The following is a 112,332-nucleotide window of genomic DNA, read 5'->3' as shown; positions in this document are numbered from 1 at the left end:
GACGACCTCGGCGGCTATGTGCGGATCTATGACGCGGCGGAGCTGATCCGGCGCGGTGCCCCCATCTATCTGAAGTTCGGGCTCAGCAAATCCCCGGGGATCTACCCGTACGGCGCCCAGCTGCGGGACGTGGCGCTGGGCAGCGCCCGCGAGCGGGTGCGCCGCGGGCGGCTCGTGCTCGACCTGCTCACCCGGCTGGGCGCGGACGGCGGGATGTCCCCGCTCGGCTCCCGGCTGCCGGGTCCGCTGCGGCGTTTCACCGCCGACGCGGACCACCCCAGTTCCTGAAGCAACGACGCCCCAGGGAAGGACCCCAACACCATGCGCACGGTAAGAGGAGCACGAGCCGCGGCGATAGGCGCCGGCCTCCTCGCGCTCTCGCTGACCGCCACGGCCTGTGGCCAGGAGGCGGTCGGCGGCAGCCGGTACAAGAGCAAGGAAAAGGGGGGCACGATCGGCATCGCGATGCCGACGAAGTCCTCCGAGCGGTGGATCACCGACGGCCGCAACGTGGCCAAGCAGTTCCAGGCGGCGGGCTACAAGACGGACTTGCAGTTCGGCGAGGACGACGTCCGCACCCAGGTGGCCCAGCTCGAAAACATGATCACCAAGGGCCACCGGCTGCTGGTGATCGCGCCGATCAACGGCGGGGCGCTCAACGACGTCCTGAAGCAGGCCCATGACGCCAACATTCCGGTGATCTCCTACGACCGGCTGCTGCTGGGCACGCCGAACGTCGACTACTACGCGACCTTCGACAACGAGAAGGTCGGCAGGCTCCAGGGCCAGTACATCGTCGACAAGCTGGGGCTGGCCAAGGGCCGCAAGGGCCCGTTCAACATCGAGCTGTTCGCCGGCTCGTCGGACGACAACAACACCGGGTACTTCTACAAGGGCGCCATGAGCGTGCTCAAGCCGTACATGGACAAGGGCGAGCTGGTCGTCCGCTCCAAGCAGAAGAGCCTCAACCAGCTCTACACCGAGAAGTGGAGCGGAAGCGCGGCGCAGGACCGCATGGAGGACCTGCTCAACAAGTCGTACAGCACCGAGGACGTCGACGCCGTCCTCTCGCCGTACGACGGCATGTCCATCGGCATCCTCTCGGCGCTCAAGAGCGCCGGCTACGGCACGAAGGCCAAGCCGTTCCCGGTGGTGACCGGGCAGGACGCGGAGCTGGCCTCCGTGAAGTCCATCATCCGGGGCCAGCAGACCCAGACCATCTACAAGGACCTGCGCAAGCTGGCGAAGGCGACCGTGCGGATAGCCAAGGCGGAGCTGACCGGCGGCAAGGCGCCGGTCAACGACACCAAGTCGTACGACAACGGCAAGAAGGTCGTGCCGACCTATCTGCTCAACCCGGTCAGCATCGACAAGTCCAACACCCAGGTGCTGGTGGACCAGGGTTACTACACCGCGTCGCAGCTCAAGTAGGGCGGGTCCGGGCTATGAGCACCATTCTCGAACTGCGCTCCATCACCAAGACCTTCCCCGGTGTCAAGGCGCTCTCCGATGTCAACCTCCGCGTACGCCAGGGCGAGATCCATGCCCTGTGCGGGGAGAACGGCGCCGGCAAGTCCACCCTGATGAAGGTGGTCAGCGGCGTCCATCCGCACGGCAGCTACGACGGCGAGATCCTCTTCGAGGGCCGGCCGTGCGCGTTCAAGGACATCCGCGCGAGCGAACAGCGCGGCATCGTCATCATCCATCAGGAACTGGCCCTGATCCCCTACCTGTCCATCGCCGAGAACATCTTCCTCGGCAATGAGCACGCCAGGCACGGTCTCATCTCCTGGAACGAGACCCTCAAGCACGCCACCGCGCTGCTGAAGCGGGTGGGTCTGACGGATTCCCCGCAGACCCGGATCGCCGACATCGGCGTGGGCAAGCAGCAGCTCGTGGAGATCGCCAAGGCGCTCTCCAAGGAGGTGAAGCTGCTCATCCTCGACGAGCCGACCGCGGCGCTGAACGACGAGGACAGCGGCAAACTCCTGGATCTGCTGCTGGAGTTCAAGGCCCAGGGCATCTCCTCGATCATCATCTCCCACAAGCTGAACGAGATCCGCAAGGTCGCCGACTCCGTCACCATCCTGCGCGACGGCCAGACCATCGAGACCCTGTCGGTCCGGGAGACCCCGGAGTCCGAACCGGAGGTCTCCGAGGACCGCATCATCCGCGGCATGGTCGGCCGCGACCTCGACCACCGCTTCCCCGACCGCACCCCGTACGAGGGCGAGGACGCCTCCGAGGTGGCCCTGGCCGTCGAGGACTGGACCGTCCACCACCCCATCGACCAGCAGCGCAAGGTTGTGGACGGGGTGTCGCTGAATGTCCGGCGCGGGGAGATCGTGGGCATCGCCGGGCTGATGGGCGCGGGCCGCACCGAGCTGGCGATGAGCGTGTTCGGCCGGACCTACGGCCGCTACGCGGGCGGCCGGGTCTTCCGCGACGGCCAGGAGGTCCGCACCCGTACCGTGCCGGAAGCCATCGACCACGGCATCGCGTACGTCACCGAGGACCGCAAGCACTACGGGCTGAACCTCGAGGACACCATCAGCCGCAACGTCTCGCTCTCCTCGCTCGGCAAGGTGGCGCGCCGCGGTCTGGTCAACGAGCACGAGGAGTCCCGGGTCGCCGAGCGGTTCCGCAAGACGATGAACATCAAGGCACCCACGGTCTTCGAGCGGGTCGGCCGGCTCAGCGGCGGCAACCAGCAGAAGGTCGTGCTCAGTAAGTGGATCTTCGCAGGTCCGGAGGTGCTGATCCTCGACGAGCCGACCCGCGGCATCGACGTCGGGGCCAAGTACGAGATCTACACGGTCATCAACGATCTGGCGGCCCAGGGCAAGGCCGTCATCTTCATCTCCTCCGAGCTGGGCGAGCTGCTGGGGATGTGCGACCGGATCTACACGATGGCGGCCGGGCGGCTGACCGGGGAGGTCCCCCGGGACGAGGCGAACCAGGAAGTCCTGATGCGCCATATGACAAGGGACAGAGGAGACGAAGGATGAGCACGGCCACCCAGAAGACCGAGAGCCCGGCCCCACCGCCGGCCGAGGGCTCGTCCAGCGTCGGGACGTTGCTGCTCCAGGGCCTGCGGTCCAATATGCGGCAGTACGGAATGCTGGTCGCGCTCGCCCTGATCATCGTCATCTTCCAGATCTGGTCCGACGACATCCTGCTGCGGCCGGGCAACGTCACCAGCCTGGTGCAGCAGAACGGCTACATCCTCATCCTCGCGATCGGCATGATGATCGTGATCATCGCGGGGCACATCGACCTGTCGGTCGGATCGCTCGTCGCCTTCGTCGGCGCGGCCGCCGGCGCGATGATGATCAAACACGATATGCCGTGGGGCCTCGCGGTCGTCCTCTGTCTGCTGCTCGGCGCGGTGGCCGGGGCCTGGCAGGGGTTCTGGATCGCCTACATAGGCATTCCGTCCTTCATCGTCACCCTGGCCGGAATGCTGGCCTTCCGCGGCGGCACCCAGATCCTGCTGGACGGGCAGTCCCTGTCGCCGTTCCCCGACGGCTTCGAGAAGCTGAGCACCGGCTTCATCCCGGAGATGGGCCCGTACACGCAATACCACAACCCCACCATGGTGATCGGCCTGATCGTCTGCGCCGCCGCCGTCTGGCAGGAGTGGCGGGGCAGGCAGCAGCGGGCCGCCTATGAGCTGGACGTGGCGCCGCTCGGGCTGTTCTTCGTCAAGTGCGCCGCGATCGTCGCCGCCGTGATGGCCTTCACCATGACGCTGTCGAGCTGGCACGGGGCACCGTACGGGCTGCTGATCCTGGCCGGTCTCTTCGTGATCTTCAGCTTCGTGATGCGCAACACCGTCATCGGGCGCCATGTGTACGCCCTCGGCGGCAACCAGCCGGCGGCCAAGCTGTCGGGTGTGCGGGACAAGCGCGTCACGTTCATGGTGTTCGTCAACATGGGCATCCTGTCCGCCCTCGCCGGCCTCGTCTTCGCCGCCCGGCTGGGCTCCGCCACCCCCAGCGCCGGCCTCAACTTCGAGCTCGAGGCCATCGCCGCCGCGTTCATCGGCGGCGCCTCGGCCAGCGGCGGTGTGGGCACGGTGCTCGGCGCGATCATCGGTGGTCTGGTGCTCGGCGTGCTCAACAACGGCATGTCGCTGGTCGGCATCGGCACCGACTACCAGCAGGTGATCAAGGGTCTGGTGCTGCTGGCCGCGGTCGGCTTCGATGTCTGGAACAAGCGCAAGGTCGGGTCGTAACCCATCAGCTGTCCCTCATGGATCTAGCCTTATGGAGCCGCATATGACCACGAGCAGACGCACGGTGATCACGGCGGCGGCGGCCGGACTGGCGGCCTCGGCCGCCACGACCGGCACCGCCCAAGCGAACGGCGGAGGGGACTCCGCGGGCAAGGGAGGCGCGGTGAAGGAGCACTTCGGCACGCTCGCCGACGGCACGCGGGTCGACCGCTGGACGATCGAGAACGGCCGCACCCGGCTGCGCGTGCTCAGCTACGGCGGCATCGTGCAGGCCCTGGAGATCCCCGACCGCCACGGCCGCCGCGCCAATGTGTCGCTCGGCTTCGACGACCTGGACTCCTATGTGGCGGACAGCCCGTACTTCGGCGCGCTCATCGGCCGCTACGGCAACCGCATCGCACGCGGCACCTTCACGCTGGACGGCAAGAAGTACCAGCTCCCGATCAACGACGGGCCGAACAGCCTGCACGGCGGCGACAAGGGCTTCGACAAGCGCGTCTGGTCCGTGGAGCCGTTCCGCAAGGGCGCGGACGTGGGGCTCACCCTGCGCCGGGTGAGCCCCGACGGCGAGATGGGCTACCCCGGCACGCTCACCGTGCGGGTGGACTACACGCTCACGGCGGCGGGCGACTTCCGCATCGACTACGAGGCCACGACCGACAAGGCGACGGTCGTGAACCTCACCAACCACACGTACTACAACCTGGCCGGGGAGGGCAGCGGCTCCGTCTACGACCACCGGCTGGAGATCGCCGCCAGCCGCTACACCCCGGTCGACAAGACCCTCATCCCCACCGGCGAGCTCGCCCGGGTGGCCGGGACCCCGTTCGACTTCCGCCGCGCCAAGGAGATCGGCCGGGACATCCGGGAGGCGCACCAGCAGGTGCTCTACGGGCAAGGGATCGACCACAACTTCGTGCTGGACAAGGGCATCACCAGCCGTCCGGAGCACTTCCTGACGGTGACCGAGCCGGAGTCCGGCCGGGTGATGCGGATCGCCACGACCGAACCGGGTGTGCAGTTCTACACCGGCAACTTCCTGACCGGTACGTTCGCGGGCACGTCGGGGCGGGTCTACCGGCAGGGTGACGCCTTCGCGCTGGAGACCCAGCACTTCCCGGACTCGCCGAACCAGCCGTCGTTCCCCTCGACGGTGCTGCGGCCGGGGCAGACCTACCGGTCGACGACGGTGCACTCGTTCTCGACGCGCTGAGCGGCTCCGCTCCCCTCCTCCCGCCCCGCATCCGTGCGGGGCGGGAGGTTCGTCGTTTTCCCCGCCGCCCTTCCGCCGCCTTCCGCCGCCCTTCCGCCGCCCTTCCGAGAGGACCTCATATGAGACCGATACGCACCCTGGTCGCCGTGGCCGCCGTCTCCCTGGCCATCGCCACCCCCGCCGTGGCCGCGCCGGACACCACGGCCACCCCCACCGTCGAGGAGCAGCGGCTCGACAAGGCCGCGCCCCAGGAGATCCTGCGCCGCAGCGGGTTCGACGACGTGGCACCGGACTTCGCCCGCGCCCTGGCGGGGACGCACTCCGCCGCCGAGGCCGAGCGCGTGATCACCCGCGAGGGCCGGGCGCTGTGGAAGCGCGCCGTGGACCGCGTACAGGGCCGGGGGCCCGCGGGCGGGGACCTCAGCCGGGACGACGACCGGCCGCTGTACTGGGCACGGCTCGGGATGACCCGCGCGCTCGGTCAGTGGCAGCCGGGCTTCCCGCTCACCGACGCCCGCCGCGCCGCGCTCCTCGACACGCTGGAGCGCACCTCACGCGGACAGGACTCGATCGACCTCCCGGCCGGTACGAACATCAAGCGCATCGTGGTCACCGGCTTCGACCCGTTCCAGCTGGACGCCGACGTCCGCCGCTCCAACCCCTCCGGCGCGGCGGCGCTCGCGCTGGACGGGACGACGATCCGTACGGACAGCGGCCCGGCCCGCGTCGAGACGGCCGTCTTCCCGGTCCGCTGGGCGGACTTCGCGGACGGCACGGTCGAACGGACACTGCTGCCCGCCTTCCGGTCGGGCCCGCGCCGGGTGGACGCGTTCATGACCGTGAGCCAGGGCCGGGTGGGCCGGTTCGACGTCGAGCGGACCAACGGCGCCTGGCGGGGCGGCTACCCGGACAACGCGAACGTCTCCCGCACCGAGACCGTGCCCGTCCCGGCCGGTGTGCCGACCCCGCGGCCCCAGCCGCAGTGGACGACGACCACCCTCCCCTACGAGAAGATCGTCGCGGCGAACACCGGCCCGGTCCCCGTCTACGACCACACCGAGGTCACCGAGATCCCGGCGGGGGGCACCACACCCGTGGTCCGCCAGGACGGCCCGACCCCCGGCTCGACGGCCCGCGCGGGCGGTGGCGGCGACTACCTCTCCAACGAGATCGCCTACCGCGCCACCCTGCTGCGCGACGCGGTCGGGCTGAAGGCCCCGGGCGGCCATCTCCACACCCCGGTCCTGCAGTTCGGCCCGGACAACACCGACCCCGCCACGGGCCAGGTCACCGACCCGGACTTCGTCCACAACCGCGAGGCCATCACCGCCCAGGTGCGCTCGATCCTCACGGTGGTCGCGGCTACGACCCGTTGACGCCCCGGGCCGGGCGCTCGGCGAGCAGCAGAGCCAAGGGCCCGGCCGGAAGCAGAAAGCGGCCCTGCGCGACCGCGTCGATCGCGTCGTCCATCGACCACCACGAAACGAAGGCGCTATGAGTGCCCGTTTCCGATGTCGGGATATTGGTCTTGAGGGCTTGTTGGGTTCTGCTCGGCACCCCGCGCCCCGCCCTTGCCCCGGGGAAGGCGGGCGGGGCGGGGCGCGGAGCGCTCTTCGGGGGTGAGCGTGTCGGATGAGGTGAAGGACGGTGGCCCCTTGGTGAGGGGGCCGCCGTCTTGGGTTGCGGCGGGTGCGCTCAGGCGGCCTGGCGGGTCTTGCGGCGGCGTACGGCGAGGGCGGTGCCGCCACCGGCGGCGATCAGAGTGGCGGCCACGCCGGCAATCGCCGCAGTGTTGTCGTTCGTGCCGGTCTCGGCGAGGTCGGAGCCCTTGGCCACAGTCGACGGAGCGCTGTTGGTCTTCATAGTCTTGTCGATCCAGCCCGCGTAGGCGGGCGCGCTGGTGTAGAGGCCGGGGCCCTGCGAGCACGGCACTTTCGGGGCGCCGGGTCCCGAGGTGACGCCGATCAGCTCCCAGCGGCCGTTCCGGCCCTTTTGGACCTGCGGTCCGCCGGAGTCCCCGAAGCACGCCATGGCGTTGGGCACGGTGGTGATCGTGCACAGCCGGGTCCGGTCCGCGTACCCGGGCGCGCACTCGGACTCGGCGCCCCTGCGGGTGTTCAGCTCCTGCAGCCGGTCCGGGAACGTGAACTCGGTGTCGACGGTGGTGCCGAAGCCCAGGAGCCGGGTCGGCGTGCCGGGCCGCCCTGCCTGCTCGGCGATCTTGATCGGTTGCTGGGCGACCGGGCGGTCCAGGCGTACCAGCGCGATGTCGTTCTTGTTGGCGGCCTTGTTGTCGCCGTTCACATAGCCGGGATGGACGAAGGTCCGGTCGATCTTCCGGACGGTGCCGCCGGACTTGCGGTGGTCGCTGCCGACCCGCACGATGCCGTCCAGCTTGATGCCCTCGACCTTCAGGCAGTGAGCCGCCGTCAGCACCCACTGCTGATCGATCAGCGACGCTCCACAGTTCCCGTCGATCAGACCCTGTTCCGGGGCCGACTCGGGGATGGTCGCCATGAACGGGTACCGCTCGGTGGAGTCCGACCCGTTGACGATGGCTCCGGCGCTGCCGGCCATCACGGTGACGCAGGCCGCAGCAGCGAGAGCGCCGACGGCAGCGGTGCGGGCGGTACGGCGACGCAGCGGCTTGAAGCTGAACACAGAGGGTTCCCTTTTTGCTTGGTGGATCCGTATGCATTCAGCCTCGTCGTCCGATGCCTGCCGGACCATCCCGGCAGCGGGTCGGTCGATGGTGGGGCCAGCCCCCCTCTGCACTGGGGAAAACCCGGCGCCCGGTAGTCGGCACGCGACCCGGGTTGGTCCGCCGGGGCATTCCGGCGGACCAACCGGGCCGGCATTCGCGGGTCCGCCGCTACGCCCCGTTGAAGGCCCCCGCCGGGCCCGCCGCCGTCTCGCCCCGCGAGGGCGCGGGCTCGTCGTCCTCGCCCGTGAGGTCGCGTACGAGCAGGGTCGCGCCCGCGACCGCGCCCGGCATCAGGAAGACCGCGACCAGCGGGATCAGGAAGAGGACGGACAGCGGGACGCCGAAGCCGAGGGAGAGCAGGCGGCGGGAGCGGAGCAGGCGGCGGCGCTCCTTCAGCAGGATGCCGCGGCGCAGCAGGGCGATCGAGGTCAGCTCCTCGGTGAGGAAGAAGGCGGTCACGCAGAAGGCCAGGACGGGGATCACGGTCTGGCCGACCCCCGGGATGAAGCCGAGCGCGAAGAAGAGCACGCTCCAGAGGGTGACGCGGATGAGCAGCGCGATGGCCTCGCGCAGGCCGATCCACAGCTCCGCCCAGGTGGACATGGAGGACTCGGGCACCGCGCCGCCCTCGGAGCGGTCGACCGCTTCGGAGAGCGACTCGTAGAAGGGCTGGCCGACCAGCAGCGTGACCGCCGTGAACGTGATGATGGCGAGGAAGAGGCAGGTGGCGGCGAAGAGGATCGAGAGCGCGCCGCGGAAGACGCCGAGCCAGGGCGAGGACCAGTCGTCGGCGAAGGGCGTGGCCCATGCGATGACGTCATCGGTCCAGAAGAAGAGGGCGACGAGGGCCGCCGCGTATCCCACGAGGGTGATCAGGGCGGGAATCATCCCGAACCCCCACCATCTCCCGTGCCGGGCCGCCCAGCGCTGCCCCTTCATCAGGTAACCGAAGCCACTCACAAGATCACGCATGGGCCGAAGCCTACTGGCCTAGCGTGGCGCGAAGAGGACGCCGAGTTTGTCGATCTCGTCACCGGCACGGCCGGTGAAGCCCACGATCCGCCAGCCGGCGGGGGCGGTGTAGGTGGCGGCGTCCGACGTGGGCGTTCCGGCCGTCACCGTACGGCCCGTGTCGGTGGTGAACGCCGCCGAGAAGACACGGGTGCGGCCGTCCTTCTGGCCCCGGGTGAGGGTGACGGAGGTGAGGTGTTCGGCGGGGCCGAGGGTGAGGGAGACCGGGGTGCCGCCCGTGCCGCCGTGGGTGAGGGTCACCCCGCCGTCCAGGGCCAGGGACACCGCGTCCAGCCGGGAGCTGCCGCGCAGGGTGAGGGTGCGGGGCGCGGGCGGTGCGGCGGGCAGGTCGTCGGCGTCGTTGAAGGCGGTGCCGTGCGGGCCGCCGAACTGGTCGCTGGCGCGCAGCGCGTCGGGGGTGCGCCAGGAGAGGTCCACGGTGTGCGGATAGTGGTCGGACAGCGGTTTGCCCTCGGCGTCGAGGAAGGCCGTGTGCGCGTTGTGGTAGCGGGTGGCGGTGAGGGAGAGCAGCGGGCCGGAGCGGTAGAGGACCTTGTCCACGACCTCGCAGGTGTCGGTGACGTTGTCCGGGTCGCAGACGAGGGCGTCGGAACCGGCGGGCGGGGCCGAGCCACCGCGCACCAGGTCCACCCAGGCGTCGGTGAGGCCGTTGCGGGTGGCGAGGTCGCGGATGTTGTCGGCGGTGCGGGTGTAGCGGGTGTTGGTGTCGCCCATGACGAGCACGGCGTTGCCGGAGGAGTTGGCGGTGATGTAGTCGGAGAGCTGGGTGATGTTGGCGCGGCGGGCGGCGAGGTCGGCGTCCGTCGTCCCCGCGTTGGTGTGCACGTTGTACAGATCGAGGGAGACGCCCTCGGCCAGCCGCACCCGGGCGAGGGTGAAGCCCTTCGGGGTGAGGCAGTCGGTGCCGTTGCACCGGTTCCACTTCACCCGCTCGAAGTCGTCGTACGGCAGGTCGGAGAGGGTGTTCAGGCCGTCACCGAAACCGGCGCCACCGCTGGTGGGGGTGCGGTACGGATGGTCGTCACCGGCGTAGAGCGCGGCGTGGTAGTTGAAGTCCTCCTGGACGTTGACGATGTCGTACGCGCCGAGCCGGGGCGATATCAGCGGGGTGTTCTTGGCGGGGTGGCCGGAGGACAGGCCCTCGGGGAGCCCCGCCACGTTGTAGGTCAGGACGTTGAACGTGCCCGAGGTGGCTTGGTGGGTCCCTGTGTCCGCCACCGCAGGCGTGGCGGTCGCGGTCGCGGTCGCGGTCCCGGTCGCGCAGAGGGTGAGCGCCGCCGCGGCGGCGACGGCTAAGCGTGTGACGGCTGAGTGTCCGATGAGTCTCAAGGAGGCGTCCTCTCGGCTGATGAACCGGTGACGATGGGCTGTTGGGCGTGCGGTGTTCGGCTGCTGTTCAACCACGTTCCTTACCTTCGCGTCCATGGCCCCCGGACATCACCACCCTCACGATGAACTCGCGGTGCACAACCTGCCCCCGGCCCTCGACCTGTCCGTACGGGACGAGGAGCTGACCCCCGACCAGCTCTCCCGGCGCTCGATGCTGCGCCGCGCGGGGCTGCTGGGTGCGGGGCTCGGCGCCGTGAGCGTACTGGACGGCGGCACCGCGCGCGCCGTCGCGGCGAACGGCGCGGCGACGCCCGGCTCCCAGCCCGGCGGCGGCTATCTGTGGCTGGCCGGGGACCACCACATCCACACCCAGTACAGCAACGACGGCAAGTACCGGGTCATCGACCAGGTGCGGCAGGGTGCCCGGCACGGCCTGGACTGGATGGTGATCACCGACCACGGGAACGTCACCCACGCCCGGATCGGGGTCGAGAAGGTCAACCCCGACATCCGCGAGGCGCGCGCGACCCACCGGGACGCGCTGGTCTTCCAGGGGCTGGAGTGGAACATCCCCGGCGCCGAGCACGGCACGGTCTTCGTCCACCCCGGCCGTGACGAGGTGGCGGTGCTCAAGGAGTTCGAGACCTCCTTCGACGGATCGGTCAGGAACGCGGGCGACTCCACCCCGCGGAACGAGGCCCTGGCCATCGCCGGGCTGGACTTCCTCTCCGACGCGGTGCGCCGGCGGCGCGTCAAGGCCGCGCTGATGCTCGCCAACCACCCCGCCCGCAAGGGCCTGGACTCCCCGCACGAGATCCGCGGCTGGCGGGACGCCCAGCCGCACATCGCCGTCGGCATGGAGGGCGCGCCGGGCCACCAGGCCGCCGGGATCCCGGCCTCCGCACACGGCCCGGGCGGTGCGCGCGGGCTGTACGAGAACGCCCCCGGGCCGCAGTCCTTCGCCGCGTACCCGGCCGAGTCGTACCGCACCTGGGGCGGCTTCGACTGGATGACGGCCACGGTGGGCGGGCTGTGGGACAGCCTGCTCAGCGAGGGCAAGCCGTGGTGGATCACCGCCAACTCCGACTCCCACAACGTCTACGCCGACACCGCGATGCGCGGCCCCGGCAGCGACTACGAGACCAACGGGCGGCAGAACGACCCGGTGTACGGGGGCGGGCTCGACCTGGAGGAGAACGACTACTGGCCGGGCCAGTACAGCCGCACCCATGTGGGCGCCGCGGACTTCTCGTACGCCGCCGTCATGGACGGCATCCGGGCGGGCCGGGTCTGGGTGGACCACGGCGGGCTGATCAGCGGCCTGGAGGCACGGCTCAGCGGTGGCGGGAGTGGCGTGGGCGGTGGCCGGGGGCGTTCGGTCACCCTCGGCGGCACGCTGCACGTGGCGCGCGGCACCCGGGTCCGGCTGGAGGTGGACATCGCCCTGGCCAACGGTCCCAACTGGGCCGGCTTCGTCCCGAAGTTGGCGCGGGTGGACGTCATCCAGGGCGAGGTCACGGGCGTGGCGGACGACCGTGACACCTTCGCGGCGCCGCGCGCCCGGGTGGTGAAGTCGTATGAGATCGGCGGCGCGACGGGAACGGTCCGGCTCTCCTACGACCTCGGCCCCGTGGACCGTCCGCTGTACGTACGGCTGCGCGGCACCGACGGCAACCGCGTGGCGGTGGGCGCGCGGGGCGCGGCGGTGGATCCGCACGGCCCGGCGATGGATGTGCCGGGCGACGCGGATCCGTGGCGCGATCTGTGGTTCTACGCCAACCCCATCTGGGTGCTGCCCTCCTGACGGCCGCCGGGGGCCGGTGCTGACGCGGTTCAGAGCTTGCCCGTGCCCGCCTGGGCGGTGACGGTGGCCACGACGGAGGACGCCGGTTCCGCCGTGTACGCGTACGGCGGGGTGGTGAAGCTGCCCGTCCGGGAGATCTCGGTGGCCGCCCCGCCCAGGTCGTTGCCGCGCAGCACCGCATAGCCGTCGACATCGCTGTCCCGGCTGGTGGTGACGGCCACCTCGGTGTCTCGGAAGACGTTGTTCTCGACCAGCGTCTGCGCGCCCATCCGGGAGTGCACACCGGTTTCCGCGCCCTGGACGTAGTTGTCGTAGAAGTGGCCGGTGCCGAAGCGCAGGCTGGGGATGCGTGAGTAGACGTCCGAGAACCAGTTGTGGTGGTACGTCACCTTGAGGTGACCGGTGTCCTCGCTCGCGTTGTTGTCGCTGTGGCCGACCAGGCTGCCCTTGAAGTGGTCGGCGAACTTGTTCCAGGAGACGGTGATGTCGTCCGAGCCGTGGTTGATGTCCAGCAGACCGTCGTAGTAGTCCTTGTCGTGGTCGCGGTCGGCCGAGAAGGTGTTGTGGTCGATCCACACCTTGGTGGACTTCTGCACGGTGATGCCGTCGGACGGCTTCCGGGGCTTGCTGATGGTGAGGTTGCGGACGATGACGTTCGTCGCCTGCTTCAGCCGCAGTCCGCCACCGGTGAAGCCGGAGCCCGAACCCACGCCCAGCACGGTGGTGTTGGAGCCGATGTCCACCTGGCCGGTGAGGGAGATCAGCCCGGAGACCTTGACCACCTTGGCCTTGTCGCCGGTGACGGCGGCCTTGAAGGCGTCCAGGGACGTCACGGTGGTGGCGGTGGCGTTTCCGCCGCCCGTGGTGCCGGCGCCGAAGCCGATGGGGGTGGTCTCGGCGGTGGGACGCGTCTCCGTGGCGGGGCGTGCGGAGTCGGCCGAGTCCGCGCCATGGGCGGAGACCGTGGAGAGGCCGCCAAGGGCGAGCGCCGCGGTGACGCCCGCGGCGGCCGCGGTCAGCCGGCGTCGGTCGCGGGCGGTGACGCGGGTGACGTCCATGACATCGTCGTCGTCCGTGGTGCCGTGGTCGTGCGTCGAGCGCATGGGGGAGTCCTCTCATTCGGAGGATCTCCACACGGGAGGGGTAATCGCTTGCGGGATGAGCGAGGGCGAACGGCAAGCACGCTGATCACAAAGGCCGGTGGAGATCGCCAAAAGGTGCGGCTCTGACGGTGTGGGGCCCTGGCGCCGGGCGATGTGGTCAGGATCGCCCCGACGGACAGCGGCCATCCCGGAAGAAGCTAGTAAGCGCTTGTGGTGATGTCAACACCGGTACGAACCAAGGGAGTTGGCCGTATCGAGAGGTTGACGGGCGGGGACTTTGCCGAATCCACAGGCGTCCCACAGGGATCGCCCTTACCTTTCCATGCTCATGACAGACTTCTCCCCCGCCCCCATGGGGCGCCGAAGAGTACTGCTCGCCGGAAGCGCCGCCGCGGCGGCCATCGGAATCGGCGCGAGCACGGCTGCCGCCCGCCCGGAGTCGGCCGCGGCGGCCGACACGGCCGCTGGATCCGCGGCCACCGGCACCCGCGACACCGCCGCCATCTGCACGCTCACCAAGGAGCTCACCGAGGGGCCGTACTACCTCGACCACGCCCTCGTACGCTCAGGCGTCGCCGAGGACAAGAAGGGAGTCCCGCTCGAGCTCGTCCTCACCGTCGTGGACACCGCCACCTGCGCGCCCCTCAACAAGGCGCTGGTGGAGATCTGGTACTGCGACGCGCTCGGCGAGTACTCCGGCTTCGTCGGCAACAACGGCCACCAGGAGCCGGACAACGGCACGTTCCTGCGCGGCGGCGTGCTCACCGGCACCGACGGGGTGGCCAGGCTCACCGGGATCTACCCCGGCTGGTACCGAGGCCGCTGCATCCACGTCCACCTCAAGGTGCACACGGGCGTCACGCTCACCCCGGACGGCTCGTTCACCGGCGGCAACGAGATCCACACCGGTCAGCTCTTCTTCGACGAGAAGATCACCGCGGCGGTGGCCAAGCTCTCCCCGTACTCCACCAACACCGTCCCCCGCACTCCCCTGTCCGCCGACGGCATCTACGGCAACGGCGGCACCGCCGCCGGGCTGCTCGCCGTGACGGCGCTGGGCAGCACGCCGTCCACCGGCTATCGCGGCACGCTCACGGTCGGCGTCGACCCGGACGCCTGACCGGCCGCCGCACCTCGCCCCCCGTTCCGTCCGCGCCCCGCCCGGCACCCCGGGCGGGGCTCTTCACGCCCGGGTGCCTCAAGCCAGGCGGATGACGTTCCAGGACATCGGCTCCAGCGTGGTGCGCAGGGCGCCGTCCGCGAGCTCCGTGCCCTCGCCGGGATGCGGGGTGACGCGCTCGGGGTCGGTGAGGGTGTTACGGGCCTCGGGGTCGGCGTCGGCGAGGACGGTGTGCTCGACCACGCGGGTCACGGGGAGGGCGCGCAGGGCGATCTCCAGCGGGAGCGGCCGGTGCTGGTCGCGGTTGACCGCGAAGACCGTCACCGCGCCGGTGGACTCGTCGAGGACGGCGGTGGCGTGCAGCAGCGGCACCTCGCCGTAGCCGGCGGTCTCGTACGTCGGGCTGTCGACGTTGACCCGCAGCACCCGCCCGCGCCCGTGGGCCGACGCCTGCGCGAAGGGGTAGAAGGTGGTCTGCCGCCAGGCGGGGCCGCCCGGTTCGGTCATGATCGGGGCGATGACGTTGACCAACTGGGCGAGGCAGGCGACGGTGACGCGGTCGGCGTGGCGGAGCAGGGCGATCAGGAGCGAGCCGACCACGACGGCGTCGGTGACGGAGTAGTTGTCCTCCAGGAGGCGCGGGGCCTCCTCCCAGTTGAGCGGCTCGGCGTTGTGGTAGTGGGTCTGGTACCAGACGTTCCACTCGTCGAAGGAGAGGTTGATCTTCTTCTTCGACTTCAGCCGGGCGCCGATGTGATCGCAGGTGGCGACGACGTTCTCGATGAAGGACTCCATGTCCACGGCCGAGGCGAGGAAGGAGTCGCGGTCGCCGTCCCGCTCCTCGTAGTAGGCGTGCAGGGAGATGTGGTCCACCAGGTCGTAGGTCTGTGTGAGGACCGTCGCCTCCCAGGTGGCGAACGTCGGCATCGACTGGTTGGAGCTGCCGCACGCCACGAGCTCCACGTCCGGGTCGATCTGCCGCATCGCGCGGGCGGTCTCGGCGGCGAGCCGTCCGTACTCCTCGGCGGTCTTGTGGCCGGTCTGCCAGGGGCCGTCCATCTCATTGCCCAGACACCACAGCCCGATGCCGTACGGATCCTTGTCGCCGTGGCCGATCCGGAGATCGGCGAGGGCGGTGCCGGACGGGTGGTTGGCGTACTCCTGGAGTTCGAGGGCCTCGGCGACGCCGCGGGTGCCGAGGTTGAGCGCCATCATGGGCTCGCCGTCGACCTTACGGACGAAGTCGATGTACTCGGAGAGCCCGAACCGGTTGGTCTCGGTGGAACGCCAGGCCAGATCGAGCCGGCGCGGCCGCTCCTCGACCGGCCCGACACCGTCCTCCCACTTGTAGCCGGAGACGAAGTTGCCCCCCGGGTACCGGATGACGGTGACGCCCAACTCCCGGATCAGCGCGAGGACATCGGTGCGCAGCCCGGCCTCGTCGGCAGCCGGGTGGCCCGGCTCGTGGATGCCGGTGTAGACGCAGCGTCCGAGGTGCTCGACGAACGAGCCGAAGAGCCGGGGGTTGACGTCGCCGACGGCGAAGGCGGGGTCGAGGGTGAACCGGGCGGAATCGGTCTGCGGCATGACGGCCCATCTCTTCGGGTGTCGCGGCTGCGCGGGTGCGGGAGCGCGCGACTATTCGACATATCGACCAGCGCTCGTTTCTTCGAACGCGACCGTAAGATCTCGCCACGGCGTGCGTCAATGGCAGGACGGCGTCGGGTTGCCCGAGCCGGGCGGCCCGCGCTGGGGGGATACCCCCCGTCCGATCCTGGGGTGCGCCGGATCGCACCCCGCTGGGGGCGAAATTAGCGTTCAGCCATGACTTCCACTCCGCGAAGACGCCTCGCCGTGGCACTCGGTGTCGCTACGCTGCTCGCCGCCGAGGTGGCCACCGCCGTCGCCCAGCCCGCCGGTCCCTCCCCCGGGGAGCGGTTGCGCCAGGACACCGAGGCGATCCACGCCCTCGGGGTCAGCGGTGTGCAGGCCCGCGCGATCGCCCCTGGCGGCCGGCAGTCGGTCGCCACCAGCGGCACCGCCGACCTGACCACCGGCCGCCCGGTCTCCGCCGACGGCTACTTCCGCATGGCCAGCACGTCCAAGACGCTGGTCGCCACCGTGGTCCTCCAACTGGAGGCCGAGGGCGAGCTCTCGCTGGACGACACCGTCGACCACTGGCTGCCGGGAGTGGTGCGGGGCAATGGCAACGACGGCAGCCGGATCACCCTCCGCGACCTGCTCCAGCACACCAGTGGCATCCACGACGACCTGCCCGGATACACCATGCCGGAGGAGTACTACCAGCAGCGCCACGACATCCACCGCCCCGAGCGGTTGGTTGCCCGCGCCATGGCCCACGCGCCGGACTTCCCGCCCGGCGAGGGCTGGGCGTACTCCAACACCGGCTACGTCCTGCTCGACATGATCATCCAGAAGGCCACCGGGCACCCCGCCCACCAGGAGATCGAAGACCGTATCCTGCGCCCGCTCGGCCTCGACCGGACCCGGTGGATGGGCACCTCGCCCACCTTGCCCCGGCCGCACGCCCGGGCCTACCAGCTCTTCGGCCCCGGTTCCGTGGTGGACGTCACCGACCAGATACCGGTGGACCACGAGAACCTTTCGTGGGTCACGACCACACAGGACGAGAACCGCTTCCTCCGCGCGCTGCTCGCGGGCCGCCTGCTGCCGGCGCGGCAGTTGGCCGAGATGAAGCGGACCGTCCCCGTGAGCGCGGAGGTCCAACGGCTGTGGCCCGGCGGCCGGTACGGGCTCGGCCTGGTCGAACGCCCCCTGAGCTGCGGAGGAACCTACTGGGGTCACGAGGGCGGGGACGGTGGCTACATCACCCTCAACGGCGTCACCGACGACGGCGGGCGAAGCGCCGTGGTCTCCATGTCCGAGGCGCGCGGCGACACCCCGGAGCACATCCTGGACCAGGAGAACGCGGCCGGCGCCCTGATCGACCACGCCCTGTGCGCCGGAGGCCCCGGCACCCGGTGAGCGGAGGCGCCGGGCAGTCGGACCTCCGTGCTCGCTCAGCCGTGCTCGCTCCCCCGCGCTCGCTCAGCCGGTGTGAAGGACCCGGAAACGATCGGGTTCCGCCGGATCCCGGTCAACGACCTGGATCGGCGGCCAAGCCCATTGCCGGACGCTGATGCCTGATGTGCGGGAGAACCGGATCCGCCCGCGGGTGCCTTCGACCGCGACGCGCGGCCAGGAGGCGGCGATGCGCGCCCGGTCCGTGCCCCGAGCCCGCAGCACCTCGGCGAGGACGACGCCCGTGTCGTAGCCCTCGAAGGCGACGAAGGAGGGCGCGGCGGCCAGCCGCTCGCGGAGGGCCGTCTCGACCCGTGCGCCGAGTGGGCTGAGGCGCTCGGGCAGGTAGCGCAGGAACGGGATCGCCGCGCCGTCCTCGCCCAGCGACGTCGCCCATTCGGCGAACTCCGGCTGCCCGGCCGGAGCACCCATCATGACCTCGGCGAGGCGCTGGTCGCGGCGGACGGCCGTGACGATCGACACGGCCGGCTCCGGGTGGCCGGCCAGAAGCAGGAGGGCTGTCGCGCGATGGGCGACGAGTTCGTCGCACACGGCCGCGGGGGCGAGCGCGCGCAGGTCGAGTTCGATGACGGTGCCGCCGCGTGGAGCGAGGTGATCCCGCAGAATACGAGTCCCGGACGCCCAGTAGACACTCGGCTCGGCTGCCACGGCGATGCGGCTGTGGCCCGCGCCGAGGAGGAAGTCCGCGTAGATCCGCCAGCCGTGGGACTGCGCCGGGGCGAGGCGCGCGACCCATTCCGTCGGCTGTTCGGTGAGCGCGTCGAGAACCGCTGACGAGCAGAGGAACGGCAGGCCGAGGGCGTCGGCCCGGGTGGCGGCGGCGCGAGCGACGACGCTGTGATACTCCCCCGCCACGGCGGCCACGCCCAGGCGGGCCAGTTCGTCCACGGCCGCCACGGCCCGCCGCGGATCGGCCGCGGTGTCCCGGACCACCAGCTCGAGTGGCCTTCCGGCGATCCCGCCGTCGTCATTGACGTCGCGTACGGCCAGCTCAAGGCCCGCGAGCACGTGTTGGCCCGCCTCGACCCAGCCGGGCCGAGTCAGCGGAACGAGAGCCCCGATCCGTACGGATGATCCGTCCCGCCGTGGCGGGCGCGCCTGGGTGACCATGCCGGACATTGCATCCGCCACCATCGCCGACAGGCAACCGATTATGTGCTCGCCGCCCTGCCGGGCACCTCGCCCCGCCCGGCGACACCGCCCCTACGACGGGCGGATGCCGGCGGTGGACAGCCTCAGCCGGAGCTCCCGCTCCTGGTCGCCCGCCACCGCGCCCTGCTCTCGTACCTCGAAGGCGCGGGCCAGGACGTCCGCCATCCGCCGCACCGGGAGGGGGCCGCCCTGGAGGTCGGCGGTGACGGGGGCCGTCAGGGAGGCCGGGCGCGGCTCCGCGCGCGGGTCGGCCACCTCGAAGACGGACGTCCACACCGTGGGCCGCCCCTCCCCCGCGTCCTGCGGAAGATCCGCCGTCGCCTGGTCGGACTCGTAAGCCGTGCGCAGCACACCGAAGACGGCCTCGGCGTCGTCCCGCGAGATTCCGCTCACCGCCACCAGCACCTGCGAGGCGGACCGAGGCTGTTCCGGACCGGCCGTCGTGGACATGGGGCCACCTTTCCCGTCGCTCCGAGCTCTTTCGGCTCCCGGGTACCCACCCGCCCCCGACCCATCACCTTGTGAGCGATCCCTTGACCCACCCCATCGCCGCCTCTACCGTGCGGCCGACGTTACGGAAACGTTCCGGAACTTTTCGGAGCCGGGAAGGGAAGTTTTCGTGATCACTTCGGTCCGCACAGCCCTCGTCGGCGCGCTCGCCGCCGCACTGCTCCCGCTCACCACACCGTCCGCCGCCGCGGAACCACTCCACGGCGGCACCGTGGATTTCGGAAGGCACCTCCAGCCCATCGACGGTTTCGGCTTCTCCCAGGCGTTCCAGCGCGCCGATCTGATGCACGGCGCACAGGGCCTGACCCCGGAACACCAGCGGGAAGTGCTGGATCTGCTGCTGAACCGTGCCACGGGCGCCGGGTTGAGCATTCTGCGGCTCGGCATCGGCTCGTCCTCCGACGAGGTCTACGACCACATGAAGTCCATCCAGCCCACCGACCCGGGCGGCCCGGACGCGCCCCCGCGCTATGAGTGGGACGGCGACGACGGCGGCCAGGTATGGCTGGCCAAGGAGGCGAAGCGGTACGGCGTGAAGCGCTTCTACGCCGACGCCTGGAGCGCGCCGGGCTATATGAAGACGAACGGGACGGACGCCAACGGCGGCACGCTGAAGGCAGAGTGGCGACGGGCGTACGCCGACTACCTGGTGCGGTACGCGAAGTTCTACCGCCAGGAGGGCGTACGCATCACCGACCTCGGCTTCACCAATGAGCCGGACCTCGCCACGTCGTACGCCTCGATGCGGTTCACCCCGGAACAGGCGGTCGAGGTGATCAAGGCGATCGGCCCCACGGTGCGGCGAGCCGGGATCAACCTGGTGTGCTGTGACGCCGCCGGATGGGACGAGCAGGCGTCGTTCTCCACCGCGATCGAGGCCGACAGCACCGCCGCGCACCAGGTCGCGGTGCACACGGGCCATCCCTACGTCACCCCCTCGGACCAGCCCCTGCCGACGAGCCGCCGTACCTGGATGTCGGAGTGGAGCCCCAACGGGACGACGTGGAACGAGGCGTGGGACGACCACAGCAGTTATGACGGCTTGGCGGTGGCGGAGGCGATCCATACGACGCTCGCGGACGCGGGGGCGAGTGGGTACGTGTACTGGTTCGGCGCGTCGGTGGGCGCCACCCGGGGGCTGATCCAACTGGACGGCCCGGACTACCACGTCTCCAAGCGGCTGTGGGCGCTGGCCGCGTACAGCCGCTTCATCCGGCCCGGGGCGGTACGGGTGGCGGCGGACTCCGGGGCGGACGGGGTGAAGACGACGGCCTTCCGGAACCGGGACGGCCGGCGGGTCCTGGAGATCCTCAACACCGGTGAGGAGCCGGTGCGCGCGGACTACGCGCTACGTGGCGGAGGAGACGCAAACGCTCGGGGCGCGGTCTACCGGACGGATGAGACGCATGCGCTCAGCCGCGTCGGAACCGCGCGGGTGCGCGACGGACGGCTGGCGGCCGAGCTGCCGGGGCGTTCGCTGACGACGGTGGTGCTGCGCTAGCCGGGACCGCCCCTGCCACAGGGTGGCAGGGGCGGCCGGACGACCTCAGTCCGTTCGAACCGTCAGTCCTCGAAGGCGACGATCATCTTGCCGGTGTTCTCCCCCCGGAGCATCCCGAGGAAGGCGTCCACCGCGTTCTCCACACCCTTGATGACCGTCTCGCGGTAGTGCAGCTTGCCCTCGCGGATCCAGCCACCGACCTCCTGGAAGAACTCCTCCTGAAGGTGCTGGTGGTCCCCGACCAGCATGCCCTGGATCCGCAGCCGCTTGCCGATGACCATCCCGAGGTTGCGCGGGGCGGGGGTCGGCTCGGTGGCGTTGTACTGCGAGATCATGCCGCAGACGGTGACCCGGCCGTGCACCTTGAGGCGGCTGATGGCGGCCTCGAGGTGCTCACCGCCGACGTTGTCGAAGTAGACGTCGATCCCGTCCGGCGTGGCCTCCTTCAACTGGTCGGCGACCGGGCCGTTCTTGTAGTTGAACGCCGCGTCGAAGCCGTACTCGTCGAGCAGCACCCGGACCTTCTCGTCCGAACCCGCGCTGCCGATCACCCGCGAGGCGCCCTTGAGCTTGGCGATCTGGCCGACCTCGCTGCCGACCGCGCCCGCCGCGCCCGAGACGAAGACCGCGTCGCCCTCCTTGAAGGACGCGACCTCCAGCAGCCCCGCGTAGGCGGTGAGGCCCGGCATGCCGAGCACCCCGAGGTAGGCGGGGAGGGGGGCGATCTCGGGGTCGACCGTGACGGCGCGCTTGGCGTCCACCGTCGCGTACTCACGCCAGCCGCCGAAGTGCAGGACGTGGTCGCCGACGGAGATGCCCTCCGCGTTGGAGGCGACGACCTTGCCGACCGCGCCGCCTTCCATCGGCCGGTCGAGCTGGAACGGCGGCGTGTACGACTTCACGTCGTTCATGCGGCCGCGCATGTACGGGTCCACCGACATGTAGAGGTTGCGGACCAGCGCCTGCCCGGGGCCCGGCTCGGAGACCGGGGCCTCGCGCAGCGCGAAGTCCTCCGGCTTCGGCCACCCCTGGGGGCGGGCGACCAGGTGCCATTCACGGCCGGTGGTGGGGATGACGGACATGGAAGGGCCTCTCCTACGTTTCAGCAGATGAAACAATCATGCTGCTGAATATTTCATGCTGTCAAGTAAATGGGTACCCTGGTGGGCATGACGTCCCGCATCGACCCGCTGACCCTCGAGGTCGTCGAGCTCATTGGCACCATCGTGGCCCGTTATCACGAGGAATACGAGGAGGCGGCGGCGAAGCACTCCCTGACCGGGGCGCAGGCCCGGGTGCTGAGCCTGCTGGCCGGCGGCCCGACGCCGATGCGGCGGCTCGCCCAGCAGCTGAAGTGCGAGCCGTCGAACGTCACCGGGATCGTGGACCGCCTGGAATCGCGCGGTCTCGCCGAGCGCCGCCTGGACCCGGCCGACCGCCGGGTCAAGCTGGCCGCCGCCACCGAGGCGGGCCGCGAGACCTCCGAACGGCTCCGGGGCTCGCTCGACTTCGCCCGCGAACCGCTGGCGGAGCTCTCGGACGAGGAGCGTACGGTGCTGCGCGACCTGCTCAAACGGATGCTGGGCGCCACGCCGTAAGACCGCGCCCGCGCCGCAAGGCCATCACCGGGACGCCCGGCGGCTCTTCCCCCTCCCCGCCCCTTCCCACAGCACCGATACGCGGCTCCGCCGCATGGCAGGGGCTCCGCCCCTGACCCCCGAGGTCTGGGGCGGAGCCCCGGTACCGGGAGGCGAAGCGCCGGTTGCGGGGCCTGGGGCGAAGCCCCGGGGGCCTGGGGCGGAGCGCCGGTTGCGGGGCCCGGAGCCCCGGTCGGGGTCTGGGGCGGTGCCCCGGTCACGGGGCCTGGGTCGAAGCCCCAGTTACGGGGCTCGGAGCCCCGGTCGGGGCCTGCGGCGGTACCCCGGTTGCCGGGCCTGGGGCAAAGCCCCGGAAACGGGGCTCGGAGCCCCGGTCGGAGTCTGCGGCGGTACCCCGGTTGCCGGGCCTGGGGCAAAGCCCCGGAAACGGGGCTCGGAGCCCCGGTCGGGGCCTGCGGCGGTACCCCGGTTGCCGGGCCTGGGGCAAAGCCCCGGAAACGGGGCCTGGGGCGGAGCCCCAGTTGCGGGGCCCGGAGCCCCGGTCGGGGCCTGGGGCGGAGCCCCAGTTGCGGGGAGGGGCGGGGAGGGGAAAGACCCGCCGGACACCCCCTAGGTGCACCACCACAGGAAGCGCTGGCAGGTCCCCGTGGGCGTCGGGGTCGGCGTCGGCACGACGGTCGCCGGGGCGGTGGGCCCCGGTTTCGACGGAGTGGTGGGCCGATGGGTCGCACCGGAGCCGCCCGGGGCCGACGGGGAGTCGTCCGACGGGTCGGAGGACGAGGCGTCGTCCGGATCGGGCGAGGTGTCGTCGTCCCCGCCCTTGGACTTCCCGCCGTCCTTGCCCTTGCCCTTGCCCTCGTCCCCGCCCTTGGACGACTGTCCGTCCTCGCCTTCCGTCGCCGAGGGGCCCGCGCTCGGGCCCTTCGTGTCCTGGACGATCGTCTCGGCGGATTCCGTCACGCCGCCGTCGCGGTCGGCCACCGGCTCCTGTCGCCGGGGCGCCGGGGAGGACTCCCGCCAGTGCCCCTCGGTGGCCAGTTCGGCCACGAACACCGCGGCCAGCACCGGGCCGAGCACCGACGCCAGGATCGCCACCCGGCGCCCCCGGCCCCGGCGGGCCCGACGGGCGCGGGGGCCGAAGAGTCCGCGGGACTTGGGCTTCCGGCGCGAGGGACGAGTGGCGCCGGTGGCACCGGAGGCACGGGACGCCTGGGCCGCACGACGGTCCGCCCGTCGTTCCGCCCGCGTGGCGGGCGCCTCGGCCCCGCCGCCCTCGTCCGCCGCGTCCGACGCCGCAGCGGGCAGCCCGAGGTCCTCGACGGACCTCCCGCATCCAGGGCAGGAGACGGCACCGTTGAGATGGCGGCGACAGGGAGAGCAGTAATCCATTTCGCCGGGCAGGTTATGTGACCAACGGGCAGGTCAGCAGGACGCGGGGTGTGAGGATCCTGTGCAAAGAACCGTACGAAAGCCCTCGTCAGACCCCTGTCCCGGCGACGGCCGAGGTCCGCCCGGCCCCGCCCGTCCCCGCCCGGCCCCGCTCAGCCACCGAAGGCGGGCTGCGCCAGACCCTGCCCCACGCCCTGGATGACCAGCAGCGACCCGGCGAGCGGCGGCGCGGAGGCGCCGAGTCCGACCCGTGCCGAGGTCAGGTACAGATCGGTGAGGTCCGCACCGCCGAAGGCACACGCGGTCGGGCGCGGGAACGGCAGCTCCACCACCCGATCGAGTGCCCCGTCAGGGGCGTAGCGACGGATCGCGGCGCCGTCCCACAGGGCGACCCACACCGCGCCGTCGGCGTCCACGCACAGCCCGTCCGGGAAGCCCGCGCCCTCCTCGACCTCGGCGAACGGCCTCCGGCCCGAGACCACCGGGCCATCGGGGTCCTCGACGTCGAAGACGTCGATACGGCGGGTGGGAGTGTCGATGTAGTACATGAGGCGGCCGTCCGGGCTCCAGCCGATGCCGTTGCTGACCGTCACCTCCGGCAGGAACTCCGTATGGGAGCCGTCGGACCCGATCCGGGAGAGCGTGCCGCCGCCGGCCCCCTCGTCGTAGCGCATGGTGCCCGCCCAGAGCGAGCCGTCGGGCGCGACGGCGGCGTCATTGCCCCGGCGGCCGGGGACCGCCTCGCGCAGCAGCCAATCGAAGCCGCCGTCCGCCCCGTACACCCCGATCCCGTCGCGGAGGTTGACCACCAGGCCGCCGCCCGCGCGGGGCTTGGCCGCGCCGACGTGCTGCTCGGTGCCCAGGGTGGTGCGGCGGCCGGTGGCGGGGTCGTAGGTGTGGACGCGGGAGGAGAGGATGTCCACCCAGATCAGCCGCTGGGCGGCGGCGTCCCAGGTGGGTCCCTCACCGAGCACGGCGCTCGCGCGCACCGCGATCTCGAGCGATGGCCGTGTGCGTGTGCTCATATCTCCCGCCTCCGATGTCCCAGCCGCACCGACAGTTCACCCGCGCCCTTGGCCGCCAGCTCCTCCAGCTCGGCCTGGCGCTCATCGCTCCAGCGGATCGTCGGCACCGAGATCGACAGCGCCGCGACGACCTTTCCCGCGGAGTCCCGTACGGGAGCCGCCACGCAGTTCACATCCGGGTTGGACTCCCGCTGCTCGACCGCGATACCGCGCTCGCGCACGGCGGTGAGGTGGCGGCGCAGTTCGTCGGGGGAGGTGATGCTGTTGTCCGTCATCGCGGCCAGTGGCTGATCGTCGGACAGCCGCGTGGCCAGAGCGTCCTCGGGGAGGGACGCGAGCAGCATCTTGCCGACCGAGGTGCAGTGGGCGGGCAGCCGACGGCCGGCGGCGGAGACCATGCGGACGGCGTGGGTGGAGTCGACCTTGGCGATGTAGATGACGTCCATGCCCTCGAGGATCGCGACATGCACGGTCTCGTCGCAGGTCTCCGCGACGCTCCGGGCCACCTGCTGGCCCTCGGCGGCCAGGTCGAGCTGCTCGGCGTAGCGGCTGCCCAGCTGGTACGGCCGCACCCCGAGCCGATAGCGGCCGGGCTGGTCGGGGACCTGGACCAGATAGGAGCGGGCGGCCAGAGTGGTCACCAGCTCATGGACCGTCGTACGCGGCAGCCCGAGCCGACGGGTGATCTCGGGTGCGGAGAGCGTGCCGTCCCCGTCCAGGAAGAGCTCGAGTATGTCCAGAGCCCGTGTCACCGCGGGCACCAGGCGTCCCATAATGCTCGCCCTCCCCTTCTGGTTCAGATGGCAAGCGTTCGAGATTCCGGCCGGTGGCCGGTATCGCGAACACAGATTATGCGGAGGGGACTTCCCCCGGCAATGGTCCGGCAAAGGCACGATGTGCCGGGCACGCCTCGCCCGTACGCCCCCGGGCATGCCTGGCCCGTACGCCACGGGACCACGAGCCCGTACGCCACGATAGGAGCCATGGATTCCGCGCCCGCCTCGTTCGCTCAGCCCAACCCGTTCCCCTCCCCCTTCCCCTTCGTCCTCGTGCTGCTGCGCCGGATGGCCGACCATCAGCCGGGGCTGGTCGAGGACGCACTGCGCGAGCTGGGCTTCGGGCGTTCGGTGATGCGCGAGGCCAACCGCCGCTGGCAGGCCATGCAGCGCTCGCCGCGGCGGCGCTCGGCCGTGGCCCGCTACCGCGCCGTGCTGGGCCCGCCCGAGTCCACCGCCACCCGCCGGATCGGCGATCTGACCTGCGAGGCGCTGAGCTGGTCCGTGCCGCTGTGGCCGGATCTGCGGTTCGAGGTGCTCACCGCGCCGAACGGGGCGGTGTGGAACGAGTGGCTGGTGCGCGCTCCGGGCGCGCCCGGGCCGCGGTTGCGTACGGCCGCTGATCTGCTGCCCTGGTCCTGCACGGTGGACGAGGTGGCGCGCGCCTTCGCGCCCGCGCGGCCCATGGAGGGCTCGGCGCCCACCCGCTGGCGGCTCGCCTTCGACGCGCCGGAGGCGGAGAACGGTGAACTCCGCCACTATGTGGCGGAGTTCACCTGGGGACTGCTGCAGCGTATGGAGGACGTCAGGCCAGCTTCGCCGACAGCGTGATCTCCGTACCGGCGAGCGCCTGGCTCACCGGGCAGTTCTTCTTGGCGTCCTCGGCCGCCGCGACGAACGCGGCCTCGTCCAGGCCCTCCACCGTGCCCTCGACGGTGAGGTGGATACCGGTGATCCCGGTGCCGGGCTGGAAGGTGACCTCGGCCTGGGTGGTCAGCTGGGTGGGCGGGTTGCCCGCCTGGGTGAGGCCGTGCGAGAGCGCCATCGAGAAGCAGCTTGAGTGGGCCGCCGCGATCAGCTCCTCGGGGCTGGTCTTGCCGCCTGCCTGCTCGGCGCGGGACGGCCAGGAGACCGGCTGCTCGCCGATGCCGGAGGAGTCGAAGGTGACGGTCCCCTTGCCCTCGGCCAGATTGCCCTGCCAGACGGTGTGCGCGGTACGCGTCGTAGCCATGCTCGCTGTTCCCTGCTTCCTGTCGGTGACGTCCACCCCTCGGGGCGGAGCGCCGGATGTGACATATGGGTCAGAGGTGATCACCCGGCGGGGTGCCACCGCTTCCGGTCGCCCCCTGTCCGGAGATCGACTCCGAGCCTACGTTCCAGGCGACCATGGCCGGGCGACCATGCTCACTTCCCAGTCGACTGACGGTCGCGGTGTCCAGCCGGAAGAGCGCACCGGCGGACGGGGGCAGGCCAAGCCGCCGGGCGGTGAGCACCCGCAGCACGTGGGCGTGCGCCACCAGCACCACATCGGCGCCGTCCGCCGCCTCCAGCTCGGGGGCGATCCGGGCGAGCACCCGGTCCACCCGGGCCCCGATCCGCTCGGGTGACTCGCCGGGGTGGTCGGGACCGGCCGGTGGCACGCCGTCGGTCCACAGGTTCCAGTCGGGGCGGGTGCGGTGGATCTCGTCGGTGGTGATGCCCTCGTAGCCGCCGTAGTCCCATTCACGCAGGTCGGGCTCGAGCGTGAGGTCCTCGAGCCCGGCGAGTCGCGCGGTCCGCACGGCCCGGTCCATGGGGCTGACCAGGATCAGCCCGATCTTCCGCGCGGCGAGCGGCCGACGCAGGGCGCGTGCCTGCTCCTCACCGCGCGGGGTCAGGGGCAGATCGGTCCGGCTGGTGTGCTTGTGCGACCGGCTCCACTCGGTTTCGCCGTGCCGGACCAGCAGCAGCTCAGCCACGGTCGCCGGATGCCTTCTCCTCGCCCGCGACGCCCTGCTGCTTCTCCTCGTCGATGGCGTGCTTCTCGTTGGCCGCGGCGGCGATGGAGGCGCGCACCGTGTCCATGTCCAGGTCGCGGGCCTGGCCGATGAGGTCCTCCAGGGCCGGCTCGGGGAGGGCGCCGGGCTGGGCGAAGACCGCGATGTTCTCCCGCACGATCATCAGCGTGGGGATGGACTGGATGTCGAAGGCGGCGGCCAGCTCGGGCTGGGCCTCGGTGTCGACCTTGGCGAACAGCAGGTCCTGGTGGCGCTCGGCGGCCTTCTCGTAGACGGGCGCGAACATCCGGCACGGCCCGCACCAGGAGGCCCAGAAATCAATCAGTACGAATTCGCTCCCGGACACGATCTCGTCGAAGTTGTCCTTGGTGAGCTCGACGGTGCTAGTGCTCATGCCTGCGTTACCCGCTTCCGTACGTCGGCAGATGCCACATGCACCGTAACCCCGCCACCGCCCGCCGTTATTCCTGGGCGGCGGCGGGGTTGCGGCGGCCGCACGGCCGCTTCGAGCGCTACGGGGTGTCCGGCGGTACGCGTACGCCTGCGGCGGGGCCGTTCCCCTCCCCGCCCCTTCCCGACACTTAACGATATGCGGCTCCGCCGCGTGGCAGGGGCTCCGCCCCGGGCCCCGAGAGCAGCCCGCCGCAGGCGTCGGCACCCCCGGGGTCCAGGGGCGGAGCCTCTGGTATCGGGAAGGGGCGGGGAGGGGGCCGGCCCGCCGCAGGCGTACGCGTACCGCCGGACACCCGCCAGCTAGCCTGCCCGGAAGCGTATGCCCAGGTCGGCGGGGGTGAAGCGGCGTACGTCCCTGGTGGAGAGCCCGCGGTCGGTCCCCCGGAAGACCCAGAAGCCGCCCGTCCTGCCGTGGCCGTAGCCGGGCGCGGCGGCGATCACATCGTCGTGTCCGTCCCCGTCGACGTCGAGCAGCGGGGGCTGCGGGGCGAAGGCGTCGAAGCCGTACGGGGTGTGCCGACCGGGCACGCCCGGGGTGTCCAGGTCCAGGGGCTGGACCCCGCCGTGCTCCCTGTGCGGGCTCTTGGCCGGGCCGGGGGCGTACTCGCCGCCGCGCCCGTGCCGTGAGCCGGGCAGCAGGGTGAGCCGGCCGTTGCCGTTGTTCTTCTCCGGAGTGGCCACCACCAGGTCGGGGCGGCCGTCGCCGGTGATGTCGCCGACGGCCGGGGAGCCGCCGAAGCCGTCGCCGCGCCGTGCGTCACCGGGCATGTCCGGGCCGGACTGATCGACGGTGAGATCGGAACGCCCCCGGCCCAGACCGGCTTTGGCGCCGTGGACGACGGTCAGCCGTCCGGAGCCGTGGTGGCGGCCGGGGCCGAGGGTCCCCTGGCCGGGCGCGAGCAGGTCGTCGATCCCGTCGTGGTCGGCGTCCCCGGCCGCGGGCTCGCGCGGCCCGTCCTCCGTGCCGAGGGCGTGGGCCAGGCGCGCCTCCGGCCGCCTGTCCCGCACCAGGCCCTTGGGGCCGCCGCGGTAGTGGGCGACGGGGGTGTCGAGGGGGGCGGTGTCGCCGGGTTCCGGGCCATCCGCGCGTTGCGGCTCATCCGCCGGGCCGACGCCGTAGCGGTAGGTCAGCACCACATCGGTGCGGTGGTCGCCGTTGAAGTCCCCGGCGGTGGCGGTGGCGGGTGCGCTGCGGCGGGGCCGGTCGGTGGGGCCGGTGCGGAGCGGGGCGGTACGGGCGGGGTGAGCCTTGGCGCCGAACGGCCCGTACAGCACGCGTACGGCACCCCGGCCGTCGCCCCGGCCGTCACCCCGACCGTCGCCCGGGCCGTCACCCCGGCCGTCCGCCGCCGACGTCAGCAGGTCGGCCGCGCCGTCCCCGTCGAAGTCCCCCACCGCCAGCGCCAGGAATCCGGCCGCGCCGCCGCCGAGCGGGCGCGGCGCGGCCAGCCCTCGGGGGCCGCCGCGCAGCACCACCGTCTCCCCCGTCCGCTCGGCCCGCGGCGAACTCCCGTGCCGGAACCGCGCCGTCACCAGGTCGGTGAATCCGTCCCGGTCGAGATCGGTGCGCAGCAGGGGCCCCACGTAGTCGTCCTCGGCGCCGTTCACGACGAGGCGGTGCCGCGGGTCGAGGCCGTGCGCCCCGCCGTAGACCACCGCGAGCCGGGCGGGCAGCGGTCCCCGGGAGGCGCTGGTGGGGCGGATGGCGGTGGCGAAGTCGTCGTAACCGTCGCCGTTGAAGTCCCCGAGCGAGGCACCGGCCGACCCCTTGGTGGCCCCCTCCACCGGCCTCCGCCCCTCGTGGCCGCCCTCGCTGCACCCGGCGAGCAGCAGCACGGACACGGCCACGGCCGCGACCACGGCGGCGACGGGAACGGACGAACGCACGGCGACACCTCGCAAGGCGGATCGAACGGACACGGACGAAGGCTTCACCGCTCAAGGACTCAAGGGAGCGCGCTCGGGTTGCCTCGCGGACGCCCCCGCGGAATACACGCGACACCGGACGCCTGGCTTGCGATCATGACGCCTGAACCCCGGCCCTCGGCCCATGACCCCCTGGCCCCCTTGACGAGAAAGGGCGATGCGCGATGCCGGCCATACCCGCCGACCCGACCGTGCTGCACCCGATGCCCGAGCAGCCACGGGTGGTGCTGCTCAAGCCGCTGATCACCTCGCCGCTGATCGAGGTCGGGGAGTTCTCGTACTACGACGACCCGGATGAGCCCACCGCGTTCGAGACCCGCAATGTGCTGTACCACTACGGGCCGGAGCGGCTGGTCATCGGGAAGTTCTGCGCGCTGGGCGAAGGCGTGCGGTTCATCATGAACGGCGCCAACCACCGCATGGACGGCCCGTCCACGTTCCCGTTCCCCATCATGGGCGGTTCGTGGGCCGACCACTTCGACCTGATCACCGGCCTGCCGGGCCGGGGCGACACCGTGGTGGGCAACGACGTCTGGTTCGGATACCGGGCGATGGTGATGCCCGGCGTCCGCATCGGCCACGGCGCGGTCATCGCCTCCGGTTCCGTGGTCGTGGACGACGTTCCCGACTACGGCATCGTCGGCGGAAACCCGGCCAAGCTCATCCGCCGCCGTTACGACGACGAGGACATCGCCCGGCTGCTGGCCCTGGCCTGGTGGGACTGGCCCATCGAGCACCTCACCACCCACATCCGCACGATCATGTCCGGCAGCGTGGACGAGCTGGAGGCGGCGGCCCCGCGCCAGGAGGTGTCCGACGGATCGTGACGCCTGCCGCGGGCCGCTCCCCTCCCCGCCCCCTACTACGTCAGCTTTCGAGAGTCATGTACAGACGAGTCCCCCGCGGCTGAAAACCGACGCGTTCGTACACCCGGCGGGAGCCCTCACCCGAGTACTCCAGCCAGACCGACCGGGCTCCCCGGGCGAACATCGTCTCGGCCAGCGCGGCGGTGACCGCGGCGGCGATGCCCCGGCCGCGGAAGGCGGGCCGGGTGCCCACGCCCGCGAGTTCGGCGGTGCCCACGGCGGGAGCCGAGCAGGTGGCCCCACCGGCGCAGCCCCCGTCGGGCGCCCGGACGAACCGCACCGCGCCCCCGTCCTCCTGGACGCGGCGCAGCCGGGCCGCGCCCTCCGGGGAGGCGGCGAACTCACTGGCGAACGCCTCGGACAGCGCGGCGTCGATCGCCCGGTAGTCCTCGTCCGTGGCCGGGACCGCCACCGGAACGGCCGCCGTGCCCCGCGGCACGGCGAGCCGTTCCGGAGTGCACACCAGATACGCGTGCGTCGCCTCCACGCCGAACCCCGCCGCCCGCAGCGCGGGCTCCACGGCGGGCGCGGCGTCCGGCGCGAACTCGAGCCGCGGCGTGAGTGCACGCACCCGGAACGCCTCGATCAGCTCCATGACGTCCCGGGCGGTGGGCCGGGCGCCGGGAAGAGGGGTCGCGTAGTTGATGTACGGGCTGGTGGTGCCGGGATCGAACCCCGCCACAAAGCCCCCGGTTTCGACGAGCACGGGGCGGCGGCGGAGGTTGGCTACGGCAAAACTCTGGACGTCAGTGCCCATGGTGAAGTGACCTCACGGATCAACGCGGCGGAAGGCGCCGCGGGAGGAAGCGGTGTACGGATACGTGGGGCCGCCGTGAGGAGACGGGGTGTTGGCACCGATCGCTCAGTGCCGACGGCGGCCGCTGGGGGACGCCGATTCCATGGGCTTCAGTCCTTTGACAGATATGTGGCGGATAGGGGTATCGCCATGCGGAACATAGCGCACGGCGTGGCCGAGTGGCACATGGTTTTCGCGAGGTGGCGAAAGACCGCCCGGCGCCCAGGGCCCGGCGGCCAAGGCAGCCGCCGGGCCTTCTCGCCGCTAGGACTTCTTGCCGCTAGGGCTTCTTGCCGCCGAAGACCGCCGCCACCTCGGGGATGCGGTCGATGTAGCCGTCGAGCAGCTTGCGGCCGACGGTCACCGAGTCGACCAGCGGGTGGAGGGAGAACGCCTTCGCGGCATCGGTCCGGGAGCCGGTGACAGCGGCGCTGATGGTGAGCCGCTCGACCGCCTTCACCTGCTGCATCAGACCGGCTTGGTGCAGGTCGGGCTGGGTGATCGTGAGCGGGTGGACCCCGTTGGCGTCCACGGTCACGGGTACCTCGACGACGGCGTCATGGGGAAGGGCGGAGACCGTGGTTCCGTTGCGCACATTGAGGATCATCGTGGCGCGTTCGTTGCGGCTGATCGCGGCCATCACCGCCAGGGCGACCCCGGCGTACCCCTGGTGCGCGGGGTCCGGCCGGAAGTCCTCGTCCGGTTGGGCCTCTCCCTGGACGGCGCCCTTGGCCTCGGCCATGTAGTTGGCGCTGCGGTCGGCGATGGTCTTCCGCCACAGCGACACGGCCGAGCCCGCGGCGGCCTCCGTCACCCGCTGGTAGAACTCCCGCTGCTGGCGGGCGAGGAACTCGCCGCGGGTCTGCGGAGCGTCGAGGATGGACCGTACGGCATCCCGGTTGAAGTAGTAGTAGTACAGGTACTCGTTGGGGATCACGCCGAGGTCGCGCAGCCACTCGCGCCCGAAGACAACGCCTTCCTCCAGGTCGCCGAGGCGCTCGTCGGCGAGCAGACGGGGCAGGATGTCCTCGCCGTCGTGCAGGACGCGGCGCATCCAGCCGAGGTGGTTGAGGCCGACGTAGTCGAACTGGGCCCGGGACGGGTCGAGGCCGAGGGTCGTGGCGATGCGGCGGCCCAGACCTGACGGCGTGTCGCAGATGCCGAGGACCCGGTCGCCGAGGACGCTCTGCATCGCTTCGGTGATCATGCCGGCCGGGTTGGTGAAGTTGATGACGTAGGCGTGCGGGGCCAGGCGTCGTACCCGGTGCGCGATGTCGAGCATGACGGGGATGGTGCGCAGCCCATAGGCCAGGCCACCCGGGCCGGTGGTCTCCTGGCCGAGGACGTCGAGGTCGAGGGCGACCCGCTCGTCGCACATCCGTCCCGCCAGCCCGCCCACGCGGATGGCGGCGAACACGAAGTCGCTGCCCTCCAGGGCGTCGTCGAGCGACGTGGTGACCGTCACCCTGGGTGCGTCGGCGTGGCCGTCGGCGAACTGGGCGAGCACTTCGGCCATGGCCTTGAGCCGGGCCGCATCGGTGTCGTACAACCACACATCGTCGATACGGGGGGAGCCCTGATCGTGCAGCAGCGCCTGGTAGACGTAGGGCACGCGGAATCCGCCGCCGCCGAGGACGGTCAACTTCATGCGAGTATCACCTTTCCGTCCGCCTCGCGGCAGAGCTGGAGCGTGTTGGGGTCGGCACCGCCGGTGGTGATCAGGACGTCGAGGTCGGAGAGCGAGCACACGCGCAGCGATCCGGTGCCGGGGAACTTGGTCTCGGCAGCGACCAGGGCGACCTTCCCGGCCGTCTCGATCATGGCCTGTTTCAGGGGGGCCTCGACGGCCATGTTGTCCACCACATGACCGTTCGGCCGCACCCCGGTGCAGCTCAGGAAGAGCAGGTCGGCGCTGACCTGGCGGAGTGCCTGCTCGGTGAGGGAGCCGACCAGGGACTGATAGTTGCGGCGCAGTACGCCACCGAGCATCACCAGCCGTACGGCGTCGTCGTCGCGGAGTTCGTCGAGCACCGGCAGACTGCTGGTGATGACGGTGACGGGACGGCCCCGCAGACGGCGAGCGATGGCCAGGGGTGTGGTTCCGATATCGAGGACGATCACGCTGTCGTCCTCGACCAGCTTCACGGCCTCCTCGGCCATCGCGTCCTTCAGCGCCTCGTCGCGCGAGATGACCACGTCGAACGGAATCTCTTTCTCCGTCTCCGCACCAGCGGCTTCCGCGGCCCCGCGCGGTGACAGGGCCGCTCCGCCGTAGGTGCGGACCAGCTCACCATTGCGGTCGAGGAGGATCAGGTCCCGGCGAATCGTGGATTCGCTGACCTGGAGGTTTTCGGCGAGCTCGCGTACCGAGGCCACTCCGGTCGACCGGAGTGACTCGACGATCTTCGCATGTCGTTTGCGTGAAGTCACGCATTGACGATAGCACCGCATGACTGAAGTCAGTCATAGAGACACGAGACATTCTCGTTGCTGATCGACTCTTGTCATTCAGTGGGGGCGGTGCTCATAGTTGAGCACTTCACCGTGGTCGCACCGGAAAGAGGCGGTCTCCGTGCTCGACGTGCTCTTCGCCGGCGAGGTCTTCTGCGACCTCGTCTTCGGCGGCATCCCCCACCTGCCCACCCCGGGGACCGAGGTGTACGCCGACCGGTTCGCCGTCTCCCCCGGGGGAACCGCGAACCGCGGCGTCGCCGCCGCCCGCCTCGGACTGCGGACCGGGATCCTGGGGGTGATCGGCACCGACCTCTTCGGCGAGCACCTCGCCGCCCGGCTCGGAGCCGAGAAGAACCTGGAGCTGACCTGGCTGCGCCGCGACCCCGCCGTCCACACCCCGGTCACGGTCGCGGTGACCCAGGAACACGACCGCGCCTTCCTCACCTACGAGGAGGAAGGGGCCCTGCGCCCCGAGGTGTGGGAGGGCGAGCTGCCCGCCGTCCGCTTCCTGCACCTCGGGATCGGACGGCCGCTGCCCGCCTGGGCGGCCGAACTCCGCGCCCGCGGCACCCATGTGGTGGGCGGCGTCGGCTGGGACCCCACCGGCCAGTGGTCACGGGAGCTGCTCACCCGGCTCGCCGAGGTCGACGTATTCGTCTGCAACGCCGTCGAGGCGACGAGCTACACCCGCACCGACACGGTCGAGGAGGCCGTGAAGGTCCTCGCCGACCACGTGCCCGACGTGGTCGTGACCGACGGCGGGAACGGCGCGGTCGCGGTGGACGGCGACACCGGCGAGCTGGTCCGGGTCGCCGTTCCCCGGGTGCCGGCCGTCGATCCCACAGGCGCCGGTGATGTGTTCACCGCGGGACTGATCACCGGCCTGAACCACGGCTGGCCCCTCGCCACCCGGCTCCGCTTCGCCGGACTGTGCGCCGCCCTGTCGGTGCGGAGCCTGGGCGGCGCGAACAGCGCACCGCGCTGGGAGGCGATCACCGCCTTCCTCGAACGCACGCCCCTGATTCCGGACGCGGACCTCATCCGCATCCGTGCGATCAAGCCCTAGGGGGTGTCCGACGGATCTTGACGACGGATCGTGACGCCCGCGGCGGGCTGTTCCCCTCCCCGCCCCTTTCCACAACTGGGGCTCCGCCCCTTAACCCCGGGGGTCCAGGGGCGAAGCCCCCTGGTAACGGGAAGGGGCGGGGAGGGGAAAGCACCGCTATGCGGCTCCGCCGCGTGGCCCGCCGGATGCCCCCTGGCCCCCGCGATCCGGTCCGGGGCGGACGACCGCGCCCCGCCACATCCGACAGACGCCGCCCCAGCCCCGGGCGACCGCACCCCAGCATCAACCGCACCCCAACCCCGGGCGGCCGTACCCCCAGCACCCCCAGCACCCTCAGCACCCTCAGCACCAGGAGGACCACCCCATGGCCGAGAGAACTCCACGACACCCCCGTCGGCGCCTCATAGCCGCGGCGGCGCTCGCCACCGGTGTCCTGACCGGTGTCGCGGCCTGCTCCCCCGGCCCGAGCGGCGGATCGGCCACCAGCGCGAAGACCGCCGGCCCGGTCGCCACCGACCCCGCCAAAGCCGGGAAGGTCACCCTCACCGTGTGGGACCAGAACACCGACCCGGGCGCCAACGCCTCCACCGAGGCCCTCAACAAGGCGTTCATGGAGAAGTACCCGAACGTCACCATCAAGCGCGTCTCCCGGTCCTTCGCCGACCTCAAGACCACCCTGAAACTCGCGCTGTCCTCCGCCAACCCGCCCGACGTCGTCCAGGCGAACCAGGGCTACCCCGACATGGGCGCCTTCGTGAAGGCCGGGCTGCTCCAGCCGGTGGACCGCTACGCCAAAACCTACGGCTGGGACTCCGCCTTCCCGTCCCAGCTGCTCGACCTCAACCGCTTCACCCCCGATGGCAAGACCTGGGAGACCGGCAATCTGTACGGCGTCTCGCAGACCGGTGAGATCATCGGCGTCTACTACAACAAGGCCAAGCTGAAGTCGCTCGGCCTGCCCCTGCCCACCACGCTCACCGACTTCGAGACCGCCCTGGCCAAGGCCAAGGCGTCGGGCCTGCAGCCCCTTTCCTACGGCGACTCCGACAAGAGCCCCGGCATCCACATCTTCGGCGTCATCCAGGCCCTCGCCGCGGGCAAGCCCGAGGTCCGCAAGCTCGTCTTCGACGAGGGCGACGCCAAGTGGACGGACTCCGGCACCCTCAAGGCCGCGACCACGCTGCGCCGCTGGGCCGACAAGGGGTATCTGGGCTCCGGCTTCAACGGCAAGAGCAAGGACCAGGCCGTCGCCTCCTTCGGCCGGGGCACGTCCCTGTTCCTCCTGGAGGGCACCTGGCAGTCGGCCGCCCTCGCGCCGAAGATGAAGAAGAACGTCGGCTTCACCGCGCTCAGCCCCGCCGCCGGGCAGCCCCCGCTCACCCAGGGCGGCGAGGGCCTCGCGTGGTCCGTGACCTCCAAGTCCAAGCACCCGGACGTCGCCGGCGCGTACATCGACTTCCTCGTCAACAAGAACGGCATGAAGGCCGCCGCCACCCACGGCAACCTGCCGGCCCTTCCCCCGGCCGACTACAAGCCGACCCCCGGCACCGTCGACGCGGACATCCTCACCCGGTGGAAGGCCGTGAGCGAGAAGGACGGACTGCTTCCCTACCTCGACTACACCACCCCGACCTTCTACGACACCCTCACCGCCGCCGTCCAGGAGCTGACCGCCGGACACCTCACCCCCAAGGCGTTCACCACCCGGCTCCAGTCCGACTACTCCTCCTTCCAGAACAGCAGGTAGACCCCCATCTCATGGCCGCCACCGCACACCGCCCGACGGCACGCAAGGGCCCGCCCGGCGCCCCCACCCGGGAGCCGGTCCGGCGCCGCGGCCGCGTCGTCCAGTGGAAGGGCTACCTCTACGCCCTTCCCGCCCTGATCGTCCTCACCGTCTTCCTGCTGGTCCCGCTCGGCCAGCTGGTGCAGATCTCCCTCTTCCACTGGGACGGAATCTCCGTCTCCACCTGGGCGGGGTTCGACAACTACACCGAGATCGCCCGCGACCCGCAGTTGCGCGCGGGATTCCTCCACTCCTTCGTCCTGATCCTGTTCTTCTCCGTCATCCCGATCGCGCTCGCCCTGGTGCTCGCCGCGGTCACCACGCGGGCCGGCCGGCTGCGCGGCGTCTCCGTCTTCCGCGCGATGATCTTCCTGCCGCAGGTGGTCGCCATGGTCGTGACCGCCACCGCCTGGACGGCGATCTACGCTCCCGACGGCGTGCTCAACACCGCGCTGCGCGCCATCGGCCTGGAGGCGGTCGCCCGCCCCTGGCTCGGCGACTTCTCCACCGCCCTGCCCGCCGTCGGACTCATCGGCACCTGGCTGGAGATCGGCCTGTGTCTGGTGTTGTTCATCGCCGGTATCGGGCAGATCCCGGCGGAGCTGTACGAGGCGGCGAAGCTGGACGGGGCAGGCCCGGTGCGGGAGTTCTTCGCCGTCACCCTGCCCGGACTGCGCGGGCAGATCACCGTCGCGCTCACCCTCACCGTGATCGCCGCCCTGCGCACCTTCGACCTGGTGTACGTCGCCACTCACGGCGGTCCGGGCAACGCCACCAGCCTGCCCGCCTACGAGGTCTACAACCGGGCCTTCGGCACCGGCCAGGTCGGCTCGGCCTGCGCCATCGCCGTCACCCTGACCGCGGTGATCCTCCTGCTCACCTTCCTGATCACCAAGGTGCAGCCACAGGAGGACGAGACGTGATCTCCGGCCGCGAACGGGCGCTCAACTACGCCATCCTCACCCTCTTCGCCGCGCTGGCCCTGATGCCGCTGATCGGCGTGGTGTCGTCCGCGCTGACCCCCGCCGCGGAGTCCGGGCCCTCCTTCACCTGGCCCCGCCACCTGGACTTCGGCAACTTCGGCACCGCCTGGCGCCAGGGCCACTTCGCCACCTATCTGACCTCCAGCCTGCTGGTGGCGGTGTCGGTGGTGCTCCTGACGGCCGTCCTGGCGATCCTGGCGGGCTTCTCCTTCGCACACTTCGACTACCCCGGCCGATCAGTCCTCTTCTACGTCACCCTCATCGGGCTGATGGTGCCGCCCGAGGCATTCGTCATCCCGCTGTACTTCAACCTGCGCGACACCGGACTCACCGACTCCTACTGGTCGCTGATCCTCCCGCAAACCGCCCAGTCCCTCGCCTTCGGCGTCTTCTGGATGCGCAACTTCTTCCGCTCGGTGCCGGTCAGCGTCATCGAAGCGGCGCGCCTGGACGGGGCGTCCGACTGGCGGCTGCTGTGGCGGATTCTGGTGCCCACCAGCCGTCCGGCGCTGCTGACGATGGCGATGCTGGTGTTCATGTGGACCTGGAACGAGTTCCTGCTCCCGCTGGTAATGATCACCGACGAGAGCAAGCGCACCGCGCCGCTCGGCCTGGCCTTCTTCCAGAGCGAGCACACCACCCAGTACTCCGTGCTGGCGGCCGCGTCCATCATCGTCGCCGTGCCGGTGGTCGCCTCGTACGTCTTCCTGCAGCGGCACTTCATCTCCGGCATGCTCTCCGGCGCGGTGAAGGGCTGACCGCACGCACCATTGAACCGAAGGGATGAGCGGGGGCCGCCGCGGCGGCCCCCGCTCTCGTGTCCTCGCAGGTACCGACTGGCTAGCCGTCGGCCTGGGACCACACGGTCGCCTCGGCCGTGACGCCGGTGTTGAAGCTGTTGCTGATCGAGGTGATGGTGAGCACGGCCGTACGGCCCTCCATCGTGTTCACACACACCACCGCTCCGACCTTGGCCTCGACCCGCCGCACACCCTGGGCGGCCACGAGCTCGGAGCACTCCTGCCTGGTGGGCATTCCCCGCTCCGACCACACGGCGAGGTCAGGCTGCCACGTGGTGAGCCGTGGCGGGTTGACCAGACCCAGATCGACGTCGCCGGAGCCCGCGTCGATCTTCGGCGGAACCTTGTCGAGCCTCGGTCCGTGTTCGGCGATCCGCACCGTCCCCCGCCACTGGATGGTGCCGGCTGGTGATGACAGCGACACCGAGGGCGCCGGGGCCTCCGCACCCTCAGCCGCCTGGGACGACGGTGACAGACTCGGCGACAGACTCGGCGACTCGCGGGGAGAAGGGCCTGAGGATTCCTCGGAGCCGTTGTCCCCAGAACTGGCCACAACCCAAGCGACCGCGCCGACCAGGCCCAGCACGCACAGCGCGACCACGGCGATCAGCACCCGCTGTCGGCCGCCGCGCGGTGGTCCGCCTCGCGGTGGTCCTCCGAAGAAGTTGATCTGGGTGTTGTGGGAACCGCCCTGCGCGCCGCCGTGCCCACGGAAGTCGTTGCCGGACACCCCGCCCGTGCGTCCGCCCCCGGTCATGCCCCTGACCCGAAGTAGTTCGTCTGCTGGTTGCCGGTGCCGGTCTGAACGGCGGTGGGCCCGCTGAAGGTGTTGTTCTGGACCAGGCCGCCGTCGCGCTGTGCGGGTTCGCCGTACGGCTCCACCAGCGCACGGAGTTCGGCGACCACTCGCGCGCGCTCACTTTCGTCGAGACCTTCCAGGAACCTCCGGAGGCGGACCTGCCAGGTCTGGCGGAGCAGTGTCCGCTCTTCCTCGCTCAGCTCGGGGTCTTCCAGGTCCGACGTCGTCCGGTCGAGGCGCTCCAGCTCCGCCCGCTCCCGCCCGGCGTCTCCGCGACCCAGCAGCCGGGCGATCCGGTCACGCATCGCCGCCCACGCGTCGGTCCCGGCCGCCTGCAGGATCCCCGCCACCACCTGGCCTGCCACGTCGTCCACCATGCGCCTCCCCCCTCCAGACATGCATGCGGTTCCTCACCGTAGCGCGACTCGAACCCCAAGTTACCGAAACGCCACGGGCATTGAGAGGAACCTGTGACGCTTCGTCATTCCGGCCGGATCACGAGCCTCGCGGATTCATCGACAGATGCGGAATCGCCATACATGTAGTCTCGGCATTGATCAGTCGTCTCGTGGCTCGGAGGAAACACCATGACGAAGGCCCCGTTCGTCGCCATGTCCGCCGCTACCGCGGCGCTTGGGACCGCGCTTGGTTCCCTCGCGCTCCAGTTGCGCGCGGACGGCTACGAGCAGTACGTCGAATCCGTAGCCACCTTCAGCGTCCTGATGTACGTCACCGCGGCTCTGGTCGTGGTGACATGGGTCCGAGACGGTCGCCCGCACGCGAACTGACTTCTCCGCGCCCCGCACGCGAACTGACTTCTCCGCGCACGGCGCCAGGCCGATGCCGGTCCGGCATCCCGGGAGACAGCCGGTCCGCGCTGCGACGTCCGGGGCTTCTGCCTCTACGTCAGCGACTCTGTTGCTGAATTGGCGGCCGGGGTGCGGGGCAGTTCGGCGTGATCGTCGGTGTGGTCGTCCTGTCTGCCCTGACCGCAGGGGGTTGGTGTGGTGTCCATGCGGCCGATGGGGTTGCCGCCCGTTCCTGAACAGACTGCGAGGACGGCCCGCGCCGCTTTCCCTGGCGGCAGCCTGCCTATGCGCCTGCGTGATCACCTTGGCGAGGTGTTCAACGACGCGTTGTTCGCCGATGCGTTTCCCGGCCGTGGGGCTCCCGCCCAGTCCTCTGCCGTGCTCGCTCTAGTGACGGTGCTGCAGTTCACCGAGAACCTCACCGACCGGCAGGCTGCGGACGCGTCGCGGGACCGTCTGTCATGGAAGTACGCGCTGGGCACGGAGCTGTCCGATGCCGGCTTCGACTTCTCCGCGCTGTCGAAGTTCCGTGCCCGGCTGGTCGGGCACGGCCTGGAACGGACGCTTTTCGACAGGCTTGTCGGGCACTGCCGTGAAGCCGGGCTGATCAAGGCCGGTGGCAAACAGCGCACCGACTCCACCCACGTGATCAGCGCGGTCTGCGACCTGAACCGCACCGAACTGGCAGGGGAGAGCGTGCGGGCCGCTCTGGAGGCTCTGGCCGTCGCGGCGCCGTCCTGGCTGGCCGGGGTGATCGACGTCGCCGAGTTCGCCGAACGCTACGGGCCGCGCATCGAGGGCTGGACGATGCCGCGCTCGAAGACCAAGCGGGACCGGCTCGCGCAGGTCTTCGGCCAGGACGCGCTGGCCTTGTGCCGGGCCGCCTGGTCCGACACCGCCCCGGTGTGGGTCCGCGAGATCGAGGCGGTGGCCCTGTTGCGGCAGGTACTGGTGCAGAACTTCACCATCCGTGCCGATGCCCGGGGACGGGAGGTGATCAAGAAGCGGGACGCAGACGACGAGGGCGTCCCGCCCGGCCATATCCGCCTGGCCTCCCCCTACGACCCCGATGCCCGCTGGTCGGCCAAGGGCGACGAGGTGTTCTGGATGGGCTACAAGGTCCACCTCACCGAGACCTGCGACATTCAAGCCGAAGCCGAAGTCGGCGTGCCGCGACTGATCACCGATGTGCACACCACCACGGCGACGGTTCCCGACGTCAAGGCCACCGTGCCCATCCAGCAGAACCTGGCCGAGCGGCAGGTCGCCCCGGGCGAGCACTACCTCGACTCCGGATACCCCTCCGTCGACCTGGTCGTGGAAGCGGCAGGCCGGGGCATCAGCATGGTCACTCCGCTATTGGTCGACCACTCGCCCCAGGCCAAGGCCGCCGAGGGCTTCGACAAGAGCGCGTTCCGCATCGACTGGAAGGCCCGTCAGGTCCGCTGCCCCCAGGGCGCCACCAGTGCCGGCTGGTACCCGGTCACCCAGCACGGCCGCGACGCCATCGTGATCGACTTCGCCCGCGCCGACTGCCGTCCCTGCCCCTCCCGGACCGCATGCACCACCTCCGTCCGCGGCACCCGCATGCTCACCCTGCGGCCGCGTGAACTCCACGAACGCACCACCGCGGCCTGCGCCGAGCAGCACACCAAGTCCTGGAGAACCAAGTACGCCCTCCGCGCGGGCATCGAGGGAACCGTCAACCAGGCCCTCGACGTCACCGGCATCCGCCGGGCCCGCTACCGCGGCCTGCCGAAAGTCACCCTCCAGCACGCCTTCTCCGCAACGGCCCTCAACATCGTCAGACTCGACGCCTGGTGGACCACCGACCCACTACGCAAGCCCAGCACCAGCCGACTCGAGCGCCTCAGCTACCAGCTCGCCGGCTGAGGCGTTCCAGCCGGGTGGAGCGGGGTTTGCTTAGCGGGTCGGTGGTCCATGGGAACGCATCGCCAAGGACGCCATGGCCGCTGTCCAGCGCGGTCGGGACGCCGCGGCCGGCGACTCGTGCTCCTGGTCACGGCTGCACCAGGATGAGCACGGCCACGAACGCCTCGATCACTCCCACGAGCAGCCAGAACCGCACGGACGCCATCATGTGCCGCCGTGTGTCCACACAGGCCGACTTCGGTTTGTCCGGCAGGTACACCACGGGCACATGCTGCCCGGTCGGCAGTCCCAGCCCGCCGCCGGTCACGCGGGGTTTGAACTCCACCTGTCGCCCGCGCATGTCGGTGAAGGCGATGACGGGGACCCAGTGGCCGTCCCCGTGGCTGCTGGCGTCACTCTTCACGTGCACCTGTCCGACGACGACGCCGCTGGTGCGGATCCCGTGCTGTCGTAACTCCCGCATTCGTACGTTGCTCCGCAGCGCGCCCACGAAACACAGCACCGCCAACACCGCAAACACGTAACCCACAACAGCTCCTGTCCCACCGCCAGTTCACCGTCGAGGGGAAGGACGCCCTGCGGCGCAGCCTAGTTGCCACCTGTAGGGACCGGCCCCGCCGAGGTACGCACCGGCCCCCCTGTGCTCGCGCGGCTGACCATGCCGTGGCGCCACGAGAGCACAGCCAGGTACTGCGGCTCTGTGAGTTGGAACGACCGTCACCCCACACCCCTGCAGCCAATTCAGCAGCAGAGTCGTCAGCCGGCCGGAAACCGAGCCACCCAACGCCGCTGCCAAGGCGTCTCGACGGCCCGGGGGTGATGGTGGGCGCGCGCCCAGGTGACAGCGTCGGCAGGGGCCACCCCCGCCAGGACGGCCAGGCAGGCGATGACGGTCCCGGTCCGGCCGACGCCACCCCCGCAGGCGACCTCGACGGGCGGGCCCGTCCGGGCCCGCTGGTGCAGCGCGCGAATCCGCCGCACGGCCAGGTCGCGGTCACGGGGCAGCCGAAAATCGGGCCACTCGACCCACGCGCGCTCCCACTCCAGCTCCCCGTCGTGCCGCTGGCGCAACCGGGTGGACCCCAGATACAGCCCGAACCCGGGCAGCGGCCCCTCCGGCCGCGGATGCCGCAGACCGCGCCCCCGAACCCAGCAGCCGTCCGGAAGCCGCAGGGCGCCCCGCAGTGGTGCGTCACTCATCGGGCCCCGCGCCCCATCCGAAGCGTCCGGCCACTGCCGACACAGCCTCAACCTCCCTATACATACGTCTATTCTGGACGCGCTTCGCCCTTTCCCTCAAGGCTCCCGCCAAGGGGGCCGCCACCTCATCTGTGAGGATGTGGCGATGGCGTGGCTGAGGAAACGCGGGAGGCGGACGGCCGGACGCATGGCTGCGGCGAGTGCGGCGCTGGCGCTGGCCGCCTGCGGCCCGGGTGGCTCCGGTGACGGGGGCTCCGGGGACCGCGAGGCGAGGTACAGGCGCGTCATCGAAGACCCTCGGCCGCGCCCCGCCGATGTCATCGAGGCGGCCGGCGCACCCACCGACGTGGCCTGTGCGAACGACGGCTCACTGCTCCTGACGTACGACGCGGGCAACGTCGAGGACGACGAGGGGCCGGCCGCCACCGCCTGGCGCATCGTCGGCCCCGACGGCCATACGGTCGCCGAGCACGCGGAACACGCGGACGCGACGACGGCGACGTACGACCTGGTGAAGGGCGAAGGGCTATGGATCTCTCGCGATGGTGGTCGCGAGTGGCGGCGTCACGAGCAGCGCGGATAGCGGCGGAGCTGGGTCCCTGGATCTTGGTCTGAACGGATGATCGGCCGACGGATTCTCATCGAATGCGCCGGGCGATCGCGGTGGCCCTGCCCATCAGCCATTCGAGCGGCCCCCGCTGGAAGAAGCGGGACCAGACGGTGGCGAGGACAGTTACGGACGCGATGAAGCCGAGCATGATGTACAGGGACGGAACGGTCGCTTCCTCGGTGCCCAGGAGCCAGATGGCGACGATGTGATAGACGTACGCCGTCAGTGACATCGAGCCGACCGCGATGACGGGCTTGGCCAGGCGGCGCAGCCGGGGGAAGGCGTCCATGGCGGCCAGGCACACGGTGATCACCAGGATCGCCACACCGGTGTTGCCCACGAGGGACAGGGTCGCCTCGCTGTGCGGGGAGGCGACCAGCATCCCGGCGGGGGTGTCGCCGAAGATGCCATCGCTGCCGGGCGATGCGGACGACATGCCCACTCCCCCTTCGGCCTCCCGGACATCCGCGGCGGCACCGGGCACGAGGCGCAGCGCCAGCCAGGAGCCGCCATAGCCGGTGACGGCAAGGGCGACGCCGGTGAGGGCGAGGCGTATCCGGACAGCCGTGGCGGCCAGGTCGAGGCGGGCGACAGCCATACCGGCGATGACGAACGGGACCCAGGTCAGGGCCGGATAGCCGCCCGTGAAGAACAGCGAGACGATACCGTCGGCCTGGCCGACGGTGGGGAACGAGCGGCCGCCGACCACCGGCCTCAGCAGGTACAGCAGCTGCGGGCCCACCAGGGCCCAGGCCGCTGCGATCATCGCCAGCGGCCTGGCGCCCAACCGGTACAGCGGCAGCACGAGCAGGAAGAACAGTCCGTAGAAGGCGAGGATCGGGACGACCGGGGTGCCGGTCATGGTCAGGGCGGTGCCGAGGGCCAGCAGGGCTACGGCCCGGATGACGACCTTGGCGACGGCCTGGCGGCCGACCGGGCCGGTCTTCGGCGTGCGGCGCCCGGTGATGAGGGCGACCGCGAAGCCGGCCAGGACGGCGAACAGGGCGGAGGAGCGGCCTTGCGCCAGCTCCATCAGGTAGCCGATGACACCGCCTTGGCTCGGGGCCGGGCCCACATGGACCGCGTACATACCGAAGACGGCGAGGCCGCGGGCCAGGTCCACACCGATCAGCCGGCCCACGCCGGGCGCACCGGTCGAGGGCTCACCGCGCTCGCGTGCGGGGGACGCTGCGTCGGCCGGGAGCAGCGGGGAGTCTGGGTGATGTGTCATGCCACTCAGGCTGGAGACCGGGCCGCTCATGGAGTATCCGGCAGAAGGCTGCGGTGTCCCTGCCGACTGGAGGGTGATACCCCGCCGTGTGGCTGGAGCTGCCGCTCGCCGGGCCGCCGGGGCTCTCGGGGGCTTTAGGGTCGAGGCGGTATGGGCCGGGCGGCATGGGTGAAGGTGAGGCGGAGCGCGCGTGATACGGGTAGTGGTGGTGGACGACGAGGCACTGATCCGCTCGGGCTTCGAACTCATTCTGGGCGCGGCCGAGGACATCGAGGTCGTCGCGACCGCGAGCGGCGGTGACGCGGTGGACACCGTCCGTCGGGAGCGACCCGACGTGGTGCTGCTGGACATCCGGATGCCGGACGTCGACGGGCTCACCGTCCTGCGCGAGCTGCGCGCGATGCCGGATCCGCCGGTGGTGGCGATGCTGACGACGTTCGACGCCGACGAGTACATCCTGACCACGTTGCACTGCGGCGCGGCCGGTTTCCTGCTCAAGGACACCGAACCGGAGCAGCTCGCCCACCTGGTGCGCACCCTGGCCGCGGGCGGTGTGGTGCTGTCCCCCAAGGCGTCGCGGACCCTGCTGCACAGCCACCCCGGCATCGAGGCGGCCGTCGACGAGGAGGCGGCCCGCGTCCGGCTGCTCACCGCCCGCGAGCGCGATGTGCTCGTCCTGGTGGCGGAGGGGCTGTCGAACGCCGACATCGGGGCGCGCGTCCACCTGGGTGCCGGCACGGTCAAGGACCACGTCAGCGCGATCCTCACGAAGCTCCGGGTGGCCAGCCGGGTACAGGCCGCGCTGCTCGCGCAGCGGGCCGGACTGCTCGACGAGCGCCCGCGGTCGGAGGCCGGACGATGAGCCGTGCACGCGCCGTGTGGCAGCGTGTTCCCGCGCCGGTCATCGACCTCGTCCTCGTGGCGGTGGCGGCCGTGGACGTATGGCTGAACATGTGGGAGCACACGCGCCTCGGTGTCGCGCTGGCCGCGGTCGGCTGCGCCGCGTTGGCCTTCCGGCGCAGGTTCCCGCTCGCCGTCGTCCTGCTCACCCTGCCCATCGCGCTGATGCAGGACATCGCCCTCGCTGTGCTCATGGCTCTGTTCACGCTGGCCGAACGCTCCCGCAACCGCCGTCTCCTCGCGGTGTGCGTCGCCCTGTCCGCCATCGCGAGCAGCACTCCGTGGCCCCTGGCCGAGGTCGACCGGACCATGACGCTGGTCATCTTCGTCTACGGCCTGGCGACCGCCGCCGCCCCGGTCCTCTTCGGCCAGCTTCTCCAGGCGCAACGGGACCTGACGCGGCGGCTGGCCGAGATCGAGGACGCCAGGGAGCACGAGCGGGCACTGCACGCCCAGGCCGTGCTCGCCCGCGAACGCGCCCAACTGGCCCGCGAGATGCACGATGTCGTCTCCCACCAGGTCAGTCTGATCGCCGTACGGGCCGGAGCCCTGCAGGTCGCCACCAAGGACACGGACGCGAAAGAGGCCGCCCGGACCATCCGTTCGCTGAGCGTCACCACACTCGACGAGCTGCGCACCATGGTCACGCTGCTGCGCGCCTCCGGCGGCCGCGCCACCGAGCCGACTCCGCAGCCCACCCTGGCCGACCTGCACAAACTCGTGGAATCCAGCGGCACTCACACACGGCTGACAGGTGAGCTTCCGCCCTCCGTGGGCACGCCGGCGCAACGGGCCGTCTACCGCACTGTCCAGGAGGCGCTGACCAACGTACGCAAGCACGCCCCCGGCGCCGCGGCCCGCGTCGAACTGTGGCAGGACGGCGACGACGTCGGAGTGACCGTCACCAACACCGCGCCCACGCGCCCCTCCCTGTCCCTGCCCGGTTCGCAGCAGGGCCTGGTCGGTCTGCGGGAGCGGGCCGACATTCTGCACGGCTCCCTGGAGTCGGGCCCGACCGCGGAGGGCGGCTACCGGGTGCGGCTGCGGATTCCGCTCGGTGCGGACTGACCGACCGGGGTCTCCTGCCGTTCTGTCGTGTCGTGTCGGGTCGTGTCGGCTCGCGAGACCCGCTCGGGCTCCGGCCGGGAATGGGGCAGTGGACGACCGGACAACCCTGCGTGTGGTCGGTCATCGGGCGGGGGTCAGGAGCTGAGTGGCCGCCGGCCGCGCGTACAGCCGGTCCTGGCCCACCAGTTCCTCATGGGTGCCCACCGACCGAACCCGGCCGGCGTCCATCACGACGACCCGGTGGGCGCCCGTCACCGTCGACAGGCGGTGGGCCACCACCAGCACGGTGGTCTCGCGGGCCAGCTCCGCGTGGACGAGTCCTGCTGTGCTCGTGGCGAGGGTGTGCACCAACGCTTCGAAGACCTCAGGACGGACGACGAACAGGACAGAAAGGCGCCGGCCGTCGGCGTCAGGCCGAGTGCCGCGCACGGTGTGTCATGCCTCCAGCCTCGAAGCCCGGTGCCCCGCGCCCATCCGGCAACCGTCGGGTCCACCCCCGCCAAGTGGCTGGAGAAGACAGCCGTCCGGTCGCGCCGGACCGGTCGGGACGAGACTCCGCCGGTCGGCAGGGTGGTACCCGCCGATCGGCGGGGCCGACACCGAAGACTGCCGGATGGTCCGCCCCCTGACGTCCACGCGAGATTCTCCGTATGCCAAAGATGCGTCCGCTGCGGGAGACGTCCACTCCGCGGGAGAACTCGCCTCCGCAGCCCCGAACCCCGCCCGAGTCCGCCGTGTCCGCCTCGCCCGGTCCCTCGATGGGACGCCTCGTCGGGGTGGACCTGGCCCGCGCGCTGGCGGTGTTCGGCATGTACGTCGTGCACATCGGTCCCCCGCTGTCGGCCACGGACGGCGTCGCCGGCTGGGTCCGGTACCTGGCGGAGGGTCACTCGTCGGTCGTGTTCGCCACCCTCGCCGGGTTCTCACTGATGCTGCTCGCCGGCCGCCGGGAGCCGAAGACCGGCCCGGCCGGCCGACAGGCGAAAGCCCGGATCGCGATCCGCGCCGTGATCCTGCTGGCGCTGGGCACCGCGATGGCGATGGTCTACGGGGGAGTGATCATCCTCGCCTTCTACGGCGTCTACTTCCTCCTCGCCCTGCCCCTGGTGCGACTGCCCGCCAGGACACTCGCGATCACCGCGGCCGCCCTCGCCCTCGTCACGCCCCAACTGGCCTTCGCCCTGAGCTCGCTGCTGACCGAATCGGTCCAGCAGAGCGTCAACGCCTACGACCCGCTCCACCGGCTCAGCGACGTGGGAGTGCTCGATCTGCTGTTCACGGGCTTCTACCCGACGATCACCTGGATACCGTTCGTGATCGCGGGCATGGCGCTGGCCCGCCTCGACCTGTCCGCGGCGACCGTCCAGCGGCGCCTGGCCGCGCTCGGCGCCGCCCTCACCGTGACCGCGTACGGCCTGTCCTTGCTGCTCGCCGGCAAGGGCGCGTTGCGGAGCCTCGCGGAAGACGGGCCGTCGTCCGGCGGCTCCGGTTCGGTGCCCCCCGACAGCGGGTCGTTCCCCGATACGCCGGCGTCGTTGCTCCTGACGGCCGGGCCGCACAGCGGCACCACGTTCGACATCATCGGCAGCGTCGGCGTCGCGATCCTCGTGATCGTGGGCGCGACGGTGGCGATGGACCGACTGCCGCGACTGCGCCGCCTGGCGAAACCGGTCATCGCCGTGGGCAGCATGTCCCTGACGGCCTACGTCGGCCACTTCGCAGCACAGTCCTTGCTGTCCACGCCCGCCGGGACCGGCACCCAGCAGTCCTGGGTGCCCCTGCTCATGTTCGTCCTCGGGGCGATCGTGTTCGCCGCGATCTGGTCCCGCTTCTTCCGCCGCGGCCCCCTGGAGTATCTGCTCAACGCCGCCACCAAGCCGGCGAAGTACATCCGATGAGACCCGCCCGGGGTGGCTCGCCGCCACGTCCCACCCCGGCCTGGACCGCGGGCGCCGGCACGCCGGGCGGCCCCAGTCGGAGCCCGCCGAGGCTCCTCGAGCAGCCGATGGATCGACCACATCACCGTGGCCAACAGGGCACCGGTTCGCCTCGGCCGAGGAAGAGCGGCTGACCGCAGCGAAGCGGCATGATGGGACTTCCCATCGCCGCGCGGGAGGGGTCCCGGCCCGGTGGCTCCATCATGATCCCCGCCCAGGGACGCATAGCAGTGGATCCAGGCTCGGAGGCACTCAAGGGGGTTCGTGAAGTGATGTATCGCTGGTGGCTTTTCCGGCGCCTGAAGCGAAGGCTTCGTGCGGCACTTTTGGCTGAAGCGAAATTTCTGGTCGCCAATGGACGACTCGCTCCCGGATGCGAAGCTGACGTGGTCAAGTGGGTCCTGCGGCGGCGCGTCCACGGTCGCTCTCCAGCGCAAGTCCTGAAGTTTGCATCTTCCGATTCCTGCACGTCTTGGCTCATGGCGGCAGCGTCTTTCGATCCATCGCACCTCACAGAAGCAGAAAAAGCAGAACAAGCGAAGTTCGAGCAGAAGTGGACAGCGGAACGGGCAGCGCGTCGTCAGGAAGAGAGAGAGCAACAGGCCGCCCAGCGGCAGCAGCAGTTGGAGGCGGAGGCACAACTACACCCCAAAGATGCGGCAAGGCTCGCCATTCGTAAATCCCTTGAAGACTCTGCCAAAAGGATGGGAGAATACGGGTACTACCCACGTAACCGCGACTACTGATTTTCTATGCGGCAGCGGGCGCCGCTTCTCGACGGTCTCGGTCAGGACGAGGAGTTCGGGCAGGCGGGCGTGGTCAGCGATGTGGGAGTGGAAGCGGTAGCGGGCAGCGGAGATCGCGGACCGATCGGGGGTGACCGAGGATGACGAACCGTCCGCGTATCGAGATCGTCGGTGTGATGCTCGGGTTGTCGGCGATGACGCTGACTGATCCGTTTGTTCATTCCTGGTGGCCGGGCATGTTGATCGCTGTGAGCGTTGCCGCCCTCGGCGCCTTTGCCGTTGGACTGGCTGTCAATAGCCTGCCTCTTGTTTCGGCTGCTCGGCTCGCCACCGTTACAACGGTCATCATCTGCGGCGCCGGGATTGTCGCCGCTGTCATCGCAGGGCCCCGAGCGAATACCGGCCAAGAAATCGCCATAGTCCTGGCCGGCTATGTGATGTTGCGTCTCATCGGTGCGACCGTGGATCGGCTGACGCCGTGGGTAAACATCTCCTTGATCGCATCGTTCGTCGGGACCGCGGTCGGTCTGAGCACGATTCTCTTGGTGCTGGTGGCCCATCCTGACCTGTCCGTATGGGCCGTCCTGGGCATCGGGGCCGGAACCGGCTACATGGAAGGCGTCATCACCGGGTTCGCACTGCGGCCGGTGAGCATGTCGGCGCGATGAACGACAAAGCGGCGGGGCTGAGGGCCTCGTGCTGTCAGTTCAACGCTGCGGGATGTGCGCTCTCCGTAACGTGGATGTGGCAGCTCGGTGCCCTGGCAGGCCGGACGAAGCGTGATGGAGGGGCCTGCACGTGATCGACACCGGCGGCATCGACGTCTTCCTCGGCCTCGACGTCGACAAGCGCCTGCCCACCACCGAGCCCAAGCTCCGCGAGCTGTTCGCGAGACCGACGCCGGGCCGACGTCCTCTTCGCCGTGCTCCGCGACGGCACCAGTGCCTCGTCACTCGTGAGCTTGATCGTGACCTGGCTATCCCCCATTCACACCCCTACGGCTTGGCCCCACCGAAGGGACGTCGGAAGGCAGCTCGGCCCACTGAACCGGCTCCGTGTCCGCTACGTGTCCCCTGGATCTTGGTCTGAACGGATGAACGGGAGTCCCCGCGTCAGCGCGGCGACTCCCGTTCCTATGTCTGCGCAGGTCAGGATGGGTCTGCCCGCGTAGTGCCCTGGTGGGGCGGGTGGGACTCGAACCCACGGCCGACGGATTATGAGTCCGCTGCTCTAACCGGCTGAGCTACCGCCCCGTAACGGCGCGTCGTACACATCTGTGCGCGCCGTCTGCCGCAGCATAGCCGCTCATACGATCTGCTGCTTCGGAGGGCCGATGCTGGGAGGCCCCCTGGCTGCGATCATGACGTAGATCACGTCCGGAGGGGGCCGGAAATGAAAAAGGACCCCGCAAGGGGTCCTCCTCCCTGCTCCCCCGACTGGACTCGAACCAGTAACCCTCCGGTTAACAGCCGAATGCTCTGCCAATTGAGCTACAGGGGACCGAGCTCCCCCGACTGGACTCGAACCAGTAACCTGCCGGTTAACAGCCGGCTGCTCTGCCAATTGAGCTACAGGGGATTGCTCCGTGTGCCGCGACCGTGACCCCGCCCGGATCTCCCGGACGGCGTGCGCTCGCTGCGACACATACATTAGCGCAAGCAGGGGGGTGCTCCGCCAATCGGTTCGCCGCGTCCGCCCTCGGGCGCTCCCCGGCCGATCCAGGGATGATCTTCTAGGTGATCGTGGGTGATCTGCGGCGCGGGCGGGTAGACGTGCGGCACGACCCGGGGTCCAGATGTGAAGGACAGCGAGAAGGGCAGGTCGATGCGCTACCGGCTGACGTTCATCACCGGGATGGCTGTGGGTTACGTACTGGGCACGCGGGCCGGCCGCGAGCGGTACGAGCAGCTGCGCGCGTGCGCGCAGAAGTTCGCACGGAACCCGGCCGTCCGCAATACCGCCGAATCGGCCGCGCAAGGAGGTCGGCATGCCGCCGTGCGGGCGCTGGACAAGGTCCGGCCGCTGCGCGAGAAGATCGGGCAGCGCGAGCCCCGCGCGGTGGGCGAGGACGACTGGGGCACCAGCAACACCTAGACCCGGCGGTGGCATGATCTGATCCATGGGGATAGTCGCCGGGTTGGACAGTTCGTCCGAGAGCACACGAATCGTCGTCTGTGACACCGATACGGGTGCCGTGATCAAACAGGGGTACGCCCCGCATCCGGTCGGCGGCAGCGGCGATGTGGACCCGCAGGCGTGGCTGATGTCCCTCGGCGAGGCCGCCGAGGGCGGGCTGCTCGAAGGGGTCCAGGCCATCGGCGTCTCGGCGCAGCAGCACGGGCTGCTGGCGCTGGACGCGGGCGGGGTGCTGGTGCGCCCCGCGCTGGTGGGCAACGACAAGCGCGCCCAGTCCGCGGCCGCCGATCTCACCGAGGCGCTCGGCGGCCGCACCGCGTGGGCCCAGGCGGTCGGCGCCGTGCCGACCGCCTCGCAGCCGGTGGCCAAGCTGCGCTGGCTGGCGCGGAACGAGCCGGACGCGGCGCACCGCGTGGCCGAGCTGATGCAGCCGCACGACTGGCTGGTGTGGCAGTTGCTGGGGCGGCCGGTGCGGCGTACGACCGACCGCGGTACGGCCTCCAGCAGCGGCTACTGGTCGGCGGCGAACGGATCCTGGCGCCCCGACCTGGTCCAGCTGGCCCTCGGTCACCAGGTGCGGCTGCCGGAGGTCATCGGCCCGGCCGACGCCGCCGGGCACACCCCCGAGGGGCTGCTGATCTCCGCCGGTACGGGCGAGACCATGGCCGCCGCCTTCGGGCTCGGGGTCGGGGTCGGCGACGCGGTGATCTCCCTGGGCGCCTCCGGCTCGGTCTTCTCCGTCCACCATGAGGCGCTGGCCGATCCGACCGGCACGATCCTGTCGTACGCAGACGCGACCGGCATGCATCTGCCGGTGGTGCATACGCTCAACGCGGTACGGGCGCTACGCGGTACGGCGGAATTGCTCGGCACGGATCTCGAGGGGCTCTCCGCGCTCGCGATGAAGTCCACCCCGGGTTCGTACGGGCTGGTGCTGCTGCCGTATCTGGAGGGCGAGCGGACCCCGCACCTGCCGCATACGGCCGGGACGCTGACCGGGCTGCGGCGCGAGTCGATGAAGCCCGAGCATCTGGCGCGGGCCGCGTTCGAGGGGATGCTGTGCGGGCTCGCGGACGCGCTGGACCTGCTGCGCGGGCGCGGCGTCCAGGTGCGGCGCGTCTTCCTGCTCGGGCCCGCGGCCGACCTCCAGGCCGTCCGCGCGATCGCGCCCGCGCTGCTGGAGGCGCAGGTCGTGGTACCCCAGCCCGCCGACTACGCCGCGCTGGGCGCGGCCCGGCAGGCCGCGTGGGCGCTGGGCGTCTCACACGGCACCCACTCGCCGCACGAGCCGCCGCGCTGGCCGGCCGCGGCGAGCCAGGTCTTCGAGCCGGGTGAGGACCTGCCGGTGGGGCAGTCGGTGCGGCAGCAGTACGTGGCGGTACGGGAGCAGATCCACCCCGGGGCGTTCGAACCCGGAGCGTTCGAGCCCGGAGCCGGCGATCAGGAGGCCGCGGGCCATGCGGCGGCCGGTGGGTACGAAGCCGGTGGGTACGAGGTTGGTGCGTACGAGGCCGGCGGGTACGACGGCGTGTGAGGCCCGGCCCGTCGGCGTTTCGGGGCGGCCCGGCCCTCCTCGGCGGGGTCGGCGGCGCTAGTCCAGATAGCCCCGCAGTTGATCGGCGAAGGCGTGGTCGCGGAGCTTGTTGAGCGTCTTCGACTCGATCTGGCGGATCCGCTCCCGCGTCACCCCGAAGATCCGGCCGATTTCCTCCAGCGTGCGGGGGCGGCCGTCGGCCAGTCCGTACCGCAACTGCACCACCTTGCGTTCGCGCTCGCCGAGCGTCGACAGCACGGCCTCCAGGTGCTCGCGGAGCAGCAGGAAGGCCGCGGACTCCACGGGTGAGGCCGCGTCGCCGTCCTCGATGAGGTCGCCGAGGGCGACATCGTCCTCCTCGCCCACCGGCGCGTGCAGCGACACCGGCTCCTGGGCCAGCCGCAGCACCTCGCTCACCCGCTCCGGGAGGAGGTCGAGATGGGCGGCGACCTCCTCGGGGGTGGGTTCGTAGCCGCGCTCCTGGAGCATCCGGCGCTGGACCCGGACCACCCGGTTGATCAGCTCGACGACATGCACCGGGACCCGGATCGTCCGGGCCTGGTCGGCCAGGGCGCGGGACATGGCCTGGCGGATCCACCAGGTGGCGTACGTCGAGAACTTGTAGCCGCGGGCGTAGTCGAACTTCTCGACCGCGCGGATCAGGCCGAGGTTGCCCTCCTGGACCAGGTCGAGCATGGTCAGGCCGCGGCCGACATAGCGCTTGGCGACGGAGACGACGAGGCGGAGGTTGGCCTCGATCAGCCGGCGCTTGGCCATCCGGCCCAGGACCACCAACCGGTCCAGATCCAGGGCGAGTTGGGTGTCGAGGTCGGGGGCGTTGCCGAGCTTCTCCTCGGCGAAGAGGCCCGCCTCGACCCGGCGGGCCAGCTCGACCTCCTCGACCGCGGAGAGCAGTGGTATCCGCCCGATCTCGCGGAGGTACTGCCGGAAGAGGTCGGCGGAGGGGCCGCTGGTGTCGGCTCGGGCGGGCGGCTCGATCGGTTCGACGGGCTCCACGGCCTCGACCGAGTCGACAGGCTCGGTGGGCTCGGCGGGCTCTACGGGCTCGGCGGGTTCCGCTTCGGGGGCGGCGCCGTCGGGCGCGGGGGCCGGGACGGTGTCGGGGACGAGGTCGTCGGCCACGGGGTCCGGTGCGGCGTCCTGGCCGGTATCCGGTGCGCCTTCCGGGGCGAGGTCCGCCGAGTCCTCGGGCACGGCCGGCGCTACCGCTGTGGCGCGGGGCGAGTGGGGGGACAGGGGGTGCGCCACGAGGGCCGCGTCGGTGAGGGTCTGGGTCTGCACGGGGGCGACCTCCAGGGTGATCGCTGCTGAGGGGGCAGAACGATCGGGTACGGCTCGGCGGCCGCGCCGCCGTCCGTCCCGTAGATCTTGAGCGACTCTGCGGGGGATTCCGGCCCTACCCGGCCAATACCGCCGCGCTCCGAGGACTCAGGCACCGCATCCCAGTGTGGAGTACGACGCAGGCCCGCCACGAGGGGCGTGCGGACACTTTTTGCTCAGCGGCCCGTGACCGTACGACTACCCGGCGACTACAGCGAGCCGCCGGGCCCGTCCGCCGAACCACGAACGTGCTGGCCGGAACCCGTCCACCGGCCCTCGCCGCCCCCGGCCGCCCCCGGCCGCCTCCGCCGCCAAGAGCCGCCCGCCCTGAGCCGCCCGCCCTGAGCGCCCGCTCGTCCTACAGCGCCGCCGCGCCCCGGTCCCGGAGGGACTGGCCGTACTGCTGCAGCACCCACAGCTCGTTCTGCACGGCGGCGAGGTGGGCCGGGTCCGCGTGCTGCCCCAGGCGCTGGAGGGCGCCGCGCACCTCGGCCACGCGGTGGTTCACCGCGGCCAGCCGGACGGCCACCAACTGCACTCCCGCGTACGCCTCGTCCGGGTCGCGGCGGGTGTGCGGCGGCTCGACCGCGAGCTCGGTGACCATCGCCCGGACCGTGTCGTCGGGCGCCGCCTCCCGCACCCGGGCGAGATAGTCGTCGTCCGCGGCGGCCGCGCCGCCCGCGTCCTCGATGGCGCGGCGCACCGCCGCGTACGGCGGGGCGGTGAACTCGTCGATGCCGTAGGCGTCGAAGGCCGGGGAGACCAGATGGGGGTGTTGCAGCGCCAGCTTGAGCAGCTCGCGCTCGACGCGATGGGCGGGGCTGCGCAGATTCAGGGCCGGACCCCGCGGGACCGGCGGCGCACCCGCGGCGCCAGGACCCCCGTGCGGGCCTCCGGGCCCGCCAGGACCGCCAGGGCCGCCGCCGCGCTGGTCACCCCGGCCTCCGTACCGGGCCCCGCCCGGACCGCCGCCGCCCCGCTGATCGCCGCGGCCGCCGTGCTCGGGGCCGCCCGGGCCGCCGTTCTGCCTGCTGCGGGCCAGCCCGCGCACCCGGCGGATGATCGACTGCTCCTCCGCCTGGGTGGCGATGCCGACCATCCCGATCAGCCGGATCGCATAGCGGTCCCGCAGCCCGGGGTTCTTGATCGCCGCGACGACCGGCACCGCCTCGTCGACCGCGGCGATACGACCCTCCTCGGTGTCCAGGTTGTAGCGGGAGACGATCGATTTCAGCGCGAACGCGAACAGCGGCGTGCGGCTCTCGACCAGGTCCGCCACGGCCTCGTCGCCACGGGCCAGACGGAGTTCGCACGGGTCCATCCCGTCGGGCGTGATCGCGATGGAGGTCTCGGCGGCGAACCGCTGGTCGTCCTCGAAGGCGCGCAGGGCCGCCTTCTGCCCGGCCGCGTCGCCGTCGAAGGTGAAGACGACCTCCGCGCCCGAGTTGTCCATCAGCAGCCGTCGGAGGATCTTGATGTGGTCGCCGCCGAAGGAGGTGCCGCAGGTGGCGATGGCGGTGGTGACCCCGGCGAGATGGCAGGCCATGACGTCCGTATAGCCCTCGACCACCACCGCGCGGCTGGACTTGGCGATGTCCTTCTTCGCGAGGTCGATGCCGTAGAGGACCTGGGACTTCTTGTAGAGCGGGGTCTCGGGGGTGTTGAGGTACTTCGGGCCGTTGTCGTCCTCGCGCAGCTTCCGGGCGCCGAAGCCGACGACCTCACCGGCGATGTCCCGGATCGGCCACATCAGCCGGCCCCGGAAGCGGTCGATGGGACCGCGGCGGCCCTCCTGGGCGAGCCCGGAGACGATCAGCTCCTTGTCGGTGAAGCCGCGGCCGCGCAGGTAGCGGACGAGGTGGTCCCAGCCGGCCGGGCTGTAGCCGACGCCGAAGTGCTGCGCCGCGGCCTGGTCGAAGCCGCGCTGGGCGAGGAAGGTGCGGCCGATCTCCGCCTCGGGGCGCTCCAGCTGCTCCACGTAGAACTGCGCGGCCGCCTTGTGGGCCTCGACCAGCCGGGTGCGCTCGCCCTGCTGGCGGCCGGGGGTGTAGCCCCCCTCCTCGTAGCGCAGGGTGATCCCGGACTGGGAGGCCAGCCGCTCGATGGTCTCGGCGAAGGAGAGGTGGTCGATCTTCATGATGAAGTCGACCGTGTCGCCGCCCTCCTGGCAGCCGAAGCAGTAGTAGAGCCCCTTGCTGGGGCTGACCTGGAAGGACGGGGTCTTCTCGTCGTGGAAGGGGCACAGGCCCTTGAGATTGCCACCCCCCGCGTTCCGCAGCTGGAGGTATTCGGATACGACGGCGTCGATCGGGACCGCTGCCCGTACCGCCTTCACGTCGTCATCGTTGATCCTGCCTGCCACGCCCGAATTCTACGGCCGGGGTCCGACACGGCCGTCCGCCGCCTGCCGGACCCCGGTGTTCCCGGGGACCTGACGGCCTACGGGCCCACGGGCTTACGGGCCCACGGGCCTACGGGAGGAGCGAGGTGAGCGGGACGGCCGGGTCGGCCAGGGCCGCCGGGTCGAGCTGCCGGCCGCCGCGGATGAGCCGTTGGATCGATTCGGTGACGTCCCAGACGTTCACGTTCATGCCCGCGAGCAGGCGTCCGTCGTTCAGCCAGAAGGCGATGAACTGCCGCTTGCCGACGTCGCCGCGCACCAGCACCTGGTCGTAACTGCCGGGCGGGGCGTAGCCGGAGTACTCCAGGCCGACGTCGTACTGGTCGGAGAAGAAGTACGGCACCCGGTCGTACGCGACGTCCTGGCCGAGCATGGCGCGGGCCGCCGCCGGGCCGCCGTTCAGGGCGTTGGCCCAGTGCTCGACGCGCAGCCGGGCGCTCGGCGGGAGCGCGGCCCGTACGGGGGTGCCCTCGAGGAACGCGAGCGGGGCGGAGGCCACGTCGCCCGCCGCGAAGATGTCCGGGTCGCTGGTGCGCAGCGAGGCGTCGACCGCGATGCCGCCGCCCGCCGCGCGGTCCACCACCTCGAGGCCGGCGGCCTCGGCGAGGGCGGTGCGCGGGGCGGCGCCGATGGCGGCCAGCACGCTGTGGGCGGGGTGCTCCTCGCCGTCGTCGGTGAGGGCCGCCAGCACCATGCCGTCCTGGCCGGTGATCTCGGTAAGGCGGGCGCCGAAGTGGAAGCGGACGCCGTGCTCGCCGTGGAGGTCGGCGAAGAGGGCGCCCAGCTCGGGGCCGAGGACGGGGTGCAGCGGGGTGGGCTCGGGCTCGACGATGGTCACCTCGGCGCCGTAGCCACGGGCGGCGGCCGCGACCTCGAGACCGATCCAGCCCGCGCCCGCGATGACCAGCTGGCCGTTGTCCCGGCCGAGGGTGGTGAGGACGCCCTTGAGCCGCTCGGCGTGGGCGAGCCGGCGCAGATGGTGGACCCCGGCCAGATCGGTGCCGGGGATGTCGAGGCGGCGCGGCTCGGCGCCGGTGGCCAGCAGCAGCCGGTCGTAGTGGACCCGGGTGCCGTCGCCCAGGGTCACGGCCTTGGCGGCGCGGTCCAGGTGAACGGCGGGCAGGCCGAGGTGGAGCTCGATATCGGCCTGGGCGTACCAGGCGGGCTCGTGGACGAAGACGCTGTCGCGCTCCTGGCTGCCGGTGAGGAAGCCCTTGGAGAGCGGGGGCCGTTCATAGGGGTGGTCGCGCTCGTCACCGATGAGGATCACCCGCCCGGTGAAACCCTCCGATCGAAGGGTTTCCGCGGCTTTCGCCCCGGCCAGGCCCCCTCCGACGATGACGAATGTCTGGTGTGCGTCCACCACTTGTGTCCTCCTCGCTGCCGAGCGGTGCCGAGCAGATCCTCTATGAGTGCCTTACCCCGGTCGTGTCAGGTCGTGCGCTCCGAAAGCCGTCCTAAAAGCCGTGCCGAGAAAGATGTACCGAGAAAGCTGTGTCGAAAGCCGTGTCACAGGGGAGCCTCCCGCACCGCGCGTGCGTCCGGAAGGGCCGGTAGGCCGTATGTGTGCGCGGAAGCCGTATCCGGCGGGCGGCTTCAACCGGTGAGCCTGGCGTGGAGCCCCCGGGCCGAGGTGTCGGTCAGGGAGGCGATCTGGTCGACGATCGCCCGCAGCCGGCCCCGGTCGTCCCCGGCCGCGTCGAAGAGCGCGCGGAACTGGGGGTCCAGGCCGTCGGGGGCGCGGGCGATCAGGGCCTCGCCCAGCTCGGCGATGACCACGCGCTGATCGGCGCGGACCAGCTCCTGGTCGGCGCGCTGGATCACATACCGGTCGGCGACCGCCTTGAGGACCGCGCACTCCAGGCGGGTGGCGCGGGGGACGACCAGCTCGGCGTGGTAGCGGGTGAAGCGGCCCGTGCCGTACGCCGCGCGGGTGGCGCCCTCGGCGGCCAGGCAGAAGCGGCCGATGAGCTGACTGGTGGCGTCCTTGAGGCGGGCCTGGGCGACGGACGAGCCGTCGTAGCCGTGCGGCCACCACTCCTGGTCCAGCAGCCGGTCCAGCGCCTCGGCGAGCTCGTCGGGCTCGGCCCCCGGGGCGTAGCGGTCGGCGGCGACGGCGAAGACCTCCCGGCGCTCGGGCTCGGCGAGCAGGCTCGCGGGGTTCAGATGGCCCGCGTGCAGCCCGTCCTCGACGTCGTGGACGGAGTAGGCGACATCGTCGGACCAGTCCATGACCTGGGTCTCGAAGGTCGTACGGCCCTCGGGGGCGCCCTGCCGGTACCACTCGAAGATCGGGACGTCGTCCTCGTACACCCCGAACTTCGGGGAGCGAGGGCTGTGCGGATGGCCGCCGCGCGGCCAGGGGTACTTGGTGGCGGCGTCCAGCGCGGCACGGGTGAGGTTGAGCCCGACGCTCACCGGCTCGCCGGTGACCCGGTCGGGCACGAACCGCTTCGGCTCCAGCCGGGCCAGCAGCCGCAGCGACTGCGCGTTTCCCTCGAAGCCGCCGCAGGGCTCGGCGATCTCGTTGAGCACCCGCTCGCCGTTGTGCCCGAACGGCGGATGGCCGAGGTCGTGGGCGAGACAGGCCATCTCCACCAGATCCGGGTCACAGCCGAGGGCGGCCCCCAGCTCACGGCCCACCTGGGCGCACTCCAGGGAGTGGGTCAGCCGGGTGCGGGGCGTGGCGTCGAAGGCCGGGGCACGCCCGGCCGGTCCGGGGTCGGCGGCCGGCGCGGCGGGCACCACCTGGGTCTTCCCGGCCAGTCTGCGCAGCGCGGCGGAGTGCAGCACCCGCGCCCGGTCCCGCTGGAAGGCGGTACGGCCCGGCCGCTTGTCCGGCTCGGGCGCCCAGCGCTCGAGGTCCGCCGCGGCATAGCCGGGGACGCGGCGGGCTTCGGCCTCGGGGGCACTGGCCTCGGGGGCACTGGCCTCGGGGGCACCGGCCGACGGGACACCGGCCGAGGCGGCCGGATCCGGCTCGGGTTCAGGTGGTGCGCTGGGGCTCATACACCGACGGTAGCCGCCGGGTGTGACAAGGGCGCAGAGGCCAGCGCCTGTTCGTAACGGCGCAGTACGAGACGCGCCACCGCCGGATGGGCACCGAGCGGGGCGGCCGCGAGGCCGGGGGCGGCGTGCGCGCACTGGGTGGCGAAGCGGCCGGGCGCGGTGAAGTAGGAGGCGACCGCGATCCGCTCGTGGCCGAGCGCGGCCAGGGCGCGGACGGCCTCGGGCACGGTCGGGCCGGAGCCGGAGGCGTGGCCGGGCAGCACGGGCACCCCGCCGAGCCGGGCGCTGAGCAGGGCGGCGGTACGGGCCGTGTCGACGGCCGCGTCCGGGTCGCGGGAGCCTGCCGCGGCGAGGACGACGCCGCCCGTCCTGTGCGGAGCCGCGGCGCGTCCGCCCGCCTCCGCCCGGCGGCCCGCCTCCGCCAGCCGGGCGTGCAGCGCCTCGGCGAGCAGCGGGTCCGGGCCGAGCGGGGCGGCGATCCGGGCGGTGAGGTGGGACGCGGCGGCGATGGCGTCCGGGATGTCCTGTTTGATGTGGTAGCCGCGGCTCAGCAGCAGCGGGACGAGCACGGCCTCGCCGCGCAGCGCGGCCAGTGTGTCGGCCAGCAGCGGCCGGTTGAGCTCGATATGGCCGAGGCGTACGGGCAGCCCGGGGCGGAGCGCGCGGACGCGGTCCAGGAGGGCGTTCACGGTGCGCAGCGCCTCGGGATCCCGGCTGCCGTGGGCGACGGCGACGAGCGTCGGCGGGCGGTCCCGGCCGCCCCGGCGGACGCCGTGGTGGCCCAGCCCTTCGAGCTGGGTGGTGAGCTGTGCGGTGAACCGGGTCATGATCCGCTGGGCGCTGTCGAAGTCCGCGGTGCCATCGGGGTCATGGGGACCAGGTGGACCGGGAGGACCAAGGGGAGCAGGGGGCAGCGTCATGACGAGAGCCTGGCAGCGGCAGATTGCACCGCCGTTGCGTGGCCGTCACAGGTGATTGCGTCGACTTCACCGGCCGCCCGGCGCCGTGCTGAGGTCCGCTTCCCGCGGGCGTAATGCGGGGTGACGCGGGCTGTAACACGGCCGTAGCACGCTCCTTCGCATGGCGCACGTTCCGGTTCCCGGGGAGCACTCCCCCGCCTCCACCGACCCCGTCGATACGCACTGCCCTTACTGTTCGCTGCAGTGCGGTATGACGCTGCGCCCGGTGCCGCCGGACGGCGGACCGGGTGACGGGCCGGGCGGTCGTCCGGTCGGTGTCGAGGTGGTCGAGCGCACCGCGTTCCCCGTCAACCGTGGCGCGCTGTGCGGTAAGGGCCGCACCGCGCCCGCCGTGCTCTCCTCCCGGGTGCGTCTGACCGAGCCGCTGGTCCGCCGCCCTGACACCGGCCGGCTCGAACCGGCCACCTGGGAGGAGGCCCTCGACCGGATCGCCGAGGGCCTGGAGTCCACCGGCCGGGCGTACGGCCGTGACGCGGTGGGCGTCTTCGGCGGCGGCGGGCTGACGAACGAGAAGGCGTACACGCTGGGCAAGTTCGCCCGGGTGGTGCTCGGCACCTCACAGATCGACTACAACGGCCGGTTCTGCATGTCCTCGGCCGCCGCCGCCCATCAGCGGGCCTTCGGGCTGGATCGCGGGCTGCCGTTCCCGCTGGCGGACGTGGCCCGCACCGGATGCGTCGTCCTCGTCGGCTCGAACCTGGCCGAGACCATGCCGCCCGCGCTGCGCTATCTGACCGAGCTGAAGGAGGCGGGCGGCCGGCTGATCGTGGTCGATCCCCGGCGGACCCGTACGGCCGAGCAGGCGGATCTGCATCTGGCACCGCGCCCCGGCACCGATCTCGCGCTCGCGCTGGGGCTGCTGCACCTGGTGGTCGCGGAGGGCCGGGTGGACGAGGAGTTCGTCGAACAGCGCACCAGCGGCTGGCCCGAGGCGCGGGCCGCCGCGATGGCCCACTGGCCGGAGCTGGTGGAGCGGATCACGGGCGTCCCGGTTCCTGACCTCCGTAAGGCCGTCACGATGTTCTGCGACGCCGAGAGCTCGATGGTACTGACGGCCCGGGGGCCCGAGCAGCAGTCCAAGGGCACCGACACCGTGGGCGCGTGGATCAACCTGTGCCTGGCCACCGGCCGCGCGGGCCGCCCGCTGTCCGGCTACGGCTGTCTGACCGGCCAGGGCAACGGCCAGGGCGGCCGCGAGCACGGCCAGAAGGCCGATCAGCTACCCGGCTACCGCAAGCTGGACGACCCGGCCGCGCGCGCCCATGTGGCGGCCGTATGGGGCGTCGAGCCCGACGACCTCCCCGGGCCGGGGCGCAGCGCGTACGAACTCCTGGACGCGCTCGGACGGGACGTCCGGGCGCTGCTGCTGATGGGCTCCAACCCGCTGGTCTCCGCCCCGCGCGCGGCCCATGTGGAGTCCCGGCTGCGGTCGCTGGACTTCCTGGCGGTCGCGGACGTCGTGCTCTCGGAGACCGCCGCGCTCGCCGATGTGGTGCTGCCGGTCGCCCAGTGGGCCGAGGAGACCGGGACCATGACCAACCTGGAGGGCCGGGTCCTCCTCCGCCGCGCGGCCCTCACCCCGCCGCCGGGCGTCCGGACGGACCTGTGGGTGCTGAGCGGGCTCGCGGCCCGGCTGGGCTGGGAGAAGGGGTTCCCGGCGGACGCGGAGGAGGTCTTCGAGGAGCTGCGACGGGCCTCGGCCGGGGGCGCGGCGGACTACTCGGGCATCACGTACCGGAGGATCGCGGAGGAGGACGGGGTGTTCTGGCCCTGCCCGGAGAGCGTGGAGGGGACGGAGGCGGCCGACTCGGACAGCGCGGAGGGGGCCGGCTCGGACGGTGCGGAGCGGACCGACTCGGACGGTACCGACCCGGACGGTGCGGAGCGGACCGACTCCGGGAGCCCGAGGCCCCGCCCACACCCCGGCACGCCCCGCCTCTTCCTCGACCGCTTCGCCACGGACGACGGCCGGGCCCGCTTCGCCCCGGTCAGCCATCGCCCGGCGGCCGAGGAGCCGGACGCGGAGTACCCGGTACTGCTGACGACGGGCCGGGTGCTGGCCCAGTACCAGTCCGGCGCCCAGACCCGGCGCGTCGGCGAGCTCAACGAGGCGGCGCCCGGCCCCTACGTCCAGCTCCATCCGCTGCTCGCCGAGCGGCTGGGGGCCGACGAGGGCGCGTCGATCGCGGTGGTCTCCCGGCGCGGCCGCGCCGTGGCCCCGGCCCGTATCAGCCGGGACATCCGGCCGGACACGGTGTTCATGCCCTTCCACTGGGCGGGGCCGGGGCGGGCCAACACGGTGACGAACCCGGCGCTGGATCCGGTGTCGCGGATGCCGGAGTTCAAGGTGTGCGCGGTGCGGCTGGAGCTGGCCGAGGGCTGACCGCTTCCGGTCAGCGCCGGCTCCAGCCCTCGACCTCCTTCAGGTACGCCGCCCGCGTCTCCTCGTCCAGGAAGGCGGCCTGGAAGGAGTTGCGGGCCAGGGTGCGCAGGGTGGCCTCGTCGAGGCCGAGCGCGTCCCGTACGGCGGTGTAGTTGTCACCCGCGTAGCCGCCGAAGTAGGCGGGGTCGTCGGAGTTGACCGTCACCAGCAGACCGGCGTCCAGCATCGCGGGCAGCGGGTGGTCCTCGAGGCGGTCCACGACGCGCAGCCGGACGTTCGACAGGGGGCAGACGGTCAGCGGGGTGCGGTCCGCGACCAGCCGGGCCACCAGCGCCTCGTCCTCCAGGCTCCGCACCCCGTGGTCGACGCGGTCCACGCCGAGGACGTCCAGCGCCTCCCACACATACGCGGGCGGCCCCTCCTCCCCCGCGTGCGCCACGCACTTCAGCCCGGCCTGCCGCGCCAGCGCGTACACCTCGCGGAACTTCGACGGCGGGTTCCCGACCTCCGCCGAGTCCAGGCCGACGGCGGCGATCCGGTCCAGGTGGGGGCGGGCCGCCTCGAACGTCGCCAGGGCCGACTCGGCGCTCTCGTCGCGCAGGAAGCACATGATCAGGCGCGTGGTGATGCCGTACGCGCGCGGCGCGGCGTCCAGCGCGCGGCCGATCCCGCGGATGACCGTGTCGATCTCCACGCCGCGCGCGGTGTGCGCCTGCGGGTCGAAGAAGATCTCCGCATGCCGTACACCCTGCTCACGGGCGCGGGCCAGATACGCGTTGGTGAGGTCGGCGAAGTCGTCCTCGGTGCGCAGCACGGTCATCAGCGCGTAGTAGAGGTCCAGGAAGTCCTGGAGGTCGCCGAAGGAGTACGCGGCCCGCAGCTCCTCCTGGGTGGCGAACGGCAGCTCGACCCCATTGCGCTCGGCGAGCGCGAAGGCCAGATCGGGCTCCAGGGTGCCCTCGATATGGAGATGGAGCTCTGCGGTGGGAATCGGGGGCATGACGGGGATCACCTGCTGGTTTTCGGTGGTGCGGAAGGACTGGTCAAGGCTATGCGGGAGCGGATGCATCACCCTTGTGGGGGTAATGCGAACGGAAGACGGATACCGCCGGGGGGCCATCGCTACGGTGAGCGAGACAGTACGCTCCGTAGCAGATGGAGGACACGGTGACCGCGATATTGGAGCGGCCGATGACCACGGAGAACGCACCGGCAGCCGAGGAGCCCCGAAGGGAGCGGCGGAAGGCGCCCCGAACGGAGTTCGAGGAACTGCTCCGCACCACCGAAGAACTGGATACACCGGACGGCTACAAGGCCGAGCTCATCAGGGGGAAGATCGTCGTGTCGCCGTGGTCGGGGCTGCCATACCTGTGGCCCATGCGGGAACTCCGGCTGCGGCTGGAGCCCCATGCGCCCAAGGGGCACATCGCCGAGACCTCGCCGTTCCTCTTCACCTTCCCCTCCGCCGAGCGGGCATTCGGTCCGGACCTGTTCATCGCGGATGGCGAGGCTTTCCGGGGTGTCGGGGGACGGCATGCCGACAGCGAGGCGCTGTCCCTCGTCGCCGAGTTCACGTCCGTCTCCACCCGGGACGTCGACTGGCAGGAGAAGCTCGACGTCTACGGTCGCCATGTGCCGGTCTACCTCGTGGTCGACATGCAGGCCGACGAGATCACGGCCTTCTGGGCCCCGTCGGACCGCGGATACCACGCACGCATGACTGTCCCGTTCGGCGAGCCGCTGCCCATCCCCGCGCCGTTCGACTTCGAACTCGACACGAACTTCTTTCTGGAGGCCGAGAAGCCCGAAGAAGAGGAAACCACCGAGTAATTCCGAGGCAACCGCCACCCCCCTCCCTGGCGTCCCACAGCGCGACCGGATTCGGTGAGGCGGACAGGGGGAGCGCATGCTGGGGTGGGTGCGGGGGCGGTTGCCGAGGACGCGGCGGGGGTGGCGGCGGCTGGTGCAGGGGGGCGTCCTCGTCTGCGTACTGACCCTGCTCCCCGCGACCTGGCTGCGGCTGAGCACGGACGGCCGGATCCGTACGGTCGCCGATGTGCCCTCGGCGCCGGTCGGGGTGGTCTTCGGGGCGGGGCTGTGGAACGGGGAGCCGTCGCCGTACCTGGCGCACCGGCTGGACACCGCCGTACGGCTCTACAACGAGGGCAGGGTCCGTGCGCTGCTGGTCACGGGGGACAACAGCCGCCATGACTACGACGAGCCGGACGCGATGCGCGCGTATCTCGTCGAGCGCGGCGTCCCGGACCGGCGGATCGTGAGCGACTTCGCGGGGTTCGACACCTGGGACTCGTGCAGCCGGGCCCGGCGGGTCTTCGGGGTGCACAAGGCGGTGCTGGTGAGCCAGGGGTTCCATGTCCGCCGGGCGCTGGCGCTGTGCGGGGCGGCGGGGATCGACGCGTACGGGGTCGCGGTCGACGAGCCGCATGATGTGACCTGGTACTTCGGTGGCACGCGGGAGGTCGTGGCGGCGGGCAAGGCCGCCCTGGACGCGGCGTTCGAGCCCGATCCGCACTTCCTGGGGCCACGGGAGCGGGGGATCGAGGAGGCGCTGGCGGAGCGGGGCTCGGGCTCGCGTTGAGCCGTTGCCCCGGATCTCCCTGAGCCCTCGCCCCGGCCCTCGATCGCCGTCGGCCGACCGCCGTCAGCCGATCGTCGTCTCCGACACCACCCACGCCAGGTAGTCCTCGCTGCCGTTCACGATCGGCGTCGCGATGACCTCGGGCGTCTCGTAGTCGTGCGCCTCGCGGATGTGCGCCTCCAGTTCGTCGTAGCGCGCGGCGGTGGTCTTGAACAGCACCTGCCACTCGGCCGCCGTCTCGACCTCCCCCTCCCACCGGTACACGGATGTCACGGGCTGGCTGATCTGCGCACAGGCCGCCAGCCGGGCCTCGATCGCCCCGCGGGCCAGCGCCTCGGCCTTCTCGGGGGTGTCGGTGGTGGTCAGTACGGTCAGGTAGTCGGCCACTGCTGCGGTACCTCTCTCCATGGGGCGGTTGCACAGGGCGGTTGCACGGCGCGGCTGCGAACTGGCGCCCACCACGCTAGCCGGTGAGGATTGAGGGAACCCGCCGACGATCAGACCGGACCGATCGAGGGGCACTCATGGATGACCTCACCACGCTCGCGCGCCACCATCTGGACCAGGCCAAGGCCGATCCGCACGGGCGCAGCGCACATCTGTTCCTGCATGACGGTCCGCTGCGGCAGAGCGTGATCGCCATGGTCTCCGGCTGTGAGCTCGATGAGCACAACGCTCCCCCGGCGGCCAGCCTCCAGGTGCTGCACGGGCATGTACGGCTGACCGGCGGCGGTGACCGGATGGATCTCATCGCGGGCCAGGTGCAGGAGTTGCCGCACGAACGGCACGGGTTGCGGGCGCTGGAGGACTCGGTGGTTCTGCTGACGGCCGTGACCGCCACGCATGGCTGTCCCAGCCCTTACGAGGACACGGCCGCGGCCTGACGACGTGACGACGGGCCCAGTCGCTGCCGAAGGCCGGGACGGCGGCTATGGGGTGTCCTGCGGACCACGCGGCGGAGCCGCATCTCGGTGCTTTCCCCTCCCCGCCCCTTCCCGATACCAGGGGCTCCGCCCCTGGACCCCGGAGCCCGGGGCTGATCCCCGCCACGCGGCGGAGCCGCATATCGACGCCGCGGGAAGGGGCGAAGCCCCGGTCCCGGGATCAGGGACAGAGCCCCGGCCCGGGGTCTGGGGCCCCCGCCCGAGGTCAAGGGCGAAGCCCCCGCCCCGGGCCAGGGGCTGGAGCCCCCGCCCGCGGTCTGGGGCCGACGCCCCGCCCGGGGCCAGGGGCAGAGCCCCACGCGGCGGCGCCACATATCGACGCTGCTGGGAAGGAGCGGGGAGGGGAAACAGCCCGCGGCGGGCCCTCCCCCTAGTCGCTGCCGCCGCCACCGCCCCCGCCGCCACCGCAGGAGTGGTGGCCGCCTCCGTAGTCGCCGCCGTGGCTCCCGCCGTAGTCGCTCCCGTGACCGCCATGGCCTCCGTGGTCGCCGCCATGGCTCCCGCCACGGTCGTCGCCCCACCCGTGCGCGGTGTAGAAGGACGCCTCGTCGAGGTAGTCGGGGTCGTAGGCGATGAGGAGGTTCCGGTCCCAGTAGGCCGGATCGCCGGTCGGGATGGGTATCGCGTCGCTGACGGCCCTGCGCCGCGCCGGGTCCGGGACGACGACGGGGCCGTAGAAGACGTACGAGGGGAGCGCCCCGTCCCGCACGGCCGCTTCCACGCGGCGCCTGCCCGTGCGGGTGGGGCGGCCCCGGAGCCGGGTGAGCAGTCCGCCGTCGGCGAGCCGGCGCCGGATCTCCGCCAGCTCGGGTCCGCCGAGCAGCGCGGGGACCACACGGTCCACCGGCTTCGAGCGCGGGCACAGCGCGATGAGCGCGCGCTCGACCGGATGCTCGGCCCCCGAGTGCTCGGCCCCCGGATGCTCGGCCCCCTCCCCCGCCGTGGCGCGGATCCTGGAGCGCCGGAGGGTGATCACATCCCGCTCCTGGAGCGCTATCAGGAGGGTCTGGATCACCCACGGCCGCCCGCCCACCAGATAGGCGATGTCATAGAGGTCCAGCGCCGGTGGCTCCGCCGTGGCGGGGCGTCTGGTCATGGCACACATCGGAATGCCCCCGTCCATCCGTGTCCGTCCGTGTCCATCCGAACTGCTCAAGTACCGTCAGTTTTGTCTTTCTGAACGGTGATGAACCCTGACGAGTGCCGTTTCAGAGCATGATTTGAGCTTTCACCCCCTTACCCGTTCGACGTCGTGACGGACACATCCGTCGCCGGACCGGTGCCGGTGGCGGTCAGGGCCGCGATCGAGAAGGTGTACGCGGTGGCCGGGCGCAGCTTGCCGATCACCCGCAGCATCCCCTTGGCCCGGGGCTGCGAGACCAGGACGTCCCGGCCGGTCACGGCGGCGGTGCGGCCGTCGGAGACGGTGATCCGGTAACCGATGACCGGGGTGTCGCCGGTGGTCTTGGGCGGGGTCCAGGAGAGCGTCGCCGCCGTGGCCTCGGCGTTGGCCTTCACAGCGGTGGGAGCGCCGGGCAGGGCGCCGGAACCGCCCGCGCTGGGCGTGACGGGCGCGGCGGGCAGCGACCTCTCACTCTGCCCCACCCCGTTGCGGGCCGTGACCGTCACCGTGTACGGCGTGCCGTTGGTGAGCCCGTCGACCACCGCGTACGCGATCCGCTTGAAGCGTGCCGCCGGGACGGTGGTGGAGACGGTGTGGCCGCCATCGGAGGACGTCGCGGTGACGGTGTACGAGGTGACCGGGGAACCGCCCTCGACGTACGACGGGTTCCAGGTGACGTACACCGAGCCGTCCGCCGCGAAGTCGCCCACCCGGGTGGGGGCTTCGGGCACCGAGTCGGTGGCGAACGTACGGCCGAGCAGCCCCCGGTAGCGGGGCTCCGGACCGGCCGCGGCCACGATGTCGGCCGGTGCCTTCGCGGGGTCGGCCAGAATGTGGTTGCCGCTGGTCACCACGCCCTTGTCGGTCCCGTCGGGATCGCCCTGCTCCCAGTGGTTGCCCGCGATCCGGGTCGGGTCGTTGTTGCCGAGGTCGTCGCGGTAGTCGACGTGCTTCGCCGCCACGTTGGCCTGGGCGCCGTAGAGGACATTGCCCTCGACCGTCACATACGTACAGCCGTTGTCGGTGTAGACCGACCTGCCCAGGCCCCACTGGTCGTGGATGACATTGCCGGTGACCTTCTCCCCGTCGGCGAGTGAGCTGCCGGTGAGCCCCTGGGTGTAGATGCCGCCGCCGTCGTCGAGCGCCTGCAGGTAGTCGAAGATGAGGTTGTCGGCCACCTTGTTGTCGCGGGAGACATTGGCGGTGGCCGGTTTGCCGATCTTGTCGGGCCAGCCGCCCCAGCCCATCGAGATCGCCGAGTAGGCGACATGGTCGATCTGGTTGTGGGCGATGGTGTTGTCGCGGGTGTAGCCGTTGAGGATGGCGACGCCGCCGTGGTACTCGCGGGGCAGTGCGTAGAGGTGGTTGTTCGTCACCGACACCGCACGGGTGAGGTCGGCGTCGCTGCCCGGCTCCGGCGCGTCGACCCCGCCGATCTCCATGCCGTTGCCGGAGATGTCGGTGAAGACATTGCCGCGCACGGTCGCGTTGCGCGTACCGGTGCCGAGTTCGAGCCCGGCCGCGCCGAGGTGGGTGAACGCGTCGTCGGAGAACTCGATGTCACGGCCGTGGCTGATGGCCACGTTGCCGGGCATCTTGGTCCAGGACGCGTACGGGCAGGTGCCGCCCGGGGTGTACTGGCACAGCCCCTGCGTCTTCCAGCCCTCCGCGCCCGTCACCGTATAGCCCGCCTGCACCTCGGAGAAGCCCTCGGGCGAGGAGGGGGTGAGCCAGGTGGCGTACGAGAACTCGATACCGCGCAGGGCGATGTCGTGCAGCGGGGCGCGCCCGGTGCCCCGCCCGTCCACCAGCTTCTCCAGGACCGGCGCCTCCACGTCGGCGGTGCGCGGGTTCTCGCCGGAGCGCGGGCGGTAGTAGACGGTGCGGGTGTGCCGGTCGAGGTACCACTCCCCGGGCTGGTCCAGGACCTCGAAGGCGTTCTCGACATAGCCGGGCAGTGCGCCGCCTGTGAGCTTGGCGGGGCCGACCATGTTGATGCTGCGGCCGGGGATGTCGGGGAACTCCACGCGCTTGGTGGAGTTGTCCCAGCACGGCTGGGCCATGGTGACGGTGGTGCCGGTCATCGAGCCGATGGGGCAGCGCGGTTCGGTCCACGGGCCGAGTCCGTACTGCTGGATGTTCCACAGCGCCTCACCGCTGGGGTAGACGAACTCGATGTCCGACGGATTGCGCCAGCGGGCGAGGGCGTCGGCGGACGCGGTGTAGCCGGTGCCGGTAGCGGTGAGCGTCACTGGGATCGGCCCACGCGCCCGCTGGGCGCGGACGCCGTTCACATAGAGCTGCCGGGTGTTGTCCAGCCCGGCGGGCGCGGGCGCCGACCACAGTCCGGCGCTGCCCTTGACCGGCCGCCAGCCCCGGACCGCCCGCCCACCGCTGAACACCGTGCCCCTGCTGCCCTGCCAGGTGACGCGGTGTCCGTCGCCCCCGGAGTCACGGGCGTCGAGGACGAGCGGACGGGCGAGGCGGTACGTGCCCGGGGCGAGGTGCACCGTAAGGTCGGCGTTCTGCCGCGGGACGCGCTTCCGTACGAGGTCGCGGGCGCGCTCGGGGGTGCGGACGGGGGCGGTGCGGGTGCCGGGGGCGTGGTCGTCGCCGTTGGGCGCGACATAGACATCGGCGGCGGGGCGGGGGCCGCGCGCGACGGCGTCGGCGGTGCCGCCGAAGGCGGCGCCGAGGGTGGCGAGGGTGGCTAAGACGGCCGCGACGGCGGCGGCTCTCGGGGCCGCCTTACGGTCCTTGCGGACGGTCCGGATACGAGAGCGTACGTACTCCGACATGTCCCTCCCTGCGGAACCCTGCTGGAACTCGTGGAGTGGAGTGATCCCGGGAAAGGTAGGATCTATGAGGGGGCACGTCAATACAGCTGGCCTCGAATCGCCTTGCTTTGCCTTTCTGGCGCCAATTCATTGGACCTATTGGCTCGGTGAGGGCCTTACGGCCGCGGTGGGAGCACCGGCCGCCGTTCCGGCGCTTTCCGGTGCTCCCACCTCACGGGGCGTCAGGACGCCGTGTCGCTGTCGTACAGCACGACGTACCGACCGCGGGCCTCGCCGCCCTCCGGCAGCCGCCAGCCCGCGCTGACATGGCCCCGGGCCCCGGTGGACTCCGCACCGGACTCCGGACGCAGAACGCGCGTCACCTGGAGGGCGGGGCCGCCGTCGCCCAGCAGCAGACGGGTGCCGTCCGGACCGTTCGCGACGGCCGGAGCCCCCGCGGCCCCGGCCGGCACGTCGAGCCCGGCTCCGGTCACCTCGGCGGTGACGGAGGGGTCGGGGGTGTGGGATTGGCTCTGCGCCTGCGGTTCGGCGCGGCCCTGGAGGAGCGCGATCAACTGGGCCACGAGCACCGGGTCATGCGGCCCGTCGTAGACCCACCGCCGCCCCAGCACCCCGTGCTCGGTCGTGCCGATGAGGACCTGCTCGGCTCCGTCGAGCGGGGCCGCGCGGTAGGTCATCGGTACGTGGTACCAGGCGGGGCGGTCACCGGCGTCGTCCTGGACCACCATGAACTCGATCCCCACCTCGCCCTCCGGGTCGTCGAGCCGGAAGCCCCCGACCTTGGACAGCTCCGGCGGGCGCTGCGCGGCGGCGTACCACGGCTGCTGGGGCAGCCACGGGGTGAGGAGCTCCAACTTGGTCGGACTCAACGTTGTCTTGTGGATGATCGACATGCCGTGTGAACGCCTTCGCTCGTCATACGTTTCCTGGGCGCCGGTACTGTCTCACGGCGCGCGGAAAGGCCCGGCGCACCGTGCGCGCCGGGCCTTTTGACGGCCGGCCCCCCACGTGGCCGACCGGTGGATCAGGAGTGGGTCGCGCGGGTCGCCTCGACCGCCGTGGTCTTCGCGTCCGAAGACTGCTTGGCGACCCGGTGCCCGTCCTTGGACACGACGATCACGCAGATCTTGCCCGGCTTGCCCGGCTTACCGGGCTTGGTGGGCATGGGCTTCCCGGGCTTGGCGGGCGTGGTGGGCTTGCCCGGCTTCGTGGGGAGGGCGGGGCCGGACCCCGGCTTCCCGGAGCCACGCTTGATCACCACGACCTTGCAGGTCTTCCCGGGGTGGGTCGGGAAGGCGGGGATGACGACGCAGGTGTCGTCGTGCCCGCGGGAGCGGTCCTTCGACACCGCGATGGCCTTCTTACCGGCGACCTTGCCCGCCTCGGTCAGCTTGACCGGCTTGGCACGCTCAACCATCTTGCCCGGCTTGGTCGGCTTGGTCGGCGTAGCACTGTCGTCGTCGGCCCGGATCACACAGAGAGCCGGACCGTGGGACGTCTTCCCCTTGGAGGCGGAGGCCGACGCCGAGGCGGACGGGGAGGACGAGGCCGAGGCGGGGGCCGTGGCCCCCAGCGCCAGGGCGCCGGCCGCCACGGCGAGCACGACACCGCGCCGCTTCGCGGCCGTGGCACGGGGCAGGGAACGAGACATGGGCACAGCTCTCCTTCGTTCGGGGAGTGGAACTGGCTGCCGAAGGACCCTTGATCCGTCGGCGCACTCACCGTGGCGCACCGATGCTGAGTCCTCGCTGAATCACCTGAGGCCCCGCTGAAGCCGGTGCCGGGCGGAGTTGCCGGTTTCAGCGGGGCCTCAGCTTGCCCGTGCCATCCTGACCGCGTGCGCATACTGGTGGTGGAAGATGACGCCCGGCTCCGCGAGCTGCTCACCGAGGGCCTGGAGCAGGAGGGTTTCACCATCGAGACGGCGGCGGACGGGCTGAGCGGCCTGGCGCTCGCCCGGTCCGGCGCGTACGCGGCGATCGTGCTGGATGTGATGCTCCCCGGGTGCTCCGGCTATCAGGTGTGCTCGCGGCTGCGCGAAGAGGGCGACTGGACGCCGATCCTGATGCTCACCGCCAAGGACGGCGAGTACGACGAGGCCGATGGGCTCGACGTGGGCGCGGACGACTATCTGACCAAGCCGTTCTCCTTCGTCGTCCTGATCGCCCGGGTGCGCGCCCTGGTGCGGCGCGGCGGGCTGGACCGGCCCGAGGTGCTGGAGCTGGGCGATCTGCGGCTGGAGCCCGCGGCGCTGGCCTGCGCGCGCGGGACGGACGAGGTCACGCTCACGGCCAAGGAGTTCGCCGTGCTGGAGTACCTCGCCCGGCGCGCCGGGCAGGTGGTCTCCAAGTCCGAGATCGTGCAGAGCGTGTGGGACGCCGCGTACGACGGCGGGGCCAATCTGGTCGAGGTCTACATCCGCAGTCTGCGCCGGAAGATCGATGTGCCGTACGGACGGCGCTCGATCCGCACGATACGGGGCGCGGGCTATCTGCTGGCCCGCGACGGAGGGTGAAACGGTGGGGCACACAGCGGGCGCGGAACGCATCGCGGACGCGGAGGCGGAACACCGGGCGCACGGGCAGCGGGAGCCGGAGGGCACGCGGACCCACCGCCCGCGCCTGACCTCCGGGTTGAGCGTGCGCGCCAAGGCCGTGCTGGCGGCCGCCGGGACCGTGGCCTTCGCGATCGCGCTGTGCATGCTGGCCCTGGTGCTCGCCCTCCAGCACAACCTCCGTGCCAGCGCCGACCTGGACGCCAGGAAGGCCGCCGTGGCGATCAAGGGCCAGCTGGGGAAGACCCGGGCCATGACGCAGCGGGCGTTGGTCGTCGCCCCCGGCCAGGTGACGATCAAGGACGCCTCCGGCCGGACGGTCACCCCCATGACCCCGACGGAGGCCGGCTCACAGGGGTCGACCGGGCTCTCGCCGCTCCCCGCCGAATCCGCCGAGCCCGTCGAGGCCGGGCAGCCGTACAGCGTGACGGTGAGCCCCTCGACCACCTCCCTCGACAGCGCCACCGGGCTGCTGCTGCGTCAGGCCGCCCCCGCGGCCGCCGGTCTGGTGCTGTTCGTGGCGGGGCTCACCTGGCTGCTGGTGGGCCGCGCTCTGCGCCCGGTCGCCGCGATGCGGCAGGAGTTCACCGAGATCACCGAGCGCGATCTGCACCGCCGGGTGCCGGTGCCCCGGGCGCGGGACGAGATCCACCGGCTGGCCCGGACCATGAACGCCACGCTGGACCGGCTGCACCGGGCCATGACCCGGCAGCGGCAGTTCGTGGCCGACGCCTCGCACGAGCTGCGCAGCCCCATCGCGGCCGTACGCGCCCAGCTCGAGCTGGTCCTGGCCCGCCCGTCGCGCACCGACTGGCCGGCCGCCGTGCACAAGGCGCTGCGGGACACCGACCGGCTCCAGGCCGTCGCCTCCGATCTGCTGCTGCTGGCCCGGCTCGACGCGCAGGAGGCGCCGCCCAAGGCCGCGGTGGATCTCGGCGCACTGGCGGCCGAGGAGGTACGGCGCCACCCGGGCGCGCTCACGCTGGACCAGCCCACGATGGCCGGGGACCACCTCACGAAATCCGGGAACCACGGCCGGGCCGCCGTCGTGACCGGCAGCCGGTTGCAACTGTCCCGGCTGCTCACCAACCTCACCGACAACGCCCGCCGCCACACCCGTACCACCGTCTCGATCACCGTGGCGGTCCACGGCGGGCAGGTCGAACTGGCCGTGGACGACGACGGCCCAGGCATCCCCGCGAGCGACCGCGAGCGCGTTTTCGAGCGGTTCACCCGGCTGGATGACGCCCGGGCCCGCCAGGACGGCGGCACCGGTCTCGGCCTCGCCATCGCCAATGACATCGCTCACGCCCACGGCGGCACCCTTACGGTGCTCACCAGCCCGCGGGGCGGGGCTCGCCTGCTGTTGCGCCTGCCACGGGCGGACTAGTGTCCGACAGGTCTTGACGCCTCGCGGCGGATGACCAGGGGCTTCGCCCCTGCCACGGCGGCGGAGCCGGGTGGTCCGCCGGACACCGCGTAGCCGAACCCCGACCCCGGTGCGGACGCGGCTGCCCAGTCGTGAGAGTTTGGCAACTACCGGACCAGACTGATCAGTTGGTCAGTAGTATCTGCCCTTTCTTGGCCGTGTCCCAGATGGAGGTGTCGAAGGTGCTGTCGGGGACGGGGGCCGTCGTGCTGGCCGCGTCCGCGGTGCTGGTACTGGTGTTATCGCTGTGCCTCACCTGGGTGGTCAGACTTCGCCGCGCGCTCGCGGAGGCGCGCAGGGCGACCGAGCGAGAACGAGCCGTTTCCGAGCGGGAACGAGCCAATGCGGCACAAGAGCGGGCGCTGGCGGCCGAGCGCGGCGAGGAGGTCACCCGGCTGGCCGCCGTACAGACCGATCTGGACGAGGCGGCGCGCCGGGAGCGGATCCTGCGCGACTCCGTCCAGGCGTCGTTCGAGTCCGTGGCCCGCAATATGCACGCCATGTCGATGGTGCAGCAGCAGGTCCTCGACGGCCTGGAGCAGCATGTCGAGGACGCCGGGCTGATGGGCGAGGTCATGAAGGCGGACCACGCCGCCGCCCAGATGACCCGTAAGGCCCAGACGCTGCTGGTGATGTGCGGGATCTGGCCCGCGCGGCGGGAGACCCGGCCGGTGTCGCTCTTCGACTGTGTGCGGGGCGCGCAGTCGCGGATCGTGGAGTTCGGCCGGGTGGACGTCCACGGCGGTCAGACCCTCTACGCGGTGGCCCCCGCCGTGGAGGGCCTGATGCACGCGGTGGCCGAACTCCTGGAGAACGCCACGGTCTTCTCCCCCTCCCGCACCCAGGTCGCGGTCGCCATCCGCGAGGTCGCGGCGGGCGCGGTCATCGAGATCGACGACGCGGGGCTCGGGATGCCGCCGGACGTGCTGGAGAAGGCCGTGGGCCAGCTACGGGACGGACTCGACCTGGCCCAGCTCGGCGCGGTGCCCCGGCTGGGGCTCGCCTGTGTGGGGCGCTGGTCGCGGGAGCTGGGCTTCGGCGTCGAACTGTCCACGGCGTCGGCGTACGGCGGCACGCGGGTGGTGGTCTTCGTACCGCACCGGCTGCTGACCGAGCAGACGAGCGCCGTACGGGCGGCGGACCACAAGCCGGTGGTCGTGGAACCCGTGGTCGTCGGCACGGTGAACCAGGACGCGGGCGGCGCGGGGCTCGGCACGGCCGCCGCGGACCCCGCCGGGGGCGGCCCGCTGAACGGCGTGTCCGTGGACGACGTCCCCGGCGCGCCCGATGCCCCCGCGCCCCTCGGCACCGGGCTGCCCCGGCGCCGCAACCGCCGCCGCCCGGCCTCCGGAGCCGCCCTGGCCTCCCCGGTCCCGTCTGCCGACGCGGCCGACCTCACCACCGCTTCCGGCGCCCCGGCCCGCGCCGCGCCCACCCCGCCGGCCGCGGCGGCCCCCTGGACACCCGAGGCCGCCCGCGCCTCCATCACCAGCGTCGTCTCCGGCACCCGCCGCGGGCGCGCGGAAGCGGAGGCGGAGGCCGTACAGCCCGAAGATGAATCGAGTCCGGACCGAGAAGACCGAGAGGGAGGCCGGTAGTGGCCGGAACCATATCCAGGTTGCCCGACGTTGGATGGATGCTGCGTCCGCTGACCGGGATCCCCGGGGTGCGCCATGCCGTCGTCGTCTCGGAGGACGGTCTGCGCATGGGCCATGACTCCGCCGAGGGGCTGACCGGCGAGGTGTCCCGGCTCGGGGTGGACGAGGCCGAGTCGCTGGCCGCCGCCTGTGCCGCGCTCACGGTCACCAGCCAGTCCACGGTGTCGCTGCTGTTCGGCGACGAGGCGGGGGTGCGGCAGCTGATGATCGAGTCCGACAGCGGCTTCGTGCTGTTCACCTCGGCCGGTCAGGGCGCCTCGCTGGGGGTGGCCACCGACACGGAGGCGGATGTGGGCCTGGTGGCCCAGCAGATGCAGTTACTGGTCGCGAAGATCGGTGCCCATCTGAGCAGCCAGCCGCGGGAGCCGATGGGCCGCCCGGCGTCATGAGCTCGCCCGGCGAGGAACGCACCACGGCCGCGGTGCGCCCCTATGTGATCACACGGGGGCGTGCCGGTTCCTCGCGGGATGCTCTGCCGCTGGAAACGCTCGTCGTGGCGTCCGGGAGCGCGCTGCCGCCGCATCTCCAGCCCGAGTACCGGCGGATCGCCGACTTCTGCCAGGGGCTGCTGTCGGTGGCGGAGGTCGCCGCCCATCTCGGTCAGCCGCCGGCCGTGGTGCAGGTGCTGCTCGCGGACCTCATCGACTGGGGGCACATCGTGGCGCGTCCGCCGATCCGGGTGGTCAAGCGAAAACGTGCCGATTTGGACTTGCTGAGGAAGGTGCTCGATGGGCTTGAGAGCAAGCTCTGAGATCTCGATGGCCGGTACGGACGGCACAACCAGGACCGACCACACGGCCCACCCGGGCCACGCGGACCGCACGACCCGCACAGACCACACCAACGAGACAGGCGAGACGGACGAGACGGGCGATACGGACGACATGGATGACATGGACGACACCCCCGTCATGTACGTGGAGTCCAGCGTGGCCGGGGCGGCCAAGATCCTGGTGGTCGGCCCGATGGGCGTCGGCAAGACCACGCTGATCGGCACGGTGTCGGAGATCAAGCCGCTGTCCACCGAGGCGACGATGAGCCAGGCCGGGGCGCGGCTCGACACCAAGGTGCGGCCGTCGAAGACCACGACCACCGTCGCGCTGGACTTCGGGCGGATCACCCTGGGCGGCGAGCTGGTGCTGTACCTCTTCGGCACCCCCGGCCAGCAGCGGTTCCTCCCCGCCTGGAAGGACCTGGCGCGCGGTGCGCTGGGCGCGCTCGCGCTGGTCGACACCCGCGATCTGGAGGCGTCCTTCGACGCGATCGGGCATCTGGAGGACCTGGACGTGCCGTTCTCCGTGGCCGTCAACGCCTTCCCGGACAGCAAGCCGCACAGCGAGGACGATCTGCGCTCCGCGCTCGATCTGCTCCCGCACACCCCGCTGGTCATCTGTGACGCCCGGGAGCACAAGTCCTCGGTCCAGGCGCTGATCTCGCTCGTCTCGCATCTGATCGAGACGCTCACGGAGGCGTCATGACCGCCCGGGCCGCCTCCCGGGTGCCGCTGTACGGGACCGCGCTCGACGGTCCGCTCACCGAGCTGTACGAGCGGATGCGGCGCGACCACGGTCCGGTGGTCCCGGTGGAGATCGCTCCCCGGGTCGAGGCGTGGCTGGTCATCGGCCACCGCGAGCTGCTCCATCTCACCCGCGACGAGCAGTACTTCTCCCATGACCCGCGCCGCTGGACCCCGCTGCGCGAGGGCCGGGTGGCGGCCGACTCGCCGCTGATGCCTCTGGTGGGCTGGCGCCCGGCGCTGCTGTTCGCCGACGGAGCGGCGCACCGCCGGATGCGCTCGGCGGTGGCCGACGCGCTGGGGCGGGTCAACGGCCATGAGCTGATCCGCAGGGTGCGGGCCACCGCGGAACGGCTGGTCGCCGGGTTCGCCGACCAGCACGCGGCGGATCTGGTCGAGCAATACGCGCGCATCCTGCCGCTCCGGGTCGTCACCGAGCTACTGGGCCTCGACGAGGAGAACGGGGCCCGGCTGGTCGAGACGCTGACCACGATCGTCGCCCCGACCGTGGCCGCCACCGGCGCCAACAAGCGGATGGGCCAGATCCTGCTCCAGCTGATCGCCGGCAAGAAGCGGCGGCCGGGCGCGGATCTGACGTCCTGGCTGCTGGAGCACCCGGTCGGGCTCAGCGACGAGGAGGTGCTGCACAACCTCGTGGTGATCATCGTCGCGGGCAACAACACCACCGTGAACTGGATCGCCTCCACGCTCCAGATCCTGCTCACCGACCCCGCGTTCCGCTCCTCGCTGACCCGCGGCCACCTCACCGTGGACGACGCCCTGGACCTGGTGCTGTGGCGCCAGCCGCCCACCCAGAACTTCCCCGGCCGCTACGCCACCCGCGATCTGCGCTTCGGCGGCCAGGACATCCGCGCCGGGGACATGCTCATCCTGGGCCTCGCGGGCGCCAACGCGGACCCGGAGGTGCTGCCCGAGGACGGGCGTCCGGTGGTCGGCAACCGCTCGTACCTCGCCTTCGGGGCGGGCCCGCACGGCTGCCCGGCGCGGGATCCGGCCCGGCTGATCACCCGTACCGCCGTGGACACCTTGCGCCACCGGCTGCCCGATATGGAGATCGCGGTGCCGGAGGAGCAGCTTCCGTGGATCACCTCGCCGTGGTCCAAGGGCCTGGCCAAGCTGCCGGTGCGGTTCTCCGCGCCGCAGCTCGCCGCCGACGCCCCGGCTTCGGGCTCGGCTTCGGCTTCGGCGTCGGGCTCGGTGGCCTCGGGATCAGCGGCCCCGGCCCCCGGCTCACCGGCAACGCCCCCCGACTGACCACCGGTCCCGACCCCCGACTCCCCCGCAGGAGACAGCAGATGACCGACGGCCTTTGCCCCGTGCCGCACGCCGACCCCGCCGCACCGCACCGCCTGGACCCCACCGGGGCGCGCCAGCACGCGGTGAACGAAGAGCTGCGCGCCCGCGGGGCCGCGGTCCCGGTCCTGCTGCCAGGTGACGTACCGGGGTACGCCATCACCCGGCACGAGGAGCTGAAGGACTTCGTCACCCACCCCGACGTGGCCAAGAACGCCTGCCACTTCGCCGCGCTCCAGAACGACGAGCTCCCGCCCGGCTGGCCGATGCGGACCTTCGCCACCGTGCGCGGCATGATCACCGCGGATGGTGAGGACCACAAGCGGCTGCGGTCCCTGGTGACCCGGGCGTTCACCCCGCGCCGGGTGGAGGCGCTGCGCCCGGTGGTCCACGAGCTGACCGGCACGCTGCTGGAGCGGCTGGGCGGGGCCGCCGCGGCCGATCCGGACGGGGTGGCCGATCTGCGCCGCCACTTCGCGTTGCCGCTGCCCATGAGCGTGATCTGCCAACTGCTGGGCGTGGACGACCACTACCAGGACCGGCTGCACGAGCTGTCCAACGAGATCGTCTCCACCCAGACCGCGCCCGAGCGGGTCCCGGCCGCCAACCGCGAGATGGTGGCGATCCTCGGCCAGGTGGCCGCTGCCCGGCTGCGGGACCCCGGGGACGATCTGACCAGCGCGCTGATCGCGGTGCGTGAGGAGGACGGCGACCGGCTCAGCGAGGAGGAGCTGATCGGCACGCTGATGCTGACGATCATCGCCGGGCACGAGACCACGCTCAATCTGATCACCAACGCGGTGCGGGCGCTGTGCAACCACCGCGATCAGCTCGATCTGGTCCGGTCCGGGGCCGCGAGCTGGGGCGATGTGGTCGAGGAGACGCTGCGGTACGACAGCCCGGTGTCCTTCTTCCCGTTCCGCTACGCCACGAGGGACCTCCCGGTCGGGGACGCGGTCATCCCGAAGGGCGCGCCCGTGCTCGTCTCGTACACCGCCGCCGGGCGCGACGAGCGGGCGTACGGCCCGGACGCCGGCCGCTTCGACGTCACCCGGGGCGCGCGCCATCTGTCCTTCGGCCACGGCGCCCACTTCTGCCTGGGCGCCCCGCTGGCCCGCATGGAGGCCGTGATCGCCCTCGAGGCCCTCTTCACCCGCTTCCCCGACCTCGACCTGGCGGTCCCGGACGAGGCCCTGGTCCCCCACCCCAGCTTCGTCGGCAACAGCCCGCAGCGGCTCCCCATCCGGCTGGGGGCCGGGGCGGTCGGGGCGGCCGGGGCGCCCGGGGCGGCTCACAGCGGCTGAGGGAGCGCGCTGAGGGCAGCGTTGCCTACGGGAAACGGTGGGGATGCGGTCGGGTAACAGGCACCCCGCAGGCTTCCTGGCATGGAGTCGTACAGGGAGCCGATGAGCCCGAGCCGCCGGGTGGTGATCGTCGGCGGCGGCATGGCGGGTACGCGGCTGGCGCAGCAGCTCGCTGCGCGGGGCGCGGGGGCGAGTGCGGGCGCGCTCGCCGGTGCCGGTGCTGCGGGTGCCGGTGCCGGTGCTTCCGGTGCCGGTGCTGCCGGTGCCGGTGCTGCCGGTGCGGGCGCGGGTGCGGGTGCGGGTGCCGGCAGCGACACCGGCGGGGTGGCCGTCGAGGTCACGATCATCGGCGAGGAGCCGCACCCCGCGTACAACCGGGTGCTGCTCGCCGAGGTGCTCGCCGGGCGGTACGCGCCGGAGGTCATCGCGCTTCCCGCCCCCGCCGCCGGGGTGCGGCGGCTCAGCGGAGTGCGGGTGGTCCGCGTCGACCGCCCCACGGCGGAGGTGGTGTGCGACGACGGCCGCCGCGTGCCGTACGACGCGCTGGTGCTGGCCACCGGCTCCAACCCGGTGCTGCCGCCGCTGCGCGGCCTCTTCGAACCGGACGGCCAAGACCTCCCGGACGGCGTCCACGCCTTCCGCACCATGGACGACTGCCTGGCCCTCGGCGCCGCCGTACGGCCCGGGGCGCGGGCCGTCGTCATCGGCGGCGGACTCCTCGGCGTCTCCGCCGCGCGTGCGCTGGCCCAGCGCGGCGCCCAGGTGGTCCTGGCGCAGCAGGGCGAGCACCTGATGGAGCGCCAGCTTGACCCGGGCGCGTCCGGGCTGCTGCGGCGGCATATGGCGGCGCTGGGCGTGGAGGTCCACACGGAGTGCCGGGTCCGCGGCCTGCGCACGCGCGCGATGGGCGCGGGGCGCTTGGTGAAGGCCGTTGAACTCGCCGACGGATACGCCCTGGAGGCTGACCTCGTCGTGCTGGCGTGCGGGGTCCGGCCACGGGTCGGGCTGGCGGTGGCCGCTGGGCTGGAGGTGGCGCGGGGGGTCGTGATCGACGACGAGCTGCGGACGAGTGACCCGCGGGTGTTCGCGATCGGCGACTGTGCGGAGCACGCGGGGGTTGTGTACGGCCTGGCAGGCGCGGCGCAGGAGCAGGCGGATGTGCTGGCGCACCGCCTCTCCCCCACCCCGCCCCTCCCCGAAACTATGGGGCTCCGCCCCCTAGACCCCCACGAGGGCTCCGCCCCCGAACCCCGCGAGGGCGCCGCCCGTGGGCTCGACCGGGGCTCCGCCCCAGACCCCGACGGGGGCTCCGCCCCCGGGGACCGGTTTGTGGGCAATCGTTCCGCGGGGCGGAACGGGTGGGCACAAACCGGCCACCGGCCCGCACCCGGCGACGAAACCCCAGCCCGGCACACGGACACCGCACCCGGCGACGAAACCCCAACCCCGCACACGGACACCGCACCCGGCGGCGGGACCGGGCCCCGGTACCGCGGCACCCGTACGCTCACCCGGCTGACGCTCACCTCAGCGTCAACCCCCGGCCCCCTCGATCTCGCTGCCTTCGGCAACCCCACCCCCGCCCCCGGCGACGACGTCATTCACCTCACCGACGCCACCCGCAACACGTACCGCAAAGTCGTGGTCCGTGGTGACCGCCTGCTCGGGGGCATTCTTCTCGGCGATCTCGGCACCGTCGGCGCGCTCGCCCGCACCTGGGAGAGCGACGAGCCGCTCCCCGCCACCCCCTTGCTCCACCTGCTGACCAACGATGGAGGGTCCTGACGATGAGCGCATCGAACTCCCGAAAAGCCAATGCCGCACCCACCATCGTGCTCGTCGGCCACGGCATGGTCGGCCAGCGGTTTCTCGAAGCGCTGGCCGAGCGGAAGGTCACGGAGACCGCCCGCGTCGTCGTGTTCTGCGAGGAGCCTCGCCCCGCCTATGACCGCGTCCAGCTGACCTCGTACTTCTCCGGGCGTACCCCGGACGAGCTCTCCCTCGTCGAGGAGGGCTTCATGGCGCGGCACGGCATCGAGTTGCATCTGGGCGACCCGGCCCAGGTCATCGACCGCGACGCCCGCACCGTGACCAGCCGGTCCGGGCTGACCGTCGGCTACGACACGCTCGTGCTGGCCACCGGCTCGTATCCGTTCGTCCCGCCCGTGCCCGGCAAGGACAGTGACGGCTGTTTCGTCTACCGGACCGTCGAGGATCTGCTCGCGATCGAGGAGTATGCGAAGAATTGCACCTCGGGGACGGTCATCGGCGGTGGGCTGCTCGGCCTCGAAGCCGCCGGTGCGCTCAAGGGGCTCGGGCTCACCACCCACATCGTGGAGTTCAACCCGCGCCTGATGGCCATCCAGGTGGACGAGGGCGGCGGCGCCGCGCTGCGCCGCACGGTCGAGGACATGGGCCTGATCGTGCACACCGGCGTCGGCGGTAAGGAGATCACGGCGGACGGCGACGGCGCGGTCACCGCCATGACGCTGTCCGACGGCTCGTCCATCGACACCGACCTCGTGATCTTCTCGGCGGGCGTGCGCCCCCGCGATCAACTGGCCCGCGACTGCGGCCTCGAGGTCGGCGAGCGCGGCGGCATCGCGGTGGACGAGACGTGCCGCACCAGCGATCCGGCGGTGTACGCGATCGGCGAGTGCGCGCTGGCCGCCGACGGCCGGGTGTACGGGCTGGTCGCGCCCGGTTACGAGATGGCCCAGGCGGCCGCGGACGCCATCGCGAGCGACGCCATCGCGGGCGACCCCATCGCGGGCGACGCCGCCGCCGGCGGCTTCCGCGGCGCCGACACCTCCACCAAGCTCAAGCTCCTCGGCGTCGACGTGGCCAGCTTCGGCGACGCCCACGGCACCGCCGACGGCTGCCTGGACGTCGTCTACTCCGACTCCCGGTCGGGCGTCTACAAGAAGCTCGTGGTGGGCGCCGACGGCGCCCTCCTCGGCGGGGTGCTGGTCGGCGACGCCGAGGCGTACGGCATGCTGCGCCCCCTCACCGGCTCGGTGCCGCCCGTGGCCCCCGAGCAGCTCGTCCTCCCGGCAGGGCTGGGCGCACCCGCCGCCCTCGGCCCCTCCGCGCTGCCGGACGAGGCGGTCATCTGCAACTGCCACAACGTCACCAAGGGCGCGATCCGTTCGGCCGTCACCGACCACCACTGCACCACCGTCCCGGAGGTGAAGAAGTGCACCAAGGCGGGCACCGGCTGCGGGAGCTGCGTCAAGGCGCTCACCTCACTCGTCAACGACGAGCTGGAGGCGAGCGGGGTCAGCGTGGACAAGGGGCTGTGCGGCTGCTTCGCGTACACCCGCGCCGAGCTGTACGAGATCGTCCGCACCCTGCGCATCACCAGCTACGCCCAGCTTCTGGACAGCCACGGCCGGGCGGAGGCCCGGGAGGGTGACGGCTGTGAGGTGTGCAAGCCCGCCGTGGCCTCGATCATCGCCTCCCTGGCCCCGACCCTGGGCGCGAGCGGCTATGTGCTGGACGGCGAGCAGGCGGCCCTCCAGGACACCAACGACCACTTCCTGGCCAATCTCCAGCGCAACGGGTCGTATTCGATCGTGCCCCGGATCCCGGGCGGGGAGATCACCCCGGAGAAGCTGATCGTGATCGGCGAGGTGGCCCGGGACTTCGGGCTCTATACGAAGATCACCGGGGGTCAGCGGATCGACCTCTTCGGCGCCCGCGTGGACCAGCTCCCGCCGATCTGGGCGCGGCTGGTGGACGCCGGTTTCGAGTCGGGCCACGCGTACGGCAAGGCACTGCGCACCGTGAAGTCGTGCGTGGGCCAGACCTGGTGCCGCTACGGAGTGCAGGACTCCGTCCGGATGGCCATCGACCTGGAGCTGCGCTATCGGGGGCTGCGCTCACCGCACAAGCTCAAGTCGGCCGTCTCCGGCTGTGCCCGCGAATGCGCCGAGGCGCGCGGCAAGGACTTCGGCGTGATCGCCACGTCCAACGGCTGGAACCTGTACGTGGGCGGCAACGGCGGAGCCGACCCGCGCCACGCCGATCTGCTCGCCCAGGACCTGGACGACGAGGAGCTGATCCGCCTCATCGACCGGTTCCTGATGTTCTACATCCGCACCGCGGACCGTCTGGAGCGCACCTCGGCCTGGCTGGAGCGGATCGAGGGCGGTCTGGACCACGTCCGCGAGGTGGTGGTCGAGGACTCGCTGGGGCTGTGCGCCGAGCTCGAGGCGATGATGGCCGACCACGTGGCCGGCTACCGCGACGAGTGGGCCGAGACCCTGGGCGACCCGGATCGGCTGCGGCGCTTCGTCTCCTTCGTCAACGCGCCGGGCGCACCCGACCCGACGGTGAAGTTCGTGCCCGAGCGCGACCAGGTCAAGCCGGACCTGACGATCCTGTCAGGCCCCACCCTCCCCGTCCGTACTCTCGAAGGGACTGCCAGCCGATGACCATGGCACCCATGACGCCCATGGCCCCCGAGCGGACCGCGGTCCGCGTGGAACTCCTCGTCGAGCAGCGGTGGTTCACCGTCTGCGAGCTGACCGACCTCACCCCCGGGCGCGGGGTGGCCGCGCTGCTGCCGGACGGCTCCCAGGTGGCGGTCTTCCTGGACCGCTCGGGGCGCGTGTACGCGATCGCCAACCGCGACCCGTTCACCGGGGCGTATGTCCTCTCCCGGGGGCTGCTGGGCTCGGCGGGCGGGCGGCCGTTCGTCGCCTCCCCGCTGCTGAAGCAGCGCTTCGACCTGGGGACGGGGCGGTGCCTGGACGACGAGGGGGTCGTCGTCCAGGCGTATGCGACCCGTACGCGGGCGGGCGCGGACGAGGTGTCGGCCCAGGTCGCGTGAGACGAGGTGTCAGCCCGGGTCGAGTGAGACGAGTGTCAGCCCAGGTCGCGTGAGACCAGCACCCCGCACTGGACGGGGTCGCTCGCGCAGCCGGCCGTCCCCGCGGCGAGCACACCCTTCGTCCCGGGGACGCCCGCGACACCGAGCACCGTGGACATCTCGCTGTGCTCGGTGACGTCGGTCGGCAGCTCCTCGGTCGCCCACTCCGTACCGGTCCAACGGGCCAGCACGGAGTGGGGGTTGCCCGGGGTCCAGCCGGCGATCCACAGCCGCCCGGCGCCGTCCGCGCCCGCGGCGTTCGCCTCGCCGACGGGGAGCGCGGGGAGCGTCTGCCAGCGGCTGCCGGTCCAGCGGGTGGCCATGGTGGCCGTGGGCGACTGCGGGTCGTTGGTCTTCCCGACGACGTAGACCGAGTTACGGCCGGTGGCCACGGCGTGGTTGGCCACCCAGCCGGTCGGGTGCTCGCCGGGGGCCGGCACCTCACGGACCGTCCAGCGGCTGCCGTTCCAGTGGTCCAGCAGGGGTACGGACACCTCGCCGGTCACGGCGCTCGCGGTGACCCATACGTCGTCCGGACCGGTGCCGGTGATGTCCCACGGCTGTACCTGGCCACCACCGGGGGCGGCGGGGAGGGACACCGTCTCCCACGCGGAGCCGGTCCAGCGCTCCAGACGGGAGACCTGGGCGTTGCCGTTCGGATCCCAGTCGAAGCTGGTCAGCCAGGCCGCCTTCTTACCGAACGCGGCCAGGTCGCCGACGAAGCTCAGCGATCCCTCGGCGGGGGCCGCGTGGCCGACCTTCGTCCACTTCTTGCCGTTCCAGTGCTGCAGCACGATCGGCGCGGAGGTGTTGTCGGTCACGGTGCCGGCCGCCCAGGCGTCGTCGGGCGCGGCGGCGGCGACCTTCTCCAACTGGGCGGGCCTCCCACCGGTGGAGGCGGCGGGTACGTCCGTCCAGGTGCCGCCGTTCCAGTGCTTGATCAGGGGGGTGGGCCCGTCGGCGCCGTCCGTCCCGCGGCCCACCGCCCAGGCGTCCTTGGCGCCGGTCGCGGCGACGTCCCAGAACTCCCGCGAGGCGGTCTCGCTCAGCGGCGTCCGCAGCTTCCAGGGGGTGTCGGCGCGGGCCGCCCGGTCGGACGAGGCGCTGGACGCGGTGCCGGTAACGGTGCCCGTCGCGGCATTCGCGGGGCCGGTCGCGGCATTCGCGGGGGTGCCGAGGGTGGCGAGCGTGCCGAGTGCGACCGCGCACACCGCGACCGCTGTGCGCAGCCGCGTCCGGCGGGTTCCGGGCCGTCCTGCGGTTCTGTCCATGACGCTCCTTCTGCTGGGGTGGGGTTCTCAGAAGGAAATGGCCGCCGCCCGGCCGTTCTTACAGCTCGCCCCGACCGGTCATTCAGGGGTCTTGAGCTGCCGGTCGGTCCACTCCGACGTCACCGTGGCGGTGTAGTTCACCACCGTGCCCGCCGTGAGCCCCGCCTCGGCGGCCTTCGCGTTCGGCTTGGTCAGCACCTCCTGGTCGGACAGCAGGGCCCCGGTCGCCGGGTCCACGATCAGCTCCGACCGCGCGGCCCCGTAGTCGGGCCGGCCGGTCGCGGGCAGGGCGAAGCCGACCCCCTCGCGGCCCAGCGGGTCCGTCACCTCGCCGAGCGACCGGATGCCCGGCAGATCGGCGATGACGCGGTACGCGGCGGCCCGGACCTCGGGCCTGACCGGGAGGTCGATCAGGTTGGCCGCCTGCCGCCACATCCACTCGGTGCGGCCGGAGATCTCGCTTCCGCGGTCCTCCTCGTACAGCTCCGCCAGCACCTCCTTCAGCTTCGCGCTGTCGCCGGGGAGTTTCCGCAGCTCCGCGTAGGTCACATTGCGCGCGCCGAGGGCGGCGATCGTGTCGCCGCTGTTGATCCGGTCCACCGTCGGCGGCTTCCTCGCCCCCGTCTCCAGCCGCAGACCGAGCTTGCCGCCCGACCCGGACGCGGGGAGCGTCAGGTCCTTCGGCGATCCGGCGGCCCGCCAGCGCGCCGTGTCGCGCTCGGTGCGGGGCTCGGTGGTGGCGTCGATCCCCGAGATCCACAGGCTCTGCGTACCGGGCCGCACCCCGAAGGACCACCGCGACGTCTCGGAGGAGACCACCGCGAAGGTCGACTCGGACGCGGAGGCGACGCCGATCCAGGCCGACCGGGCGGTCGTCTGCCAGTACGTGCCCTCGTCCGCCGTACGATCCACCCGGGCGGCCACGGTGAGCAGGGCCAGGCGGCCGCTCTTGGGAGTGTGCCGGGGGCCGTCCGTGGTGGGTCCGGCGGTGGCGCGGGAGCCGCGGGCGTCCCGGGTGCCGGAGCCGTCCTGGGGCAGGGTGGCGACGAGCACCCCGGCCGCGGCCGCCGTCGCGGCGACGGGCAGCGCCCACCGCCACGTGAACGGCCGGGCGGACCGGGACGCCGTCCGCGGCTCCGGCGCGTCGGGCCTGCTCGCCAGGATGGTGATCAGGTCGTGCCGGGCGCGTTCCGAACCGGCCAGGTGGTCCGGATCGAGCTCCGGGGGCCGGGCGTCCGCCAGCGTCTTCATGACATCGGGCCGCTTGCGTGCCATGTCAGTGCTCCTTCACTGTCACTTTCACGTTCGGGCGGGAGTCGCGAGGGTCGCGAGAGGGTCCGACCGCGTCGACGGCCCGCTCCAGCCGCCGTCTGGCCCGGTGCAGCCGCACCGAGAACGTGGCGGTGGAGCAGCCCAGGACGCGTGCCGCCTGGCTCGGGCCGAGCCCGTGCCAGGCGACCAGCGTCAGCAGCTCGCGGTCGGCGGCGGACAGCCCCGCCAGCGCCTGGAGCGCCACCGCGCGCTCGGCCACCCCCGCGGCCACGTCCTCGACCTGGGCGCCGGAGGTGATGATGCGCTGGGCCTCCTGAGCGGCCAGGGCGTACTGCCTGCCGTCGCGGCGCCGCAGCTCGCGGGTCAGGTTGCGGGCCACGCCGAGCAGCCACGGCAGCGGTGGCGTGGGGATGTCCCGCATCCGCCGCCAGGCGACCGTGAAGGTCTCGCTGGTGATGTCCTCACCGACCTGCCGGCCCACCAGGCCGGCCGCGTAGGCCAGCACACGGGGATGGCACTCCTCGTAAAGGTCCCGAAAGCGTTGGGCGTCGGTCACGCCGTCTCCTCATCTCGGCTCTCTCACCATGCAGTGGTCGAGGGCCGCGCTTTCTTACACCCGGGGAGAGGGGATTCCGGGTGGCGGGGTGCCCGGACGATGGCGGCTGGGGCGATGGCGGCCGGGACGATGGCGGCCGGGATGATGGCGGCCGGCCGTGCGGTGCTGCGTAAGCTCAGGAGCTTGATGGGGGCGTCCCTCTCTCGTCTCTTCACGTCTGATCCGGTTTTCCGGAAGACTTCTGCAAGGTTCCGAGGGCGCGTCCCCGGGAAGCACGAGGCGGGGGTGGCTCCCGTCAACGGAGGAGGCGGAAATGGCTACGGAGAGCAGGGGCACCGAGGGCGGCGCCCGGCCCAAGGTGACGATCACGGCCATCGCCCAGGAGGCCGGGGTGTCGGTGCCCACGGTCTCCCGGGTGGTCAACGGCCGTTCGGATGTCTCGCCCGAGACCCGGGCCCGGGTCGAGGATCTGCTGCGGCTCCACGGCTACCGCCGCCGCCAGAGCGCGCCGGGCGACCGCGCCGCCCTGGTGGACCTGGTCTTCAACGATCTGGACAGCCCCTGGGCGGTGGAGATCATCCGGGGCGTGGAGGACGTCGCGCACCAGGACGGGGTGGGCACGGTGGTCTCGGCGATCCACGGCCGCGCGGGCTCGGCCCGGAAGTGGCTGAAGAACCTGCGGGCCCGCGCCTCGGACGGGGTGATCCTGGTGACGTCCGTACTGGAGCCGGTGGTCCACGAGGAGCTGCGGCGGCTGAACGTGCCGATCGTGGTCGTCGACCCGGCCGGCTCCCCGGCGCTGGACGCGCCCACCGTGGGGGCCACCAACTGGGCGGGCGGCATGGCCGCCACCGAACATCTGCTGAGCCTCGGCCACCGGCGGATCGGGCTGATCGCAGGTCCGCCGCGGCTGCTGTGCAGCCGGGCCCGGCTGGACGGCCACCGGGCGGCGCTGGAGGCGGCGGGCTCGCCGTTCGACCCGGCGCTGGTGGCGCAGGGCGACTTCTACCACGAGTCCGGTTTCCACGGCTGCGACCAGTTGATGTCCGGGCCCACCCCGCCGACCGCCATCTTCGCGTCCAGCGACCAGATGGCCCTGGGCGCGATCGAGGCGCTGCGCCGTCGGGGGCTGCGGGTTCCGGAGGACGTGAGCATCGTCGGCTTCGACGACCTTCCGGAGGTCCGCTGGTCGGCGCCCCCGCTGACGACGGTCCGTCAACCGCTCGCGGACATGGGCAAGTTGGCCGCTCGTACGGTGTTGCGGCAGGCGCGGGGGGAGGAGCTCGAGTCCCCGAGGGTCGAACTGGCCACCGAGCTGGTGGTCCGCGCCAGCACGGCCCCACCCACCGAGGGCTGATCCCCCGGGCCCCGCCCACGGCGGCCTGATCCCCGGGCGCCGCTCGCCGGGGGCTGGCCCCCCATGCCCCGCTCGCCGAGGGCTGATCCTCCACGGCACCGCCGCTGGGGGCTGATCCCCCACGCCCCGCTCGCCGAGGGCTGATCCCCCACCCCGCCCCTTCCCGAACGGGGGCTGCGCCCCCGCCCCCACCGTGGGGGCTCCGCCCCCACACCCCCGCCGGGGCTCCGCCCCGGACCCCGGTCCTCAAGCGCCGGACGGGCTGGATTTTCCAGCCCGTCCGGCGCTTGAGGACACGCCCGAAGGGCGTTCGGGTGGGGCCGGGGGCGGAGTCCCCGTTCGGGAAGGGGTGGGGTGGGGGACGAAAGCCGGTCGCTGCCGAAACCCTTGACACCGCATCAGCACCCCCATACCTTCCACGCAACCGCTTCCGAGAATTATCGGGCTACTTCCGGAAGGCACACGATGCGCATACCTCGGTCAAGGTCCACCCTTCGTGCGTCCACCCTGGCAGCGGCCGCGCTGCTGGTCGGGACGGCACTCGCCGGCTGCGGAAGCGGCGGGCCCGGGGGTTCGGATGACGACTCCCTCGACGTCTGGGTCTACCAGGACGCCTCGACCAAGGTGCAGCGCGAGGTCGTCAAGCGGTTCAACAAGACCTCCGACATCAAGGTGAAGCTCACCCAGGTACCCGGCGATGGCTACTCGGACAAGATGCGCACCTCCATGGGCACGCCCAACGCCCCGGACATCTTCTTCAACTGGGGCGGCGGCAGCATCAGCGAGTTCGTCAAGAAGGACATGCTGCTCGACCTCGACCCGGCGATGGCCAAGGACCCGGAGCTGAAGAAGGCGTTCATCCCCACGATCCTCGACGCGGGCGCGATCGACGGAAAGCACTACGGGATTCCCATGCGCGGGATGCAGCCGGTGATCCTCTTCTACAACAAGAATGTCTTCGAGGACGCCGGGGCCACGCCCCCGAAGTCCTGGAAGGATCTGCTGAAGCTCATCGGCACGTTCAAGGGCAAGGGCGTCGCCCCGTTCGCGCTGGCCGGCACCGACGCCTGGACCGAGCTGATGTGGGTGGAGTACCTGGTGGACCGCTACGGCGGGGCCGGGGTGTTCCAGAAGGTCCAGAGCCAGTCCATGGCGGCGTGGGACGACCCGGCGGTGCTCAAGGCCGCGCAGACCGTCAAGGACCTGGTCGGCCGGGGTGCGTTCGGCAAGAACTACAAGTCGGTCAACTACACCGCCGACGGGGCCTCCACGCTCTTCGCCAAGGGCAAGGCGGCCATGCACCTGATGGGAAGCTGGGAGTACGCCAACCAGAAGGCCAACCAGCCCGCGTTCGCCAAGTCGGGGCTGGGCTGGACCACCTTCCCGGCGGTCCCCGGCGGCAGCGGTGACCCCAAGAGCGTCGTCGGCAACCCGACCAACTACTGGTCGGTCAACGCCAAGGTGAAGGGCGACAAGCAGAAGGCCGCCATCGAGTTCGTGAAGTTCGCGGCGAAGCAGGACTACTCCAAGGACCTCATCGCCAACGGGGACGTCCCCACCACCTCCGACGCCACCTCCCTGCTCGCCGAGCACGAGAACCCCGACTACGCGCGGTTCCAGTACGACTTGGTCAAGCAGGCCCCCGACTTCACGCTCTCCTGGGACCAGGCGCTCCCCGCCAAGTACACCCCGCCGCTGCACACCGCCGTGCAGAAGCTGTTCAACGGGCAGCTCAGCCCGGCCGGGTTCGTCGACGCCCTGAAGGGCATGTGATGGCGGACGCCGCGACCCGCGAGCGGCGCCCGGCGCACGAGCCACGCCGGAGCGCCGGCCGGACGAAAGCCGGCCCGGCGAGCGTCGGCCGGGCCGGGGTCGGCCGGCCCGGCGTCGTCTGGGCCCTCCCCGGCGCGCTGTTCTTCGTCTTCTTCGCGGTGGCGCCGATGATCCTGGTCGGCGCCCTCGCCTTCACCGACTGGGACGGCATCGGCACCCCGAGCTGGACCGGGATGAGCAACTGGTCCCGGCTGTGGGACGACCCGGAAACCCATCAGGCCATCTGGCTCAGCCTGGTGCTGACCGTGCTGACCTGGGTGTTCCAGACCCCGCTCGCGCTGCTGCTGGGCGTATGGGCGGCCGGTCGGCAGCGCAACCGTGCCGTGCTGTCGGCGATCTTCTTCCTGCCGCTGCTGGGCTCCTCCGTGGCGCTCGCACTGGTCTGGAAGTCGCTGCTGGACCCCAACTTCGGTCTGATCGCCGACATCGGGCCCGCCCTGGGCTTCGCGGACGGCGATCTGCTCGGCAGCTCCAAGGGCGCCTTCGGGGCGATCCTGTTCGTCACCGCCTGGCAGTTCATCCCGCTGCACACGCTGATCTACCAGGGCGGCGCCCGCGCCATCCCGCGCTCGCTCTACGACGCGGCGGCCATCGACGGCGCCGGGACCGTACGGCAGTTCTTCTCGATCACCCTGCCCCAACTGCGCAACACCATCGTCACCTCGTCGGTGATCATGGTGGTGGGCGCGCTGACCTTCTTCGACACCGTGCTGATCCTCACCAAGGGCGGGCCGGGCACGGACACCACGATCGTGCCGTACCTGATGTACAAGAACGGCTTCCAGGCGTTCGACCTCGGCTACGCCAGCGCGGTCGCCACCATCCTCGTCGTCGTCGCCACCACCGTCTCGCTGCTGCTGGTGCGGCTCACCGGCTTCGCCGCGATGCGCAGCACCCGGGAGGGGATGTGACCGACGTCCTGCACGACCACCCGAACCCTCACCCGAACCGCCCCCTGAACGGCGTCCGTACGCCGAACAAGACCCCGGCGGCCCCTCGCCCCCGCCTCCGCCGCCGGGGTCTGCCCCGCTGGAACTACCCGGCCGGGCTCGGCTCCCTGATCTGGCTCGGCATCGTCGGACTGCCGCTGTACGTCCTGGTGGCCGCCACCTTCCAGACCCGCGACGGCTATATCGACGACGGCCCGCTGGCCCTGCCCGACCATCCGACGCTCGCCAACTACCGGCGGGTGCTGCGCTCCGACTTCCTCTCCTACCTCCTCAACACCGCGCTGGTCACGGTCGTGTGCGCGGCGATCGTGATCACGCTGTCGGTGACCGTCGGCTACACCGTCGTCCGCACCCGCGGCCGCGCCTCCCGCCGGATCTTCCAGATCTTCCTGCTGGGTCTCGCGATCCCCTCCCAGGCGGTGGTGATCCCGGTCTATCTGGTCATCACCAAGCTCCAGCTGTACGACACCCTGCTCGCGGTGATCCTGCCGACCGCCGCCTTCTCCCTCCCGGTCAGCGTGCTGATCCTGGTCGGCACGATGCGCGACATCGACGAGGAGCTGTACGAGTCGATGGCGCTGGACGGCGCGAGCCCGACCCGGGTGCTGCTCCAGCTCGTCGTGCCGCTGTCGCGGTCCGGGATCTCCACGGTCGGGGTGATGTCGGCCCTGCACGCCTGGAACGGCTTCCTCTTCCCGCTGCTGCTCACCCAGTCCAAGAGCAACCGGCTGCTGACCCTGGGGCTGTACGACTACGTGGGCGAGTTCCGGGTGGACACCCCGGCGCTGCTCACCGCCGTGGTGCTCTCCATCGTCCCGATCTTCCTGGTCTATCTCTTCGCCCGCCGTCAGCTGATCAGCGGGCTGATGGGCGTGGGCGGCAAATAGGCCGCCTCCGGGCGGCACCCACGCCGCCTCCGGGCGGCCCGCGAGCCGTTCTCCCACCCCGCCGTCCTCCCCCGACAAGGAGCTTCATGCCTCAGCCCTGGCAGGACACCTCCCTCTCCGCCGAGGACCGCGCGGCGGCCCTGCTCTCCTCGATGACGCTGGAGGAGAAGCTCGCCCAACTCGTCGGCGTATGGCCGGGATCCGAGGCCGAGGAGGGCGAGGACGTCGCCCCGCTGCAGCACGAGGTGTCCGAGGCCGTGGACCTCGATGGCCTCCTCCCCCATGGCATCGGCCAACTGACCCGCCCCTTCGGCACCTCCCCCGTCGAACCGGCCGAGGGCGCCGCCGCGCTGGCCCGCCTCCAGGCCCGGATCGCCGCCGGGAACCGCTTCGGGATCCCGGCGCTGGCCCATGAGGAGTGTCTGACCGGCTTCTTCGCCTGGCGCGCCACCGTCTTCCCCACCCCGCTCGCCTGGGGCGCGTCCTTCGACCCGGCGCTGGTGGGGCGGGCGGCCGAGCTGATCGGCGGTTCGCTGCGGTCGGCCGGTATCCACCAGGGCCTTGCCCCGGTGCTGGACGTGGTGCGGGACGCGCGCTGGGGCCGTACGGAGGAGTCCATCGGCGAGGACCCGTATCTCGTCGCCACCATCGGCACCGCGTACGTCCGCAGCCTGGAGACCGCCGGGATCGTCGCCACCCTCAAGCACTTCGCGGGCTACGCCGCCTCCCGGGGCGGCCGCAACCACGCACCGGTCTCCATCGGGCCCCGGGAACTCGCCGATGTCGTCCTGCCCCCCTTCGAACTGGCGGTACGGGACGGGGGCGCGCGGTCGGTCATGCACTCCTACAACGACATCGACGGGGTGCCCTCGGCCGCCAACCCCTGGCTGCTGACCGAACTGCTCCGCGACACCTGGGGCTTCACCGGCACCGTCGTCGCCGACTACTTCGGGGTGTCCTTCCTGGAGCTGGCCCACCACGTGGCCGACACCCGGGGCGGCGCGGCCGGGCTCGCCCTGGCGGCGGGGGTGGACGTGGAGCTGCCCGCGGTGCGGTGCTTCGGCACCCCGCTGCGGGAGGCGGTACGGGCCGGGGAGGTGGACGAGGCGCTGGTGGACCGGGCGGCGCTGCGGGTGCTGCGGCAGAAGTGCGAGCTGGGGCTGCTGGACGCGGACTGGTCGCCGATGCCGTCGGCGCTCGCGGAGTCGGCGGGGCCCGACGGCATCGACCTCGATCCGCCCGGCATGCGGGCCGTCGCGCGGGAGCTGGCCGAGGAGTCGGTGGTGCTGCTCGCCGACGACGGCGATGTGCTGCCGCTCGCGCCGGACGCCCGGATCGCGGTGGTCGGCCCGCTCGCCGACGACCCGGCCGCGATGCTCGGCTGCTACACCTTCCCCCGCCACGTCGGGGTGGAGCACCCCGAACTCCCCCTGGGCATCGAGGTGCCGACGCTCTTCGCCGCGCTGCGCGCCGAGCTGCCCGGTGCGCGGATCACCCATGCCGAGGGGTGCGCCGCGCCCGGCCCGGCCGCGTCCGCCGGGGACGCGGGGGGCGCGCCCTCGGCCGGTGCGGCGGCGCTCACCGCCGAAAGCCGGTTGGCGCAGGCGGCCCGGACGGCGGCGGACGCGGATGTGTGCGTCGCGGTGCTGGGCGACCGCTCGGGGCTGTTCGGCCGGGGCACCTCGGGTGAGGGCTGTGACGCCGCCGATCTCGAACTCCCCGGTGACCAGGGGGCATTGCTGGACACCCTGGTGGCCACCGGCACCCCTGTGGTGCTGGTGCTGTTCACCGGCCGGCCGTACGCCCTCGGCCGCTGGTCGCGCCTGCTGGCCGGCGCCGTGCAGGCGTTCTTCCCCGGGGAGGAGGGCGGCCCGGCGGTCGCCGGGGTGCTGAGCGGGCGCGTCAACCCCTCGGGCCGGCTGCCGGTGAGCGTTCCGTACGCGCCCGGCGGCCAGCCCTGGACGTACGCTCAGCCGCCGCTCGGGCTGCGCGGCGATGCCAGCTCGATCGACCCGACCCCGCTGTTCCCCTTCGGCCATGGGCTGTCCTACACCTCGTTCGCCTGGGAGCGCCCGGAGGCCGACGCGACCGATGTGCCGACCGACGGGGAGACCACGGTCCGGCTGACCGTGCGCAACACCGGTGACCGGGCCGGGACGGAGGTCGTGCAGCTCTACCTCCACGATCCGGTGGCCCGTATCGCCCGGCCGGTGTCCCGGCTGATCGGCTACGCACGGGTGCCGCTGCGGCCGGGCGAGTCCGCCGAGGTCCACTTCACCTTCCATGCCGACCTCGCCTCGTACCCGCTGGGCGCCGATGGCACGAGGGTGGTGGAACCGGGCGCCCTGGAGCTGCGGCTGGCCTCCTCCAGCGCCGACTCCGGCGTACGGCACACCGTGCCGCTGACGCTGACCGGGCCCGAGCGCACGGTGGACCACCGGCGGCGGATGGTGTGCGAGGCGCGGGTGAAGTAGCCCCGGGGCCCCGGGGGGGGCGGGAAAACGCCTGGGGCCACCGGCCCCGGGCGGGCCGCCCCCGGGGCCGGTTCAGGACGGCCCCTCGCCCTTCTCCACCAGCGACCAGGCGTGGGCGAACAGTTCGGGCAGGGTGCGGTCGGGCAGCGGCAGGGGGTTCTCCAGCCGCCCGTTGGAGGAGCGGCGCAGCCCGATCAGCTCCGCCTTCCACGCCTCCATGGGCTGGTACGGCTTCTTGGCGTGGATCCACTCGCCCGGCAGGAAGACCTGACGGCCCGCCCGGGGGCGCTTGTCCTCGGTGACCAGGCCGCGCTCGACCAGCGTGGCGGCGGCCTTCTGGTGCCGGGCGGTCTGCCACCCGTTCCAGGTGCGGACGTTGCGGTCGGTCGGCGCGGGCAGGGCCAGCAGCTGGAGGTAAAGCGCGGCCGCGTCCTCGTCGACGCCGAGCGTGTCGGCGACCCGCGCCACCAGATCCGGCGCGGAGGCCGCCGGGTTGGACTCGTACGCCCCCACCGGCAGCGACGCGCTCTCGACCCGCTCGGCGATGCGCGCGCAGACCGGACCGCGCAGCCACTCGACCAGCGGGAGGTCCTCCCGGCCGAAGCCGGAGGTGAGGGCCGCCAGGGCCTGGGAGCGCTCGTCGTCGCCGTAGAACGCGGGGCGGAAGTACACCCTGGGCGGGGACCGGTCCCCCCTGCGGCTGACCGTGCCGTCCGTGATGACGGTGAGCCCGTCGTCGATGCTCGCCACGTCCAGCCGCTCCGGGCCCGCGTACGGCCGGAACCCGAACCGCTCCTGGAGCTCGGCGACCGTACTCCCCGAACCGGCGGCGGGGCGCCCGGCAGGCAGCAGCAGCCCCGGGTGGTCCAGCCGCTCGAGGAGCAGCCGCACCAAACCGGGCAGCCCCTCGCGGACCGGGTCACCGGCGGGGAGCTCGGCGTAGACCCAGGCCAGGTGCGGCACGAGGGAGCGCAGGCGGTCCTCGAACCGCATGATGTCCCACCGGGCGTCGGTGAGCAGCGGGCCGTGCTCACTGTTCTTGATCCAGGTGTCGAGGGGCGCCCCGAGCCCGGGTTCGGCGGCGGGGTTGGTGAACGCGGCGCAGAACTCGACCGCCGAGAGGCGGAGCAACCGCAGCTCCATGACCGCCGTGAGGGTGCGCTCGGGCACCACGACCCGCCGGCCGCGCCGCGCCTGCCACGCCTCGGCGAGCCGCTCCGCCACCCCGCGCATCCCGTCCGGCTCCCAGAGCTCGGCCGGGTCCTCGGGCAGCACGTCCGCGAGGAGTTCCAGCCGCTCCGGCGCGGTCAGCCGGGCCAGTTCGGACGCGCCGTCCTCGGCCTCGGCCACCTTCAGCCGCAGCGTCGCCCGCTCGTCGGCGTCCAGGAACGGGACGTACATCCGCTGCAGGTGCCCGGCGAGCACGAGGGACGCGGCGGGGCGCCCCATGCCCGTGCGCTCCCGCAGCAGGGCCACGGCCTCCCGGTCCCACGGGGCCGGGCCCCGCTCGCGGACCAGCGCCACCAGCCGCCGCAGCTGCTCGGGGCTCCCCCAGCCGCGCGGCACGTCCCGCGCCTCCTCGATCTCCCCCAGGCTCGGCGGCTCCGCGTCCCCCGTCCGCAGCTCGACGAACCGGCGCCGCCCCTCACGCCTCCACCCGACGCTGACGGCCGCCCCGCGCCCGTCGCGCACCGCGAGGCGCTCGGTGACCACGATCCCGGTGCGCAGCCGGGCGGCCGGATCGGCGAACGGGCTCTCCGCCCACATCTCCAGCAGCGCCAGCAGCCGTTCGCGCCGCTCGGGGCGCGTGGACGCGACGGCGGCCCGGAGCGCCACGGCCCCGATCCGCCCGATGAACCGCGCCCACGACCCTTCCCCGGCGATCCCGGGCCCGTCCTCGCCGTTGGGGCCGGGCGGATCCCACGCCCCGGTCAGGAACCGGCCGGTCCGCTCGATGGAGGCCAGCGCACCGGGCCGCCACATCCCCGGACCCTCGATGAGCCCGCCCAGCGCGAGCACCACGCGCTCGTCGTCCACGGCCGTCCAGGCACCGGTCGTCATCGGGCCTCCCCCGTCCTCCCCCGTCGCATACGCCATGGGGAGATCATCGCTCATGGCTCCGACAGCGGCCCCGCCGCCTACGGGGGCGCGGGGCTACTGGGCTCGGTCGGGTGCCGCTTTCGTTGTCCGTCCTCAGGCCGCCGCCGGTTCCGCTGTAAGGAACCCTTCCACGGCCTTCCGCGCGCGGCGGTCGAACTCGGCATATCGCGCCTCGCGCTCGGCTCCCGCAACCGCGTCGCCGACCAGCAGATTGCCCTCGGCGTCGATGCGCTGCGGGCGCTCCTCGGCGTCGGGGAGCAGGGCGACGGAGGAGTGGGCGAATCCGCAGTAATAGGCGATGCCCTCGCTCAGGTTGGTCTCCAGCACGGCCTGCATTCCCTCTGTGATGGGGTCATCGGAGGTGGCGCCGGCCAGGCCCAGCCACAGCATGCGCTTGCCCGCCAGGCGGGGCTTGCTGCGGCCGTAGGCGAATCCGTAGTTCCACACGCGATCGATCCAGCCCTTGAGGAGGGCGGGCACGCTCTGCCAGTACACGGGGAACACGGCGACGACGACGTCGGCGTCGAGAACGCGCCGCATATGGGCCTGGACTTCGTCCGAGTACGGCTTCTCCCGGTTGCCCCAGTCCGGCTGGTCCGCCACGTTCATCCGCGGGTCGAACCCTTCGGCGTGCAAGTCGAGCAGGTCGACGCGGTATCCGGCGGTCTCGAGTCGCGCGGTGGTACGGCGGGCGGTGTGCGCGGTGAGGGAATCGGCCCGATGGTGTGCGACGACCACAAGGGCGGTCCTGGCAGCGCTGCTGCGGTGCGACACGGCTTCTCCTGGCTGGTCTCGGTCAGTTCGACCAGTCCAGTACACCCGTGATCCATTAGACGATCCATAGGGGAAACGCTCCGCTGCATAGGAGTTCGTCTACGATGACATCCGTGGATCCTTTGAGTGCGCTACTGCGTGGAATCCGGGCCGAGGGCTCGGTCGTCAGCCACGCCGTGCTGGAAGCGCCCTGGACCATCCGCTTCGTCGACGGCGCCCGGCCGGCTCCCAGGCTCTGATGGACCGACTGCTGGACTGGGCCCTGGTGTGCACGCTGCGTACCTGGTTCGACCGGGCGGGCTCGGAAGCCCCCGACTGGTATCGCGGCCTGGCCGACCCGATCCTCGCCCCGCTCTCGAAGCCTTCCACGCCCGGCCCTCCGAGAGATGGACGGTAGAGGCGCTCGCCACCGAATCCGGTGTCTCCCGAGCGCTGTTCGCCAAACGCTTCACCAAGGTGATGGGTCGCCCGCCACTGACCTACCTCACCGAATGCCGTATGGACGAGGCCGACGCACTCCTGTCCGACACCGACTCCTCCATCGTTCAGATCGCCAAGTCTCTCGGCTACGCCGATGCCTTCGGCTTCAGCGCCGCCTTCAAACGCCACCGGGGCGTGAGCCCTAGCGCCTTCCGCGCCCGTAACACCCATGGCACAGCCGCTGGCTAGCTGTCGAACTCGCCGTCTCGGACGGCATCCACGAACGCCTGCCAGGCGGACGGCTCGAAGAGCAGCGCCCCGCGCTCGCGGTCCTTGGTGTCGCGGACGGCCTGACGGCCGGTGGGAAGGATGCCGTGTTCGACGCAGCCGCCGGAATTTCCGCTGTATGTGCTCTTATGCCACGTCACGCCGTCCAGTTCGTGTATCACGGTCTGCTTCCTAGAGGAGGTCACGGATGTACTGCTGAGAGTCGGCGGGAGGTAGTGCGGCGGCCGTCAGTTCGTCCCAAGCCTTGGAGTACCTCTGCACGTCCCGACGCTGCTCCAGCAAATTACCACCCGTAATGTGCTCCAACCAGACGACATCCGCTGGGGGTTCACCACGCTGACGGAAGATGGTGAATGGCGGGTACACATCCACCGGTAGAGCCGCGCCGAGCGGGAGCACCTGAATGTTCACGTTGCTCCGCTCGGCATCCTTCTGGAGCTGTTCGAGCTGTTCACGGACGACCTCCGCCGAGCGGCCAAGACGGTGCAGGGCAGGTACATCGATCACCGCTCGTAGACGGAATCCCGCGCGGTCGTTCAGCAACTCCTTGCGCTTCATCCTCGTCTCCACGAGGACTTCAATACGCTCGGGCGGGTGCACCGCAAACGTCTGGCGCATGTACGCCTCGGTCTGCAACAGGCCGGGAATGACCACGGACTCGTAAGAACACACCAGCTCCGAGTCCGCTTCGAGAGTCAGGTAATCCCGCAGGTTGTCGTCCAGCAGCGGCCCTTGGTTGCTCCACCAGTCGACCTTGTGAATCTCCCTGGCCAGTCGCCTCAGGCTTGCGCACTGACGCTCGTCCTCAACCCCGTAATGCTTCAGCAGCACCGTCAGGTCCAGCGGGCGGATGCCACGCTTCCCATTCTCGATCTGGCTGATCTTGGGCTGCCCACACTCCAGCACCTCGGCGGCTTCTTGCACCTTCAGTCCCGCCTCGATGCGCAAGCGGCGTAGTTCCGCGCCGAGCCGACGGCTGCGCATCGTGGGCATATCCCTCTGATCCATGGCCGCATGCTGCCCGGCGGCTTCAGAGCCTCACAAGCGCGTTGGCTATTCCTTCACCCGTATGAGTGGCATCAAAGGAATAACTTGCCCAGGCGTTGAGTGAGGGTCCACGATCGGCGGCATTCACCGACCGTCACCGAAAGGCCGTGCCCGCCATGGCAGTTGAAGAGGTCCCCCAGAGTTACGAACAGCACCTGCACGTCGACCCTCGGATACTGTGCGGAATTCGCCGCATCATCCGTGCCCACCTGCGCCTCTGGGGCCGGGACGACCTGATCGACGCCGTGGCACTCTGCGTCACGGAAGTGCTCACCAATGTCCCCAAGCACACTGGTTCCCCCGAGTGCCGCCTCCGGTTATGGAACACCGAGGACGGCGTCCACACGACCATCAGTGACACCGACTCCACTCTCCCCACCGTGTCCGAACCGGACTGGTGCGCCGAAAGCGGCCGGGGCATGTTCCTCCTCAGCAGCACCGCCTACCGCTGGGCGGCGCTTCCCACGCCCACTGGCAAGGACGTGTGGTTCGAGTGTCGCTCCGCACGCCTCGCACCTTCACCACCCCGCCCTTAGGCTGTCGCCGGACACAGGGGCTACCGACGCGTAGCGCAGGCCGCGACAGACGCGACAGACGGCGAAGGAGCGCGTGATGAAGGGCTGGACCGCGAGCGACATTCCCGATCAGACCGGCCGCACCGCCGTCGTGACCGGCGCCAACAGCGGGCTCGGATTCGTCACCGCACGGGAGTTGGCGCGGCGCGGTGCGCGGGTGGTGCTCGGGTGCCGCAGCGAGAAGCGGGGGGACGAGGCGGCCGAGCGGATCCGGGCGCAGGCGCCGGGCGCGCGCGTGACGGTCGCGCCGCTGGACCTCGCGGATCTGGGGTCCGTACGGGCCTTCGCGGCCGAGCACAAGGGCGACCGGCTCGATCTGCTGATCAACAACGCGGGCGTGATGGCCCTCCCGCACAGCCGGACCGCCGATGGCTTCGAGACGCAGTTCGGCGTCAACCACCTGGGCCACTTCGCGCTGACCGGGCTGCTGCTGCCGAAGCTGCTGGAGGCGGGCCCGGGAGCGCGGGTGGTCACCGTCTCCAGCTTCATGCACATGCTGGGGACGGTGGACCCGCGCGACCTGAACATGGAGCGGAGGTACCGGCGTTGGGTCGCCTACGCCCGCTCCAAGTCCGCCAATCTCCTCTTCACCCACGAGCTCGCCCACCGGCTGCGCGCGGCGGACGTCCGCCTGGTGGCGGCCGCCGCGCACCCCGGCTACGCCGCGACCAACCTCATGTCCGCCGCGCCGAAGATGGAGGGCCACCGGGCGAAGGAACGGTTCATGGAGATCGGCAACCGCTACTTCGCCCAGAGCCCGGAGCAGGGCACCCTCCCCGTCCTGTACGCGGCGACCGGGCCTGACGTCCGTCAGGACGACTTCTTCGGCCCGCCCCTCCAGGGGCTGTGGCGCGGCTCCCCCGTCCGCTCGGCCCGCGCCAAGTGGACGCTCAGCGACACGGCGGGGCGGGGGTTGTGGGCCGCGTCCGAGCGGCTGACGGGGGTGCGGTACGAGGCGCTCGCGAGCTGAGCCACGTCCGCCGCTTTCGAGCCGTCCCGCCTCAGCGCACGGTGATGACCAGCTTGCCCGTGGTGCGGCCGGTCTCCCCCTGAACGTGGGCCCGCGCGCCTTCGGCGAGGGGGAAGGTGCCGGAGACGTGGGCGCGGATCCTGCCCCGTGCCACGAGCTCGGCGATGGCGCGCATCCCGGCCTGGTCGTGCTCCACGAGCAGGGTGACGGCGCGGACCTGTGCCTTCTCCGCCGCCGCCCGGGTGTCCTCGGCGGGCGGCACCAGGGAGACGAGGGTGCCGCCGGGGCGGAGCACGTCCACGGAACGGGTGGCGGTCTCCCCGCCGAGGGCGTCGAGGACGACGTCGTAGGGCTCGTCGGTGTCGGTGAAGTCCTCGGAGCGGTGGTCGACGCAGGCATCCGCGCCGAGTTCGCGCAGGAAGTCGTGCTTGGGGGCGCTCGCCGTCCCGGTGACGTGCGCGCCGCGCTCCTTGGCGATCTGTACGGCGAGATGGCCGACACCGCCGGCCGCGGCGTGGATCAGCACGCGCTGCCCGGCCCGGAGGTCCGCGGTGTCGACGAGGGCCTGCCAGGCGGTGAGCGCGGCCAGCGGCAGCGCGGCCGCCTGGACGTGGTCGATCCCGGCGGGCTTGGCGGCGAAGGCGCGGGTGGGGCCGGTCACGTACTCGGCGTGGGAGCCGACCCCGTACGGGTAGGGCAGCATGCCGAACACCTCGTCGCCGGGCCGGAAGAGGGTGACGCCGAAGCCGGTCTCCACCACGGTGCCGGAGACGTCCCAGCCGAGGGTCAGCGGCGGGGGCGGCAGGAAGATGCTCAGGGCGCGGTGCTTGAAGTCCGTGGGGTTGAGTCCGGCCGCGTGCACGGCGACGAGGATCTCCCCGGGGCCGGGCGCGGGGCGCGGAAGCTCGGTCAGCCGCAGGACCTCGGGGCCGCCGAGGGCCGTCTGGTGCAGGGCGAGCATCGCGGGGGCGGAGTCCGGGGCGGCCCCAGGGTCTACGGAGTCGAGGTTCTCAGGGGTGTCGGTCGAAGTCATGCCCCGATCCTGGCCGTACGGTCCGGCCCGGGGCGATGGCCAGAAGGTCAGCCTCCGATACATTCCTGCCATGCCCATCACCCCTGCCGCCCACCGCGCTCCCGGCCCCCGCGGCGCTCCCGGCCCCCGCCCCGCGTCCGCCGCACCCACCCGGGCCCGTGACCTCGCCGATCGCGCGGCCGTACTGGACCACCTGATGCACCCGGACCCACGGCCCGGCGCCCACAGGGTCGTCGTCCTCGCCCTCGACGGCGTCTACCCCTTCGAACTCGGTATCCCGCACCGGGTCCTGGGGTCCGCCGACGGCCGCTACGAGGTGCTGTCCGCGAGCGCGGACGGGCGGCCCGTGCGTACCGACTCGGACCTGACCGTCACCCCCGGGCACGGCCCCGAGGTGCTGGCCGAGGCGGACACCGTGGTCATCCCTCCGTACGCGATCTCCCGGGCCTCGGCCGCCGCCCCGGACCCGCGGGCCCTCGCCGCCCTGGCCCGCGTCCGCCCCGGCACCCGTCTGGTGTCCATCTGCACCGGCGCCTTCCTGCTGGCCGCCGCCGGTCTCCTGGACGGGCGCCGGGCCACCACCCACTGGGCGCTCACCGACCACTTCCGGGAGCTGTTCCCCCGGGTCGAGCTCGACGCCGGTGTGCTCTTCGTCGACCACGGTGACGTGCTGACCTCCGCGGGGGCGGCGAGCGGGGTCGACGTCTGCCTGCACCTGGTGCGCCAGGACCACGGCAGCGAGGTGGCCAACCAGGTCGCCCGCTGCTGCGTCGTGCCGCCGTACCGGGACGGCGGGCAGGCGCAGTACATCGAGCGGCCGCTGCCGCCCGCGGGCGACACCGGCACCGGGCCGACCCGCGACTGGGCGCTGCAACGGCTGGAACTCCCGCTGTCGCTGGACGAGTTGGCCGCGCACGCGGCGATGAGCACCCGTACCTTCGCCCGGCGCTTCCGGGAGGAGACCGGCCTGAGCCCCGGCCGCTGGCTGACCCAGCAGCGGCTGCGGCGGGCGCGGCACCTGCTGGAGTCCAGCGACCTGCCGGTGGAACGGGTCGCCCACGAGGTCGGCTTCGCCACCGCCACCTCGCTGCGGCGGCACCTGGCGGCGGAGGCGGGGGTCGCCCCGTCGGCGTACCGGCGCACCTTCCGTGCCCCGGGTGCATCGTGACCCTTCACCTTCACCTTCATTTGTCACCTTTCCGCCGTCGTCACCAGGCGAGGCCCTCGCGAGCTGAGTACCGAGTCACGTCCGGCGCTGCGGACAGCCGATCTCGGGTCGTAAGCGGTGGGGTCCGCAGCCGACCAGGCATACGGAGAGAAACCGCTGTCCCGTGAGGTACCAGCCCCCGACGACGTCCTCCCCGCCCGCGACGGCCTCGGCCGCGCCCCGAACCCTCGCGGAGAGCGTTTCGGGGGCGCGGTCGTACGCGGAGACGAAGGACGCGGCGTGCTCACGGGCCCGGGTGCCGAACCAGTCGGCGGCTTGGGTGGAATCGGTCCAGGTCCCCTGGATGAAGGAGGGCGGCTTGAGCAGCCAGTGGGCGACTTCGAGGGGAACGACCTTGGCGGCCCTGAACTCGGGGTGCATGGGTCGCCTGGGTCCGTCCTTGAGGAGGTCGTGACCCGAGCCGAGCCAGGTGTAGCCGTGATGGTGGTGCACATGTTCCGCCTTCGCTGGCCGAAGAGGGCAGCCCCGCGCGGCGGCGGAACTGCCCCTTCCCATCGGGGTTACTGACGGCCGCAGCCGTCCCCGCCACCGCATCCGCCGCCCGAAGGGGGCGACGGCGCGTCGGTGTCGGGCATGGTGTCGCCGTCGTCCGGGTCCTGCCGTAAGACGGTCTTGTGTCCTGCCAACCGCATCGGGATCATTCCGTTCTGTGCTGTCGGCACGAGGGCTCTCCTCGCGCCGTCGTGCACGTGCACCCGTTCCGGCTGGGCTCGACCTGCCAGGGCTCCGGTCCAGTCGGTACGGGGGTTCACGGGGGTGGCGGGGAGCGCGCCGCTTACGTCGAGGCGGCCTTCTTCGTCTGCTCCTCCAGGGCCGCCCGCATCAGGACGTCCGCGAGCCGGTTCGCGCTGTCGAGGGGGATGCGGCCGAGGGCCACCAGCGGATGGCCGGACACCGTGAGTTCGCCCCGCAAGGTCGGCCAGTACAGCTCCCCGCCCTCGACGCCATGCGGTACGTCCGAGGTGAAGCCGAGCCGCTGCAACGCCTGGCGTAGCAGCTCGGCCACGGCCTGGGCCTCGGCTCTGGCCGTCCGGTGTCGGTCGGAACGCATTGCCTCGATGTCCTGTTCGCGGATTCGCATCGGTCACCTCTCCCGCCATTTCTGCGTGAACGGGACGTTAGGGATGAGGAACCGGGGAGCGCGATGCGATGTTCTCGAATGTTCTCGACCCTGAGGGATATGTTCTTGACTGATCTCACGCAGGGTCAGAGGAGCGCTACCGAGCGCAGCCATGGGTGCGACATGCTCGTGGTGTCCAGATCAACGAGGAAGGACGTGATCACATGGCGCGTCGACTGCGCTTCAATGGCACCGGCTCACACAATGGAGCCTGCCCCACCGTGCATGAAGACCTGGACAGCGGAGAGATCGTCATCCACGGCACACCGCTCACCGACCCGGAGGACGTCGGCCAGCTTCAGCACCTGGGCGAAGGCGATGTGCCGATCGTGGTGCCGCGCGAACTGCTGGTCGACTTCGGCCCCAAGGAGGTCACGCGCAAGCCTCGCATCATCGACTTGGACGCCTTCAGCGATCTCTTCAAAAAGTTCGACCACACCGCGTGGCGACTGGAGACCCGACGCAGGTTCGCCTCGGACGAAGCCACGGACACTTACGCGCAGTTCATCGCGGGCGAGCCGGTGCAATGGGATTACGACCACCCTTGGTGCACCAATGTCCGGGCGCAGACAGAGCAGGGCAAGCGCTTTGAGCGTGTGCGCATCGTCGACAACCCTCCCACTCCCGGGCAGCGCTATCTGCTTGAGGGCGCCAAGCGGAACTGTGCCATGGGGGAGGACATCCGCAACCTGTGGCGTACGGACGCCGACCGGCTGCGGTTGCCCGCCGAAGACTTCTGGGTCTTCGACTCCAGGTTTGTCGCCCTCCTCAACTTCGACGACGAGGACAACCTGCTCGACGTTGAGGTAATCACCGAGCCGGTGGCTGTCAACCGCTATCTCCAGGTTCGAGACGCGGCATGGCACTACGCCGTCCGGTACGACACGTTCGCAGCGGGACTGACCACGTAGGTTGCAAGTACCGTGTGACCGGTGAGCACTGACTTTCAGCAGGCGCGGGTGGCCCTAGGAGCGCGGCTTCGGGAGCTGCGTGCGTCATGCCCGGGAGGTCGGCTCACCGGTACCCAACTCGCGGAGCGGCTGGGCTGGCCGCACTCCAAGATCTACAAGCTGGAAAACGGGCGCCAGACAGCGACAGCCGAGGATCTGCGCGCCTGGGCCACGGCAACCGATCAGCCGGAAGCGGCCGAGGAACTGCTCTCCCGGTTCAACGGACTGGAATCCCACATCCGATCGTGGCGCCGCCAACTGGCCGCCGGGCACAAGCCCGTTCAGGACACGATCAACGCAGAGCACCAGCGCTCGACCACACTGCGCGGCTGGGAAAACTGTGGCGTGGCGGGCATGCTCCAGACGCCCGACTACGCACGCGCGGTCTTCACCCAGAACGCCGACCTGCACAAGTCTCCACGAGACACCGAAGCTGCGGTACGCGGTCGGCTACGGCGCCAGGAAGGGCTGTACGACTCGCGCAAGCGGTACCGGATCATCATGTGGGAAGGAGCACTCCTTGCTCGCGTCTGCCCGCCGTCGGTGCTCGCAGCCCAGCTCGACCGGCTGATGAGCGTCATCGGCCTGGATACGCTTGAGCTGGGCATCGTGCCCTTCGCCGCGCCCTTGAAGATCCAGCCCGCCAACGGATTCTGGATCCACGACGAACGGCTGGTGCTCGTCGAGGACTGGCACGCCGAGCTCTGGATCAACGACGCCGACAGCATCGCCCTCTACCTCCGCGCCTGGAACACCCTCCGCGAATCCGCCGTCTTCGGCGCCGACGCCCAGCGCCTGATCAATGAGGCCCGCCGGGCGCTGAACTCCTGACCGCCGCCACGTCGGGGCATCGGGTAATGTGGCCGACACCCGTACGCACCGAGGAGGTGAGACCCATCAAGGCCAGTTCAGGCTGGGTGCTCGCCCTTGACGGCCGTGCGGTCGCCGTGACGTACGACGCGGCATAGCCGACCGGCGGGAGCGCCCCAGGCATCCCGAAAGGTTTTCCGGGCTCCATGTCGGCTTCACCTTCACCTTCACCTTCACCTGTCACCTTTTCCGCCGTCGTCACCAGGCTCCGCGCCGCCGGGTGCGTGTTCGCCGAGGACGAGGCGCGGCTGATCCTTTCCGCGGGCCACGTTCCGGCCGAGATCGACGCCATGGTGGACCGGCGCGCCGCCGGACTGCCGCTGGAGCACGTGCTCGGCTGGGCGGACTTCCGGGGGCTTCGCATATCCATCGACGCCGGGGTCTTCGTGCCGCGCCGGCGCACCGAGTTCCTGGTCGAGCAGGCCGTGCCGCTGGCCCGGCCCGGGGCCGTCGTGGTCGATCTGTGCTGCGGCTCGGGCGCGCTGGGCGCCGCGCTGGCCTCGGCCTCGGTCTCCGCCTCGGCGTCGGTCTCGGGCGGGGTGGAGCTGTACGCGGCCGATATCGACCCCGTCGCGGTGCGCTGCGCGCGGCGCAACGTCGCGGCGGCGGGCGGCACGGTGTACGAGGGCGACCTCTACGAGCCGCTGCCCGCCGCGCTGCGCGGCCGCGTGGACGTCCTGCTGGCCAACGTCCCGTACGTGCCCACCGAGGAGGTCGGACTGCTGCCGCCGGAGGCCCGGGTCCACGAGGCGCGGGTGGCGCTGGACGGCGGCACGGACGGGCTGGACGTCCTGCGCCGGGTCACCGCCGGGGCGGGCGACTGGCTGGCCCCTGGCGGCTCGCTGCTCTTCGAGACGAGCGGCCGTCAGGCGCCCACGGCGATGGCCATCGTGGCGGAGGGCGGGATGGAGCCACGGCTGGCCGAATGCGACGAGCTGGACGCCACGGTCATCATCGCTACCAGCCCATCGACCCCTTAGGGCCCGCCCGCCCGCGCGCCCTGCCCCCGCAGAGGGCGCTTTCCCCTGCGGGGTGTCCGGCGAGTCTTTCCCCTCCCCGCCCCTTCCCGTAACCAGGGGCTCCGCCCCTGGACCCCGGCGCCTGGGGCAGAGCCCCGCCACGCGGCGGAGCCGCACATATCGATCCCGCGGGAAGGGGCGGAGCCCCGCTCCGGGGCCTGGGGCGGAGCCCGGGCCCGGGGGCCAGGGGCAGAGCCCGGACGGCGTCAGGGGCGAAGCCCCGGTTCGGGGCCCAGGGGCAGAGCCCGGGCCGGGACCTGGGACGGAGCCCGGGTCCGGGGGCCAGGGGCGGAGCCCGGCCCTGCGTCAGGGGTGTCTGGGGCAGGGCCCCGGCCCGGGGTCTCGGGCGGAGCCCCGCTCCGGGGTCTGGGGCAGGGCCCCGCTCCGGGGTCTGGGGCAGGGCCCCGGCCCGGGGTCTGGGGCAAGGCCCCGGCCCGGGGTCTGGGGCAAGGCCCCGCTCCGGGGTCTGGGGCGGAGCTCCAGTTTCGGGAAGGGGCGGGGAGGGGAGCAGCCCGCCGCAGGCGCCCCAAACGCCCAGCGCGCCTAGGCCCGCAGGTCCTCCGCCGCGTCCGCGACCCGGGCGATCAGCCGCAGCAGGGTCTCCCGCTCCCCCTCGTCCAGCGGGGCCAGGAAGACCCGGTTCATCCGGGCCGTCCGGGTGACCAGCTTCCGGTGGACCCGGACGCCCTCCTCCGTCAGCCGCAGGACGTTGCGGCGGCCGTCGTCCGGGTCGCGTACCCGCTCCAGCAGGCCGCGCCGGGCCAGCCGGGCGACCAGGTCGGCGATGGTGGAGCGGTCGAGGTGGACGTGTTCGCTCAGCGTCCGCTGGTCGATCTCCGGCTTCTCCATCAGCGCGTTGACCACCGCGAACTGCGGCGAGGTGGTCTCCTCGGAGACCATCGCGCCCCACAGCAGGGAGTGCGCCTGCTGGAAGCGGCGGGCCAGATGCCCGGGGTGCGTGTTCAGATCCACCGCGCCGCCCATGCCGTGCCTCCCGGCTTCCCCACTACTCACGTGCTGGATTGCTCATTAGTCCGTGCACTGAGCGATTCTGCCCTGTGGAAGACCCCATGTCGAGAGGCCGACATTCGACCTAGACTCCCTTGACGAGCACACCACCCAATGACACCGTGCGAAACCGGCACCACATTAGTCAGCACACTGAGCATCCCGACCCGCGGAGTGACGATGGCCGACATCCGAAGCCTGCAGGACGCCGTGGCGGACCTCGTCCACGACGGGGACACCGTCGCGATGGAGGGATTCACCCACCTGATCCCGTACGCCGCCGCGCACGAGGTCATCCGCCAGGGCATCACCGACCTGACCCTCGTCCGGATGACCCCGGACGTCATCTACGACCAGCTCATCGGCGCCGGGCTCGTCCGCAAGCTGGTGTTCTCCTGGGGTGGTAACCCCGGTGTGGGCTCGCTGCACCGCTTCCGTGACGCCGTCGAGAACGGCTGGCCGCGGCCGCTGGAGCTGGACGAGCACAGCCACGCGGGCATGGCGAACCGCTATGTGGCGGGCGCCTCCAAGCTGCCGTTCGCCGTGTTGCGCGGCTATCGCGGCAGCGACATCCCGACCCGTACGGACACCGTCTCCACCGTCGTCTGCCCCTTCACCGGCGAGGAGCTGGCCGCCGTCGCGGCCCTCAACCCCGACGTCACCGTCATCCACGCCCAGCAGGCCGACCGGGCCGGCAATGTGCAGATGTGGGGGCTGACCGGGGTGCAGAAGGAGGCGGCGCTCGCGGCGGACCGGGTGCTGGTGACCGTGGAGGAGATCGTCGAGGAGCTCACACCACGCCCCGGCGGGATTGTCCTGCCGACGTGGGTGATCGACGCGGTGTCCGTCGTCCCCGGCGGTGCCCACCCCTCCTACGCCACCGGGTACTCGACCCGCGACAACGACTTCTACCAGGCATGGGACCCGATCGCCCGCGACCGCGAGGCGTTCTTGACGTGGATCGAGGACAACGTGCGCAACAGCGAGGGAGCTCTCACTCGATGACCGCGACCCCTGCCGGGACAACCGGCACCACCGGAACACCCGGGACACCCGGCACCACCGGCTTCACCAGCGACGAGCTGATGGAGGTCAACGCCGCCCGCGCACTCGCCGACGCCACCACCTGCTTCGTCGGCATCGGCCTCCCCAGCACCGCCGCCAACCTGGCCCGCGCCACCGTCAACCCCGGCCTCGTGCTCATCTACGAGTCGGGCACCATCGGCTCCAAGCCCACCCGGCTCCCGCTGTCCATCGGCGACGGCGAGCTCGCCGACACCGCCGACGCGGTGGTCCCGGTCCCGGAGATGTTCAACTACTGGCTCCAGGGCGGCCGGATCGACGTCGGCTTCCTCGGCGCCGCCCAGGTCGACCGCTACGCCAACATCAACACCACCGTCGTGGACCGCGGCCCCGGCAAGCCCGAGGGCCGCCTCCCCGGCGCGGGCGGCGCCCCCGAGATCGCCTCCAACTGCGGCAAGGTACTCATGGTGCTGCGCCACTCCACCCGCAACTTCGTGGAGCGGCTGGACTTCGTGACCACCCTGGGCCACGGCGGCGGCCCCGGCGACCGTAAGAAGCTCGGCATGCCGGGCGCCGGCCCCACCGCCGTCATCACCGACCTGGGCGTCCTGCGCCCCGACCCGGCCACCGCCGAGCTGGTGCTCACCGAAGTGCACCCGGACGTCACCGTGGAGCGGGTACGGGCCGCCACCGGCTGGGAGCTGAACGTCGCCGGCACCGTGGGCACCACCGAGCCGCCCACCCCCCAAGAGCTGGCGGCGCTGCGCGCCCTCAAAGCCGCCGGGAAGCCCGGGAAGGAGACCCGATGACCACCTCGCGTGACGTCTATATCGTCGACGCCGTCCGCACCCCCATCGGCAAGTACGGCGGCGCCCTGGCCGGGGTGCGCCCCGACGACCTGGCCGCCCATGTGGTGCGCGGCCTGCTCGCCCGCACCCCCGCCCTGGACCCGGCGCGCATCGACGACGTCTACTTCGGCAACGCCAACGGCGCGGGCGAGGACAACCGCGATGTCGCCCGCATGGCCGTACTGCTGGCCGGGCTGCCCGTCACCGTGCCCGGCGCGACCGTCAACCGGCTCTGCGCCTCGGGCCTGGAGGCCGTGCTCCAGGCCGCCCGCGCGATCGCGGTCGGCGACGCGCACATCGCGCTCGCGGGCGGTGTGGAGTCGATGAGCCGCGCCCCCTGGGTGCTGCCCAAGCCCGAGCGCGCCTTCCCCGCCGGGCACCAGCAGATGTACTCCACGACCCTCGGCTGGCGCATGACCAACCCGGACATGCCGCCCGAGTGGACCGTCGCCCTCGGCGAGGGCGCCGAGCTGATCGCCGACAAGCACGGCATCACCCGCGAGGCACAGGACGCGTTCGCGCTCGCCAGCCATGAGAAGGCGGCGCGGGCATGGAAGGACGGGGCGTACGAGGCCGAGGTACTGCCGTATCCGGACACCGAGCTCGTCCGGGACGAGACCATCCGCGAGAACACTTCGACCCAGGCCCTGGCCAAGCTCAAGCCCGCCTTCCGCAAGCCCGGCGGCA

103 protein-coding genes, 3 tRNA genes and 2 pseudogenes (2 of these 108 only partly in view) are annotated in these 112,332 nt (G+C 71.7%); 58 read left to right on the top strand and 50 right to left on the bottom strand.

The genetic code is table 11. The features are described 5' to 3' along the window. The 6 genes from ACZ6TD_RS32115 to ACZ6TD_RS32090 all read left to right on the top strand — a co-directional run. On the top strand, positions 1-288 hold the 3' end of the coding sequence (locus ACZ6TD_RS32115; RefSeq protein WP_471343725.1) for a hypothetical protein. The gene continues 702 nt to the left of window position 1, outside the view; the window shows 288 of its 990 coding nt (coding positions 703-990); its start codon lies beyond the left edge, outside the window; the stop codon is at positions 286-288. A gap of 33 nt (positions 289-321) precedes the next feature. Beyond that, on the top strand, positions 322-1,431 hold the full coding sequence (chvE, locus tag ACZ6TD_RS32110; protein WP_471343724.1) for a multiple monosaccharide ABC transporter substrate-binding protein: 1,110 nt from the start codon (positions 322-324) through the stop codon (positions 1,429-1,431). Positions 1,432-1,445: 14 nt separating this feature from the next. Next, entirely contained in the window at positions 1,446-3,008 is a 1,563-nt protein-coding gene (gene mmsA / locus ACZ6TD_RS32105) for a multiple monosaccharide ABC transporter ATP-binding protein (protein ID WP_262704089.1), read from the top strand. Beyond that, positions 3,005-4,237, top strand: coding sequence for a multiple monosaccharide ABC transporter permease (mmsB, locus tag ACZ6TD_RS32100; protein ID WP_471343722.1), 1,233 nt, complete (start codon positions 3,005-3,007; stop codon positions 4,235-4,237). The genes mmsA and mmsB overlap by 4 nt, the downstream gene beginning before the upstream one ends. 43 nt (positions 4,238-4,280) lie before the next feature. Further along, positions 4,281-5,450 carry an aldose epimerase family protein gene (locus ACZ6TD_RS32095; RefSeq protein WP_471343721.1) on the top strand — a complete coding sequence of 390 codons (1,170 nt, stop codon included), beginning with the start codon at positions 4,281-4,283 and terminating at the stop codon, positions 5,448-5,450. A gap of 119 nt (positions 5,451-5,569) precedes the next feature. Then, positions 5,570-6,826 carry a pyroglutamyl-peptidase I gene (locus ACZ6TD_RS32090; RefSeq protein ID WP_471343719.1) on the top strand — a complete coding sequence of 419 codons (1,257 nt, stop codon included), beginning with the start codon at positions 5,570-5,572 and terminating at the stop codon, positions 6,824-6,826. A 319-nt stretch (positions 6,827-7,145) separates the two neighbouring features. Here the strand turns inward: ACZ6TD_RS32090 and ACZ6TD_RS32085 are convergent, their stop codons facing one another. The 3 genes from ACZ6TD_RS32085 to ACZ6TD_RS32075 all read right to left on the bottom strand — a co-directional run bounded on the left by ACZ6TD_RS32085 (position 7,146) and on the right by ACZ6TD_RS32075 (position 10,506). Beyond that, a complete protein-coding gene (locus ACZ6TD_RS32085) occupies positions 7,146-8,111 on the bottom strand; it encodes a trypsin-like serine protease (RefSeq protein ID WP_471343718.1) in 966 nt (321 codons plus the stop codon). 211 nt (positions 8,112-8,322) lie between these two features. Continuing rightward, on the bottom strand, positions 8,323-9,126 hold the full coding sequence (locus ACZ6TD_RS32080) for an EI24 domain-containing protein (RefSeq protein WP_471343717.1): 804 nt from the start codon (positions 9,124-9,126) through the stop codon (positions 8,323-8,325). An 18-nt stretch (positions 9,127-9,144) separates the two neighbouring features. Beyond that, positions 9,145-10,506, bottom strand: a complete 1,362-nt coding sequence (locus tag ACZ6TD_RS32075) for a jacalin-like lectin (RefSeq protein WP_471358219.1) — start codon at positions 10,504-10,506, stop codon at positions 9,145-9,147. Positions 10,507-10,609: 103 nt separating this feature from the next. Between ACZ6TD_RS32075 and ACZ6TD_RS32070 the strand changes: the two genes are divergently transcribed. Continuing rightward, positions 10,610-12,319, top strand: a complete 1,710-nt coding sequence (locus ACZ6TD_RS32070; protein ID WP_471343715.1) for a PHP domain-containing protein — start codon at positions 10,610-10,612, stop codon at positions 12,317-12,319. A gap of 29 nt (positions 12,320-12,348) precedes the next feature. Here ACZ6TD_RS32070 and ACZ6TD_RS32065 read toward each other — a convergent pair whose 3' ends face one another. Continuing rightward, positions 12,349-13,422: a pectate lyase family protein gene (locus ACZ6TD_RS32065; RefSeq protein ID WP_471343714.1), complete on the bottom strand. Its 1,074-nt coding sequence runs from the start codon at positions 13,420-13,422 to the stop codon at positions 12,349-12,351. Positions 13,423-13,744: 322 nt separating this feature from the next. Here ACZ6TD_RS32065 and ACZ6TD_RS32060 point away from each other — a divergent pair, with 322 nt between their 5' ends. Beyond that, positions 13,745-14,542 (top strand): intradiol ring-cleavage dioxygenase, encoded by a 798-nt coding sequence (locus ACZ6TD_RS32060; protein ID WP_471343713.1) that lies wholly within the window; start codon positions 13,745-13,747, stop codon positions 14,540-14,542. A 78-nt stretch (positions 14,543-14,620) separates the two neighbouring features. Here ACZ6TD_RS32060 and arfA read toward each other — a convergent pair whose 3' ends face one another. After that, entirely contained in the window at positions 14,621-16,129 is a 1,509-nt protein-coding gene (arfA, locus tag ACZ6TD_RS32055) for an arabinosylfuranosidase ArfA (RefSeq protein ID WP_471343712.1), read from the bottom strand. A gap of 237 nt (positions 16,130-16,366) precedes the next feature. Between arfA and ACZ6TD_RS32050 the strand changes: the two genes are divergently transcribed. After that, complete coding sequence (locus tag ACZ6TD_RS32050; RefSeq protein WP_471343711.1) at positions 16,367-17,548, top strand: serine hydrolase domain-containing protein; 1,182 nt, start codon at positions 16,367-16,369, stop codon at positions 17,546-17,548. 63 nt (positions 17,549-17,611) lie between these two features. On the opposite strand, the gene ACZ6TD_RS32045 is transcribed toward ACZ6TD_RS32050, so the two are convergent. Together ACZ6TD_RS32045 and ACZ6TD_RS32040 are read right to left on the bottom strand one after the other, a co-directional pair. Continuing rightward, positions 17,612-18,724 carry an ABC transporter substrate-binding protein gene (locus tag ACZ6TD_RS32045; RefSeq protein ID WP_471358216.1) on the bottom strand — a complete coding sequence of 371 codons (1,113 nt, stop codon included), beginning with the start codon at positions 18,722-18,724 and terminating at the stop codon, positions 17,612-17,614. Between the two features lie 84 nt (positions 18,725-18,808). Further along, a complete protein-coding gene (locus tag ACZ6TD_RS32040; RefSeq protein WP_471343710.1) occupies positions 18,809-19,207 on the bottom strand; it encodes a hypothetical protein in 399 nt (132 codons plus the stop codon). Positions 19,208-19,376: 169 nt separating this feature from the next. Here ACZ6TD_RS32040 and ACZ6TD_RS32035 point away from each other — a divergent pair, with 169 nt between their 5' ends. Then, the gene (locus tag ACZ6TD_RS32035; protein ID WP_471343708.1) at positions 19,377-20,768 is read left to right on the top strand and encodes a glycoside hydrolase family 30 protein; all 1,392 of its coding nucleotides are present in this window, start codon (positions 19,377-19,379) and stop codon (positions 20,766-20,768) included. Positions 20,769-20,830: 62 nt separating this feature from the next. Here ACZ6TD_RS32035 and ACZ6TD_RS32030 read toward each other — a convergent pair whose 3' ends face one another. Then, the gene (locus ACZ6TD_RS32030) at positions 20,831-21,850 is read right to left on the bottom strand and encodes an NADP-dependent oxidoreductase (protein WP_471343707.1); all 1,020 of its coding nucleotides are present in this window, start codon (positions 21,848-21,850) and stop codon (positions 20,831-20,833) included. Positions 21,851-21,937: 87 nt separating this feature from the next. Here ACZ6TD_RS32030 and ACZ6TD_RS32025 point away from each other — a divergent pair, with 87 nt between their 5' ends. Beyond that, positions 21,938-22,366: a MarR family winged helix-turn-helix transcriptional regulator gene (locus ACZ6TD_RS32025; RefSeq protein ID WP_471343705.1), complete on the top strand. Its 429-nt coding sequence runs from the start codon at positions 21,938-21,940 to the stop codon at positions 22,364-22,366. Between the two features lie 609 nt (positions 22,367-22,975). Here the strand turns inward: ACZ6TD_RS32025 and ACZ6TD_RS32020 are convergent. From ACZ6TD_RS32020 to ACZ6TD_RS32010, 3 genes are all read right to left on the bottom strand, one after another. Beyond that, positions 22,976-23,755, bottom strand: coding sequence for an SCO2400 family protein (locus ACZ6TD_RS32020; protein ID WP_471343704.1), 780 nt, complete (start codon positions 23,753-23,755; stop codon positions 22,976-22,978). A 152-nt stretch (positions 23,756-23,907) separates the two neighbouring features. Further along, positions 23,908-24,780, bottom strand: a complete 873-nt coding sequence (locus ACZ6TD_RS32015) for an SMP-30/gluconolactonase/LRE family protein (RefSeq protein WP_471343702.1) — start codon at positions 24,778-24,780, stop codon at positions 23,908-23,910. Beyond that, positions 24,777-25,553: an IclR family transcriptional regulator gene (locus tag ACZ6TD_RS32010; protein WP_471343699.1), complete on the bottom strand. Its 777-nt coding sequence runs from the start codon at positions 25,551-25,553 to the stop codon at positions 24,777-24,779. Before ACZ6TD_RS32010 ends, ACZ6TD_RS32015 begins: the two co-directional genes overlap by 4 nt. 210 nt (positions 25,554-25,763) lie before the next feature. Between ACZ6TD_RS32010 and ACZ6TD_RS32005 the strand changes: the two genes are divergently transcribed. Next, the gene (locus ACZ6TD_RS32005) at positions 25,764-26,387 is read left to right on the top strand and encodes a hypothetical protein (RefSeq protein WP_471343697.1); all 624 of its coding nucleotides are present in this window, start codon (positions 25,764-25,766) and stop codon (positions 26,385-26,387) included. Here ACZ6TD_RS32005 and ACZ6TD_RS32000 read toward each other — a convergent pair. The 4 genes from ACZ6TD_RS32000 to ACZ6TD_RS31985 form a co-directional block, all read right to left on the bottom strand. Then, complete coding sequence (locus tag ACZ6TD_RS32000) at positions 26,362-26,787, bottom strand: OsmC family peroxiredoxin (protein WP_198273473.1); 426 nt, start codon at positions 26,785-26,787, stop codon at positions 26,362-26,364. The two genes, ACZ6TD_RS32005 and ACZ6TD_RS32000, sit on opposite strands and share 26 nt — an antisense overlap. 70 nt (positions 26,788-26,857) lie before the next feature. Then, on the bottom strand, positions 26,858-27,514 hold the full coding sequence (locus ACZ6TD_RS31995) for a histidine phosphatase family protein (protein ID WP_471343695.1): 657 nt from the start codon (positions 27,512-27,514) through the stop codon (positions 26,858-26,860). Then, entirely contained in the window at positions 27,507-27,947 is a 441-nt protein-coding gene (gene trxA, locus ACZ6TD_RS31990; RefSeq protein WP_471343693.1) for a thioredoxin, read from the bottom strand. The genes ACZ6TD_RS31995 and trxA overlap by 8 nt, the downstream gene beginning before the upstream one ends. Before the next feature lie 359 nt (positions 27,948-28,306). Next, on the bottom strand, positions 28,307-29,893 hold the full coding sequence (locus ACZ6TD_RS31985) for an FG-GAP and VCBS repeat-containing protein (RefSeq protein WP_471343691.1): 1,587 nt from the start codon (positions 29,891-29,893) through the stop codon (positions 28,307-28,309). A 203-nt stretch (positions 29,894-30,096) separates the two neighbouring features. Between ACZ6TD_RS31985 and ACZ6TD_RS31980 the strand changes: the two genes are divergently transcribed. Next, the gene (locus tag ACZ6TD_RS31980; protein WP_471343689.1) at positions 30,097-30,759 is read left to right on the top strand and encodes a CatB-related O-acetyltransferase; all 663 of its coding nucleotides are present in this window, start codon (positions 30,097-30,099) and stop codon (positions 30,757-30,759) included. A gap of 40 nt (positions 30,760-30,799) precedes the next feature. Here ACZ6TD_RS31980 and ACZ6TD_RS31975 read toward each other — a convergent pair whose 3' ends face one another. The 3 genes from ACZ6TD_RS31975 to ACZ6TD_RS31965 all read right to left on the bottom strand — a co-directional run bounded on the left by ACZ6TD_RS31975 (position 30,800) and on the right by ACZ6TD_RS31965 (position 34,024). Beyond that, a complete protein-coding gene (locus tag ACZ6TD_RS31975; protein WP_471343687.1) occupies positions 30,800-31,555 on the bottom strand; it encodes a GNAT family N-acetyltransferase in 756 nt (251 codons plus the stop codon). A gap of 319 nt (positions 31,556-31,874) precedes the next feature. Beyond that, positions 31,875-33,242: a 6-phospho-beta-glucosidase gene (locus ACZ6TD_RS31970; protein ID WP_471343685.1), complete on the bottom strand. Its 1,368-nt coding sequence runs from the start codon at positions 33,240-33,242 to the stop codon at positions 31,875-31,877. Further along, a complete protein-coding gene (locus ACZ6TD_RS31965; RefSeq protein WP_471343683.1) occupies positions 33,239-34,024 on the bottom strand; it encodes a DeoR/GlpR family DNA-binding transcription regulator in 786 nt (261 codons plus the stop codon). Before ACZ6TD_RS31965 ends, ACZ6TD_RS31970 begins: the two co-directional genes overlap by 4 nt. Positions 34,025-34,124: 100 nt before the next feature. On the opposite strand from ACZ6TD_RS31965, the gene ACZ6TD_RS31960 reads away from it, so the two are divergent. The 4 genes from ACZ6TD_RS31960 (at position 34,125) to ACZ6TD_RS31945 (ending at position 38,641) form a co-directional block, all read left to right on the top strand. Further along, complete coding sequence (locus ACZ6TD_RS31960) at positions 34,125-35,114, top strand: carbohydrate kinase family protein (RefSeq protein WP_471343681.1); 990 nt, start codon at positions 34,125-34,127, stop codon at positions 35,112-35,114. Positions 35,115-35,478: 364 nt separating this feature from the next. Continuing rightward, positions 35,479-36,861, top strand: coding sequence for an extracellular solute-binding protein (locus ACZ6TD_RS31955; protein WP_471343678.1), 1,383 nt, complete (start codon positions 35,479-35,481; stop codon positions 36,859-36,861). Between the two features lie 11 nt (positions 36,862-36,872). After that, positions 36,873-37,823, top strand: a complete 951-nt coding sequence (locus ACZ6TD_RS31950) for a carbohydrate ABC transporter permease (protein ID WP_471343676.1) — start codon at positions 36,873-36,875, stop codon at positions 37,821-37,823. Continuing rightward, entirely contained in the window at positions 37,820-38,641 is an 822-nt protein-coding gene (locus tag ACZ6TD_RS31945; RefSeq protein WP_471343673.1) for a carbohydrate ABC transporter permease, read from the top strand. Before ACZ6TD_RS31950 ends, ACZ6TD_RS31945 begins: the two co-directional genes overlap by 4 nt. Positions 38,642-38,723: 82 nt before the next feature. Here ACZ6TD_RS31945 and ACZ6TD_RS31940 read toward each other — a convergent pair whose 3' ends face one another. Both ACZ6TD_RS31940 and ACZ6TD_RS31935 read right to left on the bottom strand, forming a co-directional pair. Further along, positions 38,724-39,440 carry a hypothetical protein gene (locus ACZ6TD_RS31940; RefSeq protein ID WP_471343670.1) on the bottom strand — a complete coding sequence of 239 codons (717 nt, stop codon included), beginning with the start codon at positions 39,438-39,440 and terminating at the stop codon, positions 38,724-38,726. Beyond that, complete coding sequence (locus ACZ6TD_RS31935; RefSeq protein WP_471343667.1) at positions 39,437-39,859, bottom strand: hypothetical protein; 423 nt, start codon at positions 39,857-39,859, stop codon at positions 39,437-39,439. The genes ACZ6TD_RS31940 and ACZ6TD_RS31935 overlap by 4 nt, the downstream gene beginning before the upstream one ends. A 210-nt stretch (positions 39,860-40,069) precedes the next feature. On the opposite strand from ACZ6TD_RS31935, the gene ACZ6TD_RS31930 reads away from it, so the two are divergent. Together ACZ6TD_RS31930 and ACZ6TD_RS31925 are read left to right on the top strand one after the other, a co-directional pair. Next, positions 40,070-40,270 (top strand): SCO3870 family protein, encoded by a 201-nt coding sequence (locus ACZ6TD_RS31930; RefSeq protein ID WP_191063288.1) that lies wholly within the window; start codon positions 40,070-40,072, stop codon positions 40,268-40,270. A gap of 306 nt (positions 40,271-40,576) precedes the next feature. Then, a complete protein-coding gene (locus ACZ6TD_RS31925) occupies positions 40,577-42,184 on the top strand; it encodes an IS1182 family transposase (protein WP_471343665.1) in 1,608 nt (535 codons plus the stop codon). A gap of 127 nt (positions 42,185-42,311) precedes the next feature. On the opposite strand, the gene ACZ6TD_RS31920 is transcribed toward ACZ6TD_RS31925, so the two are convergent. After that, a complete protein-coding gene (locus tag ACZ6TD_RS31920) occupies positions 42,312-42,713 on the bottom strand; it encodes a DUF3592 domain-containing protein (protein WP_471343664.1) in 402 nt (133 codons plus the stop codon). Between the two features lie 227 nt (positions 42,714-42,940). Next, positions 42,941-43,384, bottom strand: a complete 444-nt coding sequence (locus ACZ6TD_RS31915; RefSeq protein ID WP_471343661.1) for a phosphatase domain-containing protein — start codon at positions 43,382-43,384, stop codon at positions 42,941-42,943. A gap of 187 nt (positions 43,385-43,571) precedes the next feature. On the opposite strand from ACZ6TD_RS31915, the gene ACZ6TD_RS31910 reads away from it, so the two are divergent. After that, on the top strand, positions 43,572-43,967 hold the full coding sequence (locus tag ACZ6TD_RS31910) for a hypothetical protein (RefSeq protein WP_471343660.1): 396 nt from the start codon (positions 43,572-43,574) through the stop codon (positions 43,965-43,967). Positions 43,968-44,022: 55 nt separating this feature from the next. Here the strand turns inward: ACZ6TD_RS31910 and ACZ6TD_RS31905 are convergent, their stop codons facing one another. After that, on the bottom strand, positions 44,023-45,225 hold the full coding sequence (locus ACZ6TD_RS31905) for a DUF418 domain-containing protein (protein WP_471343657.1): 1,203 nt from the start codon (positions 45,223-45,225) through the stop codon (positions 44,023-44,025). 190 nt (positions 45,226-45,415) lie between these two features. Between ACZ6TD_RS31905 and ACZ6TD_RS31900 the strand changes: the two genes are divergently transcribed. Both ACZ6TD_RS31900 and ACZ6TD_RS31895 read left to right on the top strand, forming a co-directional pair. Continuing rightward, complete coding sequence (locus ACZ6TD_RS31900; RefSeq protein WP_471343654.1) at positions 45,416-46,087, top strand: response regulator; 672 nt, start codon at positions 45,416-45,418, stop codon at positions 46,085-46,087. After that, complete coding sequence (locus tag ACZ6TD_RS31895; RefSeq protein WP_471343653.1) at positions 46,084-47,193, top strand: sensor histidine kinase; 1,110 nt, start codon at positions 46,084-46,086, stop codon at positions 47,191-47,193. Before ACZ6TD_RS31900 ends, ACZ6TD_RS31895 begins: the two co-directional genes overlap by 4 nt. Before the next feature lie 120 nt (positions 47,194-47,313). Here the strand turns inward: ACZ6TD_RS31895 and ACZ6TD_RS31890 are convergent. After that, a pseudogene (locus ACZ6TD_RS31890) lies at positions 47,314-47,502 on the bottom strand (ABC transporter ATP-binding protein); the annotation flags it as partial. A 449-nt stretch (positions 47,503-47,951) separates the two neighbouring features. Between ACZ6TD_RS31890 and ACZ6TD_RS31885 the strand changes: the two are divergent. From ACZ6TD_RS31885 to ACZ6TD_RS31875, 3 genes are all read left to right on the top strand, one after another. Next, positions 47,952-49,091, top strand: coding sequence for a DUF418 domain-containing protein (locus ACZ6TD_RS31885; protein ID WP_471358214.1), 1,140 nt, complete (start codon positions 47,952-47,954; stop codon positions 49,089-49,091). A 242-nt stretch (positions 49,092-49,333) separates the two neighbouring features. Further along, positions 49,334-49,876, top strand: coding sequence for a hypothetical protein (locus ACZ6TD_RS31880; RefSeq protein ID WP_471343652.1), 543 nt, complete (start codon positions 49,334-49,336; stop codon positions 49,874-49,876). A gap of 140 nt (positions 49,877-50,016) precedes the next feature. Beyond that, the gene (locus tag ACZ6TD_RS31875; RefSeq protein WP_471343651.1) at positions 50,017-50,544 is read left to right on the top strand and encodes a hypothetical protein; all 528 of its coding nucleotides are present in this window, start codon (positions 50,017-50,019) and stop codon (positions 50,542-50,544) included. Positions 50,545-51,052: 508 nt separating this feature from the next. Here the strand turns inward: ACZ6TD_RS31875 and ACZ6TD_RS31870 are convergent. The 3 genes from ACZ6TD_RS31870 to ACZ6TD_RS31860 form a co-directional block, all read right to left on the bottom strand. Continuing rightward, positions 51,053-51,129 (bottom strand) — tRNA-Ile (locus tag ACZ6TD_RS31870). A 174-nt stretch (positions 51,130-51,303) separates the two neighbouring features. Then, positions 51,304-51,376: transfer RNA gene (locus tag ACZ6TD_RS31865), tRNA-Asn, on the bottom strand. A gap of 5 nt (positions 51,377-51,381) precedes the next feature. Next, positions 51,382-51,454: transfer RNA gene (locus tag ACZ6TD_RS31860), tRNA-Asn, on the bottom strand. A 246-nt stretch (positions 51,455-51,700) separates the two neighbouring features. Here ACZ6TD_RS31860 and ACZ6TD_RS31855 point away from each other — a divergent pair. Further along, on the top strand, positions 51,701-51,970 hold the full coding sequence (locus ACZ6TD_RS31855; protein ID WP_137980718.1) for a YtxH domain-containing protein: 270 nt from the start codon (positions 51,701-51,703) through the stop codon (positions 51,968-51,970). 25 nt (positions 51,971-51,995) lie between these two features. Further along, a complete protein-coding gene (locus ACZ6TD_RS31850) occupies positions 51,996-53,546 on the top strand; it encodes an FGGY family carbohydrate kinase (RefSeq protein ID WP_471343649.1) in 1,551 nt (516 codons plus the stop codon). 57 nt (positions 53,547-53,603) lie between these two features. On the opposite strand, the gene ACZ6TD_RS31845 is transcribed toward ACZ6TD_RS31850, so the two are convergent. The 5 genes from ACZ6TD_RS31845 to ACZ6TD_RS31825 form a co-directional block, all read right to left on the bottom strand. Then, entirely contained in the window at positions 53,604-54,848 is a 1,245-nt protein-coding gene (locus ACZ6TD_RS31845; RefSeq protein ID WP_471343648.1) for an RNA polymerase sigma factor, read from the bottom strand. A 397-nt stretch (positions 54,849-55,245) separates the two neighbouring features. Continuing rightward, the gene (gene dnaG, locus ACZ6TD_RS31840) at positions 55,246-57,249 is read right to left on the bottom strand and encodes a DNA primase (protein WP_471343646.1); all 2,004 of its coding nucleotides are present in this window, start codon (positions 57,247-57,249) and stop codon (positions 55,246-55,248) included. Between the two features lie 109 nt (positions 57,250-57,358). After that, positions 57,359-58,654 (bottom strand): NAD(P)/FAD-dependent oxidoreductase, encoded by a 1,296-nt coding sequence (locus ACZ6TD_RS31835; protein ID WP_471343644.1) that lies wholly within the window; start codon positions 58,652-58,654, stop codon positions 57,359-57,361. Between the two features lie 230 nt (positions 58,655-58,884). After that, positions 58,885-60,297 carry a deoxyguanosinetriphosphate triphosphohydrolase gene (locus tag ACZ6TD_RS31830; RefSeq protein ID WP_471343641.1) on the bottom strand — a complete coding sequence of 471 codons (1,413 nt, stop codon included), beginning with the start codon at positions 60,295-60,297 and terminating at the stop codon, positions 58,885-58,887. Continuing rightward, positions 60,294-61,217 carry a sirohydrochlorin chelatase gene (locus ACZ6TD_RS31825; protein ID WP_471343639.1) on the bottom strand — a complete coding sequence of 308 codons (924 nt, stop codon included), beginning with the start codon at positions 61,215-61,217 and terminating at the stop codon, positions 60,294-60,296. Before ACZ6TD_RS31825 ends, ACZ6TD_RS31830 begins: the two co-directional genes overlap by 4 nt. Before the next feature lie 160 nt (positions 61,218-61,377). Here ACZ6TD_RS31825 and ACZ6TD_RS31820 point away from each other — a divergent pair, with 160 nt between their 5' ends. Then, entirely contained in the window at positions 61,378-63,660 is a 2,283-nt protein-coding gene (locus tag ACZ6TD_RS31820) for a molybdopterin oxidoreductase family protein (RefSeq protein WP_471343638.1), read from the top strand. A 10-nt stretch (positions 63,661-63,670) separates the two neighbouring features. Here ACZ6TD_RS31820 and ACZ6TD_RS31815 read toward each other — a convergent pair whose 3' ends face one another. Next, positions 63,671-64,660: an adenosine deaminase gene (locus ACZ6TD_RS31815; protein WP_471343637.1), complete on the bottom strand. Its 990-nt coding sequence runs from the start codon at positions 64,658-64,660 to the stop codon at positions 63,671-63,673. Between the two features lie 167 nt (positions 64,661-64,827). Between ACZ6TD_RS31815 and ACZ6TD_RS31810 the strand changes: the two genes are divergently transcribed. Together ACZ6TD_RS31810 and ACZ6TD_RS31805 are read left to right on the top strand one after the other, a co-directional pair. After that, positions 64,828-65,490: a Uma2 family endonuclease gene (locus tag ACZ6TD_RS31810; protein WP_471343636.1), complete on the top strand. Its 663-nt coding sequence runs from the start codon at positions 64,828-64,830 to the stop codon at positions 65,488-65,490. A gap of 76 nt (positions 65,491-65,566) precedes the next feature. Beyond that, on the top strand, positions 65,567-66,259 hold the full coding sequence (locus ACZ6TD_RS31805) for a SanA/YdcF family protein (RefSeq protein WP_471343635.1): 693 nt from the start codon (positions 65,567-65,569) through the stop codon (positions 66,257-66,259). A gap of 63 nt (positions 66,260-66,322) precedes the next feature. Here the strand turns inward: ACZ6TD_RS31805 and cutA are convergent, their stop codons facing one another. Next, a complete protein-coding gene (gene cutA / locus ACZ6TD_RS31800) occupies positions 66,323-66,667 on the bottom strand; it encodes a divalent-cation tolerance protein CutA (protein WP_471343633.1) in 345 nt (114 codons plus the stop codon). A gap of 116 nt (positions 66,668-66,783) precedes the next feature. Between cutA and ACZ6TD_RS31795 the strand changes: the two genes are divergently transcribed. After that, the gene (locus ACZ6TD_RS31795; RefSeq protein WP_471343631.1) at positions 66,784-67,143 is read left to right on the top strand and encodes a cupin domain-containing protein; all 360 of its coding nucleotides are present in this window, start codon (positions 66,784-66,786) and stop codon (positions 67,141-67,143) included. A gap of 430 nt (positions 67,144-67,573) precedes the next feature. Here the strand turns inward: ACZ6TD_RS31795 and ACZ6TD_RS31790 are convergent, their stop codons facing one another. The 4 genes from ACZ6TD_RS31790 to ACZ6TD_RS31775 all read right to left on the bottom strand — a co-directional run bounded on the left by ACZ6TD_RS31790 (position 67,574) and on the right by ACZ6TD_RS31775 (position 72,775). Continuing rightward, on the bottom strand, positions 67,574-68,299 hold the full coding sequence (locus ACZ6TD_RS31790; RefSeq protein ID WP_471343630.1) for a TIGR04222 domain-containing membrane protein: 726 nt from the start codon (positions 68,297-68,299) through the stop codon (positions 67,574-67,576). Between the two features lie 140 nt (positions 68,300-68,439). Then, on the bottom strand, positions 68,440-71,124 hold the full coding sequence (locus tag ACZ6TD_RS31785; protein WP_471343629.1) for a fibronectin type III domain-containing protein: 2,685 nt from the start codon (positions 71,122-71,124) through the stop codon (positions 68,440-68,442). A gap of 221 nt (positions 71,125-71,345) precedes the next feature. Beyond that, on the bottom strand, positions 71,346-72,017 hold the full coding sequence (locus tag ACZ6TD_RS31780) for a maltokinase N-terminal cap-like domain-containing protein (RefSeq protein ID WP_471343628.1): 672 nt from the start codon (positions 72,015-72,017) through the stop codon (positions 71,346-71,348). 131 nt (positions 72,018-72,148) lie between these two features. Then, on the bottom strand, positions 72,149-72,775 hold the full coding sequence (locus ACZ6TD_RS31775; protein ID WP_471343627.1) for a hypothetical protein: 627 nt from the start codon (positions 72,773-72,775) through the stop codon (positions 72,149-72,151). Between the two features lie 186 nt (positions 72,776-72,961). Between ACZ6TD_RS31775 and ACZ6TD_RS31770 the strand changes: the two genes are divergently transcribed. The 11 genes from ACZ6TD_RS31770 (at position 72,962) to nirD (ending at position 85,733) form a co-directional block, all read left to right on the top strand. Beyond that, positions 72,962-73,639 carry a response regulator transcription factor gene (locus tag ACZ6TD_RS31770; protein ID WP_471343624.1) on the top strand — a complete coding sequence of 226 codons (678 nt, stop codon included), beginning with the start codon at positions 72,962-72,964 and terminating at the stop codon, positions 73,637-73,639. 4 nt (positions 73,640-73,643) lie between these two features. Next, positions 73,644-75,068 (top strand): sensor histidine kinase, encoded by a 1,425-nt coding sequence (locus ACZ6TD_RS31765; RefSeq protein WP_471343622.1) that lies wholly within the window; start codon positions 73,644-73,646, stop codon positions 75,066-75,068. 206 nt (positions 75,069-75,274) lie between these two features. Then, on the top strand, positions 75,275-76,705 hold the full coding sequence (locus ACZ6TD_RS31760; RefSeq protein ID WP_471358210.1) for an ATP-binding protein: 1,431 nt from the start codon (positions 75,275-75,277) through the stop codon (positions 76,703-76,705). Next, on the top strand, positions 76,705-77,154 hold the full coding sequence (locus ACZ6TD_RS31755) for a roadblock/LC7 domain-containing protein (protein WP_471343621.1): 450 nt from the start codon (positions 76,705-76,707) through the stop codon (positions 77,152-77,154). The genes ACZ6TD_RS31760 and ACZ6TD_RS31755 overlap by 1 nt, the downstream gene beginning before the upstream one ends. Next, positions 77,151-77,516 (top strand): DUF742 domain-containing protein, encoded by a 366-nt coding sequence (locus ACZ6TD_RS31750; RefSeq protein WP_470006046.1) that lies wholly within the window; start codon positions 77,151-77,153, stop codon positions 77,514-77,516. The genes ACZ6TD_RS31755 and ACZ6TD_RS31750 overlap by 4 nt, the downstream gene beginning before the upstream one ends. Continuing rightward, positions 77,500-78,243 (top strand): GTP-binding protein, encoded by a 744-nt coding sequence (locus tag ACZ6TD_RS31745; RefSeq protein ID WP_236057778.1) that lies wholly within the window; start codon positions 77,500-77,502, stop codon positions 78,241-78,243. The genes ACZ6TD_RS31750 and ACZ6TD_RS31745 overlap by 17 nt, the downstream gene beginning before the upstream one ends. After that, positions 78,240-79,556: a cytochrome P450 gene (locus ACZ6TD_RS31740; RefSeq protein WP_471343618.1), complete on the top strand. Its 1,317-nt coding sequence runs from the start codon at positions 78,240-78,242 to the stop codon at positions 79,554-79,556. The genes ACZ6TD_RS31745 and ACZ6TD_RS31740 overlap by 4 nt, the downstream gene beginning before the upstream one ends. A 41-nt stretch (positions 79,557-79,597) precedes the next feature. Continuing rightward, positions 79,598-80,899, top strand: coding sequence for a cytochrome P450 family protein (locus ACZ6TD_RS31735; protein ID WP_471343617.1), 1,302 nt, complete (start codon positions 79,598-79,600; stop codon positions 80,897-80,899). Between the two features lie 120 nt (positions 80,900-81,019). After that, a complete protein-coding gene (locus ACZ6TD_RS31730) occupies positions 81,020-82,684 on the top strand; it encodes an NAD(P)/FAD-dependent oxidoreductase (RefSeq protein WP_471358208.1) in 1,665 nt (554 codons plus the stop codon). Positions 82,685-82,686: 2 nt separating this feature from the next. Further along, a complete protein-coding gene (nirB, locus tag ACZ6TD_RS31725; protein WP_471343616.1) occupies positions 82,687-85,335 on the top strand; it encodes a nitrite reductase large subunit NirB in 2,649 nt (882 codons plus the stop codon). Beyond that, a complete protein-coding gene (gene nirD / locus ACZ6TD_RS31720) occupies positions 85,332-85,733 on the top strand; it encodes a nitrite reductase small subunit NirD (protein WP_471343614.1) in 402 nt (133 codons plus the stop codon). Before nirB ends, nirD begins: the two co-directional genes overlap by 4 nt. A 35-nt stretch (positions 85,734-85,768) precedes the next feature. Here the strand turns inward: nirD and ACZ6TD_RS31715 are convergent, their stop codons facing one another. The 3 genes from ACZ6TD_RS31715 to ACZ6TD_RS31705 all read right to left on the bottom strand — a co-directional run bounded on the left by ACZ6TD_RS31715 (position 85,769) and on the right by ACZ6TD_RS31705 (position 88,871). Then, on the bottom strand, positions 85,769-87,043 hold the full coding sequence (locus tag ACZ6TD_RS31715; protein ID WP_471343612.1) for a hypothetical protein: 1,275 nt from the start codon (positions 87,041-87,043) through the stop codon (positions 85,769-85,771). Positions 87,044-87,121: 78 nt separating this feature from the next. Then, on the bottom strand, positions 87,122-88,318 hold the full coding sequence (locus tag ACZ6TD_RS31710) for a CU044_5270 family protein (protein WP_471343610.1): 1,197 nt from the start codon (positions 88,316-88,318) through the stop codon (positions 87,122-87,124). 1 nt (position 88,319) lies between these two features. After that, positions 88,320-88,871 carry an RNA polymerase sigma factor gene (locus tag ACZ6TD_RS31705; protein ID WP_471343608.1) on the bottom strand — a complete coding sequence of 184 codons (552 nt, stop codon included), beginning with the start codon at positions 88,869-88,871 and terminating at the stop codon, positions 88,320-88,322. 313 nt (positions 88,872-89,184) lie between these two features. Between ACZ6TD_RS31705 and ACZ6TD_RS31700 the strand changes: the two genes are divergently transcribed. From ACZ6TD_RS31700 to ACZ6TD_RS31680, 5 genes are all read left to right on the top strand, one after another. Next, entirely contained in the window at positions 89,185-90,228 is a 1,044-nt protein-coding gene (locus ACZ6TD_RS31700) for a LacI family DNA-binding transcriptional regulator (protein ID WP_471343606.1), read from the top strand. 465 nt (positions 90,229-90,693) lie between these two features. Further along, positions 90,694-92,001 carry an extracellular solute-binding protein gene (locus ACZ6TD_RS31695; protein ID WP_471343605.1) on the top strand — a complete coding sequence of 436 codons (1,308 nt, stop codon included), beginning with the start codon at positions 90,694-90,696 and terminating at the stop codon, positions 91,999-92,001. Then, on the top strand, positions 92,001-92,972 hold the full coding sequence (locus ACZ6TD_RS31690) for a carbohydrate ABC transporter permease (protein WP_471343604.1): 972 nt from the start codon (positions 92,001-92,003) through the stop codon (positions 92,970-92,972). Before ACZ6TD_RS31695 ends, ACZ6TD_RS31690 begins: the two co-directional genes overlap by 1 nt. Positions 92,973-93,082: 110 nt before the next feature. Beyond that, positions 93,083-93,898, top strand: coding sequence for a carbohydrate ABC transporter permease (locus tag ACZ6TD_RS31685; RefSeq protein WP_471358206.1), 816 nt, complete (start codon positions 93,083-93,085; stop codon positions 93,896-93,898). An 86-nt stretch (positions 93,899-93,984) separates the two neighbouring features. After that, complete coding sequence (locus ACZ6TD_RS31680; RefSeq protein WP_471343602.1) at positions 93,985-96,372, top strand: beta-xylosidase/alpha-l-arabinosidase; 2,388 nt, start codon at positions 93,985-93,987, stop codon at positions 96,370-96,372. Positions 96,373-96,444: 72 nt separating this feature from the next. Here the strand turns inward: ACZ6TD_RS31680 and ACZ6TD_RS31675 are convergent, their stop codons facing one another. Further along, positions 96,445-98,433 carry a hypothetical protein gene (locus tag ACZ6TD_RS31675; protein WP_471343601.1) on the bottom strand — a complete coding sequence of 663 codons (1,989 nt, stop codon included), beginning with the start codon at positions 98,431-98,433 and terminating at the stop codon, positions 96,445-96,447. A gap of 132 nt (positions 98,434-98,565) precedes the next feature. Further along, a complete protein-coding gene (locus tag ACZ6TD_RS31670) occupies positions 98,566-99,246 on the bottom strand; it encodes an NAD(P)H oxidoreductase (protein WP_471343598.1) in 681 nt (226 codons plus the stop codon). 104 nt (positions 99,247-99,350) lie between these two features. Here ACZ6TD_RS31670 and ACZ6TD_RS31665 point away from each other — a divergent pair, with 104 nt between their 5' ends. Next, on the top strand, positions 99,351-99,485 hold the full coding sequence (locus tag ACZ6TD_RS31665; protein ID WP_471343597.1) for a cupin domain-containing protein: 135 nt from the start codon (positions 99,351-99,353) through the stop codon (positions 99,483-99,485). Further along, positions 99,458-99,915, top strand: a pseudogene (locus ACZ6TD_RS31660) (helix-turn-helix transcriptional regulator); the annotation flags it as partial. The gene ACZ6TD_RS31665 and the pseudogene ACZ6TD_RS31660, both read left to right, overlap by 28 nt. Here ACZ6TD_RS31660 and ACZ6TD_RS31655 read toward each other — a convergent pair. Together ACZ6TD_RS31655 and ACZ6TD_RS31650 are read right to left on the bottom strand one after the other, a co-directional pair. After that, positions 99,912-100,115 carry a DUF397 domain-containing protein gene (locus ACZ6TD_RS31655; protein ID WP_471343595.1) on the bottom strand — a complete coding sequence of 68 codons (204 nt, stop codon included), beginning with the start codon at positions 100,113-100,115 and terminating at the stop codon, positions 99,912-99,914. The pseudogene ACZ6TD_RS31660 and the gene ACZ6TD_RS31655 sit on opposite strands and share 4 nt — an antisense overlap. 10 nt (positions 100,116-100,125) lie before the next feature. Next, on the bottom strand, positions 100,126-100,962 hold the full coding sequence (locus ACZ6TD_RS31650; RefSeq protein WP_471343593.1) for a helix-turn-helix domain-containing protein: 837 nt from the start codon (positions 100,960-100,962) through the stop codon (positions 100,126-100,128). Positions 100,963-101,117: 155 nt separating this feature from the next. On the opposite strand from ACZ6TD_RS31650, the gene ACZ6TD_RS31645 reads away from it, so the two are divergent. After that, positions 101,118-101,537, top strand: a complete 420-nt coding sequence (locus ACZ6TD_RS31645) for an ATP-binding protein (protein WP_471343591.1) — start codon at positions 101,118-101,120, stop codon at positions 101,535-101,537. Between the two features lie 76 nt (positions 101,538-101,613). Beyond that, positions 101,614-102,546, top strand: a complete 933-nt coding sequence (locus ACZ6TD_RS31640) for an oxidoreductase (protein ID WP_471343588.1) — start codon at positions 101,614-101,616, stop codon at positions 102,544-102,546. Between the two features lie 31 nt (positions 102,547-102,577). Here ACZ6TD_RS31640 and ACZ6TD_RS31635 read toward each other — a convergent pair whose 3' ends face one another. Next, a complete protein-coding gene (locus tag ACZ6TD_RS31635; RefSeq protein WP_471343586.1) occupies positions 102,578-103,579 on the bottom strand; it encodes an NADP-dependent oxidoreductase in 1,002 nt (333 codons plus the stop codon). 70 nt (positions 103,580-103,649) lie between these two features. On the opposite strand from ACZ6TD_RS31635, the gene ACZ6TD_RS31630 reads away from it, so the two are divergent. Further along, positions 103,650-104,747 carry a GlxA family transcriptional regulator gene (locus ACZ6TD_RS31630; RefSeq protein ID WP_471343584.1) on the top strand — a complete coding sequence of 366 codons (1,098 nt, stop codon included), beginning with the start codon at positions 103,650-103,652 and terminating at the stop codon, positions 104,745-104,747. 75 nt (positions 104,748-104,822) lie between these two features. Here ACZ6TD_RS31630 and ACZ6TD_RS31625 read toward each other — a convergent pair whose 3' ends face one another. The 3 genes from ACZ6TD_RS31625 to ACZ6TD_RS31615 all read right to left on the bottom strand — a co-directional run bounded on the left by ACZ6TD_RS31625 (position 104,823) and on the right by ACZ6TD_RS31615 (position 105,858). After that, a complete protein-coding gene (locus ACZ6TD_RS31625) occupies positions 104,823-105,239 on the bottom strand; it encodes a hypothetical protein (RefSeq protein WP_471343581.1) in 417 nt (138 codons plus the stop codon). Positions 105,240-105,307: 68 nt separating this feature from the next. Then, positions 105,308-105,469, bottom strand: a complete 162-nt coding sequence (locus tag ACZ6TD_RS31620) for a hypothetical protein (protein ID WP_471343579.1) — start codon at positions 105,467-105,469, stop codon at positions 105,308-105,310. Positions 105,470-105,582: 113 nt separating this feature from the next. Further along, positions 105,583-105,858 (bottom strand): hypothetical protein, encoded by a 276-nt coding sequence (locus ACZ6TD_RS31615; RefSeq protein ID WP_471343576.1) that lies wholly within the window; start codon positions 105,856-105,858, stop codon positions 105,583-105,585. Between the two features lie 233 nt (positions 105,859-106,091). On the opposite strand from ACZ6TD_RS31615, the gene ACZ6TD_RS31610 reads away from it, so the two are divergent. From ACZ6TD_RS31610 to ACZ6TD_RS31600, 3 genes are all read left to right on the top strand, one after another. After that, the gene (locus ACZ6TD_RS31610) at positions 106,092-106,838 is read left to right on the top strand and encodes a DUF6879 family protein (RefSeq protein WP_471343573.1); all 747 of its coding nucleotides are present in this window, start codon (positions 106,092-106,094) and stop codon (positions 106,836-106,838) included. A gap of 21 nt (positions 106,839-106,859) precedes the next feature. Continuing rightward, positions 106,860-107,708, top strand: coding sequence for a helix-turn-helix domain-containing protein (locus ACZ6TD_RS31605; RefSeq protein ID WP_471343572.1), 849 nt, complete (start codon positions 106,860-106,862; stop codon positions 107,706-107,708). A gap of 185 nt (positions 107,709-107,893) precedes the next feature. Next, on the top strand, positions 107,894-108,727 hold the full coding sequence (locus ACZ6TD_RS31600) for a putative protein N(5)-glutamine methyltransferase (protein WP_471343570.1): 834 nt from the start codon (positions 107,894-107,896) through the stop codon (positions 108,725-108,727). Positions 108,728-109,309: 582 nt separating this feature from the next. Here the strand turns inward: ACZ6TD_RS31600 and ACZ6TD_RS31595 are convergent. Continuing rightward, the gene (locus ACZ6TD_RS31595; RefSeq protein WP_471358204.1) at positions 109,310-109,750 is read right to left on the bottom strand and encodes a MarR family winged helix-turn-helix transcriptional regulator; all 441 of its coding nucleotides are present in this window, start codon (positions 109,748-109,750) and stop codon (positions 109,310-109,312) included. Between the two features lie 204 nt (positions 109,751-109,954). Between ACZ6TD_RS31595 and ACZ6TD_RS31590 the strand changes: the two genes are divergently transcribed. The 3 genes in view from ACZ6TD_RS31590 to ACZ6TD_RS31580 are tightly spaced (each overlapping or abutting the next) and all read left to right on the top strand, a layout consistent with a single transcriptional unit that may run on beyond the window. Then, positions 109,955-110,779 (top strand): CoA transferase subunit A, encoded by an 825-nt coding sequence (locus ACZ6TD_RS31590; RefSeq protein WP_452878308.1) that lies wholly within the window; start codon positions 109,955-109,957, stop codon positions 110,777-110,779. Then, entirely contained in the window at positions 110,776-111,606 is an 831-nt protein-coding gene (locus ACZ6TD_RS31585; RefSeq protein WP_471343568.1) for a CoA-transferase subunit beta, read from the top strand. The genes ACZ6TD_RS31590 and ACZ6TD_RS31585 overlap by 4 nt, the downstream gene beginning before the upstream one ends. Next, positions 111,603-112,332 carry the 5' portion of a thiolase family protein gene (locus tag ACZ6TD_RS31580; RefSeq protein WP_471343567.1) on the top strand. It continues 461 nt past the right edge of the window, so the window shows 730 of its 1,191 coding nt (coding positions 1-730); the start codon lies at positions 111,603-111,605; its stop codon lies off the right edge, out of view. The genes ACZ6TD_RS31585 and ACZ6TD_RS31580 overlap by 4 nt, the downstream gene beginning before the upstream one ends.

This window comes from Streptomyces yongxingensis (assembly GCF_055597465.1).
Note: the sequence above shows the minus strand (reverse complement) of the source record. Positions and strands in the feature narration are given on the sequence as shown.

Coding starts and splice junctions, on each gene's coding strand:
- chvE (WP_471343724.1), top strand. CDS start 322: ATGCGCACGGTAAGAGGAGCACGAGCCGCGGCGATAGGCGCCGGCCTC.
- mmsA (WP_262704089.1), top strand. CDS start 1,446: ATGAGCACCATTCTCGAACTGCGCTCCATCACCAAGACCTTCCCCGGT.
- mmsB (WP_471343722.1), top strand. CDS start 3,005: ATGAGCACGGCCACCCAGAAGACCGAGAGCCCGGCCCCACCGCCGGCC.
- ACZ6TD_RS32095 (WP_471343721.1), top strand. CDS start 4,281: ATGACCACGAGCAGACGCACGGTGATCACGGCGGCGGCGGCCGGACTG.
- ACZ6TD_RS32090 (WP_471343719.1), top strand. CDS start 5,570: ATGAGACCGATACGCACCCTGGTCGCCGTGGCCGCCGTCTCCCTGGCC.
- ACZ6TD_RS32080 (WP_471343717.1), bottom strand. CDS start 9,126: ATGCGTGATCTTGTGAGTGGCTTCGGTTACCTGATGAAGGGGCAGCGC.
- ACZ6TD_RS32070 (WP_471343715.1), top strand. CDS start 10,610: ATGGCCCCCGGACATCACCACCCTCACGATGAACTCGCGGTGCACAAC.
- ACZ6TD_RS32065 (WP_471343714.1), bottom strand. CDS start 13,422: ATGCGCTCGACGCACGACCACGGCACCACGGACGACGACGATGTCATG.
- ACZ6TD_RS32060 (WP_471343713.1), top strand. CDS start 13,745: ATGCTCATGACAGACTTCTCCCCCGCCCCCATGGGGCGCCGAAGAGTA.
- arfA (WP_471343712.1), bottom strand. CDS start 16,129: ATGCCGCAGACCGATTCCGCCCGGTTCACCCTCGACCCCGCCTTCGCC.
- ACZ6TD_RS32050 (WP_471343711.1), top strand. CDS start 16,367: ATGACTTCCACTCCGCGAAGACGCCTCGCCGTGGCACTCGGTGTCGCT.
- ACZ6TD_RS32045 (WP_471358216.1), bottom strand. CDS start 18,724: ATGTCCGGCATGGTCACCCAGGCGCGCCCGCCACGGCGGGACGGATCA.
- ACZ6TD_RS32040 (WP_471343710.1), bottom strand. CDS start 19,207: ATGTCCACGACGGCCGGTCCGGAACAGCCTCGGTCCGCCTCGCAGGTG.
- ACZ6TD_RS32030 (WP_471343707.1), bottom strand. CDS start 21,850: ATGTCCGTCATCCCCACCACCGGCCGTGAATGGCACCTGGTCGCCCGC.
- ACZ6TD_RS32025 (WP_471343705.1), top strand. CDS start 21,938: ATGACGTCCCGCATCGACCCGCTGACCCTCGAGGTCGTCGAGCTCATT.
- ACZ6TD_RS32020 (WP_471343704.1), bottom strand. CDS start 23,755: ATGGATTACTGCTCTCCCTGTCGCCGCCATCTCAACGGTGCCGTCTCC.
- ACZ6TD_RS32015 (WP_471343702.1), bottom strand. CDS start 24,780: ATGAGCACACGCACACGGCCATCGCTCGAGATCGCGGTGCGCGCGAGC.
- ACZ6TD_RS32010 (WP_471343699.1), bottom strand. CDS start 25,553: ATGGGACGCCTGGTGCCCGCGGTGACACGGGCTCTGGACATACTCGAG.
- ACZ6TD_RS32005 (WP_471343697.1), top strand. CDS start 25,764: ATGGATTCCGCGCCCGCCTCGTTCGCTCAGCCCAACCCGTTCCCCTCC.
- ACZ6TD_RS32000 (WP_198273473.1), bottom strand. CDS start 26,787: ATGGCTACGACGCGTACCGCGCACACCGTCTGGCAGGGCAATCTGGCC.
- trxA (WP_471343693.1), bottom strand. CDS start 27,947: ATGAGCACTAGCACCGTCGAGCTCACCAAGGACAACTTCGACGAGATC.
- ACZ6TD_RS31980 (WP_471343689.1), top strand. CDS start 30,097: ATGCCGGCCATACCCGCCGACCCGACCGTGCTGCACCCGATGCCCGAG.
- ACZ6TD_RS31975 (WP_471343687.1), bottom strand. CDS start 31,555: ATGGGCACTGACGTCCAGAGTTTTGCCGTAGCCAACCTCCGCCGCCGC.
- ACZ6TD_RS31970 (WP_471343685.1), bottom strand. CDS start 33,242: ATGAAGTTGACCGTCCTCGGCGGCGGCGGATTCCGCGTGCCCTACGTC.
- ACZ6TD_RS31955 (WP_471343678.1), top strand. CDS start 35,479: ATGGCCGAGAGAACTCCACGACACCCCCGTCGGCGCCTCATAGCCGCG.
- ACZ6TD_RS31950 (WP_471343676.1), top strand. CDS start 36,873: ATGGCCGCCACCGCACACCGCCCGACGGCACGCAAGGGCCCGCCCGGC.
- ACZ6TD_RS31940 (WP_471343670.1), bottom strand. CDS start 39,440: ATGACCGGGGGCGGACGCACGGGCGGGGTGTCCGGCAACGACTTCCGT.
- ACZ6TD_RS31935 (WP_471343667.1), bottom strand. CDS start 39,859: ATGGTGGACGACGTGGCAGGCCAGGTGGTGGCGGGGATCCTGCAGGCG.
- ACZ6TD_RS31930 (WP_191063288.1), top strand. CDS start 40,070: ATGACGAAGGCCCCGTTCGTCGCCATGTCCGCCGCTACCGCGGCGCTT.
- ACZ6TD_RS31925 (WP_471343665.1), top strand. CDS start 40,577: ATGCGCCTGCGTGATCACCTTGGCGAGGTGTTCAACGACGCGTTGTTC.
- ACZ6TD_RS31915 (WP_471343661.1), bottom strand. CDS start 43,384: ATGAGTGACGCACCACTGCGGGGCGCCCTGCGGCTTCCGGACGGCTGC.
- ACZ6TD_RS31910 (WP_471343660.1), top strand. CDS start 43,572: ATGGCTGCGGCGAGTGCGGCGCTGGCGCTGGCCGCCTGCGGCCCGGGT.
- ACZ6TD_RS31905 (WP_471343657.1), bottom strand. CDS start 45,225: ATGACACATCACCCAGACTCCCCGCTGCTCCCGGCCGACGCAGCGTCC.
- ACZ6TD_RS31895 (WP_471343653.1), top strand. CDS start 46,084: ATGAGCCGTGCACGCGCCGTGTGGCAGCGTGTTCCCGCGCCGGTCATC.
- ACZ6TD_RS31885 (WP_471358214.1), top strand. CDS start 47,952: ATGGGACGCCTCGTCGGGGTGGACCTGGCCCGCGCGCTGGCGGTGTTC.
- ACZ6TD_RS31880 (WP_471343652.1), top strand. CDS start 49,334: ATGATCCCCGCCCAGGGACGCATAGCAGTGGATCCAGGCTCGGAGGCA.
- ACZ6TD_RS31875 (WP_471343651.1), top strand. CDS start 50,017: ATGACGAACCGTCCGCGTATCGAGATCGTCGGTGTGATGCTCGGGTTG.
- ACZ6TD_RS31855 (WP_137980718.1), top strand. CDS start 51,701: ATGCGCTACCGGCTGACGTTCATCACCGGGATGGCTGTGGGTTACGTA.
- ACZ6TD_RS31850 (WP_471343649.1), top strand. CDS start 51,996: ATGGGGATAGTCGCCGGGTTGGACAGTTCGTCCGAGAGCACACGAATC.
- ACZ6TD_RS31830 (WP_471343641.1), bottom strand. CDS start 60,297: ATGAGCCCCAGCGCACCACCTGAACCCGAGCCGGATCCGGCCGCCTCG.
- ACZ6TD_RS31825 (WP_471343639.1), bottom strand. CDS start 61,217: ATGACGCTGCCCCCTGCTCCCCTTGGTCCTCCCGGTCCACCTGGTCCC.
- ACZ6TD_RS31820 (WP_471343638.1), top strand. CDS start 61,378: ATGGCGCACGTTCCGGTTCCCGGGGAGCACTCCCCCGCCTCCACCGAC.
- ACZ6TD_RS31815 (WP_471343637.1), bottom strand. CDS start 64,660: ATGCCCCCGATTCCCACCGCAGAGCTCCATCTCCATATCGAGGGCACC.
- ACZ6TD_RS31805 (WP_471343635.1), top strand. CDS start 65,567: ATGCTGGGGTGGGTGCGGGGGCGGTTGCCGAGGACGCGGCGGGGGTGG.
- cutA (WP_471343633.1), bottom strand. CDS start 66,667: ATGGAGAGAGGTACCGCAGCAGTGGCCGACTACCTGACCGTACTGACC.
- ACZ6TD_RS31795 (WP_471343631.1), top strand. CDS start 66,784: ATGGATGACCTCACCACGCTCGCGCGCCACCATCTGGACCAGGCCAAG.
- ACZ6TD_RS31790 (WP_471343630.1), bottom strand. CDS start 68,299: ATGACCAGACGCCCCGCCACGGCGGAGCCACCGGCGCTGGACCTCTAT.
- ACZ6TD_RS31785 (WP_471343629.1), bottom strand. CDS start 71,124: ATGTCGGAGTACGTACGCTCTCGTATCCGGACCGTCCGCAAGGACCGT.
- ACZ6TD_RS31780 (WP_471343628.1), bottom strand. CDS start 72,017: ATGTCGATCATCCACAAGACAACGTTGAGTCCGACCAAGTTGGAGCTC.
- ACZ6TD_RS31775 (WP_471343627.1), bottom strand. CDS start 72,775: ATGTCTCGTTCCCTGCCCCGTGCCACGGCCGCGAAGCGGCGCGGTGTC.
- ACZ6TD_RS31760 (WP_471358210.1), top strand. CDS start 75,275: ATGGAGGTGTCGAAGGTGCTGTCGGGGACGGGGGCCGTCGTGCTGGCC.
- ACZ6TD_RS31750 (WP_470006046.1), top strand. CDS start 77,151: ATGAGCTCGCCCGGCGAGGAACGCACCACGGCCGCGGTGCGCCCCTAT.
- ACZ6TD_RS31740 (WP_471343618.1), top strand. CDS start 78,240: ATGACCGCCCGGGCCGCCTCCCGGGTGCCGCTGTACGGGACCGCGCTC.
- ACZ6TD_RS31735 (WP_471343617.1), top strand. CDS start 79,598: ATGACCGACGGCCTTTGCCCCGTGCCGCACGCCGACCCCGCCGCACCG.
- nirB (WP_471343616.1), top strand. CDS start 82,687: ATGAGCGCATCGAACTCCCGAAAAGCCAATGCCGCACCCACCATCGTG.
- nirD (WP_471343614.1), top strand. CDS start 85,332: ATGACCATGGCACCCATGACGCCCATGGCCCCCGAGCGGACCGCGGTC.
- ACZ6TD_RS31715 (WP_471343612.1), bottom strand. CDS start 87,043: ATGGACAGAACCGCAGGACGGCCCGGAACCCGCCGGACGCGGCTGCGC.
- ACZ6TD_RS31710 (WP_471343610.1), bottom strand. CDS start 88,318: ATGGCACGCAAGCGGCCCGATGTCATGAAGACGCTGGCGGACGCCCGG.
- ACZ6TD_RS31700 (WP_471343606.1), top strand. CDS start 89,185: ATGGCTACGGAGAGCAGGGGCACCGAGGGCGGCGCCCGGCCCAAGGTG.
- ACZ6TD_RS31695 (WP_471343605.1), top strand. CDS start 90,694: ATGCGCATACCTCGGTCAAGGTCCACCCTTCGTGCGTCCACCCTGGCA.
- ACZ6TD_RS31690 (WP_471343604.1), top strand. CDS start 92,001: ATGGCGGACGCCGCGACCCGCGAGCGGCGCCCGGCGCACGAGCCACGC.
- ACZ6TD_RS31680 (WP_471343602.1), top strand. CDS start 93,985: ATGCCTCAGCCCTGGCAGGACACCTCCCTCTCCGCCGAGGACCGCGCG.
- ACZ6TD_RS31675 (WP_471343601.1), bottom strand. CDS start 98,433: ATGACGACCGGTGCCTGGACGGCCGTGGACGACGAGCGCGTGGTGCTC.
- ACZ6TD_RS31665 (WP_471343597.1), top strand. CDS start 99,351: ATGACATCCGTGGATCCTTTGAGTGCGCTACTGCGTGGAATCCGGGCC.
- ACZ6TD_RS31650 (WP_471343593.1), bottom strand. CDS start 100,962: ATGGATCAGAGGGATATGCCCACGATGCGCAGCCGTCGGCTCGGCGCG.
- ACZ6TD_RS31645 (WP_471343591.1), top strand. CDS start 101,118: ATGGCAGTTGAAGAGGTCCCCCAGAGTTACGAACAGCACCTGCACGTC.
- ACZ6TD_RS31640 (WP_471343588.1), top strand. CDS start 101,614: ATGAAGGGCTGGACCGCGAGCGACATTCCCGATCAGACCGGCCGCACC.
- ACZ6TD_RS31635 (WP_471343586.1), bottom strand. CDS start 103,579: ATGACTTCGACCGACACCCCTGAGAACCTCGACTCCGTAGACCCTGGG.
- ACZ6TD_RS31630 (WP_471343584.1), top strand. CDS start 103,650: ATGCCCATCACCCCTGCCGCCCACCGCGCTCCCGGCCCCCGCGGCGCT.
- ACZ6TD_RS31615 (WP_471343576.1), bottom strand. CDS start 105,858: ATGCGTTCCGACCGACACCGGACGGCCAGAGCCGAGGCCCAGGCCGTG.
- ACZ6TD_RS31610 (WP_471343573.1), top strand. CDS start 106,092: ATGGCGCGTCGACTGCGCTTCAATGGCACCGGCTCACACAATGGAGCC.
- ACZ6TD_RS31600 (WP_471343570.1), top strand. CDS start 107,894: ATGTCGGCTTCACCTTCACCTTCACCTTCACCTGTCACCTTTTCCGCC.
- ACZ6TD_RS31595 (WP_471358204.1), bottom strand. CDS start 109,750: ATGGGCGGCGCGGTGGATCTGAACACGCACCCCGGGCATCTGGCCCGC.
- ACZ6TD_RS31590 (WP_452878308.1), top strand. CDS start 109,955: ATGGCCGACATCCGAAGCCTGCAGGACGCCGTGGCGGACCTCGTCCAC.
- ACZ6TD_RS31585 (WP_471343568.1), top strand. CDS start 110,776: ATGACCGCGACCCCTGCCGGGACAACCGGCACCACCGGAACACCCGGG.